The sequence below is a fragment of the Georgenia daeguensis genome, assembly GCF_039537705.1.
Taxonomy (GTDB): Bacteria; Actinomycetota; Actinomycetes; order Actinomycetales; family Actinomycetaceae; genus Georgenia; species Georgenia daeguensis.
Genome location: NZ_BAABBA010000012.1, coordinates 1 through 115,343 on the forward strand (window position 1 = coordinate 1; position 115,343 = coordinate 115,343).

Consider the following 115,343-nt stretch of genomic DNA (forward strand, 5'->3'; position numbering starts at 1 on the left):
GCCGCGCCGGCCGCCCCTCGCCCGGCCGCCCACCACCCGCCCGCGGCGGCCGCTCCCGCAGCACCGACCGTCCCCGCCACCGTGCGGCCCCGCGCCGGCACGACCGCCCCCGCCACCGTGCGCCCCCGCGCCACCGGCCACGATGCCCCGGCGGGCCGGACCCGCCGGGAGCTCCGGGCCCCTGGCAGGAGCAACGCCCGCACGCTCCTGCTGCAGGGCGTCATGCCTCGGCGCGCCTCCCGCTGGCGGCTCCCCACCTGGGCCGAGCTGGCGTCGGACCGGCTCTGGCTGGGGGCGATGGCCGTCGTCCTGCTCGTGCTCACGATCCTGCTCGCAGCCGCCCTCGGTAGTCTGGGCGGCGCCGACAGCTCCGCCGCCGGAGGACCGGCGGTTCCCTATTCCCCGATCTCAGTGAAGGACGACTAGTGGTGGACGAGATCCCGCGGGTGCTTGCGGGGCGTTACGAGGTCGGCGAGCTGATCGGGCGCGGCGGCATGGCCGAGGTGCACATCGGCTACGACAACCGCCTCTCGCGCACCGTCGCGATCAAGGTGCTGCGGTCGGACCTCGCCCGCGACGCGACGTTCCAGGCCCGCTTCCGCCGCGAGGCGCAGTCCTCCGCCGCGCTGAACCACCCCTCCATCGTTGCCGTCTACGACACCGGTGAGGAGCAGGTCGCCACCCCGAGCGGCCAGCACATCACCGTGCCGTTCATCGTGATGGAGTACGTCGAGGGCCACACCGTCCGCAGCCTCGTCTCCGGCGGGGACCCCGTGCCGATCGAGGAGGCCGTCGAGATCGTCGTCGGCGTGCTCTCGGCACTGGAGTACTCCCACCGCGAGGGCATCGTCCACCGGGACATCAAGCCCGGGAACATCATGCTGACCCCCACGGGTCAGGTGAAGGTGATGGACTTCGGCATCGCCCGCGCCATGACGGACTCCGCGGCCACGATGACCCAGACACACGCCGTCGTCGGCACCGCCCAGTACCTCTCCCCGGAGCAGGCTCGCGGCGAGGTGGTCGACGCGCGCTCGGACCTGTACTCCACCGGCTGCCTGCTCTACGAGCTGCTCACCGGCCAGCCTCCGTTCACCGGCGACTCGGCCCTCGCCGTCGCCTACCAGCACGTCGGCGAGACCCCGAAGACGCCCTCCAGCGTCGCTCCGGACATCCCCGAGGTCCTCGACCGCGTGGTCCTCAAGGCGCTGGCCAAGGACCGCAACGACCGCTACTCCGACGCCGCCCACATGCGCGCGGATCTGCTCGCCGCCGTGCGCGGGGGCCGCGTCGAGGCGCCGGCCACCGCGGTGTGGGGCGCGGCCGGGGCGGCCGCGGGCGCCACCGCCGTCACGACCCCGCTGGCCGCCGCCGAGGCGACCCGGACCATGAGCGCCACGACGACGGCGACGCGCGCCGGCGCGCCGGCCCCGGCCGACGAGGAGCCGCCCCGGCGGTCCCGCTGGTGGGTGTGGCTCCTCGCGCTGCTGGGTGTCGCCGCCGCCGTCGGCATCGTCGCTCTCGTGATGAACCCGGCGAACAACGAGCCGCCGCCGCCCGAGATGGTTCAGGTGCCGGACATGACCGGCCTGGACCAGGTCGGCGCCCGCCAGGAGCTCGAGGACGTCGGGCTCGTGGCCAGCATCGTCGACGACGTCCCGTCCGACACCGTCGAGGCCGGGCTGTTCGTCGAGTCCGACCCGCCGGCCGGCACGGAGATCGAGGTGGGCCAGACCGTCGAGATCGCGTTCTCCTCGGGCCCGGAGGCGGTCGAGGTGCCGAACGTCGTCGGCATGACCCAGGACCAGGCGGCCAGCGCGCTCGAGGGCGCCGGCCTGACGTCGGGCTCCGTGACGGAGGTGAATGACCCGTCGGCCGCGGCCGGCGACGTCGTCGCGACGGATCCGGCCGCCGGGGACTCGGCGGCCCCCGGCTCGCGGGTGAACCTGACGGTGGCCAGCAACCTCGCCGACCTGCCCGACCTGACCGGCAAGACCGAGGAGGAGGCCTCCGCCGCGCTCGCCGGGCTGGACCTGAACGCGCGCATCACCCAGGAGGAGTCCGCGGACGCCCCGGCGGGCACGGTGATCAGCCAGTCCCACCCGGCCGGCGTCGTCGAGCGCGGCACGACCATCACCCTCACGGTCGCCGTCGCCGCGCCCGAGCCCAGCCCCGAGCCGACGACGGAGCCCCCCACCGAGGAGCCGACCCAGGACCAGACGGAGGCGCCGACGGACGGTCAGCCGACCGACGGCGGCGGCCAGGGCAACGACGGCTGACCCCGCTCGCCCGCCGGCGGGCGGGAGCTCTGCACCTCAGTCGGCCCGGCGGACGGGATGGCTCAGCGCCGGAGGTAGGGCTCAGCGCCGGAGGTAGGGCTCAGCGCCGGACGCTGCTCAGCGCCGCACGAGCGGCGCGAGGCCCTGCGACCGGGCGACCGCGCCGTCGTCGCCGGTGACGGCCAGCCAGTTGGCGAGCAGCCGGTGCCCGCCCTCCGTGAGCACGGCCTCGGGGTGGAACTGGACGCCGTGCAGCGGCAGGCTCCGGTGCTGCAGGCCCATGACGATGCCGTTCGCCGTCTCGGCGGTGATCTCGAGCTCCTCGGGCACCGTCTCACGCACGACGGCGAGGGAGTGGTAGCGCGTGGCCGTGAACGGGGTGTCCAGGCCCGCGAACACGCCCGCTCCGCGGTGGGTGACCTCGGAGGTCTTGCCGTGCATCAGTTCAGGTGCGTGGGTGACGACGCCGCCGTAGACCTCACCGAGGGCCTGGTGGCCGAGGCACACGCCGAGCATCGGCAGCGCCCGCTCGGCGCAGGCCTGGATGATCTCCATCGAGGCGCCCGCCTCCTTCGGGGTCCCTGGCCCCGGCGAGACCAGCACGCCGTCGTAACCGTCGAGAGTGCCGGGCACGGCGTCGTTGCGCACCACGGTGGTCTCCGCGCCGAGCTGCTGCAGGTAGCCGACGATCGTGTAGACGAAGCTGTCGTAGTTGTCGACGACGAGGATCCGGGACATCACTGCGCTCCCACGGTGCTTGATGCTGAGTGCCGGGCCCTGGAGGGCCGCACCACAGGCCTACCACGACCGGCCGGCCAGGTCACGGCCCGTCCGCGTCTCATGCGTCCTCGAGCACGTCTGCGTACTGCAGGCTCATCGTGCCGGAGTAGGGCGGGAGCTCCAGCTCGGACCGGGTTGTCATCGACCAGCCCAGACCGACGGCGTCGACGTACTGCAGGTAGACGGACACCCCGGGTGAGGACTCGAGGGAGGAGACGAGCTGGTCGGGGCCGCCGACGGCCTCGATGACGTAGGGCGGCGAGTACGTGCGGCCGGCGATGTGCAGCACGTTCCCGACGCAGCGCACCCCGGTGGTGGAGACGACCCGGTGCCCCTGGACGCTCATCGCCTCGGCACCGCCGGCCCACAACGCGTTCATCACCGCCTCGAGGTCCTGCTGGTGGACCACCAGGTCGTCCGGTGCGAAACCCTCCTGCGCACCGTTCTGCGGCGCGTCCCAGAGCTGCACCTCGACGCCGGGGCCGTGCACCTCCTGGAGCGCGAGTGCGGACAGCTCCGCGTCGCCGTCCGGTCCGGTGCCGTCCGTGGGGGTGTCGGTCCCGTCCCGGAGGAAGGGGGCGATGTCGGCCCGCAGGTCGGCGTTCTCCTTCTCGAGACGCTCGAGGCGCTCTGATTCCGCCCGCGCCAGGCCCTGGAGGTCCTGGGGCTGGCGCGCCTCGGTCCCCGCGAAGACCGACGCGTTCGCCGCGAAGAGCAGGCCCGCCAGGAGGCCGACGACGCCGGTGCCGACGGAGAGGCGCGACAGACGACCGGGACGGTCACCGTCGTGCGCCGCACCGTCCGGGCCCGGCGTGCTGGCCGTGGGGGGACCGTCCACCAGTTCCTCCTCCCCGGCCGACGCGCAGGCGTCGGTGAGCCGCGTCCTTCGCGTGCGAGACTACGGTAGGTGATCGGCACGGCCCGCGGGGTCGCGCCCCGACTTCGTGCCCGGACCTCGGGCACAGGCACGTGGGCCTCCCTGGTGGAGCGCTCGTGAGGAGTAGCAGCATGCCCGAGTCCAAGAAGCGCAAGAAGGCCACCGAGAAGGGGCACGAGCCCCGTCCGGCGGCCGTCCCGGCCGTCAGCCCCCGCTGGTGGGCGCCGACCATGGTCACGCTCATGGTGATCGGGCTCGTCTGCGTCGTCCTCACCTACCTGACCAAGGGCAACCTGCCCGTTCCGGGCCTGGGGAACTGGAACCTGGCCATCGGCTTCTCGGTCATGATCGTGGGCTTCTTCATGACCCTGCGCTGGCGCTGACGCGGCGCTCTCCCCGCCGGTTCCATCCCCGGCGCCGCACGGCCGACGCCGCACGGCCGGCTCCGTAGCGCTGCGGCACCCGGGCAGCCGCAAACGACAGGGCCGGGCGGCGAACGACAGGGCGGGCCGCGAAGGACAGGCCGGGCCCCCGGACGACGTCGAGGCCTACCAGCTCGTATCCACTAGAGCCCGCTCAGACGGCCCTCCACCCGTCAGGCCCGCGTCCTTTCCTCTGCCGGCCGTGGCGACGGCGACGCGCGTCGGCTCGCGCCGGCGCCCCCTCGGGCTGGGGCGCCTCTCTCGTCGGCGCATGCCCGTAGGGCATCCGTAGCGTCCCGCGCGGGCGCTGTTGTCTGTGGTGGTCTGCTCGTCCACCGCGGCGGCCACGCCCCGCCGTCGAGGCCCCTCGGCCCCACTCTGAAACGACCCGGACACTAGTCGAACTCGTGTACCCACAGACTTACCCCCACCTGGGGATAATCACACCTGTGTAAGTTTCCACCGCTGTGTGTACAACTGTGGAAAACCTCCACGCACCCATCCACAAGTGTGCAGAACCATGTGGAGAACTACATGGTTGTAAGTTTCCTCCGCACGTGTGGTCATGTGCGCCACGATCCGCGTCGTTGCGGTCCTCGCCCCGTGTTCGGGAAAGCTCCGGCGTCCGCCCACGAGGCACAGGTTGGCGCCGCACAGCGTGTGAATCCGTTGCGCACATCTCCACACCCCTGCATGTGGAAACGCGTTCCCGTGCGGCGCGCGACTGTGGACGGGCAGGCCACAGCGGGGGATAACGGGAGGGCAGCGGCTTCCTCGCCCCGGAGGTGGGTCCCGTAGGGATCATGACGGCGCGAGGAAACTGTCGTCGGGAGCCACGTGAGGCCATGAGGCTCGAGGGCCCTGCAGCTAGAGGCCGGTGAAGTTGGAGGCCGGGGCCCGGCCCACCCACACGTCGACGGGCAGCCGTCGGTAACCTGAGAGACGGAGATCGTGCCGTTGCCTCGAACCGACCACACCCCTCAGCCCGGTGCGGCTGCAGGTTCAGCCAGTGGGCCAGGTGAGGCTGCAGCGCAGCCAGGCCGCCAGGTGAGGCCGCTGGTTCGGCCAGGCCGCCAGTGCGGCTCCGGGTTCAGCCCAGCAGCGGGGCGTAGCGCGCGACCACGAGCGCCACGAGGAGGGCGGCGACAAACACCGTGGCGACGACCCCGACGAGCGTCCGCCGGTTCCGTGGCGCGTGCGCGTACGCCAGCGCGAGGAGGGCCCCGGTGAGCGCCCCGCCCAGGTGGGACTGCCACGAGATGCCGGCGAAGACGAACCCGAGGACGAAGTTCAGGGCGATGAGGATGAGGATCTGCGTTGCGTCCCGGCCGAACTTCCGCATGACGATGAAGATCGCCGCGAAGAGCCCGAACACCGCGCCCGAGGCGCCGACGACGGAGGTGCTCCAGGACGGGCCGGCCGGGTTCGCCAGCAGCAGCACCGCAACCGACCCTCCGACCGCGGAGAGCAGGTACAGGGCAGTAAAACGCCAACGCCCCAGCGCAGGCTCCAGGACCGATCCCACGATCCACAGGGCGTACATGTTGAGGGCGAGGTGGAGGGTGCCGCCGTGGAGGAACGCGGAGGTGAGGAACCGGTACGGCTCCTGCACACCGAGGGCGGGCATGAAGATGAAGCTGCCGGTGACCGTCAGGCCCGGCACGCGCTGGGCGAGGTATGCCACCACGCACAGCGCGATGAGGGTGATCGTGACGACGGGCCGTCCGCCGCGGGCGCGTCCACCGAGCACGGTGCGCGTCGCGGGCACCCTCGCCCGCGCCTCGTTGACGCAGTCGACGCACTGGATCCCGACGGCCGCGGGCCGCTGGCACTCCGGGCAAGCCGGGCGCCCGCATCGTTGGCACCGCACGTAGGAGACGCGGTCGGGGTGACGGGGGCAGACCGGCACCTGCGGGGTGCCGATCTGCCCGTGAGCGTGCTCCGTCATGCGACTACTCGGTGACGGTCACCGAGTTGATGGTGATCTCCTCCACCGGACGGTCCATGGACCCGGTGGCGGTGCTGCCGATCTTGTCCACGACGGCGCGGGAGGCCTGGTCGACCACCTTGCCGAAGATGGTGTGCTTGCCCTGCAGCCAGGTGGTCGGGGCAGTCGTGATGAAGAACTGCGAGCCGTTGGTGCCGCGGCCCATGCGCTTGCCGGCGTTCGCCATCGCGAGCACGTAGGGCTCGGTGAAGTTGAGCTCGGGGTGAATCTCGTCGTCGAACTGGTAGCCCGGGCCGCCGGTCCCGTTACCGAGCGGGTCGCCGCCCTGGATCATGAAGTTGGGGATCACGCGGTGGAAGATCGAGCCGTCGTACAGCGGGCGGTTGGTCTCCTCGCCGGTGGCCGGGTCGGTCCACGTCCGAGCGCCCGTGGCCAGCTCGGTGAAGTTCTTGACCGTCTTCGGCGCGTGGTTCGGGTAGAGCTCGACGGTGATGTCGCCCGCCGAGGTGTGCAGAGTGGCTTCCATGCCCCGATCCTCGCACGGCCCGCCCCCTGGCGGCACGGGGGGTCCGTCCTCCGCCGTCGGGGAGGGACCTCCGACCCAGGAGCCGGTCCCCACTCCCGACCGTGCACCGTCGCCACGTGCCGTGGAACCATGCAAGCCTGGGCGCGTTCGACCAAGAGAGTGCAAGATGGATCGCAGTGGAGCGCGTCACCGGTCGGTGCGCGCCGCCGCAGGGATTTGTCCTCGAGACGACCAGGGAGAGCACATGTTGCGCAAGCGCAAGGCAATCGTGGTGGTAGAGCCGGAGCACAAGTTCGACGCCGAACGGTTGCGCAAGCAGGCCGCGGCACTGGGAGCCGTCGCGCAGGTGCAGGCCGCGCAGGCGGCCAAGCAGGCTGCCGTCGCGCGGGAGCAGGCGGCCCACCTCGCCGAGCTCAGCAAGGACTGGGCGACCCCCCGCGTGGAGGCCGCGGCCGCCTGGGCCGGGCCGAAGGTGGACAAGGCGTGGCGCGAGACCGTCAAGGCGACCGCACCCAAGGTGGAGCATGCGACCGAGCGGGTGCGCCCCGCCGTCGACAACGCTTACGAGCGCATCGTGGACGACTACCTGCCGCGCGTGCAGAAGGCGATGCACGACGCTGCGGACGCCGCTGCTGCGGGTGAAGGTCTCTCCGGCAAGGCGAGCAAGGCCGGCCGGGCGGCTCGCAAGGCCCTCGCCGAGCCGCCCCAGAAGAGCCACGGCTTCGGCAAGACCCTCGGCTGGGTGCTGGTGGGCACGGCGGCCGCCGGCACGGGCTACCTGCTGTGGCGGCGCAGCCAGCCGGTCGACGACCCGTGGGCGGAGGAGTACTGGGAGGACACCACGGTGACCTCGCCGGCCGCCTCCACGACCTCGACGGACTCCGGGACCGCCGGCGGCGCCGCCTCGACGGTGAAGGAGAAGGTCGGCGAGGCCAAGGAGAAGCTCGCGGGCGCGGCAGACTCCTCCGGCGCCAAGCCCGGCCAGACCTGGGAGACTGACACGGCGCGGCCGGGCCAGGAGCACAAGGTCGAGGACGAGGGCCCGAGCGGGACCACCCCCGCCCCCTGATCCGCGGATCCTTCGCCGGACACCGGCCCCAGCACACGGACGCGGCCTCCTCGGAGGCCGCGTTCGTCGTCGTCGCTTCGTTGTCGTCGGCACGTCCGTGCGACGGCCGTGCGGCGGTGTGCGGCGGTGGTCCCGGGGGGCCCGACGCCGCCCCGGGCGACCACCCGCGCGCTGGCTCCGACGATCCGGTCAGGAATCGAGAAGCGCCGGGCCGTGGCCGAGCCCTACCGTCGTCACAGCGCCCGCCGAACCGGGCCGCACCAGCGAGGGAAGGGAGCGCACGTGACCGCGGAGACTGCCAGGAACGCGCCGGACGGCTTCAGCGCCGAGGAGCGCGCCGCGATGAAGGAGCGCGCGGCGGAGCTGCGCGCGGAGGGGCGCAAGGGCGCCAAGAGGGCCGACGGCCTGCAGGCCGTTCTCGACCGGATCGCGGAGATGGCGCCGACCGACCGCGCGCTCGCCGAGCGCGTGCACATGGCGGTGACCGAGGCCGCCCCCGAGCTGTCGCCGAAGACCTGGTACGGGATGCCCGCTTACGCGAACGCCGACGGCAAGGTCGTCGTCTTCTTCCAGGACGCCGGCAAGTTCGGCTACCGGTACGCGACCCTCGGTTTCCAGGACGCCGCGAAGATCGACGACGGCGACATGTGGCCGGTGTCGTACGCGATCCAGAGCTGGACCCCGGCGGTGGAGAAGAAGGTCCTCGAGCTCGTGCGGGCCGCGATGAGCTGAAAGGGGGCTGGAGGGACTCGTGGGCAGCGTGACCTGCGACATCACGATCACCGTCGACGGGTACTCGGCGGGTCACAACCAGACCGAGGATCGACCCTTCGGCGACGACGGTGGTGACGGCACCGGCGCAAGGCTGCACGCCTGGGCGTTCCGGCCCCCGACGAGAACCGGGCGGAGAGGTGCTGCGCCGGGCGCGACGCCGCCTGGGAGGGTGACGTCGGCGTCCTGGGCGGTGCGACCACCGAACGCGTGAGGCCCCTCCCCGGACGGGGAAGGGCCTCACGACTGCGGTGGAGCCAACGGGACTCGAACCCGTAACCCCCTGCTTGCAAAGCAGGTGCGCTACCAATTGCGCCATGGCCCCGCGCACCCCGTGGGGCGCGGATGGAAACTACCCGGTCACCTGGGGGGGCTGCTCGCCGAAGCTGTCGGTGACCTCCGCCCACAGGTCCCGCTCCTCGCGGTCCTGCCGCACCTTGATCCAGGCGACGTAACCCGTGATCGCGGCGGTGGCCAGCAGCAGTGCCTTCTTCACGTCGTACCTCCTGTGATGCCCCTCGGGGCCCGCAGGGGCGGTGCGGGGTGGGCCTAGCTGGACTCGAACCAGCGACCTCTTCCTTATCAGGGAAGCGCTCTAACCGACTGAGCTATAGGCCCCCGCCGACCCGTCAGGACCGGAAGGTCCTCGGGGGCGTGCGCTGTGCGCGCGTGCAAGACTATCCCAGCGCCCGCCCTCGTCCCAAACCGGCAGGCGGCCAGGTGACGAGATTCACGGGCGCCAGGTCAGTCGTCCGTCAGCGTCATGTGCAGCCCGCCCACGAGCGCGGCCACGATGTTGTACAGGAAGGCGCCGATCGTCCCGAGCGCGGTCAGCAGCAGGATGTCCACCACGCCGACGATCGTGGCGAAGGACATCACTCGGTCGAACTTCACGTAGTCCATCAGCTGCAGGAAGCTCTCCGAGCCGATCGACACGAGCAGGTCCTCGATGTCGGCGAAGACGTGCATCGAGTCGAGCACGAACCAGACCAGCGCGGCGGCGACGACGATCATGATGCCGAGCGCCACCGACAGCAGGAACGACAGCTTCATCGCCGACCAGGGATCGATCCGCGAGATCGACAGCCGCACCCGGCGCGGGCCCCCGGCGACCGGCCGTGCCGGCCGTGCGGCGCCGCCGGGACGCGAGGCCTCCCCGGGTGACTCGGCGGACGTGGGCGAGACCGCGGGGCGGTCGGCCGGTGCCCCTTCCCGCTGTGCCGGGCCGGCGAACCGGTCGGCGACGCTGCGCCGGAGCGTCTGCGTGCGGGAGAGGTCGTCGTCGGGAGACGGCGGGGGCGGCGGGGTCATGCCGTCCCGCCCCGGGCTGGTGGTGCTCATGCGTCTCCTCCGTCAGTGGCGCCGGCCGCTTCCTCAGGGGACGACGCTACCCCGTCGGCGTCCTCCGGCGTCGACCCCGTCACGGCGGTGTCGCCGGAGGCCGCGGTCTCCCCGGTGGCGGGGGTGCCCTCGACCCCGACCTCGGCGTCAACGTCGCGCTGGACGTTGCGGGCGACGGCGATGATCCGGTCGCCCTTGTCGGGACGGGCGAAGGTGACGCCCTGGGTGTTCCGGCCGGTGAGGTTGACCTCGGCGACGGCGGACCGGACGATCTTGCCGCTCTCCATGATGACCATCACCTCGTCGTCGGGCGCGGTCAGGAGCGCGCCCACGAGGTCCCCGCGGGCCTCCACGAGGTTGGCGACCTTGATGCCCAGGCCGCCGCGGCCCTGGACGCGGTACTCGGACACCGACGTGCGCTTGGCGAAGCCGCCCTCGGTGACCACGAAGAGCGCGGAGTTCTCGTACCAGTCGCGCAGGACGTCCATCGCGAGCAGCTCGTCGCCGTCACGGAACTTCATGCCGGTCACGCCGGAGGTCGCCCGACCCATGGGCCGCAGCGCCTCGTCGGTGGCGGTGAAGCGCAGCGACTGGCCCTTCCGGGAGACCAGGAGGAGGTCGTCGTCGGGGTTGACGAGCCGCGCGGCGATCACGCGGTCGGGGTTGCCGTCCTCGTCCTCGCGCAGGTTGATGCCGATGACGCCGCCGGTGCGGTTGGTGTTGTACTCCTGCAGGCGCGTCTTCTTCACCAGGCCGCGCTGGGTGGCCAGGACGAGGTACTCGGCCTGGTCGTAGTCCCGCAGCGCCACCACCTGGGCGATGCTCTCGCCGGGCTGGAAGGCGAGCAGGTTGGCCACGTGCTGGCCCTTGGAGTCGCGGCCGCCCTCGGGGAGTTCGTACCCCTTCGCCCGGTAGACCCGGCCGAGGTTGGTGAAGAACAGCAGCCAGTGGTGCGTGGTGGTGACGCCGAAGTGCTCGACGAGGTCGTCCTCGCGCAGCTGCGCGCCCTTGACGCCCTTGCCGCCGCGGCGCTGGGAGCGGTAGTTGTCCGTGCGCGTGCGCTTGGCGTAGCCGCCACGCGTGATGGTGACGACGATGTCCTCCTCCGGGATGAGGTCCTCGATGGACATCTCCCCGTCGAAGGGCACGATCGTCGTGCGGCGGTCGTCGCCGTACTTCTCGACCGTCGCGGCGAGCTCCTCGCCGACGATCTCGCGCTGCCGCTCGGGCGAGGCGAGGATGGTCTTGAAGTTCCGGATCTTCGCCTCCTCCTCCTCGTGCTGCTCGAGGATCTTCTGGCGCTCGAGGGCGGCGAGACGCCGTAGCTGCATCGTCAGGATGGCCTCGGACTGGATCTCGTCGATCTCGAGGAGCTCCATCAGGCCGGTGCGGGCCTCCTCCACGGTCGGGGAGCGCCGGATCAGCGCGATCACCTCGTCCAGGGCGTCCAGCGCCTTGAGGAGACCGCGCAGGATGTGGATGCGCTCCTCGGCCTTGCGCAGCAGGAAACGGGTGCGCCGGACGATGACGTCGATCTGGTGGTTGACCCAGTGCCGGACGAAGCCGTCCAGGCTCAGGGTGCGCGGCACGCCGTCGACCAGGGCGAGCATGTTCGCCGGGAAGTTGTCCTGCAGCTGGGTGTGCTTGTACAGGTTGTTCAGCACGACCTTGGCGACGGCGTCGCGCTTGAGGACGATGACGAGCTTCTGCCCGTTACGGCCCGAGGACTCGTCGCGGATGTCGGCGACGCCGGTGATCCGGCCGTCCTTGACGCCGTCGACGATCTTCTGCGAGAGCCGGTCGGGGTTGACCTGGTACGGCAGCTCGGAGACCACGAGGCACTGGCGGCCCTGGATCTCCTCGACCGTGACCACGGCCCGCTGGGTGATCGACCCGCGGCCGGTGCGGTACATCTCCTCGATGCCCCGCCGGCCCAGGATGGTCGCGCCGGTCGGGAAGTCGGGGCCCTTGATCCGCAGCATGAGCTCGCCGAGGAGCTCTTCCTTGGTGGCCTCGGGGTGCTCGAGGAACCACTTCACGCCGTCGGCGACCTCGCGCAGGTTGTGCGGCGGGATCCGGGTGGCCATGCCGACGGCGATGCCCTCGGAGCCGTTGACGAGGAGGTTGGGGAACCGGGACGGCAGGACCACCGGCTCCTGGTTGCGGCCGTCGTAGTTGTCCTGGAAGTCGACGGTGTCGGAGTCGATGTCGCGCACCATCTCCAGGGCGAGCGGCGCCATCTTGCACTCGGTGTACCGGGGGGCCGCGGCGCCCAGGTCGCCGGGCGAGCCGAAGTTCCCCTGCCCGGCGACGAGCGGGTAGCGCATCGACCACGGCTGGACCAGCCGCACCAGGGCGTCGTAGATGGAGGTGTCGCCGTGGGGGTGGTACTGCCCCATGACCTCCCCGACCACGCGCGAGCACTTGGAGAAGCTGGAGTCGGGGCGGTAGCCGCCGTCGTACATCGCGTAGAGCACGCGCCGGTGGACCGGCTTGAGGCCGTCGCGCACGTCCGGCAGGGCGCGCGAGACGATGACGGACATCGCGTAGTCCAGGTAGGAGCGCTGCATCTCCAGCTGCAGGTCCACCTGCTCGATGCGGTCGCGCACGGCGACCTGGTCCTCGGTGCCCTCCGGCTGCTCGGTGGGGCCCTGGTCCTCGGGTGGCTGGGTCACTGGTGTCCTTCTCGTCCTCGTCGGTCACGTCCGGGGCGGTCGTGGCGGCCCCGGGTCAGGCAGGGGTGGCTAGATGTCCAGGAAGCGCACGTCGTGCGCGTTGCGCTGGATGAAGCCGCGGCGCGACTCGACGTCCTCGCCCATGAGGATGGAGAACATCTCGTCGGCGGCGGCCGCGTCGTCGATGGTGACCTGGCGAAGCGTGCGGGTGTCCGGGTTCATCGTGGTCTCCCACAGCTCCTGGTCGTTCATCTCGCCCAGACCCTTGTAGCGCTGGATGCCGCTCTCCTTGGGCAGTCGCTTGCCGGCGCGTGCGCCCTCCGCCAGGAACGCGTCCTTCTCCTTGTCGGAGTACACGTACTGGTGCGGCGAGTTGGACCACTTGAGGCGGTACAGCGGGGGCTGGGCGAGGTAGACGTGCCCGTTCTCGACCAGCGGCCTCATGTACCGGAACAGCAGGGTCAGCAGCAGTGTGGTGATGTGCTGGCCGTCGACGTCGGCGTCGGCCATGAGCACGATCTTGTAGTACCGCAGCTTCGCGACGTCGAAGTCCTCGCCGATGCCGGTGCCGAACGCGGTGATCAGCGCCTGGATCTCCTGGTTGCCGAGGGCGCGGTCGAGGCGCGCCTTCTCGACGTTGAGGATCTTCCCGCGCAGGGGCAGGATCGCCTGCGTCTCGGGGTCCCGGCCCTGCACGGCCGAGCCGCCGGCCGAGTCACCCTCGACGATGAAGATCTCCGAGACCCGCGCGTCGCGGCTGGAGCAGTCCTTGAGCTTGCCCGGCATCGAGTTGGACTCGAGCAGGCCCTTGCGGCGGGTGGCCTCGCGGGCCTTGCGGGCCGCCATGCGGGCGGCCGCCGCCTGCTGGGACTTGCGGAAGATGTCCTTCGCCTCGTTCGGGTGGCGGTCGAGCCAGTCACCGAGGTGGGAGTAGAGCTGGGTCTGGACGAAGGTCCGGGCCTCGGTGTTGCCGAGCTTCGTCTTCGTCTGGCCCTCGAACTGCGGCTCGCCGAGCTTGACGGAGATGACGGCGGTCAGGCCCTCGCGGATGTCGTCACCCGTGAGGTTCTCGTCCTTCTCCTTCAGCATGCCCTTGTCGCGGGCGTACTTGTTCATCAGCGAGGTCAGCGCGGCGCGGAAGCCCTCCTCGTGGGTGCCGCCCTCGGTGGTGTTGATGGTGTTGGCGTAGGTGTGCACCGCCTCGGAGTACCCGTTGGTCCACTGCATCGCGATCTCCACGGAGATGCGCCGCTCGCGGTCCTCGGCCTCGAGGGAGATGACGTCCGGGTGGACCAGCTCGACCTTCTTCGTCGAGTTCAGGTGCTTGACGTAGTCGCGCAGGCCGCCCTCGTACATGTAGGAGACCTCGCGGTGCCCGGTGCGCGCGTCGTCGCCCGGGCCGGCGGCGTCGCCCGTGATCTCGTCGCCCTCGCCGGTGACGCCGGAGCGCTCGTCGGTCAGGGTGATGCGCAGGCCCTTGTTGAGGAAGGCCATCTGCTGGAACCGGGCGCGCAGCGTCTCGAAGCTGTAGTCGGTGGTCTCGAAGATGTCACCGTTGGCCCAGAAGGTGACCGACGTGCCGGTCTCCTCGGTCGGGTCCCCCTTGACGAGCGGGCCGGTGGGCACGCCGTCGACGAAGCCCATCCGCCAGGCGAAGCCCTGGCGCCTGACCTCCACCTGGAGGCGGTGGGAGAGCGCGTTGACCACGGAGACGCCCACGCCGTGCAGACCGCCGGAGACGGCGTACCCGCCGCCGCCGAACTTGCCGCCGGCGTGCAGGATCGTCAGGACGACCTCGACGGCCGGCTTGCCCTCGGACTCGACGATGTCGACCGGGATGCCGCGGCCGTTGTCGACCACCTTGACCCCGCCGTCGGCGAGGAGGGTGACCCCGATGTGGTCGCAGTAGCCCGCCAGCGCCTCGTCGACGGAGTTGTCCACGACCTCGTAGACCAGGTGGTGCAGGCCGCGCTCGCCGGTGGAGCCGATGTACATGCCGGGCCGCTTGCGCACCGCCTCGAGACCCTCGAGGACGGTGATGTTGCTGGCGCCGTACTCCTGGGTCACCGGCACGGTGCCGGGGTTGTGCTCCGGTGCCTCGGGTGCGGCCGGTGCCTCGGGCGCGCTCTCGGTCACGACGTTCTCGGCAGCGTCAGCACGGTGGTCAGCCACGGTCGTAGGCTCTCCTCGTCTCGCGGGCAGCGCACCGCCACCACCTGGCCGGAGGGCCGGGTGCGGGGCTACCGCTTGATCCCCTGGGCACGGTTACGCGCCGCACGGGTGGGTCGGTCGATTCTACAGCGAGCGGGCCGAAAACCGCGAATATCCACAGGGTCTGTCCACAGGTGGAAAGCCGGATGGGCGGGGTTCTCAGCCGTAGGTGTCGCGTGGGCCCCGCCCGGGCACCGAACGCCGTCCGCGCTTCCAGCTCGGACCGCCCGGGCCGAGCACCGTGATGGAGGTGACGGTGCCCTCGCCGACCTCCTCCGCGAGGCGTCGTTCCAGCTGCGGGAGGAGCAGCCGGACCTGGGTGGCCCAGGCCGTGGAGGTGGTGCGGAGCACCAGCGCGCCCTCCTCGAAGGTCTCCACGTGGCAGTGGTCCGCGAGCTGGTCACCCACCACCTCGCGCCAGCGCCCGACGACGCCGCCGACGCTCAGCGGCGTGCTCCACCCACGCTGGGTGAGCATCCGGGCGGCGATGCCGCCGAGGGGCTGCGGGTCGCGCCGGGACGGCCCGGGCCCGCTGATGCCGTAGCCCAGGCCCGGGCCGGGCCGCCAGGAGCCGGGGGGCGGTGCGCCGTCGACGTCCTCGGCGGCAGGCTCCGCCGTCGCCCCGCGGCGCCGGCGGGGGGCGGGGGCGCGGTAGAGGCCCTTCGCGCGTGCGGCCTCGCGGGCTCGCTCCAGCGCCAGGCGGGCGACGGCGTCCTGGTCGGCGGTGTCGGACGGCTCGGTGGGCCCGGCGGGCCCGATCGGTTCCGCGGGCCCGGCCGGTTCCACGGGTCCGGCCGGTTCCACGGGTCCGGCCGGTCCGACCGGCCCGGCGGGTCCGGTGGGCCGGGTGGGGTCAGGCACGGGTGACCTCCCCGCCGTGGACGTCGAACCGGGCCCCGTCGAGCGCCGCCGGGACGTCCTCGGGCACGGCGGCCGTGATGAGCACCTGCTGCGCGTGCGCGACCATGCCGGCGAGCCGCTCGCGCCGGCGCGAGTCGAGCTCGGCGAAGACGTCGTCGAGGATCAGGACCGGTTCGCCGTCGCGGCCCCACGGGGAGGCCTCGTCCTCCCGGAGCACCTCGTAGGACGCGAGCCGCAGCGCCAGGGCGTACGACCAGGACTCGCCGTGGCTGGCGTACCCCTTGGCGGGCAGGGTGCCGAGCGAGAGGACGAGGTCGTCGCGGTGCGGCCCCACCAGGCACACCCCGCGCTCGATCTCGCGCTCCCGCAGCCGGCCCATCGCGTCGAGCAGCCGCTGCGTGACGGCCCCGGTGTCGAGCAGCGCCTCCTCGCGCGCCTCGACGGCGCCGCGGGCGGCGTCCCCGGCGGCGCTGTCGTCGGCCAGTTCGGCGGCGTCGAGGTCGGGGGTCTCGTCCACGACGTCGATGCTGGCCCGGTAGTCGATGCGGGCCGCTCCCTGGCCGGCGCTGACCTGGTCGTAGGCGGCGGCCACGTGCGGCCGCAGCTTCCTGACCAGCTGGGCGCGGGCGGTCACGAGCTGGGCGCCGGCCCGCGCGAGCTGGCCGTCCCACACGTCCAGGGTGCTCAGGTCGACGCGGCCGCCGCGGCGGCGCGCGGCCCCGGCGGACTTCAGGAGGGCCCCGCGCTGGCGCAGGACCTTGTCGTACTCCGACCGCACCCCCGAGAGGCGGGGCGTGATGAGCACGGTCAGCTCGTCGAGGAACCGCCGCCGGTGACCCGGGTCGCCCTTCACCAGCTCGAGGTCCTCGGGGGCGAACACCACCGTGCGGACCACGCCGAGCACGTCGCGGGTGCGGGCCGGGGCGCGGTTGAGCCGGGCCCGGTTCGCCTTGCCTGCCACGATCTCGAGCTCGACCAGCGTGGGCCGGTCACCGTGGACGATCTTGGCCCGCACCACCGCTCCGCCGGTGCCCTGGCGGACGAGCGCGGCGTCGGCGGCGACTCGGTGGCTCGAGAAGGTCGAGAGGTAGGCCACCGACTCCACGAGGTTCGTCTTGCCCTGACCGTTCTGGCCCACGAAGGCCGTCACGCCCGGCTCGAGCGCCAGGACCACCTCGCGGTAGGACCGGAAGTCGTTCAGGGCGAGGTCCGAGACGTACATCCCCGCCCTGCTCCTTCCGTCCCTGGTGGTGTCTACTCGCTCGCGCCGGGTGCCGCCACGGAACCCCGCTCCGCCGTCGCCCCGGGCGGGGCGCCGACCTTCGCGCCGCCGTCCGAGGCGTGCACGGCGTGCCCGCCGAACTGCTTGCGCAGCGCGGCGACGGCGCGCATCGCCGGGGAGTTCGGCTGCCGGGAGGAGAAGCGCGCGAACAGCGCGGAGGAGATCACCGGCACCGGAACGGCGGCGTCGATCGCCTCGATGATGGTCCAGCGGCCCTCGCCCGAGTCGTCCACCCAGCCCGAGATGTCGTCCAGGCCCGGGTCCTCCTCGACGGCCTTGACCATCAGGTCCAGCAGCCACGAGCGCACCACGGTGCCGCGGCGCCAAGCGCCGAAGACCGCTCCGACGTCGGGGATCAGGTCGTCACGGGCCTCGAGGAGCTGGTAGCCCTCGGCGTAGGCCTGCATGAGGCCGTACTCGATGCCGTTGTGAACCATCTTGGCGTAGTGGCCGGCGCCGACGGGCCCGGCGTGGACGAACCCCTCCTCGCGGGGCCCCTCCGGTCGCAGCGCGTCGAAGACCGGCATGAGGTGCTCGATGTCCTCGGCCGCCCCGCCCGCCATGAGGCCGTACCCGTTCTCGCGGCCCCAGATGCCGCCGGAGACGCCGACGTCGACGTAGGAGATCCCGCGCTCGGCGAGGGTCTCGGCGTTGACGCGGTCCTCCTCGAAGTGGGAGTTGCCGCCCTCGACGACGAGGTCGCCCTCGTCCAGGACCTCAGCCAGCTCCTCCAGCACGGCCGCCGTCGGCGGCCCGGCCGGGACCATCACCCACACCACCCGGCGGGGCCGGGGCAGCGCGGCCGCGAGCTCGGCGAGCGTGGCGACCTCGGTGTTCTCCGGGTTGGCGTCGTAGCCGGTGACCTCCACGCCTGCGGCGCGCAGGCGCTCGGCCATGTTCCCGCCCATGCGTCCGAGGCCGACCATCCCGATGTGCATCTCGGCTCCCTCCGGTTTGCCGTCTCGCTCGTGCGTGTGGGCGCGCCCGCGTTGCGGACCGTGCGCCGTCCCCGGCCAGTGTGGCCCGGGAGGGCTCAGCCGGCGAACCGGATCGGCATCAGCAGGTAGCGGAAGCCCGGGTCGTCGTCGCCCTCGAGCGAGCCCTGGCCGGTCATGACGGCCGGCTTGGACGGGTGGGTGAACGACATCCGCACGAACGGCGTGGTGAGCGCGCCGAGACCGTCGAGGAGGTAGTGCGGGTTGAAGGCCGTGGTGATCGGCTCGCCCGTCAGCGTCGCCTCGAGCGCCTCGGAGGCCTGCGCGTCGTCGCCCTGGCCGGCCTCGAGGACCACCTGCCCCTCGCTGAAGGTCAGGCGGATCGGGGTGTTGCGCTCGGCCACCAGGCTCACGCGGCGGGCCGCCTCGACGAGGACGTGGGTGTTGACCACGGCGTGGGTGGTGGTGGACTCGGGAAACAGGCGACGCACGGGCGGGTAGTCGCCCTCGACCAGGAGCGACGTGGTGCGGCGGCCGCCGGCCTCGAAGCCGACCAGCGCGGCTGGCCCCTCCGTGGACAGCGCGACGTCGACGGAGCCGGCGCTGGTCATCGACTTCGCGACGTCGGAGAGCGTGCGGGCACGGACCAGCGCGAAGGAGCTGATCGACGGCGAGGCGGGGTGCCAGGTGAGCTCGCGCATGGCGAGGCGGTACCGGTCGGTGGCCAGGAGCGTGATCTTCTCGCCCTCGATCTCCATGCGGACGCCGGTCAGCAGGGGCAGCGTCTCGTCGCGGCTGGCGGCGATCGTCACCTGCGCGACGGCCTCGGTGAGGACCCCGGCCTCGACGCTGCCGCTCACCTCGGGCATCCCGGGCAGCGCCGGGTAGTCGTCCACGGGCATGGTCAGGAGCGTGAAGCGGGAGGCGCCGCAGGTGAGGACCACCTTCGAGCCGTCGAGCGCGACGTCGACCGGCTTGGCGGGCAGGGCCTTGCAGATGTCCGCCAGGAGCCGGCCGGAGACGAGGACGACGCCGGCGGACTCGACGTCGGCGGGCACCTCGGAGCGGGCGGAGACCTCGTAGTCGAAGCTCGAGAGGGTCAGAGTCCCGTCGGCGTCCGCCTCGAGCCGTACGCCGGCGAGGACGGGAACTGGGGGTCGTGCTGGGAGGGAACGTGCCGTCCAGGTGACAGCCTCGGTCAGGACGTCACGCTCGACCCGGAACTTCACGATGGATGACCTTCTCTCGAGGAATCGCCGGAGGGTGCACGCGGCGCAGGCCAACCTTACGCGAGGTGATCAAGGGCTCGGTAGCCGAATCACAGACCTGTGACACGAGATTCGGAACAGGTCGGTCCGGGGCCTCGTCGGTCGTCCACAACATTCCCCTCATATAAGTGTCTTCATCGTCGTAGCCCGTGTGGAAACTGTGGAGAACCGCCGTCGTCGCAGGTCACGTCGGCATCCCCGATGTGGGCGACGCGGTGGCCGGCGCTGTGCACGAAGGCTCGCGGCAGTGGATCTGTGATTCGTCCCCACGCGCCGTCCACCGAACTCTTGTCGTTCGTCCACGGCAACGTTTCGGGTTGTCCACCGCTGTCCACAGGTTTGTGCACATCTGTGAATCTTCACTACATGGCGAGAAGGGTCGCTGACAAGCCCCTAGGGCGGGGTATGGACGGCACGGTGAGAACCTGCCCGTAACGTGCGAGCCGGAGAGGCCGTCGGGGCCCACGGCCCTGTCGTCTCCGCGGTCTCCCGGCCGCGTCGCCTCGTGGTCGGCGTCGCCTGGTGGTCGGCGTCGCCTGGTGGTCGGCGTCACCTCGTGGTGCTGTCGCGCCGTCGCGACGCATTGCCGCCCGCGCACGCGCACCGCACGGCGCCCTGGTCGCGCGCCACCAGGCTGCGGTGCAGCGCCGGTGAGGACGCCTTCGGCGGCGCCGGCGCTGTGCGACGGCTCAGGTGCCGGCGCTCACGGCGGGTGGAGTGCTCGGCCTCCGAGCGTGGAGCTCCGTGCGGCGGGTCAGGCGCCGCGGGCCTTCTGCTTGATGCGGTTCGTCAGCTCGGTGACCTGGTTGAAGGTGGAGCGCTTCTCCGCCATCTGCTCGCGGATCTTGCGGTTGGCGTGCATCACGGTGGTGTGGTCGCGACCGCCAAAGAGCTGGCCGATCTTCGGCAGCGAGAGGTCGGTGAGCTCGCGGCAGAGGTACATGGCGATCTGACGGGCGTTGACGAGCACCCTGGAGCGGTCCGCGGAGCACAGCGCCTCGATGGAGACGGAGAAGTAGTTCGCGGTCTGGCTCATGATGAGCGCCGGCGTGATGTCCTCGCCCTCGGGATCGGTGATGAGGTCCTTGAGCACCATCTCCGCCAGCGACAGCTCGACCGGCTGGCGGTTGAGGTTCGCGAAGGCCGTGACGCGGATGAGGGCGCCCTCCAGCTCGCGGATGTTCGTGGAGATCCGCGAGGCGATGTACGACAGCACCTCGTCGGAGGCCTGGAGGTTCTCGTTGACGGCCTTCTTCCGCAGGATCGCGATCCGGGTCTCGAGGTCCGGCGGCTGGACGTCGGTCAGCAGACCCCACTCGAACCGTGAGCGGAGCCGGTCCTCGAAGCCGTTGAGCTGCTTGGGCGGCAGGTCGGAGGTGATCACGACCTGCTTGTTGTCGTTGTGGAGCGAGTTGAACGTGTGGAAGAACTCCTCGACGGTCTGCTCCTTGCCGCCCAGGAACTGGATGTCGTCGATGAGCAGCACGTCGACGTTGCGGTACCGGCGCTGAAAGTTCTCGGCCTTGTCGTCCCGGATGGAGTTGATGAAGTCGTTGGTGAACTCCTCGGAGTTCACGTACCGCACGCGGATGCCGGGGTAGAGGTTCCGGGCGTAGTGACCGATGGCGTGGAGCAGGTGCGTCTTGCCCAGACCCGAGCCGCCGTAGATGAACAGCGGGTTGTAGGCCTTGGCAGGGGCCTCGGCGACGGCGGTCGCAGCGGCGTGCGCAAACCGGTTCGAGGCGCCGGTGACGAACGTCTCGAATGTGTACTTCGGGTTCAGGCGCGACGAGTCCACCGAGTGGTCGTCGGTGGAAGAGCCACGGTCGGCGCTGTTGCGCTGCGGCACCGGTCGTTCGTCGACCGCACGGGCCGGCGTGCGTGCCGAGGGCGCGCTCCGGAAGTCGTTCCCGGCCGCCGGGGTGGGGAAGTCCTGGCCGGAGGACGGGGTGGCGGGGGGTTCCGGCGCCGACGGCGCAGGCTCCGTCTCGAGCGTCGGGTCGACGGTGACCGCGAAGCGGACCGGTGCGCCCACGACCTCGGCGAGGGCCTCCGTGATGGGGATACGGGCGCGGGTCTCGAGGAAGTCCTTGGCGAAGTCGCTCGGCACCGCGAGGAGGATCGTGCCGTCGATGACGCCGAGCGGGCGTGTCAGGCTGACGAACGCCAGCTGCCCCCGCCCGATCTCGCCCCGGGTGGTGAGAAGATCGACCGCGCGAGCCCAGCTCTCCGCGATCGGTTGGTTCTCGGGCACTGCTCTCCCCCTGGGACGACGTGGGCGTGATGTGTGAGTGTCGCACGGAACAGTGCGTCATCCACACGTTTGTCCACAAGTGTGGGTAGAGAGACAGTTGTTCATCTCTGGGTCATCGGGCGCTCGCTTGCGGACGGGACGAGGCTAGTACTCGGGCCCATCGGACGGGCTCGGTCCACAGCCCTGTGTGTCTCGATCCACAGCTCGGGCTGACGCAGTCCGGATTGACCCGCGGAAGGCGCTCACGTACCGTGGGGAGGCCGTCTCGACGGATCTTCTGGTGTGCCCGCGCTGACTGCGTGGCGGCCCGGGGACGTAGGCGGGTCCGACCAGCACTGCCCGACCGTGGCGGGGCCTGACGAGTTACCGAGCGTTTTGGAGTAATGCCGTGAGCAAGCGCACTTTCCAGCCGAACAACCGGCGCCGGGCCAAGGTGCACGGGTTCCGCCTGCGGATGCGTACCCGCGCCGGCCGCGCCATTCTCGCCGCGCGCCGTCGCAAGGGGCGTTCCGAGCTCTCCGCCTGAGCTGACGGTGCTGCCGGCCCGGCACCGTATGCGCCGGTCTGAGGATTTCTCCGACGCAGTTCGCCGGGGTGCCCGCAGCGGTGCGCGACGTCTGGTCGTCCACCTGCGGTCCGGCGCGCACACAGACCACTGGCCGACGAGCGGCCGCGACGAGCGCGCGGCCCTCGTCGGCTTCGTCGTGCCCAAGGCGGTCGGCAACGCCGTGCGACGGAACGAGGTGAAGCGCCGGCTCCGAGCGCTGATGGCGCAGAGGGTCCAGCTCCTCGAGGCGGGCACGCGCGTCGTCGTCCGGGCGCTGCCACCGGCCGCCGGGGCGAGCAGCGCCGACCTCGCGCACGACCTCGACCGGGCGCTGGCCGGCGCACGACGGCGGGAAGACGGCCGGGTTCCCACCGCCCGGGACGCGTCGTGAGTGACGACCGGCCGGGGCGAGCGGCGCCGTCGGACGGGCACGACGTTCGCCCGCGCAATCCACTGACCTGGTTGCTCCTCGGTCTGGTTCGGGTCTACCAGGCCGTCGTGTCTCCCTGGTTGCCGCCGAGCTGCAAGTACTACCCGTCGTGCTCCGCCTACGCGGTCACGGCACTGCGCCGGCACGGCGCTGTGAAGGGGACGGCGCTGGCCGGCTGGCGGCTGCTGCGGTGCAACCCGTGGAGCCACGGGGGCGTGGACCATGTTCCTCCGCGGGGACGGTGGTCGAACGCGGTGGCAGGAGCGGCGAAGGCGGACGCAGAGCCGCGGAGTTCGGACGAGAGTGCGGGAACCCGTACCCTCGGTGCAGACACTCGGGGGGCGCGGACGATCGCGCCGCAGGATCGCTAGGAGCGCACAGCATGGACTGGTTCGACACAATCCTGTACCCGATCATGGTCGCCGTCGCCTGGATCATGGTCCGGGTGCACGACCTGCTCGTGTGGCTCGGCATGTCCGCCGGCTCGGGCTGGGCATGGGTGCTCTCGATCGTCGGACTGACGATCGTGATCCGGATCCTGATCATCCCGCTGTTCTTCAAGCAGATCAAAGCTGCTCGCGGCATGCAGCTCGTGCAGCCCGAGATGCAGAAGCTCCAGAAGAAGTACAAGGGCAAGACCGATCCTGCATCGCGTCAGAAGATGCAGGAAGAGATGATGGCCCTGTACCGCGAGCACGGGACGAACCCGTTCGCGTCGTGCCTGCCGATCCTTCTGCAGATGCCGATCTTCTTCGCGCTCTTCCGCGTGCTGAACAGCCTGGGCCCGTTGTCACAGGGGACGTACGCGGACGGTGACAGGGACTCCATCGGTCCGCTGACCCAGGAGCTGGCGCAGCAGGCGGAGCGCTCGACCCTCCTGGGCGCCCCGATCTCCGAGACGTTCCTGTCCTCGGACCTGACCACGGTCAAGATCGTCACCGTCCTGCTCATCATCTTGATGTCGGTGACGACGTTCCTCACGCAGCGCCAGCTGACGATGAAGAACATGCCGGCGTCGGCGCTCGACAACCCGATGGCGCGTCAGCAGAAGATGCTGATGTACATCCTCCCGCTGGTCTTCGCCTTCTCCGGCGTGAACTTCCCGATCGGTGTCCTCATCTACTGGTCCGTGTCGAACCTCTGGTCGATGGGGCAGCAGTTCTACACGATTCGCAAGCAGCCGGCGCCCGGCTCCGAGGCCTACAAGGCACGCCAGGAGCGCCTGGCGAAGAAGCGAGCCCGCAAGGGTCTGCCCCCCGAGGTGGACGAGGCCAAGCCGGCCACCGAGGTCGAGCCGCCGAAGGGGCAGCGCGTGCAGCCCAAGCGCAAGGACCGCGCCAAGAAGGTTGCGCCCCCCGTGACGCCCGCGCCGATCGCTGCGTCGACGGCGGACGAGACGGATCCTGAGGAGGGGGCGGAGCCGGAGAAGGCGCCGTCCGCGCGGATCGGCAAGGACGGTCTCACGCCCGAGGAACGCGCCCAGAAGCGCTACGACGAGCGTGCAGCACAGCGACGTGCCGCTGCCGCGAGGCGTAAGGCTCAGGCCAAGAACCAGGGCAAGAAGAAGTAGCATCCGTGCCCTCGAGGGCGCGCACGATCCAGCAGGCTGCCGTAGAGGCGGCACAGGGCTAGAGAAGAGGGACACCCCGTGAGCGAGGACGAGAAGGCCGGCGTCGACACCCCCAGGCCGACGAGCTCCGAGGCGATCAAGCGCCTGGAGGAGGAAGGCGAGATCGCCGCCGACTACCTCGAGGAGCTGCTCGACATCGCGGACCTCGACGGGGACATCGACATCGACGTCGACCACGGACGGGCTGCCGTCGAGATCGTGTCCGAGGAGGACGGCTCGCGCTGGCTCAAGCGGCTCGTCGGCAAGGACGGCGAGGTGCTCGACGCTGTCCAGGAACTCACCCGGCTTGCCGTCCAGGCGAAGACGGGCGAACGGAGCCGATTGATGCTCGACATCGCCGGGTACCGCAAGGGCCGGCGAGGTGAGCTGACGATGATCGCCGAGCAGGCGATCCGCGAGGTACGCGCCTCCGGCGAGAAGCAGGCGCTGCCGCCCATGAACCCGTTCGAGCGGAAGGTCGTCCACGACGTCGTTGCGGCCGCCGGGCTCGTCAGCGACTCAGAGGGCGTCGAGCCTGAGCGCCGCGTGGTCATCCACCCCGCCTGACCCGATGACGGAACCGGAGGAAGCGGGCGTCGAGGAGCCATCGGACGCCGTTCGCGAGTTGTTCGGGCTCGCCTGGGCGCCGGCTGAGCACTTTGCGAAAATGCTCGCCGAGGAGGGCGAGCTGCGCGGGTTGATCGGGCCGCGGGAGCTCCCGCGGCTGTGGTCCCGGCACCTCGTCAACTCCGCCGCTGTCGTGCCCTTCATCCCCGAAGCGGCGGCCGTCGCTGACGTCGGGTCCGGGGCCGGCTTTCCCGGCGTTGTCGTCGCCCTGCTGCGCCCCGACCTCGACGTCCACCTCATCGAGCCGATGGAGCGGAGGGTCACCTGGCTCTCCGACGTTGTGGAAGAGCTCGGCCTTGACAACGTGACCGTGGTGCAGGCCCGGGCTGAGGAGCTCCACGGGAAGGTCGCCTTCGACGTCGTCACGGCCCGTGCCGTCGCCGCGATGGACAAGCTTGCCCGTTGGACGATGCCGCTCGTAAAACCCGGCGGCCGACTGGTCGCTCTCAAGGGACAGCGGGCAGAGGAAGAGCTCGACAGCGCAAAGTACGTGCTTCGTAAGTTCGGAGTCGCCGAGGTACGGGTCGAACAGGTGATCCCAGTTGCCGACGGCGAAGCCACTACAGTTGTAGTGCTCGACAAACGTCGATGACCTGTGTGCGGCGGCCCCCTCACGCTGGCGTCTGTCTGTGCCGCAGCAGTTCTACGGGTTCCCACCGAACCCGCGGCTTGATGACGTAGCAAGACCGGGATGGTTCGGTTGATTGGTAGCCGAACTCGGGAGGAGCCGCGGGCAGCCGTGCTCCGCGACACATCCGTAGGCGGAAACTGAACGATCGCGGTTTCGGTGCCGCGCCCGCTCACGCGCCCGTGTCCGAGCCCGAACTTGCGATGGCACCGTCGGGCCAGCTGCTGCGAAGTCGTCCTCGGCGGCTTGGGTAGAGTGCAGGACGCTGGCCTCGCGGGTAAGTGCGGGCCGCCTGTGCCACAGCAGCGAGAAGTGCAGTGCGCAGGTCAAGATGATCGGCGGGCGCGATTGGTTGTCGCCTGGTGCTGCCGGCCATGTTTGGCGTTATCTTCCCGCCGGCGGGCCTAGCGGTTTGTCGTTTCACGTGAAACCAGCCCGCGAGTCGGTCAGCACGTCAAGTCGCTGGCCGGCGACTGATCCGCAAAGGGTTGCGACCGTCGTCCCAAAGTTGGCGCTCACGGTGGGCACGGCGTTCGCGCCGATGTGGCGGAACGACCGCGATCTCTGGGCAAAGGCCGCGGAGTGGACCGTCCTCACGTCGCCGGCGCAGGCACGTTCCAAACCGCTCCGCACCGCACTGCACGTACTACTTCTAATTGGCATGGTTTCACGTGAAACGTGGACACCGTGCCGAACCTCGGCTCTCCGCGGCCAGCAAGAGCGCGGCGCGCATAATTGCCGGGCAGAGCCACCAGTCTTCCTCATCCCTCAGCAAAGCAGGGCTTGCGACGCCGGTCTTCGTTCTCGTTTGTGGCAATCCAGGCGAGCTACGGCGACGACCGAACCCCATGGGTGATCGGCTTGGCTCCCTTTTTCGTGGACGCGTGGATAACGGCTCTTGTCTCTAGTTTCACGTGAAACGTGAGCATATGTCCCGCCGAACTCCCCGCCCCTCCAGCACGACGAGGGGAATGCACCTAGAAGGCGGGGCAGCTGAGTTGCTGCGAGCCTGTTGTCGTCGGTCGCGTGGCGTCCCCCCTGGAAGTGCAGAGAGCCGGGGCCGTGCTGCGTGTGCGTTGTCCCGGCCGGGGCCCCGCCTGCGCGCACAAGCCTGCCGCTGCGACAGGCGGGGGACGTGTGATGCTGAAACCCGATTTGCTCGGGCTGGCGGGAAACGGACGCGAAGGGTGCCATGTTTCACGTGAAACGCCAGAGGCTTGGCGGGCAGGCAACGATTACCGGTTGCCGAGGGAACTACCGGGATTGCCAGGGCGCTGCACCCCGAACGCCCCCGCCCGGGTGCTGCCCACGTGGCACCTCGTGCACGTGCTCACCAGCGCCCGGTGGACACCATGCCGATCGCGTCCCTTCGACCTATGCCAGACACCCCAATCGACACACCGGTCTGTACGGCAGCCATGACCGTCCCCATCTCAGCATCCGTTGTCATCACAGCCGGGGAGTAAGGTGCGCCGTCAACTCATGGGGATTGGCAAGGCAACTGCTCATAAGGCTCGTGCTCATAAGGCTCGCCGACGTGGCGCCAGGAAGCACCAATCGCGCCGCCGGTGAGGAGAATGAACGGGCCGCGGGCCCGGTGGGAGCCCGCCCGCACTCAGTGTTTCACGTGGAACAGCACGGCTGCCGCTGGAACTCGTGCGCGGCAGGGCGGCTGGAAGAGCCAATACGAGCGCGATCCCGTGCACCGTCGGTGAAATTTATGTGGCCTGGCTGGAGCAGTCGCCGGACCCCCAACGTCCCACAACCGGCGCGCGACCTTGCAGAATGAATAGCTGCGCAACTTTGCCACCGTCGTTGCCGACAGTAGGTCGTATATCCCCAAACTTCGCACACAGAAGGAAGGCTATGGCGCCGGGCCGAGCTGCTCCCACACTGCTCTGGATCGCCCTGTTTCACGTGAAACGACGCCGGTCGGCGCACGATTCGGTCTGCGCATAGGGGCAGCCCGGAACTATTGGGCCCATTCGGTTTCACTTCGACGCAAAGCGACCGTTACACCAACGTCGTGGAGAGGTGAACCGGAATGACCGCCGTTGCGACGGATGACGCCTAGCCGGCCGCTCCCCGGCCCCGAATGCGAATCCGTGGAGGTACCGGATTGCCTCCGTACGCGCCAAGGACTCGGAAACACCGTTCTTTGATCAGGGAGGCTCGTTTCACGTGGAACAGCGCCTGCGGTCGTTGCTTCACGTGGATCAGCGCCTGCGGTGAGGAGCGTCCGGGTGCAGTCGTTGTTGTCGAGGCTGATGCAAGTTCAGAGCGCACGCCACGTCATTGACGGTCACGCTGTTATGCGTCCGGCTGCAAGCGAACTCCCTTTTGCCGCCCATGTTTGCGGAGGGTGATGCGGGACTGGCGGGAACACGAACTCGGGCGTCGTCTCTAGCGTCTCGACGTTTCACGTGAAACCAGGAGGACGCGGCGATGCGGGACCGGACACCAACATCCCTGGGACCCACTATGTCGATCCGACTGTACTGGCAGTTCCTTTCAGCGGGACTACGCAAATCCGCCGGAGCTCCCTCCATAGACGTGGGTCCTCGCGCGAGAGGGTTGCGGCCACACTTGTCCACCGTTGAACCCAATCGAGGCTACGACCCCACGGCCCGCCGGGTGCCGTAAAGTACGAACACCACCGTGGGCGGCGCAACTCGCCGCGCTGACCGCCGGCCCCTTCGGGCCGCATGCCGCTCTGGTCGCATGAAACGCCGCCGCATGCTCTGGTCACATGTAACGCCAAGGAGCGTTTCACGTGAAACAGCCAGCGACGGTCCCGCACCGACTCTTCGGCTGAACTGTTCGGACGCTGGCTCGGCATTGGCCGCCGTTTCTGAGGCGCACCTTCAGGGCGGCGATTCCGCTCTCCGGACGCGTCGGCCCTCGGTGCCTTGCACTGAGGACGGACCGCGCGCCCAGGGCCGCGGAGTGAAGGGAGGCCGTGTTTCACGTGAAACAGCGACTCGCTGTGGACAATGCAGGGACGGTGCTCAGGGCGCCATTACGATGCCAAGGAGCGATCGCAACGAGTGAAGGGGACGCTGTGCCTCCGCAGGACGAAACACGCGCGCCGAACGGTATCACTGCAGGTCAGGGCTTTGCCGACCCCCACGAGCGGCGGCGTGCTGCGCTGCTGAAGAGCGTTCCCGAGACCGACGAGACCACCCCCCTGGCGGCGCAACTCGCTGAGGACGCACGCCGGCGGATCAAGCTGCAGGGAACCCGCTTCCCCAGGCCTCGCGAGACGCGAATCTTCACTATCGCGAACCAGAAGGGTGGGGTGGGCAAAACCACCACTACCGTCAATGTTGCCGCCGCCCTCGCGACGGGCGGACTGAACGTCCTCGTGATCGACAATGATCCGCAGGGCAATGCCTCGACCGCGCTGGGACTCGACCACCAGTCTGGCGTGCCCTCGATCTATGACGTCATCATCGACGATGTCCCCCTGGGTGATGTGCTTCAGCCGTGTGGGAGCGTGCCGGGACTTGTCGCCGCACCGGCGACCATCGATCTCTCTGGTGCCGAGATCGAACTCGTCTCCATGGTTGCCCGTGAAAACCGCCTGCGTAACGCAATCCGCGAGCATGTGCGAGCGCGCAGGACCGAGGGCCTCGAGCCGTATGACTACATCCTGATCGACTGCCCACCGAGTCTCGGGCTCCTGACCATCAACGCCTTTGTGGCGGCTCAGGAAGTCCTGATCCCGATCCAGTGCGAGTACTACGCGCTGGAAGGACTCACCCAGCTGCTCAAGAACATCGAGCTCATCCGCGGCCATCTGAACACTGATCTACACGTGTCGACGATCCTTCTGACGATGTTCGACGGACGGACGAACCTCGCTCGTGAGGTCGCGGAGGAGGTCCGTGGGCACTTCCCGGTCGAGACCCTCGAGGCGACGATTCCCCGCTCGGTGCGGATCTCCGAGGCCCCGAGCTACGGACAGACCGTTCTGACCTACGACCCGGGGTCGACGGGAGCCCTCGCGTACCGCGAGGCGGCGCATGAGATCGCGAAACGTGGCGCCGAGCCCAACACGGAACACGAAGGGCGCGACCCCAAGGTTGCGGCCGAGGCCGAGAAGGAGAAGTCATGAGCGAGAAGCGACGGGGCCTCGGACGCGGGATCGGTGCCTTGATCCCGAGCGCGCCCGCTCAGCCGTCCGCGGGACCGGCGACCGCGACGGCGACCGCGCCACGGCCGATGGACGTCTTCTTCCCCGCCTCGACGACGTCCGCATCCTCGGCCGAGGATGCGCCGCCCGTCGGCGCGGACGAGTCTCCCGCCGCGGGTACGGCGCGGCAGCGCGCATCACGCACGGCGGCTGCACGTTCCCTCATGGAACCCGACAAGTCGCGGTCTCGGAGCAAGTCCGGCGGGACGCGCAAGCGCACGAGTGACCGGACCCGCGGCACCGCGGCCTCAAACGGGGACCGGGCGGACGAACTGTCGAGCGCGAAGCCGAGCGCCTCCGAGGAGGTTGACGCGGTTGTGGCTCCTACGGAAGCCGTCGAACCGGCGCCGCCGGTCCCGTCGTCGGCCGCGCCGTCGGCGCCGTCGGAGGCTGCCCCGGACGGCGCCGCTGCAGCCAGCCCGGGCGAATCCGTCGAGCCGGCGGAAGTGGCGACGGAGCGCTTGGCGCGAGAGGCAGCGAGTGCACCTGCCGCAGCATCTGACGACAGCACCACCGCGAGGGACGTCGCCGACAAGCCGGTTCACGCTGATCTCGGGGCCCCTGTGGGCCCGGCGGCGTCGCCAGAGGTCGAGGCCCTCGCTCCCTCGGGGGACGACGGTGGGCTCGTCCCGGTCCCGGGCGCGTCTTTCGCCGAGATTCCGGTCAACCACATCGTTCCCAACACCAGGCAGCCTCGGCAGGTGTTCGACGAGGAGGAGCTCGACGAGCTCGCCGCGTCGATCCGCGAGGTTGGCGTGCTGCAGCCGGTGGTCGTCAGGCCGCTGCCGGAGGCAGCTGGCGACGGAGCGCGTTTCGAGCTGATCATGGGCGAGCGCCGTTGGCGTGCCTCCCAGCAGGCGGGCAACGACACGGTCCCCGCCATCATCCGCGAGACCGGTGACGGGGACCTCCTCCGCGACGCTCTGCTCGAGAACCTGCACCGCGCGAACCTCAACCCCCTGGAGGAGGCGGCCGCCTACCAGCAGCTGCTCGAGGACTTCGGCTGCACCCACGACGAGCTGGCCACCCGCATCGTGCGGTCCCGCCCACAGATCTCCAACACCCTCCGTCTTCTCAAGCTGCCTCCCCTCGTGCAGCGGCGCGTCGCGGCCGGCGTCCTCTCCGCCGGGCACGCGAGGGCGCTGCTGGGGCTGTCCGACGGGGCGGCGATGGAGCGGCTGGCCCAGAAGATCGTCGCCGAGGGTCTCAGCGTGCGGGCGACGGAGGAGATCGTGGCGCTGGGCGACGAGCCGGTGGCGCCGGAAATGCGACGCCGGCCGCGCGCCGGCGCCCACGCCGAGGACCTCAACCGCCTGGCCACGCGCCTGGCGGACCGCCTCGACACCCGGGTGAAGGTGAACCTGGGGCAGCGGAAGGGCAGGATCGCCATCGAGTTCGCCAGCGTGGAGGATCTCAACAGGATTCTCGACGTCCTCGCCCCGGGCGAGGAGCACATCGCGCCGACGAACTGATCCAGAAGCGGTCGCTGCAACTCCCGAAAGGTCCGGGCGTTGCAGCGACCGCCAGGTGAGGCAGCGCCCGCAGCTGGGGCGGGCGGCCGACGCGGAGCTGGCTCGACGGTGCCCCGGTGACATCGCACGACGTCACCGGGACGATCGGGCGGGGCTGTCCAACGGGCCGGGCTGACCATTGTCCAGGGCTAGGCAGGGCTAGGCAGGGCCAGGCAAGGCCACGCAGGGCCAGGCAAGGCCAAGCAGGGCCACGCCCGGGGAGGACGAGTGGCGGGGACAGGCCCTGCCGGCCTCAGTTCTGCTGCGCCGCCCGGACCAGGTCCATGTACAGGTCCCCGAGACTCGCGTGGTCGGCCTGGACGGCCTGCGGGAAGAGGGACGTCTCCGTCATGCCGGGCGACACGTTGACGTCGAGGAACCAGGCCACGCCGTCCTCGTCGAGGATCATGTCGGTCCGCGAGAGGTGGCGCAGGCCCAGCGTGCGGTGCACGGCGACGGCGAGCTCACCCACCGTGCGGGTGCCGGCCTCGTCCAGGCGCGCAGGCACGAAGTACTCGCTGCGGCCCGGGTTGTACCGGGCGTCGTAGTCGTAGGGCCCCTCGGTGACGATCTCGACGGCCGGCAGGGCACGTGGGCCGTCACCCAGGTCGACGACCGAGACGGCGACCTCGGTCCCGCGGACGGCGTGCTCGAGCAGGGCCTCGTCCCCGTACGCGAAACAGGCCACCATGGCCTCGGGCAGGTCCTCAGACCGCTCGACGACGGTGACGCCGAGCGCGGACCCGCCGCTGGCCGGCTTGACCGCGAGCGGCAGCCCGATCTTGCGCTCGACGGCGCCGAGCAGCGTGCGAGCCCCGACCTCACGGAAGAGCGACTGGGGCAGGGCGGCGTGGTCCGGTGTCGGCAGGCCGGCCTGGCGCAGGAGCGCCTTGGCGACGGGCTTGTGCGACGCGAGGCGGCACGCGGCGGGCTCGCTGCCGACGTAGGGCAGGTCCAGCAGGGTGAGCAGGTCCTGCAAGGAGCCGTCCTCGCCGCTCGAGCCGTGCACCAACGGCCAGACGACGTCGGGCGCCATCTCCTGCAGCTGAGCCACGAGGGAGGCGTCCACGTCGAGCACGCGCACCGTGACGCCCTGGTCGCGCAGCACCCCCGCGACCCGGCGGCCCGAGCGCAGGGAGACGTCGCGCTCGTGGGACAGGCCGCCGGCGAGGATCGCGACGGTGAGCTCGGTGCGGGGCTGGTCGGACATCGATACCTCTTCCTCAGACCTGGTCGGGCGACGGGAACTCCACGGAGTCCCCGACCCGGTCGTGGTGGGTCGCCGTGCCGAACATGGACACGAGCTCGCTCTCCGCGTGGACCACGGTCGCGAGGCGGCGCACACCCTCCCGGATGCGCTCCGGCGTCGGGTAGCAGAACGACAGGCGCACGTGGTCCCGCCCCTGGCCGTCGGCGTAGAAGGCGGTGCCGGAGACGTAGGCGACGAGGTTCGTCACGGCGCGCGGCAGCATGGCCTGGGCGTCGAGCCCCGCGGGGAGGGTGACCCAGGTGTAGAAGCCGCCGTCGGGCACGGTCCAGGAGGCCTGGGGCAGGAACTCCGCCAGGGCCCCGAGCATGGCGTCGCGCCGCTCCCGGTACATCGAGCGGTACTCCTTCACCTGCCCGTACCAGTCGTAGGTGGAGAGGTAGGTGGCGATGGAGAGCTGCCCCATCATCGTGGGCGAGAGGATCGCCGACTCGCTGGCCAGCACGAGCTTCTCGCGCACCGCGTGCGGGGCGAGGGCCCAGCCGACGCGGTAGCCGGGGGCAAACGTCTTGGAGAACGACCCGAGGTACACCACGCCGTCGGCGTCGAAGCTCTTCAGCGCCGGCAGCGGGTCCGCGTCGAAGCCGAGGAGCCCGTAGGGGTTGTCCTCGAGGATGAGCACGTGGTGGCGTCGGCAGATCTCCACGATCTGCGGGCGCCGCTTGAGGGTGAGGGTGACGCCCGCTGGGTTGTGGAAGTTCGGGACCGTGTAGAGGAACTTCACGGTCCGCCCGGCGCGCTTCAGCTCCGTCAGGGTGCGGTCGAGCTCGGCGGGCACGAGGCCGTCGTCGTCCATGGGGACGTGGACCACGTCGGCCTGGTAGGCGCGGAAGACGCCCAGGGCGCCGACGTAGCTCGGCGCCTCGGCCACGACGACGTCACCGGGGTTGATGAAGATCTCGGTGACCAGGTCCAGCGCCTGCTGCGACCCCGTGGTGACGACGACGTCGTCGGGGTGGGCGTGGATGTGGTCGTAGCGCATGACCTCGACGATCTGCTCGCGCAGCTCCTCCTCGCCCTGACCGCCCCCGTACTGCAGCGCCCGCGGCCCGCGCTCGCGCAGCAGCTTGGCGGTCATCTCGGCCAGGAAGTCGAGCGGCAGGCCGTCGATGTTCGGCATGCCGCCGGCGAGGGAGACCACCTCGGGCCGGTTCGCGACGGCGAACAGCGACCGCACCTCGGAGGCGCGCATGCCGTGGGCGCGGTCGGCGTAGCTGGTGAACCAGGGGTCGAGCCGGGTGCCGGCGCGGGCGGCGGCAGCGGCGGCGTCCTGCCCGCTGTGCCCGCCCTGCCCTGCCTGCGCACCCTGTGCGTTCATCCCTAGCTCCCTGATGTCGGTACGACGGCAGCCCGGTGCGCCGCCGTCCCGTGCAGTCTGCCACCGCGGCGGGGGTGGCCGTCGTGAGGGACGCCTGGTGGGCGCGTCGCGCGACAGCGCCCCCGCCTCCCGGAGACCGGGTGACGGGGGCGCCGGAGGAGGCATGGGGTCCTAGGAGAGGAACTCCGAGAGCTGCTCCGTGAACGCCTTCTTTGGCTTGCCACCGACGATGGACTTCACGAGCTCACCGTTCTGGTAGACGTTGAAGGTCGGGATCGACACGATGCCGTAGCGCTGGGCGGTGGCCGGGTTGGCGTCGGTGTCGAGCTTGACGAACTTCATCTTGTCGCCGTGCGCGGCCGCGATCTCGTCGATGATCGGGGCCATCTGGCGGCAGGGCGCGCACCAGGTGGCCCAGAAGTCGACGAGGACGGGGACGTCGGAGCTGAGGACCTCCGCGTCGAAGGTCGAGTCGGTGACGTCGTTGACGGTGCTCATGGGTTCCTTTCGCAGGTGCCGGCTCCGGGGTTGTTCCGAGGCCGCTGAGGGGCAGGGAGTCCGGCGCCCGGGGGTGCCGTCCGTGCGGGTGGTGCTCAGACGAACGTGGCGCTCAGACGAGGACGGCGCCCTGAGGGGTCTGGGAGGCGTCGCTGCCGGGCTCGCCCGCCTCGTGCAGCTTGGCGAGGTAGCGCTCGGCGTCCAGGGCGGCGGAGCAGCCGGTGCCCGCGGCCGTGATCGCCTGGCGGTAGATGTGGTCCACGGCGTCGCCGCAGGCGAAGACGCCCGGGACGTTGGTGGCGGTGGTGGGGTGGTCGACGACGATGTACCCCTCGTCGTCGAGCTTGACCTGGCCCTTGAGAATCTCGGTGCGCGGGTCGTGGCCGATGGCGACGAAGATGCCGGTGGCGTCGATCTCGCGGGTCTCGCCGGTGACGGTGTCGCGCAGGGTCGCGCCGGTGACCTTCTGCTCGCCGTGGATGGCCGCGACCTCGCTGTTCCAGGCGAACTCGATCTTCTCGTTGGCCAGGGCGCGCTCGGCCATGATCTTCGAGGCGCGCAGCTCGTCGCGGCGGTGCACGACGGTGACCTTGTCGACGAACCGGGTCAGGAAGGTGGCCTCCTCCATCGCGGAGTCCCCGCCGCCGACGACCAGCACGTGCTGGTTGCGGAAGAAGAAACCGTCGCAGGTGGCGCACCAGGAGACCCCGCGCCCGGAGAAGGTCTTCTCCTCGGGCAGGCCCAGCTCGCGGTAGGCCGAGCCGTTGGCCAGAATCACCGCGCGCGCGGGATAGGTCTCGTCGTCGTCCGTGGTGACGGTCTTGACGTCGCCGGCCAGATCGACGGCCACGACGTCCTCGTAGCGGATCTCCGCGCCGAAGCGCTCGGCCTGCTTCTGCATGTTCTCCATCAGCTCCGGGCCGAGGATGCCCTCGGGGAAGCCGGGGAAGTTCTCCACCTCGGTGGTGTTCATCAGCGCCCCGCCGGCGGTGACCGAGCCGGCGAAGACGATCGGGCGCAGGTTGGCCCGCGCCGCGTAGACCGCCGCGGTGTACCCGGCCGGGCCGGACCCCACGATGATGACGTCACGAACCTCGGACGCGTTCTCCTGTGCAGGCATGCTCTTCCTCACGTGATTGGGACCTCTACGCCCTTCAACCGATGGTAGATGGGCGATGTTCCCGGCGACCACCGACATCCGTCACACCGTCAGCCGACGCGTACCTCGGCCAGCTCGATGCGGTTCTTGCCGTCCGACTCGGCCGTCGGCAGGCGCGGGAACCACAGCACGATGCTGCCCGTCTCCACCGGCTCGAAGGTCAGCACCGTGTCCGGGCCCATCTCTCCCTCGGCGAGCACCTCGCCCTCGGTGGGCGCGTCCGGGGAGGTCGCACGGACCTGGACCAGGCCGCCGGTCCCGCGCAGGTCGAGCCCGACGCTGCTGACCTTGGCCGGCTGCTGGAGCGTGATCGCGAGCCCGATGCCCGTCTTCATGCCGTACTCGGGGTTGACGTAGGAACGGGAGCGCCAGAACGTGGCCGGGTCGCCGTCCATCGCCCGGGGCGTGAGGTCGGGGTTCTCGTCGCCGTCCCCCTCGGGGTCGAGCGGGGCGAGCGAGGCGATGACTGGCGGGCCGGCGGGTGCCTCGGCCGGCGCGGTCTCCTCCGGGCTCGGCTCCGCCGTCGGGGTCGGTCCGGCGGTCGCGGTAGCGGTCGGGGCGGGGTTGTTGCGCGGCAGCGAGACGGGCTCCGGCGGTGCGAGGAGCGTGCGGGTGGAGATGAGGAACAGGACGAGCACCAGCGCGGCCACCGCGACCAGCACGACCGGGGTGGGGTTGATCCGCCGCTCCGCGAAGGGGATCTCGGGGCCGTCGACGGCGGAGAGGACGTCGTCCACGTCGGCCCGGGGGCCGGACGCCGGCCGGTCCGTCTCGCGGTCCCGCCGCGCCGCGGCGGTCTCGGCCACCTTCTCCTTGCCGGCGACGACGGCGGAGCCGACGGTCTCGCGCGTCGCGGCGGCGACCGTGCGGGTGCCCTCGGCCGCCCTGCGGGCGCCGACCTTCGTGCCCTGGGCCGCCCTGCGTGCCCCGGTGCGGACGGCCTCGGCGGTCGACCCGGCGACGGCGGCGAGCGCGGCCATCGTGCCCGGGGTCCTCGTGTGCCGGTTGGACGGTGCGGTCGGGCTCGCCTGCGGGGCGTCGAGGATCTGCGGGAAGCCCGGCGGCTGCTCGGAACGTGCCGGGCGCTGCGGGGTCCAGGCCAGCTTGCGCGGGGCCGGAGGTGTCGCCGGGCGGTCGGCCGCCGTCCGTTGAGGCGCGGGCGTGGGCGTGGGCGTGGGCGCGAGCCCGGGTGCGGCTGCGGGCTCGGAAACCGGGTCGGGAGGCGGCGGAGGGCCGACGGCGGTGGCGGGGTCGGCGACGGCGGGGTCGGCGACGGGGGTGGCGGGGGTGGCGGGGTCGGCCACGTCAGCCTCGGGCGGCACGCCGAGGGCATCGGCCGGGTCCGGCATCGGGGCGGGCGGCGCTGCGGCGGCGGGGTCGGTGACGGTCTGGGGCTCGGCGTGCAGGCGTGTCCAGGTGGGGACCAGCCGACCGGTGCCGGCGCCTCCGGTCGCGATCGCCGAGGCCGGCCCGCCGGCGGGGGCGACGGCAGCCGCACCGACGGCCCCTGTTGTGACGGAAGCTGGACCGCCGGCCTCGGCTGCGACAGATGACCCCGCCGGTGCCGCCGGCGCGGAAGCAGAGGAGGGCTGCGCGGCGGGCGGCGCTGGGGGCACGGGCGGCGCTGGAGGCGCGGGGGGCGCTGGAGGCGCGGGGGGCGCGCCGAGGACGGCCGCGGCGTCGACGTCCGTCCATGGTGCGAGGAGACGGATGAGCTCGCCGGTGCTGCGCGGTCCGTCCCCGTCGGCCAATGCCCGCGTGCACAGCTCGTCGAGGTCGCCCGGGACCTCAGGGTTGAGGCTGCGCGGTGCAGCGGGCGCCTCGTCGACGGCCGGCCAGACGCCGGTGAGCGCCAGGTAGAGGAGGCGGACGAGGTCCGTGGCGTCGCGACGGGTCGCAGCCAGCGGGGAGCCGTCGGGGTCCGCAGTGCCGAGCAGCACGGCGTCGGTACCCAGGCCCGTCACGAGGACCTCGCCGTCGGGGGTCACGTGCAACGAGCCGGGACGCAGCGCCAGGTGGCGCACACCGTGACGGCGGGCCGACTCCAGGGCGCTGGTCGCCTCGCCCACGATGGCGCGGGCCTGCTCGGCCGGCAGCGGGCCGTCCGCCGTGAGCTCGGCGAGATCGGGGCCGAGCACCGGGTCCGTGACCACGTAGGAGGCCGAGCCGTCGGTGCCGACGTCGAGCACCTGCACGAGACGGTGGTCCTCCACCAGGGCGGCCCGTCGAGCGGCGTCCAGGACCTCGGCGACGCCGGAGCCGGCCGGCGGCAGGACGAGCGCCTCGACAGGCCGGTCGAGGATCGTGTCGTGGGCACGACGGCGGTCCACCCCGCCGACCGTGGTGTCGAGCGCAGCCCCGAGCTCGTAGCGCTCGTCGAGGACGTGGCGGGTCCCCCGGCCGGCTTCGTCCGTGCGCGCTTCCAGTGCCGTGCTCCCCTTGTCCGCGTGATCCCCTGCCCCGGATCGGGCGTTGGGGCCGAGTGTACGCACCGGCGTGCCGGCGGCCGCGCCGACGGGCGGTGCGTCACCGGCGGGAACGTGACCGTGCCCGCGGCCGGAGACGTGCCCGCGGCCGGACGCGTCTCCCGGGCCAGCGAGGCCGCCGTGGTCCGGTCCGTCGTCCCCCGGACCCCGGGGTCCGGTGCTCCCGGGACCGGCGGGTCCGCCGTCGTCCGGTCCGCCGTCCACCGGGCCCCCGGGACCTCCGCTGCCGTCGGGTCCGCCGTCGCCGGGGCCGTCCGGTCCGCCGTCGCCGGGACCGCCACCCGGCCCGCGAGGCCCAGCCGCCTGCGGCGCCAGGGACGCCCCCGCGCGCACCAGCACCCGCCCCACGGGGCCCGGCACGCGCCGCCCGACGGCGGCGAGGACCTTGCCGACCGGACGGGCGAGGGCGTCGAGCTCGTCGACCTGGAGGCGCCGCAGCGCGAGGACGTACAGCAGGCCCATGACGAGCCCGACCACGGCGATCCGCCAGAGCGCGCCCAGCACGCCCAGGTCCGAGTCCGTACCGGTCAGGTGCAGCAGGCCCCAGCCGATGAGCGAGGCCGGGACCGCGGCGAGGACCAGGCGCACGTGCGTGCGCAGGACGCGTGAGCCGTCGAGGGTGCGCAGGTGCCGGCGCAGGCCCAGGTAGGTGACGATCGCGCCGGTCCAGTTCGACAGGGTCATCGCCACGCCGATGCCGACCACGATCCACTCCGGCGGCAGCAGCATCGACGCCGCGGCGCCGACCGCGAGCACGAGGATCATCGGCACCTGCAGCCGGAAGAGCCCGCGGGCGTCCTCGAACGCGTAGTACACCCGCTGGCACATGGTGAACACGCCCACGGCGACCAGGCCCGCCACCATGGCCACGACGACCCGGGCGATCGACTGGACCTCCGCGTACGTCACGGTCGCCGCGATGACCCGGACCACCGGCAGCGCGAGGACCATGATCGCGCCGGTGGCGAAGACGGTGAACACCGAGACGGTCCGCAGCCCGACCGAGAGGTCGGCGCGCACCCGCCCCAGGTCCTCGGCCGCGGCGTTGGCGGACATCCGGGTGAACAGCGCGGTCACGAGAGAGACGGTCACCAGCGAGGTGGGCAGCGTGTAGATGAGGAACGCGGTGTCGTAGGCGCCGTTGCCGGCCACGTCCCGGGCGCCGCCGCCGGCCCGGAAGGCGTACGCGGCGGCGTTGGAGACGACGACGTACGCGGCCTGGTTCGCGGCGAGCGCGGCGAAGACCCACATCGCCATGCGGCTGGCGGTGCCCAGGCCGGAGCCGCGCAGCCCCCACTGGGGGCGGTAGCGGAAGCCGGAGCGGTACAGCGGCACGAGGAGCACCAGCGCCTGGACGACGATGCCGAGCGTGGCAGTCCCGGCCAGCAGCGCCACCCGCTCGGTGCCCCACAGGCCCGCGTTGTCGGCGTCGGCGGCGGTGGTGCCGCCGTAGACCGCCAGGTAGGCCAGCAGCCCGCCGATCGCGACGACGTTGTTGGCCACGGGCGCCCACATGTACGGGCCGAAGACCGAGCGGGCGTTGAGCACCTGCCCGAGCAGCGTGTACATCCCGTAGAAGAACAGCTGCGGGATGCACCAGTACCCGAACGTGACCGCGACGTCGTACCACTCCGGCGGCAGGTTCACGGCGTAGAGGGAGACGAGCAGCGGCGCCGCGAGGGTGAGGAGCAGCGTGATGCCGCCGAGCCCCACCATCGCCAGCGTCAGGAGCCGGTTGACGTAGGCCTGGCCGCCGTCGGCGTGGCCGCGGACCGCGCGCACGATCTGCGGCACCAGGACGGCGTTGAGCACGCCGCCCGCGATGAGCATGTAGATAAGGTTCGGCAGCTTGTTGGCCACCGAGAACGCGTTGCCTGCGCCGGTGTTGATGCCGATCACCGCGCCCAGCAGCAGCGGGGACTTGACCATGCCGAGCACGCGCGAGACGAGCGTGCCGGCGAACATGACGGCCGAGGACCCGGCGACTCCGCGGCGGGCGGCGCTCATGCGGTCTCCTCCTGGGGCAGCGGGGTGTCCGGGTCCATTCGGCGGCCGCGGCGCACCGTGCGGACCAGCCCGACGACGAGCATGACGGCCAGCACCCCGGCGACGACGGCGGTCCCCACGTTCTCCCAGTCGGGGCGCGCCCGCACCCGCAGGTCCGCCGGGGTGCCCACCGGGCGGCCGTCGGGGGTGAGCAGCTCGACCGCGACGTTGACGTCGCCGCTGCCCAGCGCCCGCACCGGCACCGACGCCGTGGCCTGCGAGGCGGCCGGCACCGTGAGCGTCACGGGCTCGGGCACCTCGAGGCGCTGGTCGCTCGGCTCCAGGGCCACCTGGACCGTCACGTCCGTGGGCAGGTCGTTGCGGACGTGCACCGGCAGCTCCGCCGAGGAGTTGATGACGTTCAGGGTCGAGGACTCCAGGGCGCTGAGCTGTCCGTCCAGCGCCGTGACGTCCGCGGCCACGCGGTCCAGCAGCGCGGCGCGCCCCGCCGGGTCCTCGCGCCATGCGGAGGAGAGCGCCGGCCCGAGCGCGTCGACGACGGGCTCGACCACCTGCTCGGGCGAGGCGGTGACGGACGCGAAGGACCGGGCCCGCGCCACGGTCGCGTCCATGGCTGCGAGCTGCCCGGACCCGATCTCGTCCGGGTCCACCTGGGTCTCGGGCAGCGTGCCGCGCTCGAGCTCGGGAGCCTCGCGCGCGACGACGTCCGAGAGCGCCGTCGGCTCCACCCACGGGGCCCCGAGCAGCGTCTCGAGGTTGTCGGCGAGGTCCTCGACGTCGGTGGCGTGGTCGCGCGGCAGGGCGAGGACGACGGCGCGCGGGTCGGAGGGGCGTTCGCGGGAGATGACCGCGGTGTCCGCGAGGAGCAGCTGGCGGGCGTCGAGGGGGTCGAGGTCCACCGCGGTGTCCTCGCCGGTGCCGGCGCGGGGCAGCATGCGTCCCTCCAGCACCGCCGAGGCGCGGTCGTCGACCAGCACGGCCGGCACGGTGTGGCTGCCGGCGGCGCCGTCGGCGATCACCAGGTCGGCGCGGCCCTCCGGGGTGTAGGTGAGCTCGTCCAGAGGCGTCGCGGCGGTGACGGGCAGGACGGCGGCGTCGGTGCCGGCGGCGTCCCCGGCGGCGACGGTGTCCAGGTCGGGGTACGCCGTGGCGGGCCAGGTCAGGGTCGGGGCGTCACCGAGACCCGCCGCCTCGGCGGCCTCGGCGGCCTCGGTGACGGTCTCCTCCAGCCGGGCGTGGGATCCGGTGTGCGCGAGAGCGGCGACGTCGGCGTCGGCCGACGGCAGCACCGCCACCTCGCGGCCCTCGCCCTGACCCATCGCGGCGACGGCGTCGAGCAGGGCGGACCAGCCGGTCGCGGCGGGCCGCCCGGCCGGCTCGTCGGGCTCGTCCGGCGGCGCGGCCGTCTGCGGTGCCTGGGTCGGGTCGGCGCCCGCGGCGTCGTCGGGCCCGCCGTCGGACCCCGCGGCGGCGGCTCCGCCGGCGGCCGCCCCCGAACCGAGGGCGGTGCCCGCCTCGCTGGCCGGCACCGCGAGCAGCGAACCGTCCACGGCCGCGGTCACGCCGGGGCGGTCGACGGCGCGCAGGAGCTCCAGGAGCCGGGGCGCGGAGGCGTCGCCCACCGCGGTGCCGGCCAGCGAGGCGTCGGTGCGTTCGGCCGCGGTGGGGGTGACCGGGACGAGGACGCTGACCGGGGTGGGCTGGACCTCGACGTCCGGGTACCACAGCAGGAGGCTGCGGTCGGCACCGGCCAGGCCGGCGCCCGCGGTGTCGTCGACGGCGACCTCCACCCCGTGCGGCCCCCAGGCGGTGGACGACTCAGACAGGCCCAGCTCCTCTGGCGCGATCTCGACCGAGAAGGTGGCGCTCGCCCCGGCCGGCAGCTCCTCGAGCTCCTCACGCGCGAGGACGACGGTCGTGGAGAAGCTGCCGGGCTCCATCCAGCGCTGCAGCGCGGTGCGCGAGACCGGGGTGTAGCGCTGCAGGCGCAGACGCAGCACGGGGTCGGCGGCGTCCTCCTCCGACGTGTTCTCCACCGTGCCGCGGACGGTGAGGGTCTGACCGGGGCGGAGCACCGGCGGGCCGAGGTCCGTGATCTCGACCTCCAGCTCGGACGCCGGGTCCGTCGTCGTGGCCGGGACGGCACCCGCAGCCGCGGCACTGCCAGCGGGCGCGGCAGCGCCGACGGCGGGCGCGGTCCCGGTCCCTGCCGACGCGGTCGCACCGAGGACCGGGGGCGGCACGGCCGCCGCCGGCACGGCCAGCAGCACGGTCCCGAGGGCGGCCGCCAGGGCCGCGACCGGGCGTCGCGCGGCCCGACGCAGCGTCATGCGCGCCCGGCCAGCACGTCCCGCGCCGTGGACACGACGCGTCGCTCGTTCGGGTAGGCGAGCCGGGTGGCCACCTCGGTCAGCTCCACCCACGCGACGTCCTCGGCCTCGTGGTCCGGGTCGTTCTCGATGGTCAGCTCCCCGCCCGTCGCCTCGAGCAGGAAGTGGTGGACCACCTTGTGCACCCGGCGGTCGGTGCCGGCGAACCAGTAGTCGATGGTGGCGAGGTGGCGCAGGATCTGGCCGGTGATCCCCGTCTCCTCCGCGATCTCCCGCACGGCGGCCTCCTCGGGGGTCTCCTCGCCCTCGAGGTGACCCTTCGGCAGGCACCACTCCAGGCGCCCGGCGCGGTTGCGGCGGGCGATGACGGCGGTGAACGCGCGCCCCTCCACCACGTCCACCACCAGGCCGCCGGCCGAGGTCTCGTCCACCACCGGAAGCGCAGAGGTGCGTGCGTTCACCAGCCGGCTCCGGGGCGGCCGCGGCACCTGAGGGCGCGGCACGGGGAAGGCGGCAGGCATGTGGACACTGTAATGATCTGTGCGCAGGGGCGTTGTGGGCGCCACCGGCTCGGCGTGGCACCCTTGGTCGGTGCCCAGCCCGACCACCTCTCGCCCCGACCGTCGTCTCGACCTGCAGCGCCGGGCGCTGGCCGCCCTGGCCGGCCTGCCCGCCTCGATCTTCGAGCTGGGGCGCAGCTTCGCCGCCGCCGGGCACGAGCTGGCGCTCGTCGGGGGCCCGGTGCGTGACGCGTTCCTCGAGGAGGTCTCCCACGACCTCGACTTCGCCACCTCGGCGCGCCCCGAGGAGACCGAGCGCCTGCTGGCCGCGTGGGGCGACTCCTCGTGGGACATCGGCAAGGAGTACGGCACGATCGGCGCCCGCAAGGGAGACACCGTCGTCGAGGTGACGACGTACCGCACGGAGGCGTACGAGGTCGGCTCCCGCAAGCCGGTCGTCGAATACGGCGACACCCTCGAGGGAGACCTCTCGCGCCGGGACTTCACCGTCAACGCGATGGCGGTCCGGCTGCCGGAGCTCACCTTCGTCGACCCGCACGACGGCCTCGGCGACCTCGCCAGGCACGTCCTGCGCACCCCGGTGAGCGCCACCCAGTCCTTCGACGACGACCCGCTGCGCATCATGCGGGCCGCCCGCTTCACCGCCCAGCTGGGCTTCGACGTCGACCCCGAGGTCATGGCCGCGATGTCCGCCATGGCGGACCGGCTGGAGATCGTCTCCGCGGAGCGGGTGCGCGCCGAGCTCGAGCGGCTGATGATCTCGCGGTATCCCCGCCGCGGCCTGGAGATCATGGTCTACACCGGGGTCGCCGACGTGGTCCTGCCCGAGCTCGCGGAGCTGCAGCAGACCGTCGACGAGCACAAGCGCCACAAGGACGTCTACGAGCACACGCTGACCGTGCTCGACCAGGCCATCGCCCTGGAGACCGGGCCCGACGGGCCGGTCCCCGCGCCGGATCTCGTGCTGCGGCTGGCGGCGGTGATGCACGACGTCGGGAAGCCGGCCACGCGCCGGTTCGAGCCGGGCGGCGGGGTCAGCTTCCACCACCACGAGCTCGTGGGCGCCAAGCTCACCGCGCGGCGGCTCAAGGCGCTGCGGTTCGACAAGCAGACGATCAAGGACGTCAGCCGCCTCGTCGAGCTGCACCTGCGCTTCCACGGCTACGGCGACGGCGCGTGGACCGACTCGGCGGTACGCCGCTACGTCACCGACGCCGGCCCGCTGCTCGAGCGTCTGCACCGGCTCACCCGGGCGGACAGCACCACGCGCAACCAGCGCAAGGCCATGCGGCTCTCCGCCGCCTACGACGACCTCGAGGAGCGCATCGCCCAGCTTCGCGAGCAGGAGGAGCTCAAGGCCATCCGGCCCGACCTCGACGGCAAGCAGATCATGGAGGCCCTCGACGTCCCGGCCGGGCCGGTGGTCGGGCAGGCGTACAAGTTCCTCCTCGACCTGCGCATGGAGCGCGGGCCGGTCGGCGAGGACGCCGCGCGCGAGGCGCTGCTGGCCTGGTGGGCCGCGCGGAAGTGACGCTGGCGGCGGTACCCGCCTGACGCCCTAACGGGTCAGCTGCGCTCGGAGGTCAGCACCGGCAGGGGCGTGTCGTCCACGCGCTTCACGCCCACCCGGTACGCCAGCGTCACGATCACGTAGACGACCGTGAGGGCCACGAAGACCCCGCGCGACCACCCGGTGTCCGGAAGCGCCACCGCCGCCAGCGCCGCGGCACCGACGAACGCGGCGTTGTAGAGGGTGTCGTAGAGCGAGAACGCGCGGCCGCGGTAGGTGTCGTCCGTGTCGCGCTGGACGATCGTGTCGACGGCGATCTTCGCCCCCTGGACCCCGAGCCCCATGAGCACGGCCGCGGCGGCGATCACCCAGAAGTCCGGCGTCGTCGCCAGGAGCGCCTGGCTCAGCCCCGCGACGGCGAGACACACGACGATCCAGGCCGAGGGCCGCACGCGCTCGTGCGCGAGCGGGGTCAGGAGGATCCCCAGCCCGTTGCCCGCGAAGGAGATCCCGGTGAGGGTGCCGAACATCTTCAGGCCGGCCGCGGCGTCGGCCGGGTCCGACAGCAGGTTGCGGGAGATGAGGAGCAGCGCGATGAAGTTCAGGCCGTAGAGGAACCGGTGCGCCGCCATGACGCCGAGCGCCATGCCCGGGGTGCGGCGCGCGACGAGGTACCGGGCGCCGTCGACCATGTCCCGCACGGTGGCGCGCACGTCCGCCCAGAGCTGGTCGGCCGGGGCGGGTGAGGTGGGGCCAAGCTGGTCGGGGCCGAGGCGCAGCGCGAGGGCGGACGCGGCACCGAACAGCACGCCGGCGAGCGCGAGGACGACGCCGTCCTTGACCGGCCCGGCCGGCACCAGCAGACCCAGCACGAACCCGATGCCCGCCCCGACGACGGCGGAGACCGCGCCGAGGGTGGGGGTGATCGCGTTGGCCATCAGCAGGTGCTCGCGCGGGACCACGCGGGGCAGGCCCGCCGAGAGGGCGGCGAGCAGGAACCGGTTGATGCCCAGCGTGACCAGGGCGAGGACGTAGACGGGCAGCCCCACCCCGACCGTCGCCATGAGGACGGCCAGGACCAAGGCGAGCACCACACGGACCGCGTTGCCGTAGAGGAGGACCTGCCGGCGGCGCCAGCGGTCCAGCAGCGGCCCCGCGAAGGGGCCGACCACGGTGAACGGGAGCAGCAGGACGGCGAAGGCGGCCGCGACCGAGCCGGCCGTGGCCATGTTCGTGGGGTTGAAGAAGAACAGCGTCGCCAGGCCGATCTGGAACGCGCCGTCGCCGCACTGGGAGACCAGCCGGACGGTGAAGAGCCTGCGGAAGCCGTCGTTGACCGCGACGGTGCGCAGGTCGGACAGGACGCTCATCGTTCGCCGGGCGGTCGGGTGTCAGGTGTCGGCACCGTCGAAGGCTAGCCGCCGCCGAGCTGCGCGCGAAAAGCCGCTGCCGGGGGTGCGACATCTCACCGTGACACCGAGACCGTGGGCCTATGGAAAGTCCGGGGCGGGTGCGAGACGATAGATAGGTGGATGGATCAAACTTTGCTGATGAGCGTTCCACACCGAGCTCGGCGGTCGCCGTCGAGCAGGACGGCGGAGCCGCGGACCCCTCCCTCAGGTCCGCGGACGAGGTGGCGGCCGCCGTCGCCGCCGACCTCACGAGCGGCCTGACCTCCGGCGAGGCCGCCCGCCGTCTGGCGGCGGACGGCCCCAACGAGCTGCGCTCGAAGCCGCCGGTGCCGCTGTGGCGCAAGATCGTCTCGCAGTTCCAGGACCCGCTGATCTATCTGCTGCTCGTGGCCATCGTCATCTCGCTCGCCGCGTGGGTCGCGGAGGGCGCCGCGGGGGCGCCGGTCGACGCGATCGTCATCACCGCCGTCGTCCTGCTCAACGCGGTGCTGGGGTTCGTGCAGGAGAACAAGGCGGAGAACGCCGTCGCCGCGCTGCAGTCCATGACCGCCGCGAGCTCCACCGTGCTGCGCGACGGCGAGCTGCGGAGCGTCCCCTCGAGCCAGCTGGTGCGTGGGGATGTCCTGGTTCTGTCGGAGGGCGACGCCGTCGGTGCGGACGCCCGGCTCGTCAGTGCCACGGCGCTGCGGATCGCCGAGGCCTCCCTCACCGGCGAGAGCGAGGCCGTGACCAAGAGCCCCGCGCCGCTCCCGGGCCCGGTGCCGCTCGGCGACCGGAGGAACATGGTGTTCAAGGGGACCGCCGTCGCCCAGGGGGTGGGCCGCGCCGTGGTCACCAGCACCGGCATGGACACCGAGGTGGGCTCCATCGCCGAGATGCTCGACGCCACCCAGGAGGACCCCAGCCCGCTCCAGCGTGAGATCGCCGGGGTGAGCAAGCTGCTCGGCGTCACTGTGGTGGTGATCGCCGTGATCGTCATGGCCGTCACGGCGCTGGTCAACCAGGTCAGCTCCGTCAGCGACCTCGTCACGGTGCTGCTGCTGGGCGTCTCCCTCGCCGTCGCCGCCGTGCCGGAGGGGCTGCCCGCGATCCTGTCCGTGGTGCTGGCGATCGGCGTGCAGAAGATGGCGAGGCGCAACGCCGTCGTCAAGAAGCTCCACTCGGTGGAGACGCTCGGGTCCGCGTCCGTCATCGCCTCGGACAAGACCGGCACGCTCACCAAGAACGAGATGACCATCGAGCGGGTGCTCACGGCGTCCGGCGAGGTGGACCTCACCGGCGTCGGCTACCGGCCCGACGGCGAGGCTCTCGTGGGCGGGCAGCCGCTCGCCGACGGCCGGCACGCGGACGGACCGCTCGCCACCGAGGTCCGGCTCGCCCTGGCCGGGGGCGCGCTCGCCAACAACGCCCAGCTCACCGAGCGCGACGGCGAGTGGGAGATCCAGGGCGACCCCACGGAGGCCGCCTTCCTGGTCGCCGCACGCAAGCTGCCGCCGGCCCACGCCGAGACCGAGCGCTTCGAGCGCCGCGCCGAGGTCCCGTTCACCTCCGAGCGCAAGATGATGTCCTCGCTGGAGCAGAAGATCTCCGACGGCCACCTCGTGCTGATGGTCAAGGGCGCGCCCGACGTCCTGCTCGACCGGTGCACGCGGGTGCAGGTGGGCGACGACGTCGTCCCGCTCGACGAGGAGCGCCGCGGCCGGGCGCTCGCGGACGTCGAGAAGCTCTCCGCCCAGGCGTTTCGCACGCTGGGGGTCGCGTACCGGCCCTCGGAGGAGATGGCGGCGCTCGCCGGCACCCCGGGCGGCGCGGGCGCCGCGGGTGCGCCCCGCCTGGACGAGTCGGCGGAGCAGGACCTGGTCTACGTCGGCGTCGTCGGCATCATCGACCCGCCGCGCGCGGAGGCCGCCGACGCCGTCGCCGAGGCCCACCGCGCCGGCGTACGCGTCATGATGATCACCGGAGACCACCCGACCACCGCCGCCCGCATCGCCGCCGACCTCGGGATCGTCGAGCCGGGCGCGAAGGCGGTCAGCGGCACGGACCTGGACCGGCTCGACGCCGCCGGCCTGCGCGAGGTCACACGCGAGTCGTCCGTCTATGCGCGGGTCGCGCCCGAGCACAAGCTGCGCATCGTCGACGCGCTGCAGGCCGACGGCCACGTCGTCGCCATGACCGGCGACGGCGTCAACGACGCCCCGGCGCTGAAGTCCGCGGACATCGGCGTCGCCATGGGCATCACCGGCACCGAGGTGACCAAGGAAGCCTCGAAGATGATCCTCGGCGACGACAACTTCGCCACCATCGTCGCGGCCGTGCGCCAGGGACGGGTCATCTTCGACAACATCAAGAAGTTCCTGCGCTACCTCCTCTCGTCCAACATGGGCGAGGTCTTCACCGTGTTCTTCGGGGTGCTGCTCGCCGGCGTGATCGGGCTGACGGGCGCGTCGGGCGAGGCGGTGGTGGTCCCGCTTCTCGCCACCCAGATCCTGTGGATCAACCTGGTGACCGACTCCGGGCCGGCGCTCGCGATGGGCGTCGACCCCGAGATCGACGACGTGATGGCACGCCGCCCGCGGAAGCTGACCGACCGGATCATCGACCGGCACATGTGGACGGGGATCCTGTCCATCGGGCTGGTGATGGCCGCCGCCACGCTGCTGACGATCGACATCTTCCTGCCCGGCGGGCTGGTGGAGGGCCAGGACTCCCTCGAGGTCGCCCGGACGGCCGGCTTCACCACGCTCGTGATCGCCCAGCTCTTCAACGCGTTCAACTCCCGCTCGGAGACGTCCAGCGCCTTCCACCGGCTGTTCGTGAACCGGTGGCTCTGGGGCGCGGTGGCGCTCGCGTTCCTGCTGCAGATCGCGATCGTCGAGGTGCCCCTCCTGCAGACCGCGTTCGGCACGGCCTCGCTGGACCTGGCGCACTGGGCGGTGTGCTTCGCGATGGCGTCGGTGGTGCTGTGGTTCGACGAGCTGCGCAAGCTGGTCTGGCGCGCACGGCACCGCGGCGAGGTGGGCTGAAGGCGGCTGTCCGCGGCCGCCCCGCCCCGCCCCGTCGATCTGCCCCGCCGCGACGACGGGCGCGCCGCGACACCGGTGAGGATTCGACGCTTCTGAGGCATCGAATCCTCACCGTTCAGCACGGCGACCGCCGCCACGCCACTCACGGTCGCTCGCCGTCGTCCGTCTGCGGCTGACACGTTTCGTCCACAGGCTTATCCACATCCGGGGACGCGTCGGCCGCGTCCCGCCCGGACGACCTGCACGGTTCTGTCATGACGACGAGGGCTGCAGAGAGATACGCAGGCGCACGGGACGACGTCGTGTCGCGCCGGCAGCTGATCGAGCTCGGGATACCGCCGGGCTACCTGGCCGACCAGGTCCGTCGTCGACTCTGGCAGAGCCCGTACCCCGGCGTCGCCGTCATCCACGCCGGCCCCCTGCCGTGGCCGACCCGAGCCAGGGCCGCCCTGGTCTATTGCGGCCGGGGCGCGGCACTGAGCCACTCCGCGGCCGCGTTCCGCTGGGGACTCACGAAGAAGCCACCTCGTCAGATCGACGTCAGCGTGCCGTGGGAGCGGCGGGTCGCCGGCCAACGGGATCTGCGCATCCACCTGCGCCGAACCATGCCTGACAGCTACGGCGTGCTGCCGACGGTCCACCCGCCCGAGACCGTCGTCGACCTCTGGGGCGAGCTCGCCGACGCGGACGCCGCGATCACCCTGCTGTGTGACGCGGCTCGGGCACGCATCAGCCTCGACGACGTCGCAGCCGCGGCCGCCGGACGGGCTCGGCTGCCGCGCCGGAAGTTACTCGGCGAGCTCCTCGAGGAGGTGCGCGAAGGGGTGGAGTCCGCCCTCGAGCGGCGCTATCGCGTCGACGTCGAGCGCCGCCACGGCCTTCCCGCCAGCAAGCTCCAGGTCCGCGACCACGTCGGTGGCCGATGGATCCGGGCCGACGTCGTGTACCCGAGACACCGGCTCCGGGTCGAGCTGGACGGGACGCTGGCTCATCCAGGCGGCCGCACCGCCGCAGACACCTGGCGGGACAACGCCGTCCTCATCGAGCGCGACGAGCGCACCCTTCGTTACCGGTGGACGCACGTGGCGGCGACTCCCTGCCGAACGGCGTCCCAGGTCGCAGCAGCCCTGCGCCGGGGAGGCTGGCGTGGCACGGCACGCGCGTGCCGACCTGGCTGCCCGGCCGGGTGACCGGTGGACGCTGGCTCATGTCTGACAGGTGAGGAATCGACGCTCCTCAGGCATCGAATCCTCACCACTGGCGTCCACGGCCGGAGTTTCACAGAGCGGCACCACTGAACGCACCGGGCCCCGCCACCCGGAGGTGACGGGGCCCAGCACGAGAGCAGTGCCGGCGGCGGGCGGACCGGGGCCAGCCCGCCGCCGACCAGCAGCCTCAGCGCTCCATGTCACCCCGGATGAACGCCTCGACGCTCTCGCGAGCCAGGTCGTCCGGGCGCTGCTCCGGCGGGGACTTCATGAAGTAGCTCGCCGGGGACAGCAGGGGCCCGCCGATCCCACGGTCGAGGGCGATCTTCGCGGCGCGCACGGCGTCGATGATGATGCCCGCGGAGTTCGGGGAGTCCCAGACCTCGAGCTTGTACTCCAGGTTCAGCGGCACCTCGCCGAACGCGCGGCCCTCGAGGCGCACGTACGCCCACTTGCGGTCGTCGAGCCACTGCACGTAGTCGGAGGGCCCGATGTGCACGTTCTTCGCGCCGAGGTCGTGCTGCAGGTTGGAGGTCACGGCCTGCGTCTTGGAGATCTTCTTCGACTCGAGCCGGTCGCGCTCGAGCATGTTCTTGAAGTCCATGTTGCCGCCGACGTTGAGCTGGTACGTCCGGTCCAGCACCACGCCGCGGTCCTCGAAGAGCTTGGCGAGCACGCGGTGCGTGATCGTCGCGCCCACCTGGGACTTGATGTCGTCACCGATGATCGGCACGCCGGCCTCGGTGAACTTGTCCGCCCACTCCTTGGTGCCGGCGATGAACACCGGGAGCGCGTTGACGAACGCCACGCCGGCGTCGATGGCGCACTGGGCGTAGAACTTGGCCGCGTCCTCCGACCCGACCGGCAGGTAGCAGACCATGACGTCCACGCGGGCCTCGCGCAGGGCGGCGACGACGTCCACGGGCTCCGCCGTCGACTCCTCGATGGTCTCGCGGTAGTACTTGCCCAGGCCGTCGAGGGTGTGCCCGCGCTGGACCGGCACGCCGAGCGGCGGGACGTCGCAGATCTTGATGGTGTTGTTCTCGGAGGCGCTGATCGCCTCGGACAGGTCCTGGCCGACCTTCTTGCCGTCGACGTCGAACGCGGCCACGAACTCGAGGTCTCGCACGTGGTAGTCGCCGAACTTGACGTGCATCAGGCCGGGGACGGTGCTCTCGGGGTCGGCGTCGGCGTAGAAGTGCACGCCCTGGACCAGCGAGGACGCGCAGTTCCCGACGCCGACGATCGCGACGCGGATAGCACTCATGCTTGCTCCTTGGTTGGTGGTGGGACATCGATGAAGGCGCTCGCGCCGGCGGCGCTCCCGCCCCTCTTCCTGTGGAGGACGGCGGGGCTGCCGCCGGTCCGTGGGACGGCGGTCGTGCCGTCGGTCTTGTGGACGACGGCGGAGCTGCCGCCGGTCGTCGTGTCGCCGGCCGCGGTGCCCGGCTCGGAGGCCGCCGATGAGCCGTCGGACCGTGGGACGCTCGACGTGCGGCTCGGACCACCGTCCCGGTCGACGGGCAGCGAGCGGTAGTCCAGCGCACCGCGGGTGCCGCGCTCGGTGTCGATCACGCGCTCGAGCCACTGGACCTCACGCTCGACCTGCTCGAGCCCGTGGCGCGCCAGCTCGGCGGTGTAGGCGTCCATCCGGCGCGAGGTGCGCCCGAAGGTCTGGCGGAGGTTCTCCTGCCGCTCGACCATCCTCGCGCGCCGGCCCTCCAGGATGCGCAGCCGGGTGGTCGCGTCGGTGCTGCCGAAGAGGGTGAAGCGGACGTCGAAGGCGTCGTCGTCCCAGGCGGCCGGCTCGGCGACGGCGAGAGACTTCTCGAGGTGCTCGCGGCCGGCGTCGGTCAGCTCGTAGACGATGCGGCCCCGCCGTCCGCCGAGCGGCGCCGAGGTGGGCTCGGCGGCGGTGATGAGCCCTCGTTCGGTGAGCGAGCGCAGGGCGGGGTAGAGCGAGCCGTAGGAGAGCGTGCGGAACGCACCGAGGGTGGCGTTGAGGTGCTTGCGCAGCTCGTAGCCGTGCATCGGGGCCTCGCTGAGCCGGCCAAGGATGGCCAGCTCCAGCACCCGCGTCCGTGCGCTCACTGCTCTCCGTCCGTCGGCCGCTGCGGTGTCACCGGCGGCTGTGTAGCACCGCAATATATCGCAACGATATATCGCGGGAGTCCATGACGACGTGAGTGTCGCCAGGGAGGTCAGCGGCGGTGCCGGGACCCGTGAAGAGCAGCGGCGCGCCCGCGCTCGAGCCGGCGCCGGGTGGTCGCTGTGCCGGGTGCCGGGTGCCGGGTGCCGGGTGGCGCTGTGAGACGGGTGTCGCTGTGAGACGGGTGCCGCAGGTCGCGACACGGGCGCTGGGAGCCAGCGGCGCTGTGAGCCGCACCGCAGTGTGGCGCCCTATACAGACGCTTCGTGGCCCAAGGCCGCATACTTGTGGATTGATCTGCCCCGGCGGGCAGCTGGGCCGTGCATGCGCCCGGCCGGCCGGGGCGCACGGGACCGCACTCCACGAAGGACCGGCGTGCGGCACGGTGAAAGGCTGAACCGCGTGGCACGTCAACCCTCTCGAACCCCGGGCCGACGCCCGGCGTCGCCCCGGCGCCCGGCGTCGAGGACGCAGAAGAAGCGCTTCCTCAACTACCCCCGGGCGGGCAAGGGGCCGGTCCAGCGCTGGCTGCCCAGCTGGCGCGTGGTGCTCGGAGCGTTCCTCACCCTGGTCGCGATCGGGGCGGGGATCTTCGCGTTCGCCTACGCCACCACCGAGGTCCCCGAGCCGGACGACTTCGCGCTGGCGCAGTCGACGACCGTCTACTACGCCGACGGCGAGACCCCGATGGGCCAGTTCTCCGAGGTGGACCGCCAGGTCGTCGCGCTCGACACCCTGCCCGAGCACGTCCCGGCCGCGGTCATCGCCTCCGAGGACCGGCGGTTCTACGAGAACAACGGTGTCGACCCCAAGGGCCTCGTCCGTGCCCTGTGGAACAACGTGCGCGGGCTGCCCACCCAGGGTGGCTCCACGCTGACCCAGCAGTACGTCGAGCGGTACTACGTCGGCACCACGACGAGCTACTTCGGCAAGTTCAAGGAGACCATCCTCGCGCTGAAGATCGACCAGTCGCAGACCAAGAGCGAGATCCTCGAGAACTACCTCAACACCATCTACTTCGGCCGCGGCGCGTACGGCATCGAGAAGGCCGCCCAGGCGTACTTCGGCAAGCCGGCGGCCGAGCTGACGATCGCTGAGTCCGCGCTCATCGCCGGCATCATCCCGGCGCCGAGCGCCTGGGACCCGGCGGTCAGTCCCGACCAGGCCGAGGAGCGCTGGAACCGGGTCATGAACCTCATGGTCGAGGACGGCTGGATCACCGCCGAGGAGCGGGCGGCCGCCCAGTACCCCCAGACGGTCGAGCCGGCCACCGAGAACATCTACGGCGGGCCCAACGGCTACCTGCTGACGATGGTGCGCAACGAGCTGGTCAACAAGGCCGGCATGACCGAGGAGGAGATCGACACCTCCGGCCTCGACATCGTCACCACGATCAGCCAGCGCAACCAGGAGGCCGCCGTCCAGGCGGTCGACAACCTCCCCGACGACCGCCCCGAGAACAACCACGTGGCGCTGGTGTCGATCGACCCCGCCACGGGCGGCGTCGTCGCGCTGTACGGCGGTCCCGACTACGTCTCCCAGCCCCAGAACGACGCGACGCAGTCCGTGGCGCAGGGCGGGTCCACGTTCAAGCCGTTCACGCTGATCGCGGCGCTGGAGAACGGCAAGACGCTGGACGACACCTACCTCAGCTACGACGACATGGAGATCGAGGGCTACGACGTTCCCGTCTCCAACTACGACAGCTACAACCGCGGCCGGATCGACATCGTCGAGGCGACGAAGGACTCGGTCAACACCGTCTACGCGCAGATGAACGTGGAGGTCGGGCCGGACAAGACGGTCGACGTCGCCACCCGCGCGGGCATCCCCGAGGACACCCCCGGCCTGGTGGCCACGCCGTCGAACGTGCTCGGCCCCGCCTCGCCGCACCCGATCGACACGGCGACGGCGTACGCGACCTTCGCCGCGCAGGGCGTGCGCCACGAGACTCACATCGTCTCGGAGGTGAAGGACTCCGACGGGAACACCGTCTTCACCGCGAACACCGAGGGCGAGCGGGTGTTCGACCAGCAGGTCATGGCGGACGCGACGTACGCGATGAGCCAGGTCGTGGAGCGTGGCACCGCCGAGGCGGCCAGCGTCATCGGCCGCCCGGCGGCCGGGAAGACGGGGTCGTCGAACGCGTACCGCTCGGCGTGGTTCTCCGGCTACGTCCCGCAGCTGTCCACGACCGTTGCGATGTTCCAGACGGGTGAGGACGGTACCGAGGAGGTCCTCAGCGGCTTCGGCGGCATCAACACGATCGCCGGCGGGACGTACCCCACCCAGATCTGGACCGACTACATGCTCGTGGCCACCGAGGGCATGGAGGTCCAGGAGTTCCCGGAGCGCTCCGAGCCGGAGCGGCCCACCTACGTCCCGGCGCCGGAGCCCGAGCCGACGACGCCGAGCCCCACGCCGTCGCCGACGCCCACGCCGACCCCCACCCCGACGCCGACGCCCACGCCGACGCCGACCCCGACGCCGACGCCGGCCCCGACGCCCACGCCGACGCCGGAGCCCGAGCCGACCCCGACCGAACCGGCCGACGAGCCGACGGGGCCGGGCGAGATCCTCCAGCCGCCCGCGGGCGGTGGCGAGAACGGGGCGGGTGCCGGTGCCGGTGACGGCTCCAACGACGCCGCCGGGCTCTGGTGGCAGGACTGGGCCGGCGCCAACAGCTGACCCGCCCGCCGGCAGCGAAACGCCACCACGACGACAACGGTGAGGATCCGATGCTCCAGGAGCATCGGATCCTCACCGTTGTTCTGTCGGTGGAGGAGTCGCAAGCCCGGCCGGCGCCGTCGTCCACGAAAGCCCGGCCGGCGCCGTCGTCCACAGGAATGTGACGAGGTTCGCGGCCTGGCAGGCGGGCTCGCTACGGTACTGTTGTCCGTTGGTCCCCACCGTCACGCACCTGCGCCGGCGCGCGGGACCGCAGCACGCTGCAAGCCCTCCTGTCACGGAGAGACCGTGACCGCCAAGTCCAGAGGAGGTGGGTAACAAGCATGCGTCAGTACGAACTGATGATCATCCTCGACCCGGAGGTCGACGAGCGCACCGTCGCCCCGTCGCTCGACAAGCTGCTCACGGTCGTCAAGACCGGTGGCACCGTCGACAACGTCGACATCTGGGGCAAGCGCCGTCTTGCCTACGACATCAAGAAGCGTTCCGAGGGCATCTACGCGGTGGTCAACATGACCACCACGCCGGACGTCGCCCAGGAGCTCGACCGCCAGCTCGGCCTGAACGAGGCCGTTCTGCGCACCAAGCTCATCCGCCCGGACGCTCACTGAGCACCCGCTCACTGAGCACCACCTGACCCAGGGAGCACACGCATGGCAGGCGAGACCGTCATCACCGTCGTCGGAAACCTGACGGCGGACCCCGAGCTGCGTTTCACCCCGTCGGGGGCGGCCGTGGCCAGCTTCACCGTGGCGTCCACGCCGCGCACCTTCGACCGCCAGGCCAACGAGTGGAAGGACGGGGAGACCCTGTTCATGCGCTGCTCGATCTGGCGCGAGGCCGCGGAGAACGTCGCCGAGTCGCTGACCAAGGGCACCCGCGTGATCGTGCAGGGCCGGCTCGTGCAGCGGTCCTTCGAGACCCGTGAGGGCGAGAAGCGCACGGTCGTGGAGATGCACGTCGACGAGGTCGGTCCTTCCATGCGTTACGCCACGGCCAAGGTCACGCGCTCCCAGCGCGGCGGCGGCGGCTTCGGCGGCGGCTCCGGTGGTCAGGGCGGCTACAACGGTGGCAACCAGGGCGGCTTCGCCGGCGCGCGCGCCGGCGGCGGTCAGCAGCAGGGCGGCGGGTTCTCCGCCCCCGGCGGCGGCCAGGCCGACGACCCCTGGGCCACGGGCGGCTCGAGCGCGTTCAACGACGAGCCCCCCTTCTAAGTCAGACCTTCCGGTGCGGCGCCCGGCGCCGCCCGCAGAACATCGAGGAGTACCACCATGGCGAAGCCTGTTCTTCGCAAGCCCAAGAAGAAGGCCAACCCGCTCAAGTCGGCCAAGATCGAGAACGTCGACTACAAGGACACCGCGCTGCTTCGGAAGTTCATCTCCGACCGCGGCAAGATCCGCGCCCGTCGCGTGACCGGCGTGTCCGTCCAGGAGCAGCGACTCATCGCCAAGGCCGTCAAGAACGCCCGCGAGATGGCTCTGCTGCCCTACTCGAGCTCGGCTCGCTGAGGCCAGGGAGGCACATCATGGCAAAGCTGATCCTGACCCACGAGGTCTCCGGTCTCGGCGCCGCTGGCGACGTGGTCGAGGTCAAGGACGGGTACGCCCGTAACTACCTCGTCCCGCGTGGCCTCGCCACCCGCTGGACCAAGGGCGGCCAGAAGCAGGTCGACCAGATCCAGGCGGCCCGCAAGGCCCGCGCGATCCACACGATCGAGGAGGCCCGCGACGTCCGTGACCGTCTGCAGGCCAACCCGGTCACCATCGCCGTCCGTTCCGGCGAGAACGGCCGCCTCTTCGGCGCCGTGACCACCGCGGACATCGCCGAGGCCGTCAAGGCCGCCGGCGGCCCGCAGCTCGACCGTCGCAAGATCGAGGTCCCGGCCCCGATCAAGGCTGTCGGCGAGCACAAGGTCCACGTGCGCCTGCACGAGGACGTCCAGGCGACGGTCGACGTCCAGGTCGTCCCCGCCCAGTGACACCGGCGGACCTCCCGACGGCGTGAGCCGCCCGGGCTGTCCGTCACCCGTTCCGGCCCGGTCCCCCTGTGGGACCGGGCCGGAGCCGTCTGGGCGCCCGCGGCGTCACGCGCGGCGGGGCTGCGGCTGGGCCGTGCCGTCGAAGGCGGCGCGGAGCTGCGCGAGGTCGAACTTCCCCTGCGTCGCCAGCATCGCCTGTGTGACGCGCCGGACCTTCTCGGGGTCCGGGTCCTCGAGCATGTCGTACCAGTCCGCCGGCACGACCTGCCACGAGAGGCCGTAGCGGTCCTTCAGCCAGCCGCACGGGCCGGGTTCCCCGCCCTCGACCAGCCGGTCCCAGAAGTAGTCGATCTCCGCCTGGTCGGCGCAGTTGACCGCGAACGAGACGGCCTCGGTGAACGGGAACTGGGGGCCGCCGTTGATGCCGGTGAACCACTGGCCACGCAGCTGGAAGTCGACCGTCATGACGGTCCCCTCGGGTCCGGGGGTGTCGGGGCCGTAGCGGGTGATGACGCCGATGCCGCTACCCTCGCCGAACACCTCGACGTAGAACCGGGCGGCCTCCTCGGCCTGGGTGTCGAACCAGAGGTTGGGCTGGATCTTCTGCATGGTCGATCCTCCTGGTGTGCGCCGTCGCTCCCCGGTCAGCCTAGGAGCCCGGGCGGCCGGCGGGTAGGGGCCCGCCGTCGGTGTCAGCGTCCGGTGCCGAGCACCATCCAGGACGTGCCACGCGCCCGCAGGCCGGTGGTGATCGCGCGCGCCGTCATGAAGGCGCCGCCGAAGGCCGCCCACAGCCACGCGAGCCCGGCTGCGCCGTCGGGGGCGAACTCCTGGACGGCCCACGCCAGCGGGAGGTAGACGACCAGCGTGAGCACCCCCGCCCAGGCGAGGTAACGGCCGTCCCCGGCCCCGATGAGGACGCCGTCGAGCACGTAGACCCAGCCCGCCACCGGCAGGCAGGCCCCGGCCACGGCGAGGCCGACGGCGGCGGCGAGGCGGACGTCGTCGTCGCCGGTGAACAGCGGTGCCAGCCACCAGCCCGCCGCGGCGAAGAGAACACCGAGGAGGGCGCCGGCGGCCGTGCCCCACTGCAGGCAGCGGCGCATGAGCGCGCGGACGTGGCCGGGGTCGCCGGCGCCGAGGGCCTGACCGACCATCGCCTGGGCGGCGATCGCCAGGGCGTCGAGCGCGAAGGCGGCGAGCCCCCACATCGCGTTGACCACCTGGTGTGCCGCGAGACTCACGGCACCGAGGGAGGTGGCGACGGCGACGGTCGCGAGGATGGCGCCGCGCAGCGTCAGGGTCCGCACCAGCAGCGGCGCGCCGGAGCGGGCCGCTGACCAGATGCCGGCGCCACGGGGGCGGAGGGAGACGCCGATGCCGCGGGCCCTGCGCAGCACGACCAGGACGAGCGCCAGGCCCATCGCGGTCTGGGCGGTGGCGGTCCCCAGGCCCGACCCGGCCACCCCCATGCCGAGGCCGTAGATGAAGAGGGCGTTGAGGCCGATGTTGGACACCGCGCCCGCCACGGCGACGACGAAGGGCGTGCGGGTGTCCAGCAGGCCGCGGAGGGTGCCGGTCGCGGCCAGCACCAGAAGCATGCCCACCAGGCCCGGCGCGGACCAGCGCAGGTAGGCGACGGCGTGGGGCTCGACGGCCGCCGGCGCCCCCATCGCCGCCACGAGCCACGGCGCGGCGAGGAGGAGCCCGCCCGCGGTGAGGGAGCCGAGCACGACGGCGAGCCACATGCCGTCGATTCCGGCGGAGACGCCGCCGGCGCGGTCGCCGGCACCGACCCTGCGGGCGGTGGCGGCGGTGGTGGCGTAGGCGAGGAAGACGAAGATGCCGACGGCCGTGGTCAGCAGCGTGGACGACAGGGAGAGACCGGCGAGCTCTGCGGTGCCGAGGTGCCCGACCATCGCCGAGTCGATGAGCACGAAGAGCGGTTCGGCGACGAGCGCCCCCAAGGCCGGGACGGCCAGGGCCAGGATCTGCCGGTCGAGCGCCCGCCCTTTCGGACGGTGACCCTCACGTAGGTGTCGAGGGTCGGCCAGCATGTCGGGAGTGTCGTCCACCGATCTCCGTTCCAGTTTTTCTCCACAGTGTGTGCACACACCCAGGGAGGCGTTTTGGCGCGTTCCGGCGTCTCCGCCGGGCGATACCCACAGAGTTATCCCCGGCTGTGCACAACGTCGGACCGGGGCTCCACAGACGGTCCACAGGATAGGGCGGCTCTGTGCACAGACGGCATTCGGTGTGGACGGCGGCAGGGGCCTAACCTCGCGTGGGCGCAGGCTGGGGTTGGTCGATCCAGATGTGGGCGACGGACGGTAGACCTGGGCAAGGCTTGAGGGAGGACATCGGGTGACGATCGCGGACGAACGCACGGCGACCAACGGTCGGGAGGGGTTCGACCGGACTCCTCCCCAGGACGTCGCGGCGGAGCAGAGCGTGCTGGGCGGCATGCTGCTCTCCAAGGACGCGATCGCCGACGTCGTCGAGGAGCTCCGCGGCAACGACTTCTACCGTCCGGCCCACGAGTTCATCTACGAGGCGATCCTCGACCTGTACGGGCGCGGGGAGCCGGCGGACGCCGTCACGGTGGCCGCCGAGCTGACCAAGCGCGGCGAGATCGCCCGGATCGGCGGGGCGCCGTACCTGCACACCCTGATCTCCTCGGTGCCGACTGCGGCGAACGCCGGCTACTACGCCCGCATCGTGCGCGAGCAGGCGGTGCTGCGCCGCCTGGTCGAGGCAGGGACCCGCATCGTCCAGCTCGGCTACGCCACCGACGGCGGCGACGTGGAGGACCTGGTCAACAACGCCCAGGCCGAGGTCTACGCGGTCAGCGAGCGGCGCACGAGCGAGGACTTCGTGCCGCTGCGGGACACGATCAACCCGACGATGGAGGAGATCGAAGCAGCCGCCGACCGCGGCGAGGGGATGATCGGCGTGCCCACCGGCTTCGCCGACCTCGACGCGCTGACCAACGGCCTGCACGGCGGGCAGATGATCATCATCGCGGCCCGGCCGGCCATCGGTAAGTCGACCATCGCGCTGGACATCTGCCGCTCGGCGTCGATCAAGCACGGGCAGACCTCGGTCATCTTCTCCCTGGAGATGGGTCGCACCGAGATCACCATGCGACTGCTCTCCGCCGAGGCGCAGGTGCCGCTGCAGAACATGCGCAAGGGCACCATGCGCGAGGAGGACTGGACCCGCATGGCGACGGCGATGAGCCGCGTGTCCGAGGCGCCGATGTTCATCGACGACAGCCCGAACATGTCGCTGATGGAGATCCGGGCGAAGTGCCGCCGGCTCAAGCAGAAGCACAACCTGCGCCTCGTCGTCGTCGACTACCTCCAGCTCATGAGCTCGGGCAAGCGGGTCGAGAGCCGCCAGCAGGAGGTCTCGGAGTTCTCCCGCGCCCTGAAGCTGCTCGCCAAGGAGCTCGAGGTGCCGGTCATCGCCGTCGCGCAGCTGAACCGTGGTCCCGAGCAGCGCACCGACAAGAAGCCGATGATGAGCGACCTGCGTGAGTCGGGCTCGCTGGAGCAGGACGCCGACGTGGTCATGCTGCTGCACCGCGAGGACGCCTACGAGAAGGAGTCCCCGCGCGCCGGCGAGGCCGACATCATCGTGGCCAAGCACCGCAACGGTCCGACCGACACGATCGTCGTCGCGTTCCAGGGCCACTACTCGCGGTTCGTGGACATGGCGCGCTAGAAGAAGAAGAGAGGGTCTTGGGCAGAAGACCGGTCGACCACCGCCGGGCTGGCAGTGGCGCCTCGCCGCAACTCTCGGCGGCACTGTCGAAACCTGATCCGTCATCGCTGTCTCCCTGATGGTCCCCTTGAATCGGTTCGGCGTGCCCGGCGGGCCGAGGAGCCGACGGTCCGCGGGTACGAGTCCGCTCGCCGGGGGCGGGGACCAGACGTGACCGGGGGGCACAGCCCGGCGATGCCCGTGAGGCGGTCCCCGCGGGGACGACATCTGCCGCGTGGGACTGCTCGGTACAGACCACGAGTCACGCGCCTGTCTTCTAAAAACAAGATTCGTTGACGCTAGGTGGCTCGCGACTTACGGTCGTCCTGTCTGGTGGTGCGACCAGGGGCCGCCGGGTCCTGAGAAGGCGCAGGCCGGTGGATTCTCTGGATGCCCCTGTCGTTCGTCGGCGTCGCTGCCGATGAGCTCTCCAGCCGGGACGACGTCACGGCTCTCGATCGTGGTCCGTGCGATGTGAGTAGGGGATACCGATGGATGCAAGTGTTGCCGGCGCCGCTCCGACACTGCCGGAACGGGCCGGGGGGATGGAGCGGGTCCGGACCGAGCCCGCCTACGGTGCGTTCGTCATGCTGCGGGTGGGCTTCGCCGTCCTGCCGATCGTCTTCGGCCTGGACAAGTTCGCCAACGTGCTGGCCGACTGGGATGGTTACCTCGCTCCCTGGATCGTGGCGCTGCTGCCGTTCAGCGCACACACGGCCATGCTGATCGTCGGCGTGGTCGAGGTCGTCGCGGGCGTCCTGGTGGCGCTGAAGCCTCGATACTGCGCGTACGTCGTCGCCCTGTGGCTCGCCGGCATCGTGGTCAACCTGCTGACCTACCCCGGCTTCTACGACGTCGCGCTGCGCGACGTCGGGCTGCTGCTCGGCGCCCTCACGCTGGGCCGGTTGGCCAGCGTCTACGATCCGCCGCTCCGGAGCCGGGACGGCGCTCGCTGAACCGCGCTGGCGGGCTGACGGTCGGCCGTCAGCCCGCCGCTGGAGTCGTGCTGCGCAGGCGGTTCCCGGCGAGCGATTGCTGCCTGGCTCACATCGACGACGTGGTGCCAAGGTCCGGAATCTCGGCGACCACGCCGAGCAGCGGCGGGTGGAGCGCGATCGCCACTCCGAGCCCGACGAGGGCGACACCGACGAACCTCGGCAACGCCCAGCCCCTCCGCCAGACCTTCTCACCGATGAAGACGAGGCTCAGCACCGCCATCCAGAGAAGGTTCATGAGCCCGACGACGAGAAGCACGGTCATGAGTGCCCAGCAACACCCCAGGCAGTACGTCCCCTGGAGGAACCCGGCGCGTACCGCTGATCGCGCTCCGCCGGCGAAGTCGTGGCGGGCGACGAAGGCCAGAGGGCTGCGGCACGTGCGCAGACAAACGGTCTTCCAGCCAGTGAACTGGTAGAGCCCCGCGGCGACGAGGATGCCCCCGGCGGCGACGGGAAGCCACTCAGTTTCCCCGCCGCCCGTAGCGACATCGCGGAGCAGCACGAGAACGGCGAAGGGGACCACCCCAGCTACGGACCACGTCGAGAGATATCCCGCGACGAGCGCCGCCGTCGTCCAAGGCGAGTCGCCGCGTCGCCTGCCGACGAGGCGGTGAGCGGCGACGAGCGGCACAGCGGTCGGAAACATCATCGCGACCATCATCCCGACCCACATGCCCAGGAATGTCGGTGCGGCGAGCGTCATGGCCATAGGCGCGGCCACCTGCGCCAGCCCGTCGACCATCCCGTGCATCGCCGTCGACCGAGCGACGAGCGCCCATGCCACGCCGGCAAGCGTCAGGAGCCAGAGGGTTGCGCCGATGAGCACGCCGCGTGACAGGGCTGCGAGGGGGTCGGCCTTCGTCGCCGAAGGCCCGGCCGCCCGCCCGGCCGTGCTCACTGGTCCGGGCCGCTCCACTCGAAGGGGATGTGCTTGCTCGAGCGGCCGGCACCCCACTCGAACGACAGGGGGTAGTCAGGAACGTCGACGACCGCACTCGTCGACACGCCCCAGGTGGCGACACCGCCCGGACCGACCTCGGATCCCGGCGGGTTCACGAGCTGGACACGGGTCCCAGGAGGCGTCGTCGGTCCAGTGAGTGCCTCGGCCTCCACCGTCACCCGCCCCGGCACCTCTGCTCGCCAACGCGAGAGGTCCGCGGCGACCTCGACGCGCACCGTCGAGTACTCCTTGCCCCTGAGATCCCCAATCAGATCGGCGAAGCCGGCCGGCCATCCACCGGCGGACCCACCGAAGATCATGCTCAGAGCCTCTCGCTGGGGCTCGTCCGACCGCTCGTCGAAGAAGAGGGCCATGTTCGTCCTGGCGCCCGCCCAGATGTTGCCCTCGAAGTCTGCGACAGCAAGGACGTTCAGATCGGAGAGGTCAACCTCACCGTAGGAGCCGTCGCGAACGTGCCACGCGAGGACCCCCACGCAACGGTTCCCTGTGGGAGGTTGCGCGAACTCGCAGGGACACGGGACGTCGCAGCTGCAGACGTCGAACCAGTCGCCCTTGAGCGTCCACCGAGGAACGGCGTCCATGGCAGCTCGCCCCAATCCGTCATCGCATGAGTCACTGCCGCCATCAGTGTAAAAACCGAGCGCTACCCCCGACAAGCCCTCGCACGGGGCTACGGGGTGTGCGCCCTGTCTGAGGCGAGCGGACGCCGGTCACAGGGAAGCCGATAGTCGAACTCGTTCCGTCGCTCACCGCCGCGCGGCCTCGTAGCGCCGGAGCGCCTCGGCCCGCTCCTCCGCGTGATCGACGATCCGGTCGGGATACCCGCGGGTGAGACCGTCGGGCACCCGCCACGGCTCGTGCACCGCGGCGCCGGGGATGTGAGCGAGCTCGGGCACGTACCGGCGGACGTACTCCCCGTCGGGGTCGTAGCGCTGGCCCTGGGTGACCGGGTTGAACACCCGGAAGTAAGGCGCGGCGTCCGTGCCGGTGCCCGCCACCCACTGCCAGCCGTGGTTGTTCGAGGCGACGTCGCCGTCGCGGAGATGCTCGAGGAAGTACCGCGCGCCGTGGGGCCACCAGACGTGCAGGTCCTTGAGGAGGAAGCTCGCCACGACCATGCGCACGCGGTTGTGGATCCACCCCTCGGTGAGGAGCTGCCGCATGCCGGCGTCGACGAAGGGATATCCCGTCCGCCCCTGCTCCCACGCCCGGACGTGGTCCGCCGCGGCGCCCGCCGCGTCCTCGTAGTCCATGCCGCGCAGGTCCTCGCGCAGGTCCGCCCAGGCGGAGTCCGGGCGGTGCCAGAGCACGTCGGCGTAGAACTCTCGCCAGCACAGCTCGGCCACGAACCGCTGCGCCCCCTTCGACCGCCCGGCGGGGTGGGCGGCGACGTCGGCGAGCATCGTGCGCGGGTGGATCGTGCCGTACTTGAGGTGCACGGACATCTGGGACGTGGCGTTCAGGTCCGGGCGGTCGCGGGTGCGGTCGTAGTCGGCGAGGTCCTGCTCGAGGAACTCCTCCCACCGGGCCAGGGCCGCGTCCTCACCGGTGGGCACGACGGCGGTGGCCGGGTCCTTGTCCCACGGCAGCGGAGCCGACTCGACGGTCCGGCGCCACGCCACGCGGGCGGGGACCGGCGCAGGGGAGGGCCAGCCGTGCTCCTGCCAGGCGCGGGAGAACGGCGTGAACACCCGGAACGGCTCGCCGTCGGCCTTGCGCACCACCCCGGGCCCGACGGCGTAGGGCGTGCCCGTCGCCACGAGCGGGACGTCGCCCAGAGCGCGTTCGACGCGGCGGTCGCGGCGCCGCCCGTACGGCGTGCTCTCCCGGCTCACGTGGACGCTCGCGGCTCCGACCTCCCGCACCAGGCCCGGGATCTCGGCCTCCGGACGGCCCACGCGCACCACCAGCGCGCCGTCGAAGGACTCCCGGGCGGCAGCCAGGGCCGCGGACAGGTGGGCCCGGCGCACCGGGCCCGCCGAGGCCAGCAGCGTCGGGTCCGCGACGAACACCGGCAGGACGTCGCCGCCCGCCTCGTGCGCCGCGACCAGCGCCGGAAGGTCGTGCAGCCGGAGATCCCGGCGGAGCCACAGGAGCGCGGTCATGACCGCCATCCTCCGGGCCCGGTGATCGCTCCGCTCGTCGGCGCACACACCCGCGCCCATACCGCTGCGCCTGGCCGAGCCGGACTGGCAGGATCCGGCCATGGGTCTCGAAGCGTCCGAATCCGACGTCGCGTCCTTCCTCCGCTCGTTCCAGAGCCTGAGCCAGCTGGCGCAGCGGCAGGCGGAGGCCGACCACGCCCGAGGGCGCGAACCGCTGCTGCCCGCCCTCGAGGCCCATCTCGGCGTGGACCCACGCAGCCTCGCGGTGCTGACCGAGATGGTCAGCCCGCTCCGGATCGCGGACGCCGACGTCGCGATCGAGCGCGTGGTCGCCGGCCACGGCGGCGGCGCGCTGCTGGGTGTCGGCGGCGGGGACCAGCGTTGGCACAACGGGCTGTCGGAGATCCTGCAGGTCGCCGGGCAGTGGGGGCAGTTCCCGCTCGGGCCGGTCGACTACACCACGGTCGCGACCGGTCCCGACGAGGAGCGTGCGACCGTCAGCTACGGGCTGCACCTCTTCCGCTGCGACGGCGTCCCCGTCGTTCTTCTCCAGCGGCCGGCCGCAGTTCGGGAGCGCGCCGCAGCTCGAGGTCCTCGCGGCCGCCGACGGCGTGGCGGCCGGTGTCCTCGCCGAGATCCGCGAGGCGATGAACGTGCACAGCGTGCTGCGCGGGCAGGTGGTCACCTTCACGACCTCGCACTACGAGCCGGGCGCGGGCGGGGTCACGTTCGTCCGGCGGCCGACGGTGTCCGCCGCGGAGGTCGTCCTCCCCGAGGGCCTGCTCGCCCGGGTGGAGCGGCACGTGCTCGGCATCGGCCGGCACCGCGCCGAGCTCGCTGCGGCCGGGCAGCACCTCAAGCGCGGCGTGCTGCTCTACGGCCCGCCCGGCACGGGCAAGACCCACACGGTGCGCCACCTCGTCGGCGCGGCCCAGGACTCGACGGTCATCCTGCTGTCCGGCCTCTCGCTGCAGCTCGTCACCCAGGCGGCGGACACCGCCCGTGCGCTGCAGCCGGCGATCGTCGTGCTCGAGGACTGCGACCTCGTCGCCGAGGAGCGCGGCCACTTCTCCTCCTCGCCGCTGCTCTTCGAGGTGCTGGACGCGCTCGACGGCCTCGCCGCCGACTGCGACGTCGTCTTCCTCCTCACCACGAACCGGGCGGACGTGCTGGAGCCGGCGCTCGCGCAGCGGCCCGGCCGCGTCGACCTCGCCGTCGAGATCCCGCTGCCCGACGCGCGGGCCCGGCGCGCGCTGCTGGACCTCTACGCCGCGGAGCTGCCGTTCGGCCCGGACGTCCTCGACGAGGTCGCGGTGGGCGCCGAAGGCACGACCGCCTCGTTCGCCAAGGAGCTCGTCCGCCGGTCGGTGCTCCGTGCGGTGGAGCGCCAGGGAGAGGTCAGCGACGACGACCTTCGTACGTCGCTGGAGGAGATGATGGCGGACGGCGGCGCCCTCACCCGCGTCCTGCTGGGCGGTGCCGGCCCGGCCGACCGTCGGGGGCGGGCGTCTGGCGCCGGTCCCGAGTTCGCGACCTTTCCCGGCGTCGTACCCGCCTCCGGGCCAGCTGCGAGCGCGGTGGCCGCGGGCTGGGACGAGTGAGCCTGCGCGGATCTGCGGCGCCCGGAGGCCGGGCGCCGGTGCGAGGCGGGAGCTCCGGAGGCGGGACCGGCGGCGAGTCCGGGTTCAGTCCGGCGGGAGATGCTCACCTGTGCGGACAGCGGTGACGACGTCGGTGATGGCGCGTGCCGACGCGCCGGCACCACGCCGGTCGTCGAGCACGCCGGCGTGCGTCGCTTCCGTGAAGCGGTGGCTGCTGGCGGTGGACAGCGACATCATCCGGTCGTGGGCGTCAGCGAAGCCCTCGGCGTGCTGCTCCCCGGTGCTGGTGAGGACGACGAGCGGCATGCTGCCGAGGGTGGTCAGCTGCTGGGCCTGGCTGAACAGCGCGGGCATGGTGGCGAAGTCGTCGCGGTAGTTGCGCCAGCCCCGGGGGCTCGCCGCGAACGCCTCCGCCTGTCGCGCCGCTCCCTCGGGCAGGTCGGTCTCGGAGCCCGGCAGGAGGTAGCCCAGCCCCAGGCGTGCCGCGCTGGGCAGCAGCGCGATCGGGCCGAGAGTGTCGAGGCCCGGGGAGACGCCGCCGGCCGGAGTCGCGTAGAGGTTGGACGCGTCGAGCAGAACCACTCCCGCGACCTGCTCGGGATACCGGGCGGCGAAGGCCATGGAGTGTGCGCCGCCGATCGAGTGGCCGGCGAGCACGTACGGCCCGGCCTCGCCGGCGGCGTCGAGCAGCGTGTCCAGATCGGCGGCCGCCTGGAACCCGTCCTGCGCCCGTGGCACGTCGTCGCTCCAGCCCTGCCCGGCGCGGTCGTAGGCGCACACCCGGGTGGTGCGGCTGACGGCCGGCGCGACGAGGCTCCAGTGCGGGGAGAACTCCCCCTGGCCGCTCTGCAGCACGACGGTGGGGCTGCCAGACCCGGTGCAGTGCAGGTGGAGCCGGTGGCCGCCCACGTCGTAGGTCGTCCCGGGCGCCGGGTCGCCGCGGCCGGCGGACGCCACGCCGATCGTGGTGACCATGCCCCCCGCGGCGGCAGCGGCCATGAGGACCGCGACGGGGTAGAGGGCCCACCGGCCGCCTCGAGCGGGTGTCGAGCGGCGCACACGCACGCTCACCCAGACGGCCAGGGCAAGCAGGACAGGGGGCCAGACCCACCCCGCCATGGTGAGACCGCGGTTGCCGGGCGCGAGGATGATCAGGGCCAGACCGGTCGCCGTCATGGCGGCGGCCGGGACCAGGGCCCAGCGCTGAGGGTGGTCGGTCATCCGCACGGACAGGACCGCCAGCAGGGCCCAGCCGAGCCCGAGGCCCAGCAGCGCCGCCCCGGTGATGACGGGCTCGTCCGCCCCGCCGAAGGCGACCATGGTCAGGACGCCGGCGAGGACCGGTCCGGCCAGCAGGGAGCCCACGACGATCCGGCGGACCCCGCGGGCGCCCGCGCCGTCACGCCCGTCGGAGGAGGGCGACCGGTGGTGCGCGCCGCCGTCGTCACGGACGAGCTCGCGGTCGGCATCTGTTCGCATGACGGCTCCCGGGACGGGCGTGTCCTCGATGCTGCCAGCGTGACCTCTGACCGCCGGTGGCGCCAGGGGGTTCGGCGAGGCGTCCACGACGCCTGGTCGAGCCTCGGCGCTGGCGCACCCCTGGGTCAGCGGGGCGGCGAGGACGGCCCGACGGCGGAGCGGAGCCGGGTCTCCCGTCTCACCGGGCCGACCGGGGCACCAGGTCCTGCAGGCGCCGCACCGGGCGGTCAGCCAGACGCCACAGCAGGCAGCCGGCGGCGACGGCCGCGACGGTGGCGCCCAGCGGGCTGGCGATGAGGCCGAGGACCTGGAACTGGACGAGGTAGACGTAGAGCGAGGCGGCCGCGAGGAGGCCGATCAGAGGAACCAGCCGCGCGGGGACACGTACCTCCGGCAGGAACGCCAAGACCGCGATGCCCGTCAGGACGGTGGCGTTGCGCACGGGGTCGTCCGGGAAGAACGTCGCTCCGCCCACCACGGCGACGGCAAGGGTCACCAGGCGGCGCAGGCGAGTGTCGGCGTGCGCCACCGCCGCCCCGACCGCGAACAGCCAGAACGTGGTCGGCATGATCCCGCGCAGCACGCCCTCCCCGAGGTGGAGGACCGTGAAGCGCGGCACCAGCGCGAGGACCGCGACGGCGGCCGCGACGCGCCAGGGGTCGCGGAGCCAGGCGCGGGACACCGCCGGGACCGACAGGACGGCGGTGAGCACCAGCGTGCACGCGACGAGCGCGTCGACGAACCACAGCTCGTTGCGGAACCCGTAGGTGACGTCCCCGAGCATCCAGTTGGCCAGGGCGACGTTGGCCCACCCGTACCGGTCCTGCGTCACCAGACCGAACAGGGCGACCGCCATGGTGGGGACCGCGACCCCCACGAGGAGGCGGGCGGTCGAGCGCCAGCGACCGGTCGCCGTCGGGGCGGACAGACCGAAACGGGCGGCGTTGAAGCCCGCCACCGCGAGGAGGGTGTGCGCGCCCCCCAGGACGCGGAAGAGGTCGGCGTGCGAGCCGCAGATGATCACCACGGCGATCGCGCGCAGCAGCACCGAGCTCTCCACGGTCCGCCACCACTGCCGCTCGGGCCGGTCGGCACGGGCACCGGTGCGGTGCGCCGGCTCGCCCTCGGGCGGGGAGCCGGCGTGGCGCGAACGCCCCAGCTCCACGAGCTCCAGAAGGGGGCGGTGGTGCCAGCCGCGGGGGAGCGGGCCGACGAGGCCCTCGAGCCGGACCGAGGCCTGCACGTGACTGAGGGAGTCGCCGCCCTCCTCCACGAAGGTGCGCTCCAGGTCGACGGCGTCCGTGCCGAGCACGTCGCCGACGGTGCGGGCCACGCGCACGGCGAGCGAGGGGCTGGCGCCGACCGCCTCGGCGGTGCGCAGCCGTGCCTCCTCGCAGGCGTCGGGCGAGCCGCCACGCGCCAGCGCGGCACAGCCGAGGCGGTCGACCTTGCCGTTACCCAGGCGAGGCAGCTCCACGACGGCGACCGCCACCGGCGCCGGGCCAAGGCCGGAAGCCTCGCCGGCGAGGCGTCGCGCCCGGCCGGCGGTCTCCGTGGCGCTCGTGCCCGGCTCCGGCTCGACCGCCACGGTGAGGCCCGTGTCGTCACCGCCCACGCACGCGCTCAGGCCCGCGGACTCGAGGGCCCGCTCGACCGTCGCGAGGTCGACGCGCAGCCCCATCACCTTGACGAACCCGGAACGACGCCCGTCCAGACGCAGGAGGCCGTCCGGCCCCACCCGGCCCAGGTCGCCCGTGCGCAGCTCGGTCAGCATGGCGCCCAGGGCCAGGTCGTCCAGATGCTCGGCGTAGCCCATCATCACGCCGGGGCCGCGCACGACCACCTCCCCGGAGCCGCCGGCGGCCTCGGGCACGGAGGTGTCGAGCTCGACGGAGGTCCCGGCCACGGGGCGCCCCACGGCGTCCGGGTGGTCGGCGACCAGCGCGGGGTCGAGCACGCAGATCCGGGCCGTGGCCTCGGTCTGCCCGTACATCACGGCCAGATCCCAACCGTTCTCACGGCCCAGGGCGGCGGTGCGAGCCACGCGGTCGGGGTGCATCCGGCCCCCCGCCTGGGCCACCAGGCGCAGCGAGGGGTGCGGCCGCCCGAGCACGCCGGTGGACTCCATGAGCTCCACCATGTGCGGCACGACCGCCAGCGTCGTGACCCGGCGCTCGTCCACGACGTCCCACAGCGACTCGTCCAGGACGGAGCCGTCATGCAGCAGCACCGATGCGCCGGCCACCAGGTGGGAGTGAAGGACGGACAGCCCGAAGCAGTAGTGCAGCGGCAGGCTGGTGATCGCGCGGTCGGCGCCGGTGATCCGCAGCGCCTCGGCGATCGCGGCGGCGTTGCTGAGGAGGTTCGTGCGGGACAGCCGCACCAGCTTGGGCGACCCGGTGCTGCCGGACGTGCTCAGCAGCAGCGCGAGGTCGGGGTGCAGGAGGTGACGGGCGTCCGGCGCCGTCACCTCGAACGGCGATGCCGGGTCACCGGTCGCCCTGACGTCGGGCCGGTAACGATCGACTATGGCGGCCGTGCGGTCGTCGTCGTCGGTCACGAGCGCGACGTGACCCGCCTCGAGGGTGGCCAGGTACGCCATCACGCTGTCGAGGTCAGCGCGCAGCGGCAGGTGCACGAGCCGCCGGCCCCGGGCGACGTCGGGGAGCCGGCCGGCGACGTCCGCGACCCGGGCACCCAGCTCCTCGTACGTGACGACGTCGCCCGAAGCGGTGAGCAGAGCGGGTTGCCCGCGCATCCCCGCGTCCGCCGGCAGCAGCAGCGTGCTGCCGGGGCGTGGGGAGACCGAGGTCGTCAGAGTTGCCACGGCAGGTGAGGCTAGCCTTACCTATATAGGACATACAAGCAGGAGGTAATCGGGTGGCCGAGGTGTGGTGGTCCTCCCTCGCCGCGGCGGACCGGGACCTGCTTGCCGTGCTCGACGACACCGAGCGGGCGCGGGTGGAGTCGCTCGAGCGTCCGGCCGACCGTGGCCGGTCGTTGCTCGGCGCGGCCCTGCTGCGCGCGGCGGTCGCCGCCCGTCTGGGCACGGACCCGGCTCAGGTGGTGGTCGACCGCACCTGCACCGAGTGCGGCGCGCCCCACGGAGCGCCGCGGATCGTCCGGCCCGGCACGGCAGTGCCGTGGGTGTCGGTCTCCCACTCCGGCCTGCTCGTCGTCGTCGCCCTGAGCGGGCACGGGCCGGTCGGCGTCGACGTCCAGCGGGAGTCCGACCTGCCCGGTCCCGACGCCGGCCGGGACTGGGTGCGACGCGAGGCGGCGTTCAAGGCCACGACCACCGCTCGGCGCGACGGCCATGCGGCGGCGCGGTGGACGGCGGACGCGGTGGCCGCGGCGACGGTCGACCTGCGGCCACCGCTGGCCGGCTACGCCGCCGCGCTGGCCATGCTCGGTGAGTCCGACGGTCTGCACGCGTGCCACCGGTGGCCCGGCGACCGGACGGCCGCGTGAGGAGCACCTCGGGGGCTCGGCCGGCTCAGCTCGATGTGACCAGCCTGGCCGCGACGTCGTCGAACGCCGGCAGCGCCCGTTCGATCGTGTCCATCGTCGCCGTGAGGCTGATGCGGAAGTGCTCCGGCCGGTCGAACAGCGTCCCGGGCATCACGTAGACGCCGCGCTCGGCGAGGGCGGCGACGAAACGGGCCGCGTCGCCCCCGGGGGCGTCGCCCCAGAGGTAGAAGGTCCCCTCCGGCCGGCCGATCCGGTACCCCGAGCTCCGGAGCGCCCCGAGCATGCGGTCGCGCTTGCGGGTCAGCTCGCCGAGGTCGATCGAGACGTCCTCGAGGTCCGCGACGGCGTACTGCATGATCGCGTCCGGGAAGCCCCAGCCCATCGCCAGCTGGACCGGCATCAGGGCCTCTCGCAACGCCTCGCGCTCGGGCACCGGCAGCAGCGGCGACAGCGCGAGGTAGCCCAGGCGCTGCCCCGGCGCGAGCAGCACCTTGCCGTAGCTGTAGTCGACGAGCGTCCAGGGGTAGCAGGCGGCCGGGCTGACGAAGGGGACGCCGTCGAACCGGATCCGCCGGTACGGCTCGTCCGACAGCAGCCAGATCCGGCGCCTGTTCCGCGCGGACGCGGCCTCCAGGAGGTCGGCGAGCGCGTCGAGCTGCTCCCGCGGGTAGACCCGGCCCGTGGGGTTGGCGGGGGAGTTCACGACGACGAACCGCGTGCGCGGCGTGATCGCCCGCTCGACGGCCGCGAGGTCGAGGTCGTACGTCTCCGGGGCGAGCGGGGCCTTCACCGGCACCATGTCCACGAGGCGGAGCATCGGTGCGTAGCAGAACCACCCGGGCGTCGGCAGGATCACCTCGTCGCCGGCGTCGCCCACCAGCCGCAGCGCCAGCGCGATCGCCCCGAACGCGCCCTGGGTGAGCGCGACGTCCTCGGGGGCGAAGCCAAGCCCCAGCTCCGAGCTCAGCGCGGCTGCGATGACCTCCCGCGGCTCGTTCTCGTTGGCCTTGTAGGCGAACCAGTCCACCGTCTGCGGCACCACGTGCGCCGTGATGGCTCTGACAAGACCGTCGAGCGGCATCTCGTGGGGGTTGCCGAACGTGAGGTCGAGGACGTCGTCGCGGCCCTCCATCTCCCGCAGCGATGCGAAGAACGCCGTGACCGCCTCGATCTCGCCGACGGCGGCCCGGGCCCGGGTCGACACTTCTGTTCGTGTGAGCGCCATGGGGGACCTCCTCGTCCGACGAACACCTCCATCATCCGCTCGCGACGCGCCCGGACGAACGCGGAGTACAGGGTTTTCGTGGCCCCGGGTGCCGGCCGCACCAGGACCTTCCGCCCCACGCCTGCGGCGGGCAGACGTGTGAACCGCAAGCTTCGACCCGGCGTGCGCTCGCACCCAGCGCGGTGAACCGTCTGGGGCGGCCGGGCGTCACCGACAGCGGGGGAGCACGGACGGTGCACCGCTGTCGCCGACGGCGGGTCAGCCCGCCAGCGCCAGGGCGACGAAGCCCACGCCCGCCGGGACGTCGAGGAAGAGGCACGCTTCCGCGAGCGACCGGGGAACCACCTGGCGACGGCGGAGGTGGACGGCGTCCCAGACGGCGTGAGTCGCGAGCGTGAGACCGGCGAGGGCCAGCCCGATCCTCGGCGCGTCGAGAAGCAGCGCCACCGCCGCCAGCCCCCCGAACCCCAGGAGCGCCGCGCTCTGGGCGGACAGCGGCGCGCGCGGCGCCCCGCGCAGCACACCCGCGACGAGCAGGACGACGGCGGCGCCGGCCACCGCGGCCCACCATGCGACGCCGAGGAGCTCCGCGACGGTCACCAGGGCGGCGAGGGCAGGGACGAGAGCCCAGGCCACCCACGGCCGCCCCAGGGCAGCGGCACCGAGGTAGCAGAGGGCGGCGACGCCGACGACGAGAGCCGGGACCTCGCGGTCCGGAGTCCCGACGAGGACCAGGGCGGCGGCGGCGAGCCCGACGACGGCCGGCCACCGGTGGGCGGCGGCGTGCCAGCGGGGCGGCTCGTCGTGGTTGAGGGTGCCGGTGGCGTGTGCAGGCAGGGCGTTCATGGTTCTCCGATCTATGCGGTCACCACGATGGTGGCCAGTTCCGCGTCGATACCCCATGGGGGTACCGTCGTCCTGGCGGGAACTCTGCTGCGCATGTCCAGAAGGCTGGGGTGGTCGTCGATGGAGCGAGTCGTCGCCGTCGTGGCGTACGACGGAGCGGAGCTGCTCGACGTCTCGTGCGTGACCTCGACGCTTCACCTCGCCACGCAGCTCGGGGGTCTGCCGCCCTACCGCACGGTGCTCCTCACGCCGGGCGGGGCGGCCATCACCTGCGACTCCGGCCTGGTGCTCGGCGGCCAGGGATCGCTGCAGCGGTGGACCGAGCCGCTCGACACCGTGCTCGTCGCGGGCGGGCTCGGTCACGAACGGGCGGCGGCCGACCCGCTCGTCGTCGGGCACGTCCGCCGGCTGAGCGCGGTGAGCCGGCGCGTCGCGTCGGTGTGCACGGGTGCCACCGTCCTCGCCGCCACCGGGCTGCTCGACGGCCGGCGGGTCACCACGCACTGGCGCTACGCCGACCGGCTCGCCGAGCAGTACCCGCAGGTGCATGTCGACCCGGTCCCGATCTACCTGCGTGACGGCAACGTCTGGACCTCCGCCGGCGTGACCAGCGCCCTCGACCTCACCCTGGCGCTGGTCGAGGAGGACCACGGCCCGGCCCTCGCCCACCGGGTGGCACGCGGTCTGGTCACCTATCTCCAGCGGCCGGGCGACCAGGCGCAGATGAGCATGTTCACCGCGGGCCCGGACCCGCGCCGCGACGCCGTGCGAGCGGCCACCGCGCTCGTCACCGCCCACCTGGACCAGCCGCTGTCGACGCACCTCATCGCCTCCGAGGTCGGGATCAGCCCGCGTCAGCTCACCCGGCTGTTCGTCGAGCACACGGGCCGGACGCCGGCGCGCTACGTCCGCCGGGCCCGGACCGAGGCCGCCGCGCACCTGATCGCCCGCACCGACCTGCCGGTCGCCACGGTCGCGCGCCGGTGCGGCCTCGGCACGGCCGAGACGCTGCGGCAGGCCTTCCTCGCCGAGTTCGGCGTGCCGCCCGCCCGGTACCGCAGGCAGGTCCGCCAGGCGTCCTGACTCTGCGGGCTAGTCCGGCCGCGGCTCGGGCACCACCCAGGAGCCGTCGCGCGGGCGCAGCGTCAGGAGCGGGTCGGGGGTCAGCGGACGGTCCGGCACCGGCCGGAGCCGCCAGCGCGCCAGGACGGTGGCGAGCGTCAGGACACCCTCGGTCCAGGCGAAGGACTCGCCGATGCACTGCCGGGTCCCGCCCCCGAACGGGAAGTACGCGAACCGCGGCCGCTCCGGCGCCTGCCCCAGGAACCGGTCCGGGTCGAAGGCCGTGGGGTCCGGCCACCAGCGAGCGTCGCGGTGGACCACCCACTGCGAGGCGAGCAGGACCGTGCCGGCCGGGATCTCGACGTCGCCGATGGCGGTCGTCACCCGCGCCTGGCGCCCCATGGTCCACGCCGGCGGGTACAGCCGGAGCGCCTCGGCCAGCACGGCCCGGGTGAGCGGAAGGCGTTCGAGGTCGTCGACCGACGGCACTCCGCGCCCGTCGCACGCCTCCCGCACCTCCGCGGAGACGCGGTCCTGCACCGACGGGTGGGCGGCCAGGAGGTGACCGGCGAACGCCAGCGCGCTCGCGGTGGTCTCGTGCCCGGCGAGCAGCATGGTGACTACCTGGTCGCGCGCGTGGCGCGGGGCGGAGTCCTCCAGCAGCAGCGAGAGCAGGTCGTCCCGCCCCGGCCCGCCCCCTGTGCGCTCGCCGACGAGCCGGGCGGTGAGCGCGTCGAGCGCCGCGGTGCCCCGGCGGACGCGCCAACGGGCGGGCGGCAGGCGGACCAGGACGCGGCCCAACGGCAGCATCAGGACCGGGTAGGCCGAGAGCACGTCCCGCACGGCGGCGGCCACGAGCTCCACGTCCTGGTCCAGGCGCGTGCCGAACAGCGTCCGGCCCGCCACGGTGAGCGTGGTCCTGACCGTCTGGGCGTGCAGGTCGAGCGGCCGGCCGGGTACCCAGCAGCCGACGACGTCGGCCGCGACGTCGACCATCTCCTCGGCGTACCGTGCGACGCGCTGCCGGCTGAACGCGGTCTGCAGCAGCCGCCGGTCGTGCAGGTGCACGTCCCCCTCGCTGGTGAGCAGCCCGTCGCCGAGCACGGCCCGCGCGCGCTGCAGGACGGGGCTCTTGCCGACGTCGTGCTGTCGGACGGTCAGCAGCTCACGGATCGCGTCGGGGTGGGAGAGCAGGACGACGGCGGAGCCGCCCACGCGGAACGCGGCGGCGTCCCCGTGCTCGCGGGCGCACCGGGTCAGGAAGCCGAGCCGGTCGCGGCGGAGCTGCAGCGCGCTGCCGACGAGCGGCGACGCGGCTGGGCCGGGCAGGTCGGCCACCGTGCGCACGTGCTCACGGTAGCGCGAGGGACGGCGCCGACTCCGGCCCCCAGACCGTCAGGTGGGCGTCAACGGCCGACCGGCTCGCTCTCGGTGGCGGGCGCCGCCTCGTACTCGGAGAGGAGCGCGACCTTCTGGGCCGACGCAGACGACTCGTCGAACCCGTGACCCAGCCACTCCTGAGCCAGCTTGCGCGCCAGCTCGAGCCCGATCACCCGCTGGCCGAAGGTCAGCACCTGGGCGTTGTTGGACTTGACCAGGCGCTCCACCGAGAAGGAGTCGTGAGCGACCGAGGCCCGGATGCCGGGCACCGTGCTGGCGGCCATCGCCACGCCGATGCCCGTGCCGCAGACCAGCAGCGCGCGGTCGGCCCGCCCCTCGGCGATCGTGCGGCCGGCGGCGACGCCGACGTGCGGGTAGGCGGTGTGCTCGTCGGCGCCGACGCCCACGTCGATGACCTCGTCCACGCGCTCGTCAGCCTCGAGGTCCCTCTTGAGGGCCTCCTTGTAGTCGAAGCCGGCGTCGTCCGAGCCGACGACGATCCTGAGTCCCATGATGTTCTCCCTCGTTGGTTTGCTGGTCAGTTCTCGAGCAGCCCGGACTCCGCCACCGCCGACATGAGCAGGGCGAAGGACGTCGCACCCGGGTCCGGCGTGCCCACGGACTTCTGGCCGAGCACGCGCGAGCGGCCGCGCCGTGCGGGGATCTCGGCCGTGGCGCGCGCCGCGTGGCTGGCCGCCTCGGCCGCCCGCGTCCAGGCCCGGGGGAGCGGCTCGCCGGACGCGAAGCGTTCGCTCAGGACGGTGGTGAAGGGCACGAGCGCGTCGACCATGGTCTTGTCGCCCGGTTCGGCGCCGCCCAGCCGCAGGATGGCCTGCCCGCCGTGCTCGACCGCCCTGACGATGTCGGCGGACCCGGCCGGCGCGTCGTCGGAGAGCGCGGCGCCGACGGCGCTCAGAGCTCCACCCCACAGTGCGCCGGACGTGCCACCCGCGGCCTCGGACCATGCCTCACCAGCCCGGACGAGCAGCGTGCGGGCACCCGCCCCGCGTGCGAGCGCGGCGGCGGCGGCGCGCCAGGCACCCGTGGTCCCGTAGCTCATGCCCTGCCCGTGGTCGCCGTCACCGGCGATCGCGTCCAGGCGTCCGAGCTCCGGTTCCGCCGCCACGGCCGTCTCCCGCAGGACCGCGAGGACGTCCGTGATCGTCTGCGCCAGCTCGCGGGACTGCGCGGAGGCCTCGGGGATGGGGTCGGCGGCGGCGACGTCGGCGGTGACCTCCCGCCGTCCGTGCTGCTGCACCGCCCCACGGCGGTAGGCGATCGTGTCGACCGGTGCGCACCACAGCTCCTCGAGCTCCGGGTCGAGGAAGGTGAGGGTCAGCGAGAGCCCGGCCATGTCGAGGGACGACATGAGCTCGCCGACCTCGGGCAGCACCGGGGTGATGCCGGCCTCCTCGAGCCGCTGGGCGACGCGCCCGTAGACGACGTAGAGCTCTTCGCTCTTCACGGTGCCGAGGCCGTTGAGGATGACGACGGCGCGTCCCGCGTACCCGTCGTGCCCGCGCTCCGGCTCCTCGGCCAGCACGCCGTCGACGAGCAGGTCCGCGACCTCGGCCGCGGTGCCCATCGGCACGTCGCGCACGCCCGGCTCCCCGTGGACGCCGAGGCCGACGCTCATCTCGCCCGCCGGGACGCTGAAGAGCGGTTCGCCGGCCCCGGGGAGCGTGCAGCCGTTGAACGCGACGCCGAGCGAGCGGGTCCGCTCGTTGGCGCGCCGCGCGAGGCGCTCGACGGTGTCGAGGTCGTCGCCCCGTTCGGCGGCCGCGCCGGCGACCTTGAAGACGACGAGGTCGCCGGTCACCCCGCGCCGGTCCGCGTGGTTCTCCGGCGTGTTTGAGGCGACGTCGTCGGAGACCGCCAGCGTGCGCACGTCCGCGCCCTCGGCGCGGAGACGCTCGGCCGCCTGGCCGAAGTGCAGGACGTCCCCGGCGTAGTTGCCGTACGTGAGCAGCACGCCGCCGCCGTTGTCGGCCGCCCGGACCACCGAGCAGACCTGCGAGGCCGACGGCGAGGCGAAGACGTTCCCGCAGGCGGCGCCGTGCGCGAGGCCGGGTCCCACCCACCCGGCGAACGCCGGGTAGTGGCCGGACCCGCCCCCGATGACCACGGAGACGGAGCCGCGCGGGCTGCACGTCGCCCGGACCACCCCGCCGTGGACGCGCTGCACGTGACCGGGATGGGCCAGCACCATGCCCGTCAGCGCTTCGTCGGCGAACTGCTTGGGGTCGTTGTAGAGGCGGGTCATCGGGATCTCCTAGCTTCGTCGCGTCGAAGTCGTACAGCATGCATCCTATTGGATATTGGTGCGCAGGCCGGTATTCGCCCGGAACGGAAGCGAAGGCCCTGTCGCCGATGGCGTCCTGAGGGCGCCCTACCGACCTACGGCACGCGGGCGGGCTCCGGCTCGCGCGCGGCGGTCTCTCTCCGCAACGACAGCTTGGCGGCGAGGATGGTTCGCAGGTAGTCGCGGTTGCGGGCGGCCACGGAGAGCCCGTCGCCGCCGTAGTGCTCGACGCAGAAGGTTCCGGCGAACCCTGCGTCGAGCGCCATCTCGACCACCGCCCGGTAGTTGATGAAGCCGAGCTCGAGCGGTGCCGGCGCGCTGAAGTAGGCGCCGGTCGCGATGTCGAAGTCCCGGTAGTAGTTCTTCACGTGCATGTAGTTGGTGTGCGGCAGCATCTTCTCGAACTGCGTGCGCCAGTCCTCGACCGGCCGGTGGAGGCGGATGAGGTTGCCGACGTCGGGGTTGAGGCCGACGTTCTCCAGGCCGATGTCCGTCACCATCCGCACGCAGGAGTCCGCCGTGCCGAGATAGGTGTCCTCGTACATCTCGAGGGACAGCGCCACGCCCCGCTCGGCGGCGTACACGCCCAGCTCCCGGAACGTCGTGACGGCGTGGCGGTACACCTCGGGGTCGTCCGGGTCGGCGGCTCCGGGCTCGTGCCAGAACCACATGGCGGCCTGCTGGTCCGCAGTGAGCGGCTGGTGCAGACCGAGGCAGACGGTGCCCACCCCGAGCTCCACCGCCGCGTCGATCGTGCGGTACGAGTAGGCGACGTTGCTCGCGGCGGTGACGGGGTCGTGGTCGACGACGGAGCGGCGCGAGACGGAGATCGCACTGACGCCCAGTCCCTCCTCCCGGAGGAGCTGGCGGAGGGAGCGCAGGCGCCCCGCGGGGAGGTCGCCCACCGCCAGCCACGTGTCGGTGAGGTCGACATGATCGAAGCCGGCGAGCCGGACCTCGCGCAGCACGTCGGACCATGCGGCGTCGTCGGCCATGGCGGTGCTTGTGCCGTCCGGCAGCGTGCCGGGATACTGCAGCAGCGCGGCGCCGATGGGCCACGTCTCGGAAGTCCAGGACAACATCGTCTCCTTCTAGGGTCTCCAGAGATCCTGGAGCATATAGGATGTTGCGAAGAGTACATGAAACATCTTGAGAGGGGATACGTATGGCGACTCGTACGACGCACCTGACCCGGAAGGTGCTCAGGGACGACGTCCACGACGCCCTGCTCGAGATGCTCATGACGCAGCAGCTGGCTCCCGGCCAGTCGCTGAGCATCGACTCGCTCGCCCGGCAGCTCGGAGTGTCGCCGACGCCGGTGCGCGAGGCGCTGGTCGAGCTGGAGCACACGGGTCTGGTCACGCGGGCCGCGCTGAAGGGGTACACGGTGACGTCCCCCTTGTCGGCCCGTCAGATGGCGGAGCTCATCGACGCGCGGCAGGTCATCGAGCTCGCCGCGGTCGAGCGGGCCGTCCGGACGCCGGGCATCGTGGAGTCGCTCAAGGACGTCCACGCCGACCACGAGGCCGTCATCCGGCGCTACGGGCTCGACGGACCGGCCGGCGTGCGTGAGGCCACCCAGGACCAGATCCTCGAGTGCTTCCGGGCGGACTGGGCGTTCCACGAGGCGATCATCCGCTCGTGCGGGAACCGTTTCATCCAGCAGATGGCCTCGATCCTGGGCGCGAACGTGCACCGGATGCGCCAGACGATGGACGTGGGGCTGACTGACGCGATGGACGCACTCCACGAGCACGCCGAGATCGTGGCGGCCTTCGAGGGCGGCGACCCGGCCACCGCCGTGGAGGCCATGCGCAAGCATCTCGAGCTGGTCTCAGGGCGGGCGCAGGCGGAGGCCGCGAACCCGGAGTAGCCGCCCACGCTGTACACCGATCAAAGATCCAATAGGATCACGCAAGACAGTCCAGCGCGCCCGGAGGGCTGTGGGCTCGACGGCGAGACGCGCGGCGCAGCTGCCGTGACGACCGTGGGCCGCGGCTCCGGAGCGGGACCGTCACGGGCGCCCGGCACCGCGGGGCGTGCGTCACTACCACGAGGAGAACCATGACCATGACCGAAGCGACCCGCCCCCGGCTCGCGCTCACGCTGGGCGACCTCTCCGGCGTCGGGCCGGAGCTGGCGATGAAGCTGCTCGCCGTCGAGGAGAACCGGGAGAAGGCCGAGATCTACCTGCTGGCCTCCCAGACCGAGGTGGACCGCTTCGCCGCGGAGGTCGGGGTGCAGGTGCCGACGGCGACCGAGCCGGGGCCGGGACTGGTCACGCTCGTGGGGTCGAAGCTGGCCGACCGGCCGGTCGAGCGGGGCGTCGCCTCCACCGCCGGGGGCGCCCGGGTGCTCCAGGACCTGCTCGACTGCCTCGACCTGTACAAGCAGGGGAAGGTCGACTCGATCATGTTCCTGTCCCTCAACAAGTCGGCCCTGCACGACGCCGGCATGCACGAGGAGGACGAGCTGCGCTGGTTCGCCAAGGAGCTCGACCACGACGGCGTGACCTCGGAGCTGAACTTCGTCCCCGGTCTCACGACCTCCCGCGTGACGTCCCACTGCGCGATCAAGGAGGTGCCCGAGCGCATCAGTGCGCGCTCGGTGCTCGACGCGATCCGCCTCCTCAACGACGTCGTCAGCGCGAACGGGATCGAGAAGCCACGCCTCGCGGTGTGCGCCCTCAACCCGCACGCCGGGGAGAGCGGCCAGTTCGGCCGCGAGGAGATCGACCACATCGCACCCGGTGTCCGGCTCGCGCAGGTCGAGGGCATCGACGCCATGGGCCCGTACCCGTGCGACACGATCTTCATCGCCGCGCGCGACGGCGAGTACGACGGCGTGGTGACGATGTACCACGACCAGGGACAGATCGCGATGAAGCTCATGGGCTTCGACCAGGGCGTGACGGTCCAGGGTGGCCTCCCGGTGCCCATCGCGACGCCGGCGCACGGCACGGCGTACGGCATCGTCGGGCAGAACAGGGCGAACCTGGGCCCGACGCAGCGTGCGTTCGACATCGCGGTCCAGCTCGGTCGCCGCTCGCTGCGGGAGCGTGTGCCGGCCACCGTCTGACGTGACGCGAGGGGCCGGCCCGTGGGCCGGCCCCTCGCGCGCTCACAGCGTCGGCGTCCCGCGCCGCGCCGCAGCAGCGCGCCGGGGCCCGGGGTCAGGCCCGGTGGGTGCCCGCCCGGGTCGCCGCCTCGTCGACCACCTGCGCGAGCGCCGAGGGGTCGTGGGCGAAACGGCCGAGAAAGAGCCCGTCGACGGCGTCCCCGAGCTCGGTGAGCAGCCCCGGACCTGCGGAGCCGCCGTAGATGAGCGTGGTCTCTCCCGCGGCGTCGCCGAGGCCCGCCCGGATCCCGTCGCAGACCGCGCGGACGTGGTCCGCCGGTGCCGGCTCGGTCGCGCCGATCGCCCAGTACGGCTCGTAGGCGATCCACACCTCGGTCCGCACCGTGACCTCCGCGAGCGCGCGCTCCACCTGCCGGACGCAGTCACGGGCGGCGGCCTCCGGTGTCGACCGGTCCGCCTCGCCGACGCACAGCAGGGGGACGAGGCCGTTGCGCACCGCGGCGGCCGTCTTCGCGGCGACCAAGGCGTCGTCCTCGCCGAAGATCGTGCGCCTCTCGGCGTGCCCGATCTCCACGCAGGAGCAGCCCAGTGCTGCGAGGTCCGCGCCGGAGACCTCCCCGGTGAAGGCGCCACGGTCGGCGGGGCCGAGGTTCTGGGCCCCGACGAGTGCCGCGGTGGACGAGAGCGTCTCGCAGGCCGCGGGCACGGTAAGAAAGTCCGGCAGCACCGCCAGACGCACGTCGCCGGCGGCGACTGCGGGGCGGCCGGCGAGGTCCCGCACGGCGTCGAGGTACTCCAGGGAGCGCGTACGGTCGAAGTACATCTTGAGGCTCACGGCCACGAGCGGTCTGGTCATCAGATCCTCCGGGATCGGCGGGACGGTGGGGGGAACGAACTCCCGGAGTCACCCGGTCGACCACGACGGCGAAGGACGCCGGCCGATTCGATTGCGTCAGGGCTCCGTGAGGTGGCACACTCCCTCGTGTAATAGATCCTATGGGATCGATGCTGTAGTGATGGTCGAGCATGGTGGCTCGCTTGCAAGGAGGCAACCGTCGATGAGGAAGTACGGGGACAGGTCGTGAACCAGACCGCAAGAATGGCCGCGGGCCCGTGGGTGATGCGGCTCGTGCTGCTCGTCCTGGGCGTCGCCGCGCTCGTCGGTGGCATCGGCTACGGCCTGCGCACGCCCGAGGGCCTCGTCGGCGCAGGCCTGATGCCGGCGCTCGCCGGCCTGGTGATGGTCGTCGCCTCCCTGTGGGAGGCCGCCAGGGCGCTGCGCGAGGGGCGCGCACCGACGGCGGTCACCGACGTGGGGACGGCCGCGGCGCCGGGCGTCGAGGACGCGCCGGCCGAGCTCGACGTCTTCGGGCGCAGCGCCGGGCAGCGCAACCGCGCCGTGGTCATGGTCTTCGTCGTGATCCTGCTGGCCGTGGTCCTCGCGCACGTGGTGGGCCTGCTCCTCGCGCTGACCGCGATGGTCATGGTGCTGCTCGGCATCGTGGAGAAGATGCCGTGGTGGGTGGCGCTCGTCGGCGGCGCCGCCGCCTTCCTCTTCGGGTACCTGGTGTTCGGCGTGGCACTCAACGTGCCGCTGCCCACCGGAATGCTCGGCCTGGTCTGAGAGAGAAGACAAGATGCTCGAGAACATCGTCCTGGGGTTCCAGACCTCGCTGACGCCCGAGAACCTGCTCTGGTGCCTCATCGGTGTGGTCCTGGGAACCGTCATCGGCATGCTGCCCGGCCTCGGCGCCACCACCGGCGTGGCCATCCTGCTCCCGCTGACGCTCAGCATGGAACCGGTCACGGCGCTCATCATGCTGGCCGGCATCTACTACGGCTGCCAGTACGGCGGCACGATCGCGGCCGTGCTCATCGCGACGCCCGGTGACGCCAACGCCGTCGCCACGGTCGTCGACGGCTATGCGCTCGCACGGAAGGGGCAGGCCGGCAAGGCGCTCGCGATCGCCGCGATCGGCTCGTTCGTCGCGGCCATCCTCTCGCTCGTCCTCCTCATGCTGATCGCGGCCCCGGTCGCCTCCTTCGCGCTGCGGTTCGGCCCGGCCGAAATGCTGGCGATCATGATCATGGGCCTGCTCACGATCATCTCCTTCTCCGGCGACAACCTGGCGAAGGGCCTGATCATGGCGGGCCTGGGCATCCTGCTCTCCACCGTGGGCATGTCCTCGGGCTTCGCGCAGTCCCGCTTCACCTTCGGCAGCGTCAACCTGCTCGGCGGCATCGACTTCGTCGTCGTCATGATCGGTGTCTTCGCCATCGGCGAGGTGGTCAGCCAGATCGGCACCGGCGGCGTGGAGCCCATCCGGACGCGCATGCGTGACATGGTGATCAGCTTCCGCGACATCAAGGCGTCGTTCCCGGCGATCCTGCGCGGGAGCGGGATCGGCTTCGGTCTCGGCACCCTGCCCGGAGCCGGCTCGACGCTGGCCGCCCTCGTCGGCTACGGCGTCGAGAAGCAGGTGAGCCCGAACCGGAAGGAGTTCGGCAAGGGGGCGATCCAGGGCGTGGCTGCGGCCGAGTCGGCCAACAACGCCGCCGCCAACGCGAACTTCATCCCCACGCTCGCCCTCGGCGTCCCGGGCGGCACGACCACGGCCGTCCTCCTCGGTGCCTTCGTCATGTACGGCGTCCAGCCGGGACCGCTGCTGTTCGAGAACCAGCCCAGCCTGGTCTGGGGCCTGCTGACGTCATTCTTCATCGGCAACGTCATCCTGCTGGTGCTCAACCTGCCGCTCGCGCCCGCCTTCGCGCAGGTGCTGCGCATGCGCTACGCGTACCTGTACCCGGCGATCATCTTCTTCAGCATGCTGGGTGCGTTCGCGGTCCAGAACAACCTGTTCGCCCTCCCGGTCCTGCTGGCGGCCGGCGTCGGCGGCTTCTTCATGAAGAAGTTCGACTACCCGACGGCGCCGCTGATCCTCGGTCTGGTGCTCGGCCCGATGGTCGAGAAGGCCCTCGTGCAGACGTCGTCCTTCGCGAACGGCGACCTCACGGTGATCTTCACCGAACCCCTCTCCCTCGCAATCCTCGTCGCGACGGCCCTGATCATGCTCGTGCCCGCGGTCGCCAAGCGCGTCGCCGGCCGCGGCAGGCCTGTCGTGGCCGACCCGGCACCCGCCGGGGCCGAGAGCTCCGACGACGTCCCGGTCAGGACCGGCGCCGAGGAGTGACCCAAGGATCCGGTGATCCGCACGGTCTCGCCGGTCCGCACCACCCCCCCGTCCCCGGCGCCCCCGCCGAGGGCTCGACCCACCCCCCATCTCGCAAACGAAGTTCGGTCAAGGAGGACTCACAACTATGTCTGTTCGCAGAGCAGCAGGAATCGTCGCAGGACTCGGAGCCGCGGCGCTGACGCTGGGCGCATGCTCCGGCGGAAGCTCGTCGGCCGAGGAGGAGGGCGGAGCGGCGGCGTTCGACCCGGGCGACCGGCTGACGATGATCGTGCCCATGGGGCCCGGCGGAGGCTCGGACCTCTCGGGCCGGTCGATCGCCGCGGGCCTCGAGGAGGTCACCGAGAAGACGATCTCCGTGGAGAACCAGGAGGGTGGCGGCGGCGCCGTCGGCTACGCGAACTTCCTGGGCCTGGAGGGCGACCCCTCGTACCTGCTCGCCACCGAGACCGCGCTCGTCAACCTCGCGCTGACGGAGGACGTCCCGTTCAGCTGGGAGTCGTTCACCCCGATCATGAAGGTGGGCCAGGACTCCACCATCATGGTGGTCCCGCAGGACGCGGCGTACGGCACGTGCACGGATGTCGTCGACGCGGCCCGCGCGGGTGACGTCAAGGTCTCGGTCTCCGGCGGCGTCACGGGCAACGACGCGATCCAGTTCGGCCTCATCGAGAAGGACCAGGACGTCACCTTCCAGCGTGTGCCCTACGAGTCCGGTGGCGAGGCGATCGCCGCCGTCCTCGGCGGGCACGTCGACGTCGCGCTGACCAACCCCGGCGAGGTCGTCGGGCAGCTCGAGTCCGGGGACCTCAAGGCCCTCTGCGTGATCGCCGAGGAGCGCTACGAGTACGAGGAGCTCGCCGACATCCCCACCACCGTGGAGCAGGGCATCGACGTCACGTTCTCCCAGTACCGCGGCATCATCGCCCCCGGCGGGATCTCCGACGAGGCGAAGGCCTACTGGGTCGACGCGAGCAAGAAGTACGTCGAGACCGAGTCGTTCAAGGAGTACATGGCGACCAACTACATGCAGGCGGACCCGCTGTTCGGCGACGACTTCACCTCCTACCTCGAGCAGTACGAGGCCGACCTGGCCGCCGGGCTCGAGTAAGCAGCACCGCTGACGGTGGGGTGGTGGCGCGGCGCCGCCACCCCACCGCCGTCCTCCGGCGCGCCGCACCACCGTCCGCCACGGCCACCCTGTTCATCGAACGGGCGTTCGACTAGGCTGACGTCATGTCCGGCGGGCCGACCATCCTGCACGCCGACCTCGACGCGTTCTACGCCTCGGTCGAGCAGCTGCTCGACCCGTCGTTGCGCGGCCGGCCCGTCGCGGTCGGCGGGAGCGCCGGCGGCGGGGTGGTCCTCGCGGCGTCGTACGAGGCCAAGGCCCACGGTGTCCAGGGCGGCATGCCCGGCTGGCGCGCGGCCCGGCTGTGCCCGGACCTGCTCTTCGTCCGCGGCCACTTCGGCCGCTACCAGGAGCTCGCGGACCGGGTGATGACGGTCCTCGGCGACTTCACGCCCGCGGTCCAGCGCATCTCGATCGACGAGGCGTTCCTGGACGTCTCCGGCTCCACGCACCTCTTCGGCGCCCCGGCGGTGATCGGCGCGAGCATCCGGCGCCGCGTGCGTGCCGAGGTCGGCCTGCCCATCTCGGTCGGTGCCGCCAGCACCAAGCACCTGGCGAAGATCGCCTCGCAGGTCGCGAAGCCGGACGGGCTGGTCGTCGTCGAGCCGGGACGCGAACGGGAGTTCCTCGACCCGCTCCCGGTGGCTCTGATGTGGGGCGTGGGCCCGGTGACCGAGCAGCGGCTGGCCGAGCGCGGCATCCGCACCATCGGCGAGCTCGTCCAGGAGCCCGGACACACCCTCGAGAAGCTCCTGGGCAGGGCGACCGGCTCCACCCTCCATGCGCTCGCCCTCAACGAGGACCCCCGCAAGGTCGCCGGACCCGCGAGGGCGGGCTCGGTCGGTGCGCAGTCGGCCCTCGGGCGGCGCACGCCGACGCTGGAGCTCGTCCGGTCCGTCCTCGGCCACCTGGCCGAGCGGGTCGCGGGCCGGCTGCGCGCGAAGGACCGGGCGGGGCGCACGATCACCGTGCGCGTGCGGTTCGCCGGGATGCGGTCGGTGACGCGCTCGCAGACCCTCCCGGGCCCGGTGTCGGCGACGCTGACGTTGACGGAGGTCGCGGAGGCGCTCGCCTGGCAGGCGATCCAGGACCAGACCGAGGCGGTGGAGATCACGCTGCTCGCGGTCTCCGTGTCGAACCTGACGCGTCAGGTGGCGGTTCAGCTCGAGCTCCCGCTCCAGCCCGAGGACCCGTGGCGGCCCGGCTCACCGACCGGCTCCGCCCGGTGGGCGCTCGACCGGTCGATGGACGCCGCCCGGGCCAGGTTCGGCCGGGACGCGGTCGGCTACCTCCCGGCGACCATGCGCCGGTCCGGCGGGGTGCCCGACGACTTCCGGGAGCTCGCCGAGCATGACCTCTGACGGAAGAATCCCAGAGGGCGCCCGGCGCCCGGCTCCGGCCAGCACCCGCTGGCGCAGCGGGCGCAGGGGCACGACGTGAGGGGAGTGTCGTCATGGTCGACGTGACCACCGAGATCGTGATCGCCCGGCCGCCGGACGTCGTGGCGGCCTATGCCGCGGACCCGGACAACGCACCGGAGTGGTACCGGAACATCACGTCCGTCACCTGGCGGACGCCGCCGCCGCTGACGATCGGCTCGGAGGTGGACTTCGTCGCCAGCTTTCTCGGCCGCACGATGGCCTACACCTACATCGTCGCCGAGCATGTGCCGCTCACTCGGCTGGTCATGCGAACGGCTCCGGGGTCGTCCTTCCCGATGGAGACCACCTACACCTGGCGGGCGCTCGAGGACGCCAGGACGCACATGACCCTGCGCAACCGGGGCGGACGCGCAGGCCTCCTGCCGTCCCGGATCATGACGCTGGCGATGGCGCGGGCCAACCGTGCGGACCTCGCCCGGCTGCGGGGTGTCCTGGAGGCGCGGTAGCGACCCGTCGCGCGCCAGTCCCTGATACGTGCTCGCCCGGATGGCGGACCACCGTCTACCCTGCCCAGCACACGGCACCCCTCCGCCGAAAGGACCCTCATCATGAAGCGCCCCGTGCGTCTCCTCGGTGCCCTCGCGGCGTCGACCCTCCTGCTCGCCGGATGCGGTTCGGGCGGCGACGACGCCGCGCCCGCCGGGGACGGCACCGGCACCGGCGCCGCGGCCGGCGGGACGGTCGAGATCGGCATCACCCAGATCGTCTCCCACGCCTCCCTCGACGCCGCCCGCGAGGGTTTCAAGCGGGCCCTGGAGGAGAACGGCGTCGACGCGAGCTACGACGAGCAGAACGCGCAGGGCGACCAGAGCACCGCCACGTCGATCGCCAACACCTTCGCCTCCGACGACAAGGACCTGGTCCTCGCCATCGCCACCCCGGCGGCGCAGGCCGCCGCGCAGGCCATCACCGACGTGCCCGTGCTCTTCACGGCCGTCACCGAGCCCGCGGAGGCGGGCCTCGTCGACAGCTGGGAGGCCCCCGGGGGCAACCTCACCGGCACCTCCGACCTCAACCCGGTCAAGGAGCAGCTCGAGCTCCTCGCCGAGATCGCCCCGGACGCGAAGACGGTCGGCGTGGTCTACAGCTCCGGCGAGGTCAACTCGCAGGTGCAGGTCGACCTCGCGAAGGAGGCGGCCGCGGAGCTGGGGCTGACCATCGAGGAGGCCACCGTCAGCACCTCCGCCGAGGTGCAGCAGGCGGCCCAGTCGCTCGAGGTGGACGCGTTCTACATCCCCACCGACAACGCCGTCGTCTCGTCGCTGGAGTCGGTCATCGCCGTCGCCGAGCAGCGTCAGGTCCCGATGGTCGTGGGCGAGTCCGACAGCGTCGAGCGCGGCGGTCTCGCCACCTACGGCATCGACTACGACAAGCTCGGCTACCAGACCGGCCTCATGGCGGTGAAGATCCTCAACGAGGGCGCCGACCCGGCCGAGATGCCGGTGGAGACGCTCGAGGAGCTCACGCTCGTGGTCAACACGGGTGCCGCCGAGCGCATGGGCGTCGAGATCCCGCAGGCGGTCCTCGACCGCGCCGACAAGGTCGTCGAGTAGTCCGGTGATCGGCGCCGCCGAGCTCGGCCTCCTCTACGCCGTCATGGCGCTGGGGGTCTACCTCACCTTCCGGATCCTCGACTTCCCGGACCTCACGGTCGACGGGTCGTTCACCACGGGCGGGGCGACGGCGGCGACGCTCATCGTCTCCGGCACCCCGCCGCTCCTGGCGACGGCGGTGGCCGGCGTCGCCGGCCTGATCGCCGGCACGATCACCGGGCTGCTCCACACCAAGGGCCGGATCAACGGCCTCCTCGCCGGCATCCTCACCCAGATCGGGCTCTACTCGATCAACCTGCGGATCATGGGGAACAAGGCGAACCTGCCCCTGCTGCGGGAGGACACGCTCCTGACGCCGCTGCGGGACGCCGGCCTGCTCGGCACGGTGTCCGCGGTGGGCATCTTCGCCGTCGGCGCCCTCGTGCTGAAGCTGGTCCTGGACTGGTTCCTCCACACCGACACGGGCCTGGCCATGCAGGCCACCGGCGACAACGAGGAGATGATCCGCTCGCTCGGCGTCTCCACCGACGGCATGAAGGTGCTCGGCCTGGCGCTGTCGAACGGCCTGGTCGCCGTGTGCGGGGCGCTCATCGCCCAGTACCAGGGCTTCGCCGACGTCGGCATGGGCATCGGCCTCATCGTCGCCGGCCTGGCGTCCGTCATCATCGGCCAGGCGCTCATCGGCCAGCGGGTCATCTTCATCGCCACGCTCGCGGTCGTCGTCGGCTCGGTTCTCTACCGCGTCGTCATCCAGCTCGCCCTCGAGGCGGGCCTGAACCCCAACGACATGAAGCTCATCTCCGCCGTCCTGGTCGTGTTCGCGCTCGTGCTGCCGCAGTGGTCCCTGCTGCGGCGGTTCCGGCCGGCGCGGCGGCTGCGCGCGGTGACGTCCGGGGCGGAGGCCTGATGCTCGACGTCGACACCGTCACCAAGACCTTCTTCCCCGGCAGCGTCAACGAGCGCGTCGCCCTGCGCGAGCTGGACCTGCACCTGAGCGAGGGCGAGTTCGTCACCGTCATCGGGTCCAACGGGGCCGGGAAGTCGACCCTGCTGAACATCGTCTCCGGCAAGATGCGCCCGGAGACCGGCTCGGTGCGGATCGGCGGGCGCGACGTCACCCGACTCGCCGACTTCCAGCGCGCCCGCTACATCGGCCGCGTCTTCCAGGACCCGATGGCCGGGACCGCCCCGCACATGACCATCGAGGAGAACCTCGCCATCGCGCTCGAGCGCGGCCGACGGCGGGGCCTGGGCCGCGGGGTCACCGGCGCCAAGCGCGCCCGGTTCCGTGACGAGCTGGCCAGCCTCGAGCTCGGCCTGGAGAACCGGCTCAAGGCCAAGGTCGGGCTGCTCTCCGGCGGGCAGCGCCAGGCGCTGTCCCTGCTCATGGCCACCTTCTCCGAGCCGCAGATCCTCCTCCTCGACGAGCACACCGCCGCCCTGGACCCCCAGCGGGCGGCCCTCATCACCCGCCTGACGGCCGAGCTCGTGGAGCGTCACCGCCTGACCACCCTCATGGTCACGCACAACATGGAGCAGGCCCTGAGCATGGGCACCCGGCTCGTGATGATGCACGAGGGCGGGATCATCCTCGACGTCGACGACGCCCGGAAGTCACGGATGACGCCGCCCGACCTGCTGGCCGAGTTCGAGAAGATCAAGGGTGGCGGTCTGGACGACCGCACCCTGCTGCAGTAGGTCGCCGCGCCGGGCGCGGCTGACGCCCTACCCCACGATCCGGCGCAGCTCCTCGCGGCACCGGCGGTAGAGCTCCACCGGGTCACCGGCCTCGCGTCGCGCGCCAGCTCGCCCCAGCGCTGCCAGCTGGTGCGCCACACGGTCACCGCCAGCTCGGCGATCAGCAGCACCGTCGTCGCGTCGTGGGCGTCAAGCTGCTCGGTCAGCCGGGCACGCAGGCGGGCCACCAGCAGCTGCTCCTGGAGCGCGGCGAGGGCGTGCAGGTCCGGCTCCCGGGCCCGCAGGCGGGTGATCCGGCGGTGCTCGTACTGGCGCAGCCGCGGGTGTCCCGGGGTGGCCGGAGCTCATGCCATTCGTTTCTCGGCACTGACCGCGGACTGCCGGGAACGAGCCCGGACGGGGGCCGTCTCCCGGCGCGTGACGCCATCCTCCCAAGGCGCGGCGGCGCCGTCCCACCGAGCAGACCGGTCTTGACTTCGGCCTGACAAGATGTCAACTTAGTGGACGTGACGTAAGGAGCATCACACCCGAGGCAGGGGAGCGCAGGCAACTGGCCGGATCCCTGCCACGAGCTCCTTCACCCACCTGCTCGCACCGAGTTCGACGAGGAACCGATCCAGATGTCGCGGTGCACGACCCTCTCCACAACGCGTGACGCCGGAGCTGGCGGGACGCTGACGAAAGGTAGTTCCCGCCGATGACGGACCCGACGACTGTCACCAGCAGGACCGTGAACACCGTGCTCGGCCCGGTCCCCGCCGACGAGCTGGGCGTCGTCTCGGTGCACGAGGCGCTGCTCTCGGTGCTTCCGGGGGCGGAGCACGCGTACGACGTCACCCTGGACCGCGCCGAGATCTTCGCGACCCTGGCGGGGAAGCTCACGGACTTCCGCGACCACGGCGGGCGGACGATCGTCGACAGCACGGGCATGTTCCACGGCCGCGACGTCCGGCTCTACGAGGCGCTCTCGCGCTCGACCGGGGTGAACATCGTCGCCTCGACGGGCATGGGCCCCGAGGAGCTGCTCGGCGGCTACTTCCTGACGCCGCAGACCAACCCGCCGACGCCGTGGCCGGCCGAGAAGTTCGCCGACCTCTTCACGAAGGAGGCCACCGAGGGCATGGTGGTCCCGCGCGTCGAGCGCCGTGCCCCCGCGGGTCTCGTGACCACCGCGGCCACCCGTGAGGGGATGACGGCGACGGACGAGAGCCTGTTCCGCGGCGCGGCCCGGACCGCTCTCAGCGCGGGTGTGCCGGTCTCCGTCCGGTTCGGCAGCGACGCGCTGCACGACCTCGACGTCGTCCTGGACGAGCAGCTGCCCGCCGACCGCGTCGTCGTCGGCGGGCTGGACCGCCGGGACGCGGCCGCCGCCGGGGCGCCCCTCGCCGTCGCCCGGCGCGGCGCCTTCGTCGCGCTGGACCACGTGGGCCTGGACGACGACGAGCACCTCACCGACGCCGAGCGGGCCTCCCTGGTGCTCGAGCTGGTGAAGGCCGGCCACGTCAGCCGGATCCTGCTCTCGAGCAGCGCCGTCGGCGTGGCCAAGGGCCATCCGGACCGCGACCTGCCGTACAGCTACGTGCTGTCGACGTTCGTGCCGCTGGCGAAGTCGCTGGGGCTCAACGACGAGGACGCTGAACGGATCCTCGTGGACAACCCGCGCGAGCTGCTGACCCTGCGCCGATAACGCGCCGTCATTCTTACGAACTTAGAGGTGAGGGTTTTGTCGAGAGTCAACACCGTGCTGGGTCCGGTCCCGGCCGAGGAGCTCGGCGTCGTGGCCGTCCACGAGCACGTCGGGTACGGGATGCCCGGCTCCGAGCTGGACACGAGGTGGTGGAAGACGCCGGAGCAGCGGTACGAGGAGACCGTGCCGAAGCTGCGGACGTTCCACGAGTACGGCGGCGGGACGTTCGTCGACGCCACGGGCATCTGCAACGGCCGCGACGTCGACTACTACAAGTCCCTGTCCGCGAAGACCGGGGTCCACATCGTCGCCTGCACCGGCTTCGTCGGCGGTGACACCGCCCTGCCGTTCTTCGCCCGGGCGAGCGTGGACTACCTGTTCCGCCAGTTCGTCCACGAGATCACCGTGGGCATCGCCGGCACCGGCGCCCGCGCCGGCGTGATCAAGGTCGGCGTCAGCCGCGGCGGACGCATGACGGACCTGGACAAGCGCATCTACCGCGCCGCCGCCCGGGCCGCGCTGAGCACCGGGGTGCCGATCCTGACCCACCTGGCGATCGACGCCGAGAACGCCGTCGACATCTTCGAGCAGGAGGGGCTCCCGCTGGACCGCGTCCTGTTCGGGCACGTCGACGACGGCGTGAACGCCGGCAAGACGCGTGACACCTGGATCATCGAGCAGGGCGGCCGCCTCGGCTTCGACACCTTCGGGTACGAGACCGAGCTCGAGGACCCGCCGTTCTGGGCCCGGCCCCGCAAGGAGCGCCTGGACCACTTCCTGCGGTTCGTCAAGGGCGGCCACGCGGACAAGGTGCTCGCCTCCGCCGACGCCAACTGCAGCCCTCTCGGCTGGCCCGGCGTGAAGGGCCACACCGTCAACTACATCTTCGAGGTGCTGATCCCCGACCTGCGCGACAACGGCGTGGACGAGGCCACCATCACCAAGCTCTTCGTCGACAACCCCGCCGACTTCCTGACCATCCGGTCCTGACCGCACCCCATCACCCCCGCGGCGCACCGACGCGCCCCGCCCGAAAGGCAGCAGCATGAACACCTCAGACCTGAAGAACCTGACCGTCGCCATCGTCGGCGCCGGTTACGGCGGTGCAGCCGCGGCCAAGGCGCTCCGCCTGCTCGGGGCGGACGTCACCGTGTACGAGCAGGCGACCGAGATCCGCGACGTCGGCGCCGGCATCGGCCTGCGACCCTCCTCCATGGACCAGTTCCGCCGGTGGGGCATCTTCGACGCCATCGCGAAGGTGAGCTCGCCGAGCGACTACTTCGAGATCCTCACGGCCACCGGCGACCCGATCATGAAGGACTCGTGGCCGGGCATGGACGACTACGAGGTCAAGACCCACACCCACCTCATCCACCGCAACGACTTCCTCCAGGCGCTGCTCGGCGTCCTGCCCGAGGGCATGGTGCAGCTGGGACACAAGCTCGAGACGGTCACCGACCACGGTGACCGCGCGGCGCTCACCTTCACGAACGGCCGGACCGTCGAGGCGGACCTGGTCGTCGGGGCGGACGGCATCAAGTCGACCGTGCGTCGGCAGCTGTTCAGCGACCAGCAGCCGGTGTTCGCCGGCGAGCACGCCTACCGCGTGGTCGTGAACGCGGACGACGCGCACGGCCTGGTGACCGACGACAACCTCCGGATGTTCATCGGCAAGGGCACCAAGGTGTACGTGCTGCCGCTGCGCCACCGCGGCCAGATGTCCTTCGACGTCACCGCGCTGAACGCCGACAGCACGTGGAACCCCGTGGTCACCAAGGACGACCTGCTGCGGACGGTGGAGGGCTTCGACGAGCGGATCGTCAGCCTCGTGCGGGACCTCGACATGGACAGGGTCAACATCCGCGCCGTCTACGACATCGACCCGGTCGACATCTGGCACTCGGGCTCCGTGGTGCTGCTCGGGGACTCCGCCCACTCGATGTGCCACCACCAGGGCCAGGGCGCGAACTCCGCGATCCTGGACGCCGGCGCGCTCGCGGACGCCCTGAGGGAGGCCGGCTCCGTCAAGGAGGCGCTGGCGTCCTACCAGGCGACCCGCAAGCCGGTGACGGACGAGCTGCAGCGCATCTCGCGCCAGGGCTGGACCGAGGACGAGCTCGACGACGTCTTCCCCGGGCAGAAGCCCGCCGCCGAGGTGAAGGCCTGACGCCGTGGCGCTGCACCCCGAGATCGCCAGGATCGTCGCCAGCCTGCCCGCGCCGCCGCCGGGCCCGATCGACCCGGCGGTCCTGCGCGCCGGCGAGGAGGCGACGGTTCCCCCGCCGGAGGAGCGCCTGCCGCTCCACGCCGTCGAGGACGTGACCGCCCAGACCGCGGCCGGTGACGTGCCGGTCCGGATCTACACCCCGGTCGAGGCCGACTCGTACGGCGTGCTGGTCTACTTCCACGGCGGCGCGTTCTTCCTCGGCAGCCTGGACACGCACGACCACGTCGCCCGCTCGCTCGCGAGGGAGACCGGGCTCAGGGTCGTCTCCGTGGGCTTCCGCCGGGCCCCCGAGGCCGCCTTCCCGGCCGGTCTCGAGGACTGCTACGGCGTGGTCCGCTGGGTCGCCGAGAACGGTCAGCTCCTCGGGTGGGACGGCAAGACCCTCGCGATCGCCGGCGACAGCTCAGGCGGCACGTTCGTCGCCGCCGTCGCGGCGATGGCCCACGACGAGGGGTTCGAACACATCACCCACCAGGTGCTGTTCTACCCGTCGCTGGACCTCGACTTCGACGTCGACCGCTACGCCTCCCTGCGGGAGAACGCGGAGGGGTACGGCCTGGAGACGGCCGGGCTCAAGCCGTTCAACGCGTTCTACCTCGACAGCGGGGCGGACCCGGCGGACCCGCGCGTCTCGCCGATCAAGCGCGAGGACCTCACCGGCCTCCCGCCGGCGCTCGTCGTGACGGCGGAGCACGACCCGCTGCGCGACGAGGGCGAGCTGTACGCCGAGCGGCTGCGCGCGGCCGGTGTGGCCGCGACGGTCAGCCGGTACGCCGGCGCCAACCACGGGTTCGTGCAGAACTTCTCGTGGATCCCGGAGTACCACCGGGTCTTCGAGGAGACCGCCGAGTTCCTCCGCGGCTGACCCGCGGCCACGGGAGAAGAGAGTCATGACGCAACACGTCCCTGTCCACCCCCTGGTGTCACCGTGGGGCCGTTTCGGGCTGTACAGCTTCTTCGTCGACGCGCCCGAGCCGGCGATCGTCGACACCGGGATCGCCTCGTCACCGGCGGAGGGGATGGCCCCCGCGCTCGAGGCGCTCGGGCGCCGCATCGAGGACGTCCGCTGGATCCTGCTCACCCACGGCCACATCGACCACATCGGCGGGGCTCACGCCCTGTGGGAGCTCACCGGCCGGCGCGCCCAGGTGGTCATCCACGAGGCGGACGCGCCGATGCTGCGCTCGCGCCGGGCCCACGTCGAGGAGTACCTCGAGGGCCGTGGCCGGTACCTGGACGACCCCGACGGCGAGGCGAGGGTGGCGGCGGCGGGCGAGGCCGTCATCTCCGGCGAGCTGGAGCCGACCATGCTGGTCAGGGGCGGCGAGACCATCTCCCTGGGCGGCGACGTGACCGTCACCGTCCACCCGATCCCGGGCCACACCCCGGGCTCGGTCGCCTACGTCATCGACGGGCAGGACGACGTCTTCGTGGGCGACGCGGTCCAGGTGCACGGGGCGGCCAACGGGTTCCCGGGCTTCGTGGACCCGGCGAGCTACCGCAGGAGCCTGCTGCACCTGCGCGACGAGGTCCGGCCGCAGCACCTCTACCTCGGGCACCCGTACCGCCGCACCGACGGCGTCGCCTACGGCGTCGAGCTCGACGCCCGCCAGGCGCGCGAGGCGCTGGAGGAGAGCCTCGCGATCGAGGGCCGGGTGAGCGCCGCGGCTCACGACTGCCTGTCCGCCGGCCTGCACGAGACCGCGTCGCCGTACTCGCCCTTCGCGCCCGTCGCCGAGGCGGTCGGCTACGACGGCGACCCCACGCTCGAGCCGTCGCCGTTCTTCACGTCGATGCACGGCTACCGCACCCACCTCACTCCGCACGCCTGATCAGGAGCTCATCGACTCATGCCGGACTTCCAGACCACCCAGGCCGACCTCCCGACCATCCGCGCCGGCCGGCAGCAGATCGCCGTCCGCAAGGACCTCCGGGTGCCGATGCGCGACGGCGTGACGCTGGCCGCCGACGCCTACTCCGGCGTCGAGGACCGGCCGCGCCCGGCGCTCGTCGCGCTCAGCCCGTACGGCAAGGAGCTGCAGGCGCTGGCGCTGTCCACGCCGCCGCAGCGGCGCCCCTCCCCGATGTGGGACGGCTGCATCGAGGCCGGCGACATCGCCCGCGTGGTGCAGGAGGACTACGTCCACGTCATCGGCGACCTGCGGGGCTCCGGCGACTCCGAGGGCGAGCACATCGGCAACTACAACGCCGGCGGTGTGCCGCTGGGGCAGGACGCCTACGACTTCATCGAGTGGGTGGCCGAGCAGCCCTGGTGCGACGGCAACGTCGGCATGATCGGCATCTCCTACTTCGGCTCCATGCAGATCTTCGCCGCCGCCGAGCGCCCGCCGAGCCTCAAGGCGGTCTTCATCTCCGGCGGGCACTACGACTTCTACGAGACCACCTACCACGGCGGCATCATGTGGCTCATGCCGCGTGCCGCCCGCGAGGGCCGCGGCGGCGACTCCGGCTGGGCCTTCACCGACCGCATCAGGTCGCGGATGCTCGAGACCTGCGCGCCCGAGGAGGTCAGGGCCCGCGTCGCCGAGCGGCTCAAGGATCCCGACGTCGCCGCCTGGCCCAACCTCGTCCACCTGCTGCACTACCCGAAGCACCACGAGGCCTGGTTCGACATCGTTCTGAACGAGCTCGACGGCGAGTGGTACGAGGAGCGCAACCCGATCAACCTCGCCCGGAACATCGAGATCCCGGTCTACCTCCAGATCGACCAGGGCCGCGGCTGGACCGTCGACGGCCACATCGAGCTGTTCGAGACCCTCCGGGGGCCCAAGAAGCTCGACATCGGCTCCTACCCGCCGATGCAGTCGCGCCCCTGGATCGAGGAGCACGACAAGATGTTCCGCTGGTACGAGTACTGGCTCAAGGGGATCGACAACGGGATCATGGACGAGCCCGCCGTCAGCGTGTTCGTGGAGGGCTCCCGCGAGGTGGTCACGGCGGAGCAGTGGCCGCCGAAGGACGTCGAGCACCGGCCGCTCTACCTGCGGCCGCGCCACAAGCTCTCCGGCGAGCCCGAGCTCATGGGTGCCGAGCACGCGGCCCCGGACGGCTTCTACCAGGCCCCGCTGACCGTCACCGACAAGGTCGAGGTCCTCAGCTGGAGCACCGAGCCGTTCTCCGGGCCCACCGAGCTCATCGGCACGGGCGCGGCGCACCTGTTCGCCGAGATCGACCAGCCGGACACCAACTTCATCCTGCGCCTGTGGGACGCCGCGCCGGACGGGAAGCGCCAGCTGCTCACGACCGGCTTCCTCAAGGCCTCCCACCGCGAGCTCGACGAGCGCACGACCGAGGGCAACCCGTACCACCCGCACACCCGCGCGGTGCCGGTCACCCCGGGCGCGATCGAGGAGTACGTCGTGCGCCTGTACCCGTTCGCGGCGACCTTGCTGCCCGGCCACACGCTGGTCGTGGAGCTGTCGAACGACGAGCCGCTGGCGGACGAGCACAACGCCCTGCTGCCGCCGGACGCCTTCCACCTGCCGGTGGGCCGGCCCGTCACCCACAAGATCTACCGCGACGCCGACCACCCCTCGCGCCTGGTGCTGCCGTTCACGGCACGCGACGCCGAGGGGTAGGCCGGACGGGCAGCGGCCGCGCGGCTGCTAGCTGCCCGCGGCGTCGTCGGACAGCAGGTGGCACCAGGAGTCGGCGAGGACCTCGAGCGCCGTCTCCCGGTCCACGACGGTCCAGCCCCGCAGCATCCAGCGCACCGAGAGGTACTCCAGCTGGCCGAAGGCGAGGGAGCAGCGGATGCGGCGGGTGGCCGGCTCGAACCGGCCGGCGTCGTCGAGCCCGTGCTGCATCTCCGCGATCGTCGCCTCGTACCACTGCTCCTTGATGGCGGCGATGTCGGGCTCGACGGCGGCGGCCTGGTTGGCCACGAGGACGTACGAGCGCGTGACCGGCCACTGGTCGGCCTTCGTCTCGATGAAGGCGCGGATCAGCCGGCGGTCGCCCGACCTCACGACCTGGCGCAGCGGCGGGTCGTCCGCGCTGGTGAAGATCTCGTCGAGCTCCGCCACGAGGTCCTGCATGAGCTGGGCCTTCGACGCGAAGTGCATGTAGAAGGTCGTCCGAGTGGTGCCCGCGGCGGCCGCGATGTCGTCGATGGTCGTCGCGAAGTAGCCCTTCGCCTCGAACAGCTCGAGGGCCTTCTCCAGCAGCAGACGGCGGGTCATCTGCTTCTGGGCTTCTCGGAGGCGGGTCACATGCACACCCTATAGTCGGCTCTCGCGCACGCTGTGTCCAGACACTAGACGCGATGTCAACTCACCTGCTACAAAGGTGATCACGTGAGACAGCGCACATCTGTGCGCGTCCCGAATGCCCCACACAAGGAGGTGTGCCGTGCATCCCCTGTCCACCGAGAGCGGTGCCAGCCCGGCGCCGAGGCCCGGCCCGCACCACACCGCCGATCGTCCCGCCGTCCCCGCGCGCCTCGAGGTGCGGGACCTGTCGAAGACCTTCGCCGGCGTGACGGTCCTGGACCGCGCCACCATGAGCATCGCGCCCGGTGAGATCCACGCCCTCGTGGGGCAGAACGGTTCCGGGAAGTCGACCCTCATCAAGCTGGTCAGCGGCGTCCACCGCGCCGACCCGGGCGGCGAGATCCTGGTGGACGGCGAGCACGTCGGGCCGCCGGTGCACCCGCGGCGGCTCTTCGAGCAGGGCCTCGCCTTCGTGCACCAGGACCTCGGTCTCGTCCCCGACCTGAGCGTGCGCGAGAACGTGCGGGTCGGGCGGCACGCGACCCGGCGCCTCACCGGCTGGATCGACAGGCGGCGCGACCGCGAGGCCGTGCGGCGCACCTTCGAGTTCCTCGGGCTCCCCCTGGACCCCGACGCCAAGGTCGCCTCCCTCCAGCCCAGTGAGCGGGTCGCCGTCGCCGTCGCCCGGGCGCTGCAGGACCGGGAGGCCGGGAGCGGCGTCGTCGTCTTCGACGAGTCCTCCCGCGCGATCCCGCGCGAGTCCCTGCCGGCGTTCTACGACATGATCCGGCTGCTGGCCTCCCAGGGCACCGCGGTGCTGCTCGTGAGCCACAACCTCAAGGAGGTCCTCGCGGTCACCCACCGGGTCACGGCCCTGCGCAACGGCCGCGTGGTCGAGACCGGGGTGCCCACCGCCGACCTGGACGAGGCGGCTCTCACCCGGCTCGTCCTCGGCCGCGAGGGCCGGCTCGACAACCTCGTCGCGACCCTCCCGGCGCGCCTGGCGCCCGGGACGATCCAGATCGACGGCGTGGCCGGCGGGCGCGTGCGCGACTTCTCCGCCCGGATCACCCCCGGCGAGGTCGTCGGCGTCACGGGCGCGATCGACTCGGGCCTGCCCGACCTGGCCGCGCTCCTGGGTGCCGTCCGCCCCGCCGAGGGGCGCATCGCCGTCGAGGACCGCCCCGCCGTCGACCTGGCGGGTGCCGGCGTGCCCGACCTCATGGCCGCCGGCGTGGCCCTCATCCCGCAGGACCGGGCCGCGCAGGGGCTCGCGCTCTCGCTCACGGTCGAGGAGAACGTCACCGCCCCGCACCTGATGAACCGCGGGCACGTGTGGTGGACCGGACGGAAGTGGCGCCACGACGAGACGGACTACGTCCTCGACACCTTCGAGGTCCGGCCCCGCCAGCGCGACGCCGTCGTCGCCACGCTCAGCGGCGGCAACCAGCAGAAGGTCCTCATGGGCAAGTGGCTGCTCGGCCGGCCGCGGCTGCTGATCCTGGACGACCCGACCCAGGCGGTCGACGTCGGCGCCCGCTCCGCCATCCTCCACGCCACCCGCCAGGCGGCCCAGCAGGGCACCGCGGTGCTCCTGTGCTCCTCCGAGGTCGAGGACCTGGCCGCGGTGTGCGACCGCGTCCTCGTGCTCGTCGACGGCGAGGTCGCGCGCGAGCTCGTCGTCCCCCTGACCCCCGAGTCGATCCTCGACGCCACCTTCCCCCCCGCCGCAGGAGGCGCAGCATGACCACCACCTCGACCACCCCGGCCCGCACCGGGCCCCGGGAGCCGACCGGCGGGACCCGCCCGGCGGGTCGCCTGAAGGACCTGGGGCGCGTGGTGCTCCGGCGCTACAGCCTCGTGCTGATCTGGCTGCTCATGATCGCGCTGTTCACGGTGCTGCTCCCGGGCGAGATCTCCGGCACGGAGGCGCTGCGCGCGGTGCTCGGCCAGCAGACGCCGCTCGTCTTCCTCGGCCTCGCCGTCGTGACGACCATGGCGGTGGGGGAGTTCGACCTGTCCTTCGCCTCCATCTTCGGCCTCGCCGCCACCGCGGTGCCGTCGCTGGTGGTCCTCTACGGCTGGTCCTTCCCGGCGGCCGCCGCGGCCGCGATCGTGCTGGCCCTCGTGATCGGCGCGATCAACGCGGCCCTCGTGGTGCTCGTGGGGATCAACTCGGTGATCGTCACCCTGGGCGTCGGCTCGGTCGCCGGCGGCGCGGCGTACTACGTCTCCCGGGAGACCTCGGTCTCCGGCATGGACCCGGCTCTCTCGGTCATCGCCCTCGGCCGCTTCCTCGGCCTGCCGATGATCTTCTGGTACGGGCTGATCATCGTCGCGGTGGCGGCGTACGTCATGTCCGCGACCCCGGTCGGCCGGCACATGCTGTTCGTCGGGTCCAACCGCGAGGTGGCCCGGCTCGCCGGCATCCCGGTCACCCAGATCCGGGTCGGCGCCTACCTCGCCTCCGCGCTGCTGTGCGGGCTCGGCGGGGTGATCCTCGCCGCCGGCCTGGGCGGGTTCGACCCGGCGACGGCGGAGACGAACCTGATGCCGACCTTCGCGGGCGTGTTCCTCGGGACGGTCGCCGTGGTGCCTGGCCGCTTCAACCCGGTCGGGATGCTCATCGGCGTGTACTTCCTCCTGACGGGCGTCTTCGGCCTCCAGCTCCTCGGGCTGGCCGGCTGGGTCACGAACGTCTTCTACGGTCTCGCGCTCGTCGTCGCCGTCACCGTCTCCTTCCTCCTGCAGCGCCGCGTGCGCGGCTGATCCCTGCCCGACCCGCTACCTCCCACCGGCCGACCAGCGCGACCTCTCACCCCCCTGCGGCCGACCCCCGTCCACCTGAACGAGATCGGAACCCGAAAGATGAAAAAGCCTGTCAAGGCCCTGTGGGGCGGCGCCGTCGCCGCCTCGGCCCTGCTCCTCGCCGCGTGCGGCGGCGCAGCCCCCGCCCCCGAGACCACGACGGACGCCGGCGGCGCCGGCACCGCGGCCGCCGGTCCCGCCGTCGCGGCCGCCCAGGAGATGGTCGACCGCTTCTCCGAGCCGGTGGAGGAGTTCACGCCTCCCGGGCCCGCCCTGGGCGACCTCTCCGCCCTGGAGGGCAAGACGGTCTACTACATCCCGGCCAACTACAAGATCCCGCTGTTCCACCTCGTCGGCGACGGCATGGCCCGCGCCCTGGACACCGCCGGGGTGGACGTCCAGGTCTGCGACGGCGAGGCGAGCCCCGCCTCCATGGCCAGCTGCCTGGCCCAGGCGGTCGACGCCAAGGCCGACGCCGTCGTCTCCGGCTCCATCCCCGACGAGCTCGCCTCCGTCGCGTTCCAGTCGGTGCGCGACGCCGGCATCCCGCTGCTGTACATGCTCGTGGCCCCGGAGGGACCCGGCGAGCCGGACAAGGTCGGCTACCTCACCCCGGACAACGTCCAGCTGCAGGCCCTCAACGCCAACTGGATCATCGCCGACTCCGGCGGCAAGGCCGACGTCCTGGTCGTGAAGGTCACCGACACCCCGGCCACGACCCTGTGGACCGAGCAGGGCGCGCTGGCGACCTACGAGGAGGCGTGCCCCGACTGCGAGGTCACCGTCGTCGAGACGAACACCGGCCAGCTGCAGAAGCTGCCGAGCCTCGTCAGCAGCGCGCTGGTGCGCAATCCCGACATCACGCACGTCCAGGTGCCCTTCGACGTCATCGTCCAGCCGACAGTCCAGGGCCTGCAGAGCGCCGGCAAGGTCGAGCAGGTGACCGTCAGCAGCTCGGACGGCACCCTCGCCGTGATGCAGATGCTCGGCGAGGGCCGTTCCATCGGCAGCGAGATCGGCACGAACCTGGACGCCCTCGGCTGGTACGGCGCGGACCAGGTGCTGCGCATGATGTCGGGCCAGGAGAGCGTCACGCTCGAGTTCCCGTACCGGCGCATCTTCACGGCCGACAACGTCGGGGAGCTCGACCTGACGCCCGAGGGCGAGGCGTCCGGCTCCTGGTTCGGCGGCACGGACTACCAGGACGGCTTCAAGGAGCTGTGGGGCGTCAACTGACCGTCGCCCGGCACCATGGACGGCGCCCGGCCGCACGGCCGGGCGCCGTCCTCCGTCACTGGACCGGTGGCCGCGGGCAGTGCGTCCGCAACGATCGGATCGCTCCAGCGGTGCGTCCCCGCGTCGATGCTGCGGCGGTTGCGCGACCCGGCGACCGGGTGGCGAAGCGTGCTTCGTCCCCGAGTTGTTCAGGCCCCTAACGTGATGACGTCCCCACCGGTCGCCTGCACGGGCCGCGCGGACGTCCGCGCGCCGAGGGTCCAGGAGGGCTGAGCATGAAGACCACCGAGGACCTGGCCAGCGCCAGCCTGAGCACCCCGGTCGCCACATCGCTGCCGCCGGGACCGTACGAGCAGGCCGTCGCCCGGCTGCGCGCGGCGCAGCACGAGTTCGTGTCCACCCCGGTGATCAGCGAGTCGCTGCTGATGGCCCGCAACGTCGCGGTGGTCCAGGCCCTCGAGGCCGGCGTGCCCGACTCGGTCGTCAGGCAGATCCTCCGGATGGGGGACGTGGCGTTCGAGCTGGCGGTCGCACGGGGCACCTACCACCGCGACGTCGCGCAGCGGTGCGAGGGATCCGCGGTCGGGCGGGCCTGACGCGGCCTCGCGCGCCGGGGCGCGCGAGGCCGGCCGCGATCAGTTCGCGGCGGTGAACCGCCGGCCGCGGAACTGCGGGTTCTCGAGCTCGTCGAGGACGGCGACGGCGAGGTCCTGCGTGGAGATGGACTCGCCGGCCGGGGTGTCGGCGGCGGTGCGGTAGCTGCCGGTGCGCTCGCCCGGGGCGATCTGCGGGGCGGGGGAGACGGCCGTCCAGTCCAGGCCCTCCGACGCGCGGAACTTCTCGAGCACCTCGCGCATCGTCAGCATCTCCGGGCGGTACAGCTCCGGCACCTGCGGGTCGTCGAGGAGGAGGCCGTCGCCGACCTCGAGGCTGCCCGCCCCGACCACGGGGATCAGGCGCGTGCCGGGCCGGGCGGCGATCACGCGGTCGTACGCCTCGAGGAGCGGTTCGTGGGGCCCGCCGGTGCGGTCCGGGGAGAGGGAGATGACGACGGCGTCGTGCGCGTCGGCCACCTGCTGGAACGTCGCCGTGTCACCGAGGTCGGCCACGGCCACGCCGTCACCGCCGGACCGCGAGTACCCGCTGACGTCGTGGCCACGGCCGGTGGCCTCGGCGATGATCTCGCGGCCGATCATGCCCGTGGCTCCGTAGACGGCGATCTTCATCTGTGCTCCTCAGGTGTGCGGGGACGTGTGTGCAGCACCGTCCAGCGCCGCCGGACGGTCGTGGGCTGGAACGACCGGGCCGCGCACGGAAATTCCGCCGGAGCCGGAAGGAGACTCTCCTGACAGTGCTGCGCCGCGACCGAACGGCCGGGTCCCAGGCGGGAGAAGTGTGGTGGACGAGACACCGCAGGCCCTGTCGCGACCGCGGAGGCGGGTCTACCGTTCAGCGGTGCTCACCTACGGCCCGTCTGCACGCGACCGGCGGCTGTTCCGCCTCCCGCACCTGCGGCATCCCGCCCAGGCGGTGGTCCTCAGCTTCCTCGTCGCGCTCGCGGCCGGGACCGTGCTGCTCATGCTGCCGGTGTCGGTGGCCGACGCGCCGCCTCCCGGCCCGCTGCCCGCCCCGGTGTCGGCGGCCGGCGGGGCGCCGGTGGTGGAGGCCCTCTTCACCGCCGCCTCGGCGGTCTTCGTCACCGGCCTCGTCGTCGTGGACACCGCCACCTACTGGAGCGGCTTCGGCCAGGTCGTCATCCTCGGTCTGATCCAGGTGGGCGGGCTGGGGATCATGACGTTCGCGTCCCTGCTCGGTCTCCTGACGGCGCGCCGGCTGGGGTTCCGCACCCGCATGGTCACGGGCGCCTCGCTCGGCACCCTCAGCCTGGGGGACCTGCGCGCCGTCCTCCTCGGCGTCGCCCGGACCGCGCTGGCGGTCGAGACGGCGGTCGCGGCCGTCGTCGCCGGCCGGCTCATGATCACCTACGACTACGCGCCGGGCCGCGCCCTGTGGCACGGCGCCTTCCACGCGATCTCGGGGTTCAACAACGCGGGCTTCGCCCTGTACACCGACAACCTGATGGGCTTCGCCACCGACCCGTGGATCTGCCTGCCGGTGGCGACCGCGGTCATCCTCGGCGGCCTCGGCTTCCCCGTGGTGCTGGAGCTGGTGCGCTCCTACCGGCTGCCGGCGCGGTGGAGCCTGACCACGAAGGTCGTCCTCGCCGGCACCGCGGTGCTGCTCGTGGTCAGCACGACGACGATCACCGCCCTCGAGTGGACGAACCCGGGCACGCTCGGCCCGCTGGACACCCCGGGAAAGCTGCTCGCCGGGTTCTTCACCGCCGTGGTCGCGCGCACCGCCGGCTTCAACAGCCTCGACGTGGCCGCCATGCACACGCAGACGTGGTTCGCGCACGACGTCTTCATGTTCATCGGCGCCGGCCCCGCGGGCACGGCCGGCGGCCTGAAGATCACCACGTTCTCGGTGCTGCTCTTCATCATCGTCACCGAGATCCGCGGCGGGACGGCCGTGAACATGTTCGGCCGCCGCCTGCCGCGGTCTCTCCACCGCGAGGCGACGACGATCGCGCTCCTCGCCGTCGCCGTCGTCATGACCGGGACGTGGATCCTGCTGATCACGACCCCGTTCAGCCTCGACCAGGCCCTCTTCGAGGTCATCTCCGCCTTCGCGACGGTGGGCCTGTCCACCGGCATCACCCACCTGCTGCCCGACGGCGGGCAGCTGATGCTCGCCGCCATCATGTTCGCCGGACGCGTCGGCCCGATCACCGTGGCCTCCGCGCTCGCCCTGCGCACCCGCGCCCTGCTCTACGAGCTCCCGAAGGAGAGACCCCTCATTGGCTAGCAGCACCCATCGCCACCGCGTCGCCCTCGACGCCGACGACTCGGTCGTCGTGATCGGCCTCGGCCGCTTCGGCCAGGCGCTCGCCGTCGAGCTCGCGAACGCGGGCGTCGACGTCCTCGGCATCGACACCGACGAGGACATCGTCCAGTCCCTCGGCGGCGTGCTCACCAACGTCGTGCGGGCCGACGCCACCAAGGAGGAGGTGCTGCGCCAGCTCTCCGTGCCGGACTTCTCCCACGCCGTCGTCGCGATCGGCTCGAGCGTGGAGGCCTCGATCCTGGTCAGCTCCTGGCTCCTGCGCTTCGAGGTCGAGAACGTCTGGGCGAAGGCGATCAACGACCCGCACGGGCAGATCCTCACCCAGCTCGGGGTGCAGCACGTGGTCTACCCCGAGGCGGACATGGGCCGGCGCACCGCGCACCTGCTCCGCGGCTCCCTGGCCGACTACCAGGACATCGGCGGCGGCTTCGCGATGGTGACGGCGCCCGCCCCGCCGTCGATGGTGGGCCGGCCGCTGGACAAGGTGGGCTTCCGCAAGAAGCACAACCTCAACGTCGTCGCCGTGCGCCAGCCCGACGGGTCGTGGGGCCACGCCACCGGCGAGACGATCCTGAACTGGAACGACACGGTGGTCGTCATCGGCCCGTCCGCCGTCGCCGAGCGCTTCATCGACATGGCGTGACGGCGGCGAACCGGCGCACGAACGCCGCCTGCCACGGCGTCTCGACCGCCCGCCGGTCGTAGCGCTCGCGGACCAGGCGCAGGGCGGCGTCCGGCGTCAGCCCGTCGAGGACCGCCAGGCACGCCAGCGCCGTGCCGGTGCGCCCGCGCCCGCCGCCGCACACGACCTCCACCCGCTCCTCGGCGGCCCGGCGCCAGGTCTCCCGCAGGGCGGCGACGGCGTCGGCCCGGTCGGCCGGCAGCCGGAAGTCGGGCCAGCGCACCCACCGGGCGGGCCACGCCACCGCCGGGGGCCGGCGGCCGAGCAGGAACAGCGTGAACGCGGGCGGCCCGGCGGCCGGTGCCCGCAGCGAGCGGCCGCGGACCGTGCGTCCCGACGGCAGCACCAGCACCCCCGCCACGGCCGGGTCCCAGCCTTCCGGCAGCCCCATGCCGACCTCCGTGCGGTGGAGAGACCGTGGTGCCGGTGGACGTGTCCGGCGCCCCGCAGCCTAGGCGGCTCCGATAGGTTCGGCCACGACGGCACGGCTCCGCCCTGCCCGACCACCTCGACGACGGGAGCACCATGGCGATCCACGGCACCCTCTTCCACGACTTCCGCGAGAACGTCTCGCAGGACCCCTTCTCCCTCCAGAACAAGAAGCTCCTGAAGATCCAGATGGGGTACGGGCCGGTCTGGGCCAAGACCGGCTCGATGGTGGCCTACCAGGGCGACATCCGCTTCGAGAACAAGGGCGCGGGCGGCCTGGGCAAGATGTTCAAGTCCGCGGTGACGGGCGAGGGCGTCAACATGATGCAGTGCACCGGCCAGGGCGAGCTCTTCGTCGCCGACGACGCCGCCGACGTGCAGATCATCTACCTGGAGAACGACCTCATCTCCGTCAACGGCAACAACGTGCTCGCGTTCTCCGCCTCCATCGAGTGGGACATCCACCGCATCCAGGCTCGCGGCGCCGCCATGACCGGCGGGCTGTACAACGTCTCGCTGCGGGGTACCGGCTACGTGGCGATCGCGACCAAGGGCGAGCCCGTGGCGCTCGACGTGGCCTCCGCACCCACGTTCGGCGACGCGCAGGCCGTGGTGCTGTGGACCGGCGGGGTGACCATGGACGTGCGCGTGGACACCGGCGGGATCCGCTCGATGGTCCGGGGCGGGACGGGCGAGACGTTCCAGATGGCGTTCGGCGGGCAGGGGTACGTGCTCGTGCAGCCGAGCGAGTCGGTCAACGCCAGCGGCAACCAGCAGGCGGGCAAGAGCGGCTCCGGGCTCGGGGAGCTCTTCTCCTGACGCCGCTCACCGCCGGGTGACCGCGTTGGCCCACACCCAGGCGTAGCCCTCGCGGCCGTGCTCGTCGGTGTAGCGGATCCGCGCCGCCCTCGGCGTCCAGCCGACCGCGACCCCCATGACGAGGTGGTGGCCGGTGCGGGTGTGGATCCACGCGGAGACCGGCAGCGGCTCCGTGGCCTGGTGCACCGGCGTGCCGTACTGCGCGGGTCCCAGGCTGTAGGCCTGCTCCCGCAGGGGAACCTGCTCGATCGCCACCCCTGCATGGTACGCCACCCGTCGAACTCACGTTCGATTGCCGGGGTGTGCCGCCGCTGATTGACGCCCGTCATGGTTCGCTGCCCGTCCACTTCCTAGCGTCGTCCCCAGCCGCCCCGCCCCGGGGCGCGGAGGAGGAAGCGGATCGTGAACAGGTTGCAGCGGTGGCGGCACGGGCCGTGGGCGGTGCCCGCGGTGTCCGGGGCCCTCGTCCTGGTGGCGTTCCTCGCCGCCCGGGCGATCGGGTCGGACGCGGCGGGCGACGCCCTTCTGGTGGCGGCCGCCGTGGTCGCCGGGGCCCCGATCGCGGTCAAGGCCGTGCGGGCGCTGGCGGTCGGGGCCGTCAGCATCGACCTGCTGGTCGCGGTCGCCGCGGCCGGCGCGGTGGTCATCGGCGAGCACTGGGAGGCCGCCGCGGTGACCTTCCTGTTCGCCGTCGGCCACGCCCTCGAGGCGCGCACCATGAGCAGGACGCGGTCGGCTCTGGCCGAGCTGGTCGCCGTCGCCCCCGACGTCGCCGTCGTGCTGCGCGACGGCGAGCAGGTCGAGGTGCCGGCCGGTGCCGTCGTCGCGGGGGAGACGGTGCTGGTCAAGAACGGCGCGAAGGTCCCGGTCGACGGCGAGGTCGTCGGTGGCACCGGCGCCGTGGACGAAGCCTCCATCACCGGGGAGTCCGTCCCGGCCGAGAAGGCCGAGGGGGACCGGGTCTACGCCGGCACGGTCTCCCGCGCCGGGTTCCTGCAGGTGCGCGCCACCGGGGTGGGGGAGGACACCACCCTCGCCCGCATCATCCACCGCGTCGAGGAGGCGCAGGACGCGCGGGCGCGGACCCAGGCCTTCATCGACCGGTTCTCCACCTGGTACACCCCGGCGATCATGCTGCTGGCCCTGGCGGTCGGCCTCGTCACCGGGGACGTCGTCCTCGCGCTGACGCTGCTCGTCATCGGCTGCCCGGGCGCGCTCGTGATCTCGATCCCCGTGGCGATCGTCGCGGGCATCGGCCGGGCCGCGCGGGACGGCATCCTCATCAAGGGCGGGGAGTTCCTGGAGCGCTCCGCGAAGATCGACGCCGTCGCGGTCGACAAGACCGGCACCCTCACCGAGGGTCGGCCCCACCTCACCGACGTGCTCGTCCTGGACCCGGCGCTCGACCGTGCGCAGGTCCTGGCCTGGGCCGCGGCGGCGGAGGCCGGCTCCGAGCACCCCCTCGCCCGCCCGCTCCTCGCTGCCGCGGCGGACGCGGGGCTCGCGACGCCCGGTCTGCCCGAGAGCACCGAGCCCGTCCCGGGCAGGGGCGTCATCGCCACGACCGGCGGCCACCGCGTGCTGGTCGGCAGCGCCGCCCTGCTGGCGGGCGAGGGCGTCCAGGGCGCCGACGGCGCCGCCCGTGCGGCGGGGGAGCTCGCCGCGGCGGGCAGGACCCCGATGATCGTCGCGGTGGACGGCCGCGTGGCCGGGGTGGTCGCCGTCGCCGACAGGGTCCGCGAGGACGCCGCCGAGATGGTCCGCCGCCTGCACGCGGCCGGGGTGAGGCAGGTCGTCATGCTCACCGGCGACGCCCCGCAGGTCGCCGAGGCGATCGGGCGGGCCACCGGCGTGGACGAGATCCGCGCGGGGCTGCTGCCGGAGGACAAGCTCGACGCGGTGCGCGAGCTGCAGCGCCAGGGCCGGACGGTGGCGATGGTCGGTGACGGCGTGAACGACGCACCCGCCCTCGCCACCGCCGACATCGGGGTCGCCATGGGCGCGGCCGGTTCTGCCGTCGCCGTGGAGACCGCGGACATCGCCCTCATGGGTGACAACCTGCTCCGTCTGCCCGAGGCGATCGGCCTGGCCAGGCGCACGGTGGCGGTGATGCACCAGAACATCGCCGTCGCCCTGGTGACGGTCACGCTGCTGCTGGCCGGCGTCTTCGCCGGCGGTGTGACGATGGCGCTCGGGATGCTCGTCCACGAGGCCTCGGTGCTCGTGGTCATCGCCAACGCGATGCGCCTGCTGCGCAGGAACCCCGCCTCGCGTCAGGAGGCGGCGGGCACCGGCTCGAGCGGTGGCGCGTCCGGGCTGGGCGCCCCGGGCACGTCCGGGTCGTCGTGCGTCACCTCGACGACCTCGCCGATCCCCGTCACCTCCAGCAGGAACTCCACCACCTCGGGCGGGCGGATCAGCCGGGGCGGGGTGGCCGACGCGTAGGCCACCCGCGCGATCATCGCGATCGCGGAGGAGTCCATGTGGGTGACGTCGCGGACGTCGAAGTCGACGGGCAGCTTCGCCTCCAGGGCGACGTCGCACGCGCGGACCAGCTCCGCCGTGAGGTCGATGTCGATCTCTCCGCCCAGCGTGACGAGCGTGCGGGCGGCTGTCGAGAGCACGGAGATCTCGCCTCGCGGCTGCGCCGCCCGACCGTTACGTGCCCTCAACCTGACCAACCCATCGTGACGCGACGCGTCCCGGCGGACCTGCCGCCGGGACGATGACCTGTGAGCGCGGACCTCGGGGCTGGTGTGCGCGGCACCCGGAAGAACGCTCAGAACATGGTGCGGCGGACGGCGTCGGTCGGCAACCCGGGAGCCGCTTTGCCGCCCGCTCAGCCGGCGTGGTACCGCCGGTGGAGCTCCCGCATCTGCAGGTCGAGCCCCGGGACGGGACCCTCCACCACGACGCCCGGGACCACGTCCCGCACAGGGATCGCCCGGACCGGCCCGGGGGCGACGCCGAGCTCGGCCAGCCACGCGCCGAGCTGGGCCGAGGAGTGCACGTACACGATGCGGCCGAGCCCCACCCAGCCGTGCGCCGCCGAGCACATCGGGCAGTGCTCGCCGGAGGTGTAGACGGTCGCGGCCGCGCGTTCGGTGGCCCCCAGGTGAGCGGCGGCCCACCGGGCGAGGGCGATCTCGGGGTGCGCGGTCGGGTCGCCGGTGCTCGTGATCCGGTTCCGGTCCTCGGCGAGGACGGTCCCGTCCGGGCCGACGAGGACCGAGCCGAAGGGCTCGTCACCGGCGGCGAGCGCCTCCTCCGCGAGGGCCACGCAGCGCTCCAGGTGGGTCAGGTCGGGTCGCACGGTCGACATCCTGGCACGGGTGCCGGACCGGGACGAAGAAATCCCTGGACACGTGTTGAACGCCTGTATAGCGTACTGAACATGGGTTCAACACCATCTGCCGCGCCGCGTCCGAGCGCCGACCTGACGACCCGGGCCCGCACCCGCGACGCGGCGGTCCGCCGTTTCGCCGCCGACGGGATGGCGGCCCCGCTGCGCGCGATCGCCTCCGACGCCGGTGTCAGCGCGGGCCTGATCCTGCACCACTTCGGCTCTCGCGCCGGTCTGAGGCAGGCGTGCGACGAGCACGTGCTCGCCGAGATCCGGCGGAACAAGGCCACCGTGCTCGGCGCCGCCGGCGGTCCGGGGGCGTTCCTCGTCCAGCTCGCGCAGGTCGAGGGCTACGCCCCGCTCGTCGGGTACGTCCTGCGCTGCCTCCAGGGCGGCGGCCCCGAGTCCGCCAGGTTCGTCGACCACCTCGTCGAGGACGCCGTCGGCTACCTCCGTGAGGCCGAGGAGGCCGGGACGGTGCGCCCGAGCCGGGATCCGGAGGCCCGCGCCCGCCTGCTCGCCGAGCAGGCCCTCGGCGCCCTCCTGCTGCAGCTCCCGGCCCGGCAGGACCACCTCGACCTCGACGAGCTCCCCGCCTGGCTGCGCGCCTACTCGGAGCGCATCGTCCTGCCGCTGCTCGAGCTCTACACCGAGCCGCTCCTGGCGGACTCGACCCTCCTGGACGCCTACCTGTCCGCCCGTGCCGGGACCACCGTGCCGGGCGACTCTCCCGACCGGTCCTGACCGGCCGGCCACCACCACCGCTCACTCATCCTGGAGACCCTCATGGCCGACGTCGCCATCGAGACCACCGACCTGACCAAGTCCTTCGGCACCACCCGGGCCCTCGACGGCTTCTCGCTCTCCGTCCGGACCGGCGAGGTGGCGGGCTTCCTCGGCCCGAACGGCGCCGGGAAGTCCACCACCATCCGCGTCCTGCTCGGGATGCTGCGGGCCGACTCCGGCTCCGCACGGGTCCTGGGCCTGGACCCCTGGGGCGACGCCGTCGCCATCCACCGGCGCATCGCCTACGTCGCCGGGGACACCAGCCTGTGGCCCAACCTCACCGGCGGTGAGGCGATCGACCTGCTCACCCGCATCCACGGCGGCGAGCAGCACCGCCGCCGGCGGGCGGAGCTGCTGGAGCGCTTCGAGCTCGACCCCACCAAGAAGGCCCGCACGTACTCGAAGGGCAACCGGCAGAAGGTCGCCCTCGTGGCCGCGCTCGCCTCCGACGCCGAGCTCTTCCTCCTCGACGAGCCCACCTCCGGCCTCGACCCGCTCATGGAGGCCGTCTTCACCGACGAGGTCCGCCGGCTCCGGGACCAGGGCCGCACGGTCCTGCTCTCCAGCCACATCCTCGCGGAGGTGGAGAAGCTCTGCGACACCGTCACCATCATCCGCGCGGGACGCGACGTGGAGTCGGGCACCCTCGCCCAGCTGCGTCACCTCACCCGCTCCACCGTGACCGCGACGACGACGGCGGACCCGGCGGCCCTCGCCGCCGCCCCCGGCGTCCACGACCTCACCGCGGAGGACGGGTTCCTGCGCCTCGACGTCGACAACGCCCGCGTCAACGACGTCCTGAGGCTCCTGGCCGACGCCGGCGTCGAGAACCTCACGATCGCCCCTCCCTCGCTCGAGGAGCTCTTTCTGCGTCACTACGGCGACGAGATCGCCCCCGCCGAGGAGGTGCCGGCCCGATGACCGCGACGATCGAACGCGTCCCCGCCCGCGCGCCCTCCGGGGGCGCCGGCGCCGACCCGTGGGCGGGGACGGCGGGCCTCCTGCGCCTGTACCTGCGCCTCGACCGCGTCCGCGTCGCCGTCTGGACCCTCGCGGTCGGCGTGCCGGTGGCCGGGTCGGTGGCCTCCCTCGAGGCGACCTACCCGACGGCGGAGTCGCTGCAGGCCCGCGCCGCGCTGCTGTCCAACCCCTCCGCGGTGATGATGACCGGACCGGCGTTCGCCCTCGACGACTACACCTTCGGCGCGATGGTCGCCAACGAGCTCTCCCTGTACCTCCTCGTGACGCTGGCGATCATGAGCGTGCTGCTCGTCGTGCGGCACACCCGCGCCGAGGAGGAGTCCGGGCGCCTGGAGGTCCTGCGGGCGCTGCCCGTGGGTCGTTTCGCCCCGGCGACGGCGGCCCTCGCGACGGTCGCGCTCGCCAACCTCGTGGTGGGCGCCGCGATCACGGCCGCGCTCGTCGGGACGGGCATGGAGGCGCCGAGCTCCCTGGCGCTCGGCGTCGCGGCCGCGCTGACCGGACTGGTCTTCGGGGCCGTCGCCGCCGTGACGGCGCAGCTGACCGAGCACTCCCGGGCGGCCTCCGGCACGGCCCTGGGCGCCCTCGCCGTCGCCTTCCTCGTCCGTGGCGTCGGTGACGTCGTCGACCCGCAGGGGTCGTGGCTCTCGTGGCTGTCACCGCTCGCCTGGGCGCAGCAGACGAGGCTCTACGTGGACCTGCGCTGGTGGCCGCTGGCCCTCTCCGCAGCCGCCACCGTCGTGCTGCTCGTGCTCGCCGTCGTCCTCGCCCAGCGGCGGGACCTCGGTGCCGGTCTGCGCGCGCCGCGGCCGGGGCCGGCGACCGCCTCCGCGGCCCTGCTCTCCCCGGCGGGTCTCGCGCGCCGGCTCCTCTCGGGCTCCTTCCTCGGGTGGACGCTCGGCATGTTCTTCTTCGCCGTCGCCTTCGGGGCGCTGGCCGACTCGCTCGAGGGGATGGTCGACGACATCCCGGACCTCGGCCAGTGGATGACCGTCGATCTCGCCGACCTCACCACCAGCTTCGCCGCCGTGATGCTGTCGTTCCTCGCGCTCGCGCCCGTGGCGTGGGCCGTCGCCGGCGTCCTGCGTCTGCGCGCCGAGGAGGAGGCCGGCCGCGTGGAGGCCATGACGGTCACGGGCAGCTCGCGCCCCGGGCTCCTCGGCGGCTGGCTCGCCGTCGTCGCCGCCGCGTCGGTGGCCATGCTCGTCGTCATCGGGCTGGGCGTCGGTCTCGGGACGGCCGCGGCGACCGGCGAGGTGGCCTGGATCGGCCGGCTGACCGTCGCGTCGCTGGTGTACGTGCCGGCGACCCTGCTCGTCGCCGCGGTCGCCGTCGCCCTCTACGGGCTGGTCCCGCGCGTCGCGGGGCTCTCGTGGGTGCTCGTGGTGTGGGTCGCGCTCGCGCTGTTCCTCGGCTCGCTGCTCGACCTGCCGGGGTGGGCCATGGACCTCTCGCCGCTCACGCACACCCCGCTGGTGCCGTCCGAGGACCTCCGGGCCGCGCCGCTGCTGGTCATGCTTGCGACGGCCGCCGCCCTGGTCGCGGCCGGCTTCGCCGGGCTGCGCCGCCGGGACGTCGTCCCGGGGTAGGGCCCCTACTCGCGGCCGTGCCGCTTGGCGGGGAGCCTGAGCCGCTCGGGGATGCGGTTGCGGTCGTAGGTGATCTCCGTGTACCCGTGGGGCGCCGGGTGACCGTCCGCGCCGAGGTTGACGAAGACGATCTTGTCGATCGTCAGGATGCTCTGCCGGGTGAAGAGGTTGCGCACCTCGGCGCGCATCGTCATCGAGGTGCGGCCGAACGCCGTCGCCCGCAGCCCCATCTCGACGATGTCGCCCTGCTCGGCGGAGCTGACGAAGTTGATCTCGGACATGTACTTGGTGACCACCCGCTCGTTGCCGAGCTGGATCATCACGTAGATCGCCGCCTCCTCGTCGATCCACCGCAGGAGGCTGCCGCCGAACAGGGTGCCGTTGGCGTTGAGGTCCTCGGGCTTGATCCACTTCCGCGTGCGGAAGTTGATCTCGTCGTCGTCCGTGGTCATGGGGTCAGCGTACGGACGGACGAGCCCCGTGGCCGACGCCTCCCGACGGCGGTGCGCGCGCCGGGCGCGGCGCCGGAGGTTCGCCGCCGGGCGTTCCTGCGTACGATCCCGATCAGGGCCGACGACGGGCCGGGGCGAGACCTACGGAGGAATCCACCAGCATGGCTGCCACGCGTGACGCTGCTCGTACCGAGGTGTTCCGGAGGGCGGCCGACACGGCCGACGGCCTCCCGGGAGCCCTCCCGAAGGACGACTCCGTCGTGCTCCTGGAGCGCTACTACCGCGACGTCCTCACCGAGGACCTCCTCGACCAGGAGCCGCGGGACCTGCTCGGCGCGGCCCTCTCCCACCGCGACGCCGCCCACGTGCGCCGCCCGGGCGAGACGATCGTGCGGGTCTTCACCCCCACGCTCGAGCAGGACGGGTGGTCCACCGGGCTGACGGTCATCGAGATCGTCACGGACGACATGCCGTTCCTGGTCGACTCCATCTCGGCGGAGCTCGCCCGGCAGGGGCGGACCATCCGGCTGCTCGTGCACCCCCAGCCGCTGGTGCGGCGCGACGCCCACGGCGCGCTCGTCGAGGTCGTGGGCGAGGGTGAGGGCGGCGCCGCGACTCGCGAGTCCTGGATCCACGTCCACGTCGACCGCGTCGACCAGGCGGAGGAGGAGCGCCAGCCGCTCGCCGTCGCCCTGCGCCGGGTCCTGGCGGACGTGCGCTCCGCCGTCGCCGACTGGCCCCGCATGGAGGCCCGGGCCCGCGACATCTCGGCCCTGCTCCTCCAGGCGCCCCCGAGCGGGGTCGACGAGGAGGAGATCCTGCAGGCCCGGCACCTGCTCGACTGGCTCGTGGCCGGCCAGTTCATCTTCCTGGGCTACCGCGAGTACCGGTTCGAGCGCGGCGAGACGCCCGACGACGCCTCGCTCGAGGCCATCCCGAGCACCGGCCTGGGGCTGCTGCGCGACGAGGACCACCACGGCGGCCCGACGAAGCTCCCGCGCGCCGTCGCCCTGAGGGCGGCGGAGCCGCGCCTGGTGATCATCACCAAGGCCAACTCGCGCTCGACGGTCCACCGCCCCGACTACCTGGACTACATCAGCCTCAAGACCTTCGACGACGACGGCACGGTGGTCGGCGAGCAGCGGTTCCTGGGCCTGTTCACGCCCACCGCCTACAGCTGGTCCGTCCGGGAGGTGCCGTTCGTCTCGACGAAGGTCTCCCAGGTGCTCGCCCGCACCGGCTTCGCACCCGAGAGCCACCTCGGGAAGGATCT

General features: G+C 72.2%; 98 protein-coding genes, 2 tRNA genes and 1 pseudogene (1 of these 101 running past the window's edge). 55 read left to right on the top strand and 46 right to left on the bottom strand.

Annotation, left to right across the window (positions count from 1 at the left end; translation table 11 throughout):
• Positions 1–426, top strand: a 426-nt coding sequence (locus ABD774_RS12605) for a hypothetical protein (RefSeq protein WP_345041685.1), incomplete at its 5' end; no start/stop codon positions are given.
• Complete coding sequence (gene pknB / locus ABD774_RS12610; protein ID WP_425554540.1) at positions 426–2,279, top strand: Stk1 family PASTA domain-containing Ser/Thr kinase; 1,854 nt, start codon at positions 426–428, stop codon at positions 2,277–2,279. The genes ABD774_RS12605 and pknB, both read left to right, overlap by 1 nt.
• A gap of 117 nt (positions 2,280–2,396) precedes the next feature.
• Here pknB and ABD774_RS12615 read toward each other — a convergent pair whose 3' ends face one another.
• Positions 2,397–3,017 carry an aminodeoxychorismate/anthranilate synthase component II gene (locus ABD774_RS12615; RefSeq protein WP_345041691.1) on the bottom strand — a complete coding sequence of 207 codons (621 nt, stop codon included), beginning with the start codon at positions 3,015–3,017 and terminating at the stop codon, positions 2,397–2,399.
• A gap of 100 nt (positions 3,018–3,117) precedes the next feature.
• The gene (locus tag ABD774_RS12620) at positions 3,118–3,897 is read right to left on the bottom strand and encodes a DUF881 domain-containing protein (RefSeq protein ID WP_345041693.1); all 780 of its coding nucleotides are present in this window, start codon (positions 3,895–3,897) and stop codon (positions 3,118–3,120) included.
• A gap of 170 nt (positions 3,898–4,067) precedes the next feature.
• On the opposite strand from ABD774_RS12620, the gene ABD774_RS12625 reads away from it, so the two are divergent.
• On the top strand, positions 4,068–4,319 hold the full coding sequence (locus ABD774_RS12625; RefSeq protein WP_345041695.1) for a cell division protein CrgA: 252 nt from the start codon (positions 4,068–4,070) through the stop codon (positions 4,317–4,319).
• A gap of 1,129 nt (positions 4,320–5,448) precedes the next feature.
• On the opposite strand, the gene ABD774_RS12630 is transcribed toward ABD774_RS12625, so the two are convergent.
• Together ABD774_RS12630 and ABD774_RS12635 are read right to left on the bottom strand one after the other, a co-directional pair.
• Positions 5,449–6,306, bottom strand: a complete 858-nt coding sequence (locus tag ABD774_RS12630; RefSeq protein ID WP_345041697.1) for a rhomboid family intramembrane serine protease — start codon at positions 6,304–6,306, stop codon at positions 5,449–5,451.
• Positions 6,307–6,310: 4 nt separating this feature from the next.
• On the bottom strand, positions 6,311–6,832 hold the full coding sequence (locus tag ABD774_RS12635) for a peptidylprolyl isomerase (RefSeq protein WP_345041700.1): 522 nt from the start codon (positions 6,830–6,832) through the stop codon (positions 6,311–6,313).
• Between the two features lie 244 nt (positions 6,833–7,076).
• On the opposite strand from ABD774_RS12635, the gene ABD774_RS12640 reads away from it, so the two are divergent.
• From ABD774_RS12640 to ABD774_RS21855, 3 genes and pseudogenes are all read left to right on the top strand, one after another.
• Positions 7,077–7,901 (top strand): hypothetical protein, encoded by an 825-nt coding sequence (locus ABD774_RS12640; protein ID WP_345041702.1) that lies wholly within the window; start codon positions 7,077–7,079, stop codon positions 7,899–7,901.
• A gap of 342 nt (positions 7,902–8,243) precedes the next feature.
• Positions 8,244–8,633, top strand: a complete 390-nt coding sequence (locus ABD774_RS12645; protein ID WP_345041934.1) for an iron chaperone — start codon at positions 8,244–8,246, stop codon at positions 8,631–8,633.
• 7 nt (positions 8,634–8,640) lie between these two features.
• Positions 8,641–8,810 (top strand): annotated as a pseudogene (locus ABD774_RS21855) (dihydrofolate reductase family protein); the annotation flags it as partial.
• Positions 8,811–8,924: 114 nt separating this feature from the next.
• Here ABD774_RS21855 and ABD774_RS12650 read toward each other — a convergent pair.
• From ABD774_RS12650 to dnaA, 11 genes are all read right to left on the bottom strand, one after another.
• Positions 8,925–8,997, bottom strand: a tRNA-Ala gene (locus tag ABD774_RS12650).
• Between the two features lie 27 nt (positions 8,998–9,024).
• Positions 9,025–9,168 (bottom strand): DLW-39 family protein, encoded by a 144-nt coding sequence (locus ABD774_RS12655; RefSeq protein WP_345041705.1) that lies wholly within the window; start codon positions 9,166–9,168, stop codon positions 9,025–9,027.
• A 48-nt stretch (positions 9,169–9,216) separates the two neighbouring features.
• Positions 9,217–9,290 (bottom strand) — tRNA-Ile (locus ABD774_RS12660).
• Between the two features lie 126 nt (positions 9,291–9,416).
• Positions 9,417–10,013, bottom strand: coding sequence for a DUF3566 domain-containing protein (locus ABD774_RS12665; protein WP_345041707.1), 597 nt, complete (start codon positions 10,011–10,013; stop codon positions 9,417–9,419).
• Positions 10,010–12,622 carry a DNA gyrase subunit A gene (gene gyrA / locus ABD774_RS12670; RefSeq protein ID WP_345041936.1) on the bottom strand — a complete coding sequence of 871 codons (2,613 nt, stop codon included), beginning with the start codon at positions 12,620–12,622 and terminating at the stop codon, positions 10,010–10,012. Before gyrA ends, ABD774_RS12665 begins: the two co-directional genes overlap by 4 nt.
• Before the next feature lie 135 nt (positions 12,623–12,757).
• Positions 12,758–14,761 (bottom strand): DNA topoisomerase (ATP-hydrolyzing) subunit B, encoded by a 2,004-nt coding sequence (gene gyrB, locus ABD774_RS12675; protein ID WP_345041939.1) that lies wholly within the window; start codon positions 14,759–14,761, stop codon positions 12,758–12,760.
• 297 nt (positions 14,762–15,058) lie between these two features.
• A complete protein-coding gene (locus tag ABD774_RS12680; protein ID WP_345041710.1) occupies positions 15,059–15,760 on the bottom strand; it encodes a DciA family protein in 702 nt (233 codons plus the stop codon).
• Positions 15,753–16,982, bottom strand: coding sequence for a DNA replication/repair protein RecF (gene recF, locus ABD774_RS12685; protein WP_345041712.1), 1,230 nt, complete (start codon positions 16,980–16,982; stop codon positions 15,753–15,755). The genes ABD774_RS12680 and recF overlap by 8 nt, the downstream gene beginning before the upstream one ends.
• Positions 16,983–17,014: 32 nt before the next feature.
• Entirely contained in the window at positions 17,015–18,079 is a 1,065-nt protein-coding gene (gene gnd / locus ABD774_RS12690) for a phosphogluconate dehydrogenase (NAD(+)-dependent, decarboxylating) (protein WP_345041941.1), read from the bottom strand.
• Positions 18,076–19,206: a DNA polymerase III subunit beta gene (gene dnaN / locus ABD774_RS12695; RefSeq protein ID WP_345041714.1), complete on the bottom strand. Its 1,131-nt coding sequence runs from the start codon at positions 19,204–19,206 to the stop codon at positions 18,076–18,078. Before dnaN ends, gnd begins: the two co-directional genes overlap by 4 nt.
• A 793-nt stretch (positions 19,207–19,999) precedes the next feature.
• Positions 20,000–21,499, bottom strand: a complete 1,500-nt coding sequence (dnaA, locus tag ABD774_RS12700) for a chromosomal replication initiator protein DnaA (protein ID WP_345041717.1) — start codon at positions 21,497–21,499, stop codon at positions 20,000–20,002.
• A 388-nt stretch (positions 21,500–21,887) separates the two neighbouring features.
• Here dnaA and rpmH point away from each other — a divergent pair, with 388 nt between their 5' ends.
• From rpmH to ABD774_RS12735, 7 genes are all read left to right on the top strand, one after another.
• Positions 21,888–22,025 (top strand): 50S ribosomal protein L34, encoded by a 138-nt coding sequence (gene rpmH / locus ABD774_RS12705; RefSeq protein ID WP_096382907.1) that lies wholly within the window; start codon positions 21,888–21,890, stop codon positions 22,023–22,025.
• 7 nt (positions 22,026–22,032) lie between these two features.
• Positions 22,033–22,437, top strand: a complete 405-nt coding sequence (rnpA, locus tag ABD774_RS12710; RefSeq protein WP_345041720.1) for a ribonuclease P protein component — start codon at positions 22,033–22,035, stop codon at positions 22,435–22,437.
• A gap of 62 nt (positions 22,438–22,499) precedes the next feature.
• Entirely contained in the window at positions 22,500–22,847 is a 348-nt protein-coding gene (yidD, locus tag ABD774_RS12715) for a membrane protein insertion efficiency factor YidD (protein WP_345041943.1), read from the top strand.
• A gap of 11 nt (positions 22,848–22,858) precedes the next feature.
• Positions 22,859–24,046, top strand: coding sequence for a membrane protein insertase YidC (gene yidC / locus ABD774_RS12720; protein ID WP_345041722.1), 1,188 nt, complete (start codon positions 22,859–22,861; stop codon positions 24,044–24,046).
• A gap of 78 nt (positions 24,047–24,124) precedes the next feature.
• Positions 24,125–24,652 (top strand): Jag family protein, encoded by a 528-nt coding sequence (locus ABD774_RS12725; RefSeq protein ID WP_425554545.1) that lies wholly within the window; start codon positions 24,125–24,127, stop codon positions 24,650–24,652.
• A 4-nt stretch (positions 24,653–24,656) separates the two neighbouring features.
• A complete protein-coding gene (rsmG, locus tag ABD774_RS12730; protein WP_345041724.1) occupies positions 24,657–25,304 on the top strand; it encodes a 16S rRNA (guanine(527)-N(7))-methyltransferase RsmG in 648 nt (215 codons plus the stop codon).
• Between the two features lie 3,097 nt (positions 25,305–28,401).
• The gene (locus tag ABD774_RS12735; protein WP_345041727.1) at positions 28,402–29,457 is read left to right on the top strand and encodes a ParA family protein; all 1,056 of its coding nucleotides are present in this window, start codon (positions 28,402–28,404) and stop codon (positions 29,455–29,457) included.
• 58 nt (positions 29,458–29,515) lie between these two features.
• On the opposite strand, the gene ABD774_RS12740 is transcribed toward ABD774_RS12735, so the two are convergent.
• On the bottom strand, positions 29,516–29,701 hold the full coding sequence (locus ABD774_RS12740; protein ID WP_345041729.1) for a hypothetical protein: 186 nt from the start codon (positions 29,699–29,701) through the stop codon (positions 29,516–29,518).
• Between the two features lie 535 nt (positions 29,702–30,236).
• Here ABD774_RS12740 and ABD774_RS12745 point away from each other — a divergent pair.
• Positions 30,237–31,007: a ParB/RepB/Spo0J family partition protein gene (locus ABD774_RS12745; protein ID WP_425554546.1), complete on the top strand. Its 771-nt coding sequence runs from the start codon at positions 30,237–30,239 to the stop codon at positions 31,005–31,007.
• A gap of 292 nt (positions 31,008–31,299) precedes the next feature.
• Here ABD774_RS12745 and ABD774_RS12750 read toward each other — a convergent pair whose 3' ends face one another.
• From ABD774_RS12750 to ABD774_RS12780, 7 genes are all read right to left on the bottom strand, one after another.
• Positions 31,300–32,256, bottom strand: coding sequence for a D-alanine--D-alanine ligase family protein (locus ABD774_RS12750; protein ID WP_345041734.1), 957 nt, complete (start codon positions 32,254–32,256; stop codon positions 31,300–31,302).
• Between the two features lie 13 nt (positions 32,257–32,269).
• Positions 32,270–33,631 (bottom strand): aminotransferase-like domain-containing protein, encoded by a 1,362-nt coding sequence (locus tag ABD774_RS12755; RefSeq protein ID WP_345041737.1) that lies wholly within the window; start codon positions 33,629–33,631, stop codon positions 32,270–32,272.
• Between the two features lie 171 nt (positions 33,632–33,802).
• Positions 33,803–34,129 (bottom strand): thioredoxin, encoded by a 327-nt coding sequence (gene trxA / locus ABD774_RS12760; RefSeq protein WP_345041739.1) that lies wholly within the window; start codon positions 34,127–34,129, stop codon positions 33,803–33,805.
• 112 nt (positions 34,130–34,241) lie between these two features.
• Positions 34,242–35,249 (bottom strand): thioredoxin-disulfide reductase, encoded by a 1,008-nt coding sequence (trxB, locus tag ABD774_RS12765; RefSeq protein ID WP_345041742.1) that lies wholly within the window; start codon positions 35,247–35,249, stop codon positions 34,242–34,244.
• 89 nt (positions 35,250–35,338) lie between these two features.
• Positions 35,339–39,781, bottom strand: a complete 4,443-nt coding sequence (gene murJ / locus ABD774_RS12770; protein WP_345041744.1) for a murein biosynthesis integral membrane protein MurJ — start codon at positions 39,779–39,781, stop codon at positions 35,339–35,341.
• The gene (locus ABD774_RS12775; protein WP_345041746.1) at positions 39,778–42,111 is read right to left on the bottom strand and encodes a DUF6049 family protein; all 2,334 of its coding nucleotides are present in this window, start codon (positions 42,109–42,111) and stop codon (positions 39,778–39,780) included. Before ABD774_RS12775 ends, murJ begins: the two co-directional genes overlap by 4 nt.
• Entirely contained in the window at positions 42,108–42,632 is a 525-nt protein-coding gene (locus ABD774_RS12780) for an NUDIX hydrolase (protein WP_345041749.1), read from the bottom strand. The genes ABD774_RS12775 and ABD774_RS12780 overlap by 4 nt, the downstream gene beginning before the upstream one ends.
• A gap of 70 nt (positions 42,633–42,702) precedes the next feature.
• On the opposite strand from ABD774_RS12780, the gene ABD774_RS12785 reads away from it, so the two are divergent.
• A complete protein-coding gene (locus ABD774_RS12785) occupies positions 42,703–44,163 on the top strand; it encodes a CCA tRNA nucleotidyltransferase (RefSeq protein WP_345041751.1) in 1,461 nt (486 codons plus the stop codon).
• A gap of 35 nt (positions 44,164–44,198) precedes the next feature.
• Here the strand turns inward: ABD774_RS12785 and ABD774_RS12790 are convergent, their stop codons facing one another.
• The gene (locus ABD774_RS12790; RefSeq protein WP_345041753.1) at positions 44,199–45,512 is read right to left on the bottom strand and encodes an MFS transporter; all 1,314 of its coding nucleotides are present in this window, start codon (positions 45,510–45,512) and stop codon (positions 44,199–44,201) included.
• A 158-nt stretch (positions 45,513–45,670) separates the two neighbouring features.
• Between ABD774_RS12790 and ABD774_RS12795 the strand changes: the two genes are divergently transcribed.
• Positions 45,671–48,580 (top strand): cation-translocating P-type ATPase, encoded by a 2,910-nt coding sequence (locus tag ABD774_RS12795; protein ID WP_345041756.1) that lies wholly within the window; start codon positions 45,671–45,673, stop codon positions 48,578–48,580.
• A gap of 302 nt (positions 48,581–48,882) precedes the next feature.
• Positions 48,883–49,770 carry a hypothetical protein gene (locus ABD774_RS12800; RefSeq protein WP_345041759.1) on the top strand — a complete coding sequence of 296 codons (888 nt, stop codon included), beginning with the start codon at positions 48,883–48,885 and terminating at the stop codon, positions 49,768–49,770.
• 205 nt (positions 49,771–49,975) lie between these two features.
• Here ABD774_RS12800 and ABD774_RS12805 read toward each other — a convergent pair whose 3' ends face one another.
• Both ABD774_RS12805 and ABD774_RS12810 read right to left on the bottom strand, forming a co-directional pair.
• Positions 49,976–51,055 (bottom strand): inositol-3-phosphate synthase, encoded by a 1,080-nt coding sequence (locus tag ABD774_RS12805; protein WP_345041761.1) that lies wholly within the window; start codon positions 51,053–51,055, stop codon positions 49,976–49,978.
• Entirely contained in the window at positions 51,052–51,879 is an 828-nt protein-coding gene (locus ABD774_RS12810; protein ID WP_345041764.1) for a PadR family transcriptional regulator, read from the bottom strand. The genes ABD774_RS12805 and ABD774_RS12810 overlap by 4 nt, the downstream gene beginning before the upstream one ends.
• A gap of 460 nt (positions 51,880–52,339) precedes the next feature.
• On the opposite strand from ABD774_RS12810, the gene ABD774_RS12815 reads away from it, so the two are divergent.
• The 5 genes from ABD774_RS12815 (at position 52,340) to rplI (ending at position 56,603) form a co-directional block, all read left to right on the top strand.
• Positions 52,340–54,625 carry a transglycosylase domain-containing protein gene (locus tag ABD774_RS12815; protein WP_345041766.1) on the top strand — a complete coding sequence of 762 codons (2,286 nt, stop codon included), beginning with the start codon at positions 52,340–52,342 and terminating at the stop codon, positions 54,623–54,625.
• Between the two features lie 323 nt (positions 54,626–54,948).
• Complete coding sequence (gene rpsF / locus ABD774_RS12820; protein ID WP_345041769.1) at positions 54,949–55,236, top strand: 30S ribosomal protein S6; 288 nt, start codon at positions 54,949–54,951, stop codon at positions 55,234–55,236.
• A gap of 42 nt (positions 55,237–55,278) precedes the next feature.
• Entirely contained in the window at positions 55,279–55,839 is a 561-nt protein-coding gene (locus ABD774_RS12825; protein ID WP_345041771.1) for a single-stranded DNA-binding protein, read from the top strand.
• A 57-nt stretch (positions 55,840–55,896) separates the two neighbouring features.
• A complete protein-coding gene (rpsR, locus tag ABD774_RS12830; protein WP_043503716.1) occupies positions 55,897–56,133 on the top strand; it encodes a 30S ribosomal protein S18 in 237 nt (78 codons plus the stop codon).
• A 17-nt stretch (positions 56,134–56,150) separates the two neighbouring features.
• Positions 56,151–56,603 (top strand): 50S ribosomal protein L9, encoded by a 453-nt coding sequence (gene rplI, locus ABD774_RS12835; protein WP_345041777.1) that lies wholly within the window; start codon positions 56,151–56,153, stop codon positions 56,601–56,603.
• Between the two features lie 105 nt (positions 56,604–56,708).
• Here the strand turns inward: rplI and ABD774_RS12840 are convergent, their stop codons facing one another.
• Positions 56,709–57,212 (bottom strand): VOC family protein, encoded by a 504-nt coding sequence (locus ABD774_RS12840; protein WP_345041780.1) that lies wholly within the window; start codon positions 57,210–57,212, stop codon positions 56,709–56,711.
• 83 nt (positions 57,213–57,295) lie between these two features.
• Complete coding sequence (locus ABD774_RS12845) at positions 57,296–58,660, bottom strand: MATE family efflux transporter (RefSeq protein WP_345041947.1); 1,365 nt, start codon at positions 58,658–58,660, stop codon at positions 57,296–57,298.
• Between the two features lie 307 nt (positions 58,661–58,967).
• Here ABD774_RS12845 and dnaB point away from each other — a divergent pair, with 307 nt between their 5' ends.
• Positions 58,968–60,329, top strand: coding sequence for a replicative DNA helicase (gene dnaB / locus ABD774_RS12850; RefSeq protein ID WP_345041782.1), 1,362 nt, complete (start codon positions 58,968–58,970; stop codon positions 60,327–60,329).
• Positions 60,330–60,913: 584 nt separating this feature from the next.
• Positions 60,914–61,324, top strand: coding sequence for a hypothetical protein (locus ABD774_RS12855; protein WP_345041785.1), 411 nt, complete (start codon positions 60,914–60,916; stop codon positions 61,322–61,324).
• Between the two features lie 88 nt (positions 61,325–61,412).
• Here the strand turns inward: ABD774_RS12855 and ABD774_RS12860 are convergent, their stop codons facing one another.
• From ABD774_RS12860 to ABD774_RS12870, 3 genes are all read right to left on the bottom strand, one after another.
• Positions 61,413–62,150, bottom strand: a complete 738-nt coding sequence (locus tag ABD774_RS12860; RefSeq protein WP_345041787.1) for a DUF2182 domain-containing protein — start codon at positions 62,148–62,150, stop codon at positions 61,413–61,415.
• 110 nt (positions 62,151–62,260) lie between these two features.
• A complete protein-coding gene (locus ABD774_RS12865; RefSeq protein WP_345041788.1) occupies positions 62,261–62,908 on the bottom strand; it encodes a DUF1326 domain-containing protein in 648 nt (215 codons plus the stop codon).
• A 165-nt stretch (positions 62,909–63,073) separates the two neighbouring features.
• On the bottom strand, positions 63,074–64,432 hold the full coding sequence (locus tag ABD774_RS12870) for a cryptochrome/photolyase family protein (protein ID WP_345041790.1): 1,359 nt from the start codon (positions 64,430–64,432) through the stop codon (positions 63,074–63,076).
• A gap of 488 nt (positions 64,433–64,920) precedes the next feature.
• Between ABD774_RS12870 and ABD774_RS12875 the strand changes: the two genes are divergently transcribed.
• Positions 64,921–66,033: an AAA family ATPase gene (locus tag ABD774_RS12875; RefSeq protein WP_345041792.1), complete on the top strand. Its 1,113-nt coding sequence runs from the start codon at positions 64,921–64,923 to the stop codon at positions 66,031–66,033.
• Positions 66,034–66,117: 84 nt separating this feature from the next.
• Here the strand turns inward: ABD774_RS12875 and ABD774_RS12880 are convergent, their stop codons facing one another.
• On the bottom strand, positions 66,118–67,512 hold the full coding sequence (locus ABD774_RS12880) for an alpha/beta fold hydrolase (protein WP_345041795.1): 1,395 nt from the start codon (positions 67,510–67,512) through the stop codon (positions 66,118–66,120).
• 178 nt (positions 67,513–67,690) lie between these two features.
• The gene (locus ABD774_RS12885; protein ID WP_345041797.1) at positions 67,691–70,339 is read right to left on the bottom strand and encodes an AMP-binding protein; all 2,649 of its coding nucleotides are present in this window, start codon (positions 70,337–70,339) and stop codon (positions 67,691–67,693) included.
• A 53-nt stretch (positions 70,340–70,392) separates the two neighbouring features.
• On the opposite strand from ABD774_RS12885, the gene ABD774_RS12890 reads away from it, so the two are divergent.
• Positions 70,393–70,983, top strand: coding sequence for a 4'-phosphopantetheinyl transferase family protein (locus tag ABD774_RS12890; RefSeq protein WP_345041799.1), 591 nt, complete (start codon positions 70,393–70,395; stop codon positions 70,981–70,983).
• A gap of 25 nt (positions 70,984–71,008) precedes the next feature.
• Here ABD774_RS12890 and ABD774_RS12895 read toward each other — a convergent pair whose 3' ends face one another.
• Entirely contained in the window at positions 71,009–72,208 is a 1,200-nt protein-coding gene (locus ABD774_RS12895; RefSeq protein WP_345041801.1) for an aminotransferase class I/II-fold pyridoxal phosphate-dependent enzyme, read from the bottom strand.
• A 258-nt stretch (positions 72,209–72,466) separates the two neighbouring features.
• Positions 72,467–73,054 (bottom strand): hypothetical protein, encoded by a 588-nt coding sequence (locus ABD774_RS12900; protein ID WP_345041803.1) that lies wholly within the window; start codon positions 73,052–73,054, stop codon positions 72,467–72,469.
• 93 nt (positions 73,055–73,147) lie between these two features.
• Here ABD774_RS12900 and ABD774_RS12905 point away from each other — a divergent pair, with 93 nt between their 5' ends.
• The gene (locus tag ABD774_RS12905; RefSeq protein ID WP_345041805.1) at positions 73,148–74,137 is read left to right on the top strand and encodes a GlxA family transcriptional regulator; all 990 of its coding nucleotides are present in this window, start codon (positions 73,148–73,150) and stop codon (positions 74,135–74,137) included.
• A 9-nt stretch (positions 74,138–74,146) separates the two neighbouring features.
• On the opposite strand, the gene ABD774_RS12910 is transcribed toward ABD774_RS12905, so the two are convergent.
• The 4 genes from ABD774_RS12910 to ABD774_RS12925 form a co-directional block, all read right to left on the bottom strand.
• On the bottom strand, positions 74,147–75,463 hold the full coding sequence (locus ABD774_RS12910; RefSeq protein WP_345041807.1) for a cytochrome P450: 1,317 nt from the start codon (positions 75,461–75,463) through the stop codon (positions 74,147–74,149).
• Between the two features lie 59 nt (positions 75,464–75,522).
• Positions 75,523–76,008, bottom strand: a complete 486-nt coding sequence (locus ABD774_RS12915) for a ribose-5-phosphate isomerase (protein WP_345041809.1) — start codon at positions 76,006–76,008, stop codon at positions 75,523–75,525.
• 26 nt (positions 76,009–76,034) lie between these two features.
• Complete coding sequence (locus ABD774_RS12920) at positions 76,035–77,759, bottom strand: dihydroxyacetone kinase family protein (RefSeq protein WP_345041812.1); 1,725 nt, start codon at positions 77,757–77,759, stop codon at positions 76,035–76,037.
• Positions 77,760–77,893: 134 nt separating this feature from the next.
• Positions 77,894–78,880 carry a sugar phosphate isomerase/epimerase family protein gene (locus ABD774_RS12925; protein ID WP_345041814.1) on the bottom strand — a complete coding sequence of 329 codons (987 nt, stop codon included), beginning with the start codon at positions 78,878–78,880 and terminating at the stop codon, positions 77,894–77,896.
• Positions 78,881–78,963: 83 nt separating this feature from the next.
• Between ABD774_RS12925 and ABD774_RS12930 the strand changes: the two genes are divergently transcribed.
• Positions 78,964–79,671: a GntR family transcriptional regulator gene (locus ABD774_RS12930; RefSeq protein WP_345041816.1), complete on the top strand. Its 708-nt coding sequence runs from the start codon at positions 78,964–78,966 to the stop codon at positions 79,669–79,671.
• A gap of 197 nt (positions 79,672–79,868) precedes the next feature.
• On the top strand, positions 79,869–80,876 hold the full coding sequence (locus ABD774_RS12935; RefSeq protein ID WP_486327312.1) for a 4-hydroxythreonine-4-phosphate dehydrogenase PdxA: 1,008 nt from the start codon (positions 79,869–79,871) through the stop codon (positions 80,874–80,876).
• A 94-nt stretch (positions 80,877–80,970) separates the two neighbouring features.
• On the opposite strand, the gene ABD774_RS12940 is transcribed toward ABD774_RS12935, so the two are convergent.
• Positions 80,971–81,732, bottom strand: a complete 762-nt coding sequence (locus ABD774_RS12940; RefSeq protein WP_345041820.1) for a triose-phosphate isomerase family protein — start codon at positions 81,730–81,732, stop codon at positions 80,971–80,973.
• 225 nt (positions 81,733–81,957) lie between these two features.
• On the opposite strand from ABD774_RS12940, the gene ABD774_RS12945 reads away from it, so the two are divergent.
• The 14 genes from ABD774_RS12945 (at position 81,958) to ABD774_RS13010 (ending at position 97,405) form a co-directional block, all read left to right on the top strand.
• Positions 81,958–82,500, top strand: coding sequence for a tripartite tricarboxylate transporter TctB family protein (locus tag ABD774_RS12945; RefSeq protein ID WP_345041822.1), 543 nt, complete (start codon positions 81,958–81,960; stop codon positions 82,498–82,500).
• A gap of 13 nt (positions 82,501–82,513) precedes the next feature.
• The gene (locus tag ABD774_RS12950) at positions 82,514–84,067 is read left to right on the top strand and encodes a tripartite tricarboxylate transporter permease (RefSeq protein ID WP_345041824.1); all 1,554 of its coding nucleotides are present in this window, start codon (positions 82,514–82,516) and stop codon (positions 84,065–84,067) included.
• Between the two features lie 127 nt (positions 84,068–84,194).
• On the top strand, positions 84,195–85,178 hold the full coding sequence (locus tag ABD774_RS12955; protein ID WP_345041826.1) for a tripartite tricarboxylate transporter substrate binding protein: 984 nt from the start codon (positions 84,195–84,197) through the stop codon (positions 85,176–85,178).
• Between the two features lie 125 nt (positions 85,179–85,303).
• Positions 85,304–86,560 (top strand): DNA polymerase IV, encoded by a 1,257-nt coding sequence (gene dinB, locus ABD774_RS12960; protein WP_345041830.1) that lies wholly within the window; start codon positions 85,304–85,306, stop codon positions 86,558–86,560.
• A gap of 92 nt (positions 86,561–86,652) precedes the next feature.
• On the top strand, positions 86,653–87,087 hold the full coding sequence (locus ABD774_RS12965; protein WP_345041832.1) for an SRPBCC family protein: 435 nt from the start codon (positions 86,653–86,655) through the stop codon (positions 87,085–87,087).
• Positions 87,088–87,189: 102 nt separating this feature from the next.
• Entirely contained in the window at positions 87,190–88,194 is a 1,005-nt protein-coding gene (locus ABD774_RS12970; protein ID WP_345041835.1) for an ABC transporter substrate-binding protein, read from the top strand.
• A 4-nt stretch (positions 88,195–88,198) separates the two neighbouring features.
• Positions 88,199–89,101, top strand: a complete 903-nt coding sequence (locus ABD774_RS12975; protein WP_345041837.1) for an ABC transporter permease — start codon at positions 88,199–88,201, stop codon at positions 89,099–89,101.
• Positions 89,101–89,892 carry an ABC transporter ATP-binding protein gene (locus ABD774_RS12980; RefSeq protein WP_345041839.1) on the top strand — a complete coding sequence of 264 codons (792 nt, stop codon included), beginning with the start codon at positions 89,101–89,103 and terminating at the stop codon, positions 89,890–89,892. The genes ABD774_RS12975 and ABD774_RS12980 overlap by 1 nt, the downstream gene beginning before the upstream one ends.
• Before the next feature lie 697 nt (positions 89,893–90,589).
• Positions 90,590–91,579 carry a phosphotriesterase family protein gene (locus ABD774_RS12985; RefSeq protein WP_345041842.1) on the top strand — a complete coding sequence of 330 codons (990 nt, stop codon included), beginning with the start codon at positions 90,590–90,592 and terminating at the stop codon, positions 91,577–91,579.
• A gap of 36 nt (positions 91,580–91,615) precedes the next feature.
• Positions 91,616–92,569, top strand: a complete 954-nt coding sequence (locus ABD774_RS12990) for a phosphotriesterase family protein (protein WP_486327310.1) — start codon at positions 91,616–91,618, stop codon at positions 92,567–92,569.
• 55 nt (positions 92,570–92,624) lie between these two features.
• Positions 92,625–93,746, top strand: a complete 1,122-nt coding sequence (locus ABD774_RS12995; RefSeq protein WP_345041846.1) for an FAD-dependent oxidoreductase — start codon at positions 92,625–92,627, stop codon at positions 93,744–93,746.
• A 4-nt stretch (positions 93,747–93,750) separates the two neighbouring features.
• Positions 93,751–94,671 (top strand): alpha/beta hydrolase, encoded by a 921-nt coding sequence (locus ABD774_RS13000; protein WP_345041848.1) that lies wholly within the window; start codon positions 93,751–93,753, stop codon positions 94,669–94,671.
• Positions 94,672–94,696: 25 nt separating this feature from the next.
• Positions 94,697–95,638 carry an MBL fold metallo-hydrolase gene (locus ABD774_RS13005; RefSeq protein WP_345041850.1) on the top strand — a complete coding sequence of 314 codons (942 nt, stop codon included), beginning with the start codon at positions 94,697–94,699 and terminating at the stop codon, positions 95,636–95,638.
• A gap of 18 nt (positions 95,639–95,656) precedes the next feature.
• Complete coding sequence (locus tag ABD774_RS13010; protein ID WP_345041854.1) at positions 95,657–97,405, top strand: CocE/NonD family hydrolase; 1,749 nt, start codon at positions 95,657–95,659, stop codon at positions 97,403–97,405.
• A gap of 27 nt (positions 97,406–97,432) precedes the next feature.
• On the opposite strand, the gene ABD774_RS13015 is transcribed toward ABD774_RS13010, so the two are convergent.
• Positions 97,433–98,038 (bottom strand): TetR/AcrR family transcriptional regulator, encoded by a 606-nt coding sequence (locus ABD774_RS13015; protein ID WP_345041855.1) that lies wholly within the window; start codon positions 98,036–98,038, stop codon positions 97,433–97,435.
• A gap of 139 nt (positions 98,039–98,177) precedes the next feature.
• On the opposite strand from ABD774_RS13015, the gene ABD774_RS13020 reads away from it, so the two are divergent.
• The 4 genes from ABD774_RS13020 (at position 98,178) to ABD774_RS13035 (ending at position 102,678) form a co-directional block, all read left to right on the top strand.
• Positions 98,178–99,785, top strand: coding sequence for a sugar ABC transporter ATP-binding protein (locus ABD774_RS13020; protein WP_345041857.1), 1,608 nt, complete (start codon positions 98,178–98,180; stop codon positions 99,783–99,785).
• Positions 99,782–100,807, top strand: a complete 1,026-nt coding sequence (locus tag ABD774_RS13025; RefSeq protein WP_345041860.1) for an ABC transporter permease — start codon at positions 99,782–99,784, stop codon at positions 100,805–100,807. The genes ABD774_RS13020 and ABD774_RS13025 overlap by 4 nt, the downstream gene beginning before the upstream one ends.
• A gap of 99 nt (positions 100,808–100,906) precedes the next feature.
• Positions 100,907–102,082: a sugar ABC transporter substrate-binding protein gene (locus tag ABD774_RS13030; RefSeq protein ID WP_345041862.1), complete on the top strand. Its 1,176-nt coding sequence runs from the start codon at positions 100,907–100,909 to the stop codon at positions 102,080–102,082.
• 275 nt (positions 102,083–102,357) lie between these two features.
• The gene (locus tag ABD774_RS13035) at positions 102,358–102,678 is read left to right on the top strand and encodes a hypothetical protein (RefSeq protein WP_345041864.1); all 321 of its coding nucleotides are present in this window, start codon (positions 102,358–102,360) and stop codon (positions 102,676–102,678) included.
• A 39-nt stretch (positions 102,679–102,717) separates the two neighbouring features.
• On the opposite strand, the gene ABD774_RS13040 is transcribed toward ABD774_RS13035, so the two are convergent.
• The gene (locus ABD774_RS13040) at positions 102,718–103,308 is read right to left on the bottom strand and encodes an NAD(P)-dependent oxidoreductase (RefSeq protein WP_345041866.1); all 591 of its coding nucleotides are present in this window, start codon (positions 103,306–103,308) and stop codon (positions 102,718–102,720) included.
• A 229-nt stretch (positions 103,309–103,537) separates the two neighbouring features.
• On the opposite strand from ABD774_RS13040, the gene ABD774_RS13045 reads away from it, so the two are divergent.
• Together ABD774_RS13045 and ABD774_RS13050 are read left to right on the top strand one after the other, a co-directional pair.
• Complete coding sequence (locus ABD774_RS13045) at positions 103,538–104,950, top strand: TrkH family potassium uptake protein (protein ID WP_345041869.1); 1,413 nt, start codon at positions 103,538–103,540, stop codon at positions 104,948–104,950.
• Positions 104,943–105,632, top strand: a complete 690-nt coding sequence (locus ABD774_RS13050; RefSeq protein ID WP_345041871.1) for a potassium channel family protein — start codon at positions 104,943–104,945, stop codon at positions 105,630–105,632. Before ABD774_RS13045 ends, ABD774_RS13050 begins: the two co-directional genes overlap by 8 nt.
• Here ABD774_RS13050 and ABD774_RS13055 read toward each other — a convergent pair.
• Positions 105,616–106,062, bottom strand: a complete 447-nt coding sequence (locus tag ABD774_RS13055) for a protein-tyrosine phosphatase family protein (protein ID WP_345041873.1) — start codon at positions 106,060–106,062, stop codon at positions 105,616–105,618. The two genes, ABD774_RS13050 and ABD774_RS13055, sit on opposite strands and share 17 nt — an antisense overlap.
• Before the next feature lie 134 nt (positions 106,063–106,196).
• Here ABD774_RS13055 and ABD774_RS13060 point away from each other — a divergent pair, with 134 nt between their 5' ends.
• On the top strand, positions 106,197–106,919 hold the full coding sequence (locus tag ABD774_RS13060; RefSeq protein WP_345041875.1) for an AIM24 family protein: 723 nt from the start codon (positions 106,197–106,199) through the stop codon (positions 106,917–106,919).
• 6 nt (positions 106,920–106,925) lie between these two features.
• On the opposite strand, the gene ABD774_RS13065 is transcribed toward ABD774_RS13060, so the two are convergent.
• A complete protein-coding gene (locus tag ABD774_RS13065; protein WP_345041877.1) occupies positions 106,926–107,174 on the bottom strand; it encodes a hypothetical protein in 249 nt (82 codons plus the stop codon).
• Between the two features lie 147 nt (positions 107,175–107,321).
• On the opposite strand from ABD774_RS13065, the gene ABD774_RS13070 reads away from it, so the two are divergent.
• On the top strand, positions 107,322–109,364 hold the full coding sequence (locus tag ABD774_RS13070) for a heavy metal translocating P-type ATPase (protein WP_345041879.1): 2,043 nt from the start codon (positions 107,322–107,324) through the stop codon (positions 109,362–109,364).
• 394 nt (positions 109,365–109,758) lie between these two features.
• Here the strand turns inward: ABD774_RS13070 and ABD774_RS13075 are convergent, their stop codons facing one another.
• On the bottom strand, positions 109,759–110,232 hold the full coding sequence (locus ABD774_RS13075; protein ID WP_486327311.1) for a nucleoside deaminase: 474 nt from the start codon (positions 110,230–110,232) through the stop codon (positions 109,759–109,761).
• Positions 110,233–110,313: 81 nt separating this feature from the next.
• On the opposite strand from ABD774_RS13075, the gene ABD774_RS13080 reads away from it, so the two are divergent.
• The 3 genes from ABD774_RS13080 to ABD774_RS13090 are packed head-to-tail and all read left to right on the top strand — an operon-like array spanning position 110,314 to position 113,618.
• Positions 110,314–111,006 carry a TetR/AcrR family transcriptional regulator gene (locus ABD774_RS13080; RefSeq protein WP_345041885.1) on the top strand — a complete coding sequence of 231 codons (693 nt, stop codon included), beginning with the start codon at positions 110,314–110,316 and terminating at the stop codon, positions 111,004–111,006.
• 42 nt (positions 111,007–111,048) lie between these two features.
• Positions 111,049–111,969 carry an ABC transporter ATP-binding protein gene (locus tag ABD774_RS13085; protein ID WP_345041887.1) on the top strand — a complete coding sequence of 307 codons (921 nt, stop codon included), beginning with the start codon at positions 111,049–111,051 and terminating at the stop codon, positions 111,967–111,969.
• A complete protein-coding gene (locus ABD774_RS13090) occupies positions 111,966–113,618 on the top strand; it encodes an ABC transporter permease (RefSeq protein WP_345041889.1) in 1,653 nt (550 codons plus the stop codon). The genes ABD774_RS13085 and ABD774_RS13090 overlap by 4 nt, the downstream gene beginning before the upstream one ends.
• 5 nt (positions 113,619–113,623) lie before the next feature.
• Here the strand turns inward: ABD774_RS13090 and ABD774_RS13095 are convergent, their stop codons facing one another.
• A complete protein-coding gene (locus ABD774_RS13095) occupies positions 113,624–114,070 on the bottom strand; it encodes an acyl-CoA thioesterase (protein ID WP_345041891.1) in 447 nt (148 codons plus the stop codon).
• Positions 114,071–114,231: 161 nt separating this feature from the next.
• On the opposite strand from ABD774_RS13095, the gene ABD774_RS13100 reads away from it, so the two are divergent.
• A protein-coding gene (locus ABD774_RS13100; protein WP_345041894.1) for an NAD-glutamate dehydrogenase crosses the window boundary here: on the top strand, positions 114,232–115,343 show its beginning. It continues 3,784 nt past the right edge of the window; the window shows 1,112 of its 4,896 coding nt (coding positions 1–1,112); the start codon lies at positions 114,232–114,234; the stop codon falls past the right edge of the window.

What these genes read in the sequence shown, in the direction of transcription:
- ABD774_RS12755 (WP_345041737.1), bottom strand. Translation starts at nt 33,631, where the DNA reads ATGAACGCACAGGGTGCGCAGGCAGGGCAGGGCGGGCACAGCGGGCAG.
- ABD774_RS12965 (WP_345041832.1), top strand. Translation starts at nt 86,653, where the DNA reads ATGGTCGACGTGACCACCGAGATCGTGATCGCCCGGCCGCCGGACGTC.
- ABD774_RS12935 (WP_486327312.1), top strand. Translation starts at nt 79,869, where the DNA reads ATGACCGAAGCGACCCGCCCCCGGCTCGCGCTCACGCTGGGCGACCTC.
- ABD774_RS12950 (WP_345041824.1), top strand. Translation starts at nt 82,514, where the DNA reads ATGCTCGAGAACATCGTCCTGGGGTTCCAGACCTCGCTGACGCCCGAG.
- yidC (WP_345041722.1), top strand. Translation starts at nt 22,859, where the DNA reads ATGGACTGGTTCGACACAATCCTGTACCCGATCATGGTCGCCGTCGCC.
- ABD774_RS12790 (WP_345041753.1), bottom strand. Translation starts at nt 45,512, where the DNA reads ATGAGCGTCCTGTCCGACCTGCGCACCGTCGCGGTCAACGACGGCTTC.
- ABD774_RS12980 (WP_345041839.1), top strand. Translation starts at nt 89,101, where the DNA reads ATGCTCGACGTCGACACCGTCACCAAGACCTTCTTCCCCGGCAGCGTC.
- ABD774_RS12865 (WP_345041788.1), bottom strand. Translation starts at nt 62,908, where the DNA reads ATGGACGCCGTTCCTCGGTGGACGCTCAAGGGCGACTGGTTCGACGTC.
- ABD774_RS13085 (WP_345041887.1), top strand. Translation starts at nt 111,049, where the DNA reads ATGGCCGACGTCGCCATCGAGACCACCGACCTGACCAAGTCCTTCGGC.
- ABD774_RS13035 (WP_345041864.1), top strand. Translation starts at nt 102,358, where the DNA reads ATGAAGACCACCGAGGACCTGGCCAGCGCCAGCCTGAGCACCCCGGTC.
- ABD774_RS12750 (WP_345041734.1), bottom strand. Translation starts at nt 32,256, where the DNA reads ATGTCCGACCAGCCCCGCACCGAGCTCACCGTCGCGATCCTCGCCGGC.
- ABD774_RS12940 (WP_345041820.1), bottom strand. Translation starts at nt 81,732, where the DNA reads ATGACCAGACCGCTCGTGGCCGTGAGCCTCAAGATGTACTTCGACCGT.
- ABD774_RS12625 (WP_345041695.1), top strand. Translation starts at nt 4,068, where the DNA reads ATGCCCGAGTCCAAGAAGCGCAAGAAGGCCACCGAGAAGGGGCACGAG.
- ABD774_RS12930 (WP_345041816.1), top strand. Translation starts at nt 78,964, where the DNA reads ATGGCGACTCGTACGACGCACCTGACCCGGAAGGTGCTCAGGGACGAC.
- murJ (WP_345041744.1), bottom strand. Translation starts at nt 39,781, where the DNA reads ATGAGCGCCGCCCGCCGCGGAGTCGCCGGGTCCTCGGCCGTCATGTTC.
- ABD774_RS12925 (WP_345041814.1), bottom strand. Translation starts at nt 78,880, where the DNA reads ATGTTGTCCTGGACTTCCGAGACGTGGCCCATCGGCGCCGCGCTGCTG.
- recF (WP_345041712.1), bottom strand. Translation starts at nt 16,982, where the DNA reads ATGTACGTCTCGGACCTCGCCCTGAACGACTTCCGGTCCTACCGCGAG.
- ABD774_RS12915 (WP_345041809.1), bottom strand. Translation starts at nt 76,008, where the DNA reads ATGGGACTCAGGATCGTCGTCGGCTCGGACGACGCCGGCTTCGACTAC.
- ABD774_RS12895 (WP_345041801.1), bottom strand. Translation starts at nt 72,208, where the DNA reads ATGGCGCTCACACGAACAGAAGTGTCGACCCGGGCCCGGGCCGCCGTC.
- ABD774_RS12615 (WP_345041691.1), bottom strand. Translation starts at nt 3,017, where the DNA reads ATGTCCCGGATCCTCGTCGTCGACAACTACGACAGCTTCGTCTACACG.
- ABD774_RS12900 (WP_345041803.1), bottom strand. Translation starts at nt 73,054, where the DNA reads ATGAACGCCCTGCCTGCACACGCCACCGGCACCCTCAACCACGACGAG.
- ABD774_RS12870 (WP_345041790.1), bottom strand. Translation starts at nt 64,432, where the DNA reads ATGACCGCGCTCCTGTGGCTCCGCCGGGATCTCCGGCTGCACGACCTT.
- ABD774_RS12840 (WP_345041780.1), bottom strand. Translation starts at nt 57,212, where the DNA reads ATGCAGAAGATCCAGCCCAACCTCTGGTTCGACACCCAGGCCGAGGAG.
- ABD774_RS13090 (WP_345041889.1), top strand. Translation starts at nt 111,966, where the DNA reads ATGACCGCGACGATCGAACGCGTCCCCGCCCGCGCGCCCTCCGGGGGC.
- trxB (WP_345041742.1), bottom strand. Translation starts at nt 35,249, where the DNA reads ATGCCTGCACAGGAGAACGCGTCCGAGGTTCGTGACGTCATCATCGTG.
- trxA (WP_345041739.1), bottom strand. Translation starts at nt 34,129, where the DNA reads ATGAGCACCGTCAACGACGTCACCGACTCGACCTTCGACGCGGAGGTC.
- ABD774_RS12845 (WP_345041947.1), bottom strand. Translation starts at nt 58,660, where the DNA reads ATGCTGGCCGACCCTCGACACCTACGTGAGGGTCACCGTCCGAAAGGG.
- ABD774_RS13010 (WP_345041854.1), top strand. Translation starts at nt 95,657, where the DNA reads ATGCCGGACTTCCAGACCACCCAGGCCGACCTCCCGACCATCCGCGCC.
- ABD774_RS12905 (WP_345041805.1), top strand. Translation starts at nt 73,148, where the DNA reads ATGTCCAGAAGGCTGGGGTGGTCGTCGATGGAGCGAGTCGTCGCCGTC.
- ABD774_RS13040 (WP_345041866.1), bottom strand. Translation starts at nt 103,308, where the DNA reads ATGAAGATCGCCGTCTACGGAGCCACGGGCATGATCGGCCGCGAGATC.
- ABD774_RS12970 (WP_345041835.1), top strand. Translation starts at nt 87,190, where the DNA reads ATGAAGCGCCCCGTGCGTCTCCTCGGTGCCCTCGCGGCGTCGACCCTC.
- ABD774_RS12995 (WP_345041846.1), top strand. Translation starts at nt 92,625, where the DNA reads ATGAACACCTCAGACCTGAAGAACCTGACCGTCGCCATCGTCGGCGCC.
- ABD774_RS12985 (WP_345041842.1), top strand. Translation starts at nt 90,590, where the DNA reads ATGACGGACCCGACGACTGTCACCAGCAGGACCGTGAACACCGTGCTC.
- ABD774_RS12665 (WP_345041707.1), bottom strand. Translation starts at nt 10,013, where the DNA reads ATGAGCACCACCAGCCCGGGGCGGGACGGCATGACCCCGCCGCCCCCG.
- ABD774_RS12920 (WP_345041812.1), bottom strand. Translation starts at nt 77,759, where the DNA reads ATGACCCGCCTCTACAACGACCCCAAGCAGTTCGCCGACGAAGCGCTG.
- rsmG (WP_345041724.1), top strand. Translation starts at nt 24,657, where the DNA reads ATGACGGAACCGGAGGAAGCGGGCGTCGAGGAGCCATCGGACGCCGTT.
- ABD774_RS12805 (WP_345041761.1), bottom strand. Translation starts at nt 51,055, where the DNA reads ATGAGTGCTATCCGCGTCGCGATCGTCGGCGTCGGGAACTGCGCGTCC.
- ABD774_RS13055 (WP_345041873.1), bottom strand. Translation starts at nt 106,062, where the DNA reads ATGGGGCTGCCGGAAGGCTGGGACCCGGCCGTGGCGGGGGTGCTGGTG.
- ABD774_RS12825 (WP_345041771.1), top strand. Translation starts at nt 55,279, where the DNA reads ATGGCAGGCGAGACCGTCATCACCGTCGTCGGAAACCTGACGGCGGAC.
- ABD774_RS12880 (WP_345041795.1), bottom strand. Translation starts at nt 67,512, where the DNA reads ATGCGAACAGATGCCGACCGCGAGCTCGTCCGTGACGACGGCGGCGCG.
- rpsF (WP_345041769.1), top strand. Translation starts at nt 54,949, where the DNA reads ATGCGTCAGTACGAACTGATGATCATCCTCGACCCGGAGGTCGACGAG.
- dinB (WP_345041830.1), top strand. Translation starts at nt 85,304, where the DNA reads ATGTCCGGCGGGCCGACCATCCTGCACGCCGACCTCGACGCGTTCTAC.
- ABD774_RS12955 (WP_345041826.1), top strand. Translation starts at nt 84,195, where the DNA reads ATGTCTGTTCGCAGAGCAGCAGGAATCGTCGCAGGACTCGGAGCCGCG.
- ABD774_RS12775 (WP_345041746.1), bottom strand. Translation starts at nt 42,111, where the DNA reads ATGACGCTGCGTCGGGCCGCGCGACGCCCGGTCGCGGCCCTGGCGGCC.
- ABD774_RS12780 (WP_345041749.1), bottom strand. Translation starts at nt 42,632, where the DNA reads ATGCCTGCCGCCTTCCCCGTGCCGCGCCCTCAGGTGCCGCGGCCGCCC.
- ABD774_RS13025 (WP_345041860.1), top strand. Translation starts at nt 99,782, where the DNA reads ATGACCACCACCTCGACCACCCCGGCCCGCACCGGGCCCCGGGAGCCG.
- ABD774_RS12855 (WP_345041785.1), top strand. Translation starts at nt 60,914, where the DNA reads ATGGAGCGGGTCCGGACCGAGCCCGCCTACGGTGCGTTCGTCATGCTG.
- ABD774_RS13095 (WP_345041891.1), bottom strand. Translation starts at nt 114,070, where the DNA reads ATGACCACGGACGACGACGAGATCAACTTCCGCACGCGGAAGTGGATC.
- ABD774_RS12740 (WP_345041729.1), bottom strand. Translation starts at nt 29,701, where the DNA reads ATGAGGGAACGTGCAGCCGCCGTGCGTGATGCGCGCTGCCGCGCCGTA.
- ABD774_RS13080 (WP_345041885.1), top strand. Translation starts at nt 110,314, where the DNA reads ATGGGTTCAACACCATCTGCCGCGCCGCGTCCGAGCGCCGACCTGACG.
- ABD774_RS12640 (WP_345041702.1), top strand. Translation starts at nt 7,077, where the DNA reads ATGTTGCGCAAGCGCAAGGCAATCGTGGTGGTAGAGCCGGAGCACAAG.
- ABD774_RS13060 (WP_345041875.1), top strand. Translation starts at nt 106,197, where the DNA reads ATGGCGATCCACGGCACCCTCTTCCACGACTTCCGCGAGAACGTCTCG.
- rplI (WP_345041777.1), top strand. Translation starts at nt 56,151, where the DNA reads ATGGCAAAGCTGATCCTGACCCACGAGGTCTCCGGTCTCGGCGCCGCT.
- ABD774_RS12630 (WP_345041697.1), bottom strand. Translation starts at nt 6,306, where the DNA reads ATGACGGAGCACGCTCACGGGCAGATCGGCACCCCGCAGGTGCCGGTC.
- ABD774_RS12635 (WP_345041700.1), bottom strand. Translation starts at nt 6,832, where the DNA reads ATGGAAGCCACTCTGCACACCTCGGCGGGCGACATCACCGTCGAGCTC.
- ABD774_RS13030 (WP_345041862.1), top strand. Translation starts at nt 100,907, where the DNA reads ATGAAAAAGCCTGTCAAGGCCCTGTGGGGCGGCGCCGTCGCCGCCTCG.
- rpsR (WP_043503716.1), top strand. Translation starts at nt 55,897, where the DNA reads ATGGCGAAGCCTGTTCTTCGCAAGCCCAAGAAGAAGGCCAACCCGCTC.
- ABD774_RS13005 (WP_345041850.1), top strand. Translation starts at nt 94,697, where the DNA reads ATGACGCAACACGTCCCTGTCCACCCCCTGGTGTCACCGTGGGGCCGT.
- ABD774_RS12645 (WP_345041934.1), top strand. Translation starts at nt 8,244, where the DNA reads ATGAAGGAGCGCGCGGCGGAGCTGCGCGCGGAGGGGCGCAAGGGCGCC.